The following is a 115,343-nucleotide window of genomic DNA, read 5'->3' on the forward strand; positions in this document are numbered from 1 at the left end:
CTCAGTCGAAGGTCACCGGCCCGCGAGGAGTGTCCACCGTGAACGGCACGCCGACCGGCGCACGGCAGACGGCTCACCCTGCGCAGCGGCCCGTGCTCGCCCGTTCCACCAGCCGCGTCGACAGCTCGGTACGCGTGCTCTCCGGGCGGTCCCCCTGCATCATGCGGACCAGCAGATGCAGGGCCGACGCCGCCATTTCCGCGAGCGGCTGCCGGATCGTGGTGAGGGCGGGGGTGATCCAGCGGGACTCGGGCAGATCGTCGAAGCCGACCACGCTGATGTCGTCCGGCACCCGCAGGCCCCGCTCGGCCAGTGCCCGGTACACGCCCAGCGCCATGTGGTCCGAGCAGACGAAGACAGCCGTCGGCGGCTCGCTCAGGTCGAGCAGGTCGAGCGTGCGGCGGTGCGCGACGGCCTCGTCGAAACCGGCGTGCCGGACGTATTCCGGGCGATGGCGGACGCCCGCCGAGGCCAGCGCCGAGCGGTACCCGGCGACCCGGGCGCTGCTGCACATCTTGCGCTGGTGGCCGGCGATGACGGCGATGCGTTCGTGGCCGAGGGAGAGCAGATGCTCGGTCGCGGTGACCCCGCCCTGCCAGTTCGCCGCGCCCACCGACACCACACCCGGCGGCGGTTCGAGGATCGGGTCGATCAGGACGTACGGGATGCGGTGCTGGTCCAGCCAGGTGTACTGCGACACCGACAGCTCGGCCAGGTTGAACAGCACCCCGGACGAGCCGCGTGCGATGAGCTTGTCCAGCCAGCCGCGCTCCGGGCGCCCGCCGCGGGTGCGGGTGAGCCCGGCCGAGACGACCACTTCAAGGCCCGCGTCGTGCGCCGCCGCCTCCACTCCCTGCAGCACCGCCCCCGACCAGGAACTCTCCAGCGAGTGCACCACCAGGTCGACCAGCCCAGGCACCTTCGCCGCGTCGAACCGGGGCCTGCGGACGTAGCCGAGCCGGTCCAGGGCCTCGGTGACGCGGCGGCGCGTCTCCGGTGCCACGTCCTCCCGGCCGTTGACCACCTTGGAGGCGGTCGGTACGGAGACTCCCGCCTCGCGGGCCACGACCGCCAGTGTCGGCCCGGCGGCCACACTCGCACTCCCCGTGCGGACCATCGGGAACCACCTCTCCGGCCCGCCCGAGGGCCATGAAAAGTTTCGAGCAGCGACGGAAACAGTAAGCGCTTCCTAGATCGCTTCCTACAGTAGGTTCACCGGATCACCTCGGGAAGAGGCCGGGCTTCGCAGGTCTGCACGGTTTCGGGCTTTCGAAACCTCGAACGTGGGCCTGGGGGCACGGCGGACGAGGGCACCAGGCCGCGCTGTGCGGCGAGGGCTACCAGCACACGAGGCAAAAGCCGCTGAAGTCGGCCGTGAACGCCGCGTCCACCAGGTCCACGGCGTGGATGCCGGCCATCGACCCGGTGAAACGCAGCTTGGACCCGTGGTCGTCGGAGAGCCTGCCGAAGTCCAACGGCTCCCCGACCGGCGTACGCACTCCGTCCCGCACGTACCAGAACCGCGCCTCGGCGCCGTCGACGGTCACGCCCAGCGTCACCGGAGCCCGGGCGTCGACGTCCACGACGGCCACCGTGCGCGTGTCCGCCTCGTCCCGTTCCACGAGCCGAAGCACCGTACGGCCGCCGCGCCGCCACTGCTGCCCGTGCTGCCCTTCACTCCCGGGCTCCGCCCAGGTCAGGTCCAGGCTCAGATACGACTCCCCGTTGTACCGGAGCACCAGTCCCGCGGCCTGGGTGAAGGTGGCGGGACGTGCCTCGACGGTGACCTCGGCCTCCGCCCGGTGCTCCGTGATCCGCTGGGCCAGCAGACTGTGCGCCCACCGCGACTCGGGCCCGTGCCGGCCACGCAGCCGGATGCGGCCCGGACGGCTCGTGACGTCGGCCCAGGACGGATCCGGGTGCGCGCGCAGGGTGCTCCACGGCCAGCCCAGCGGGTCGTCGGCTGCGGCGGGTCGGGGCGGCAGCGGCTCGGGGCGAGTGGACACGTCGACCTCGACCGCCGGATGAGTGCTCCCGTGCCGCAACCTCGGCCGGCCCTCCTCGTCCCACACCACCGCCTGGATCGCCGTCTCCCGGCCCAGCGTGCAGCGCGGGCCCTCCGGTGTCCGCACCGGACGGGCCGTCAGGTGGCTCAGCACCCAGTCTCCGCCCGCAGTCTGCACCAGCTCTCCGTGCCCGGCCTTCTGCAACGGCTGCGACGGGTCGTCCCGCGACGTCAGCAGGGGCCGGTCGTCGAGCTGGTAGGGGCCGGTGAGTTCACGACTGCGCGCCACCCGTACCCCGTGCTCGAAGCCGGTGCCGCCCTCGGCCAGCACCAGGTGGTACCAGCCCTCCCGCCACAGCAGCTTCGGTCCCTCGATGAGCCGTTCGTGCTGCAGCAGCAAGTGGGTACCACCGAACGGGCTCAGGGTCTCCCGGTCCAGCTCGGTCAGGACGATCCCGGCGAACCGGCGTCCACCCGGTCGGTGGTCGTTCTGGAGGTTGAGCAGCCACAGCCGCCCCTCGTGGTGGAAGAGCGCGGGATCGAAGCCGTGGCTCGCCACCCGGCGCGGCGGCGTCCACGTCCCGCCCACCTCATCTGCCGTGCTGATGTACGTGTCCGTGTCGAAATACGGTGTCCCGACCGACCGTACGACCGAGTACGCCACCCAGAACCGCGTACCGTCCCAGCTCAGCGAGGGCGCCCAGACACCACCTGAGTCCGGCACCCCGGCCAGCGAGTCCCCGGGGGCGGCGCCGCGGACATGGCCCGCGTACTGCCAGTGGGCCAGATCCCGTGACCGGTGGATGGGGATGGTCGGGAACCACTCGAAGGAACTGGTCGCCACGTAGTACCAGTCGCCGACCCGGACCAGTGAGGGGTCGGGGGCGAAGCCACGGACAACAGGGTTGTGCAGCAAGGTCACTTGAGGGCCCCCAGCGTGACACCGGTGCGCCAGTAGCGCCGCATCGCCACCATCGTGATCGCCATCGGCACGATGGACAGCAGCGCGCCGGTCAGCACCAGGCTGGTGAGGTCGATGCCGGATTCGAGACGTTTGCCGGACCAGTTGTACAGACCCAGGTTGAGGGTCCAGTTCTCCTCGCCGCGCAGCACCGTCAGGGGCAGGAAGAAGGCGTTCCAGGTGTTCACGAAGGCGAGCAGGAACACCGTGGCACCGCCCGTCGTCATCATCCGCAGCACGATGCTGAAGAAGATGCGCAGTTCACCGGCGCCGTCGATCCGGGCCGCCTCCAGGAGCTCGTACGGGATCGTGGCCTCGGTGTAGACCTTGGCGAGGTAGACGCTGAACGGGTTGATCAGACAGGGGATCAGCATCGCCCAGGGGGTGTCGACGATGCCGACCTTCGAGAACAGCAGATACAGCGGCAGCGTGAGCAGGGCGATCGGGACCAGGAACGAGCCGACCACGCACGCGAACACCAGGTTGCGGCCCGGGAACTCGAAGCGCGCGAGGCCGTAGCCCGTGGCGAGGGCGAGCAGCGTGCCGCCGAGGGAGCCGACACCGGCGTACAGGAACGAGTTGGCGGTCCAGCGCAGGAAGATGCCGTGCTCGTAGGTGAACACCTGGTGCAGGTTGTGCCACAGATGCCAGCCGGAGAACCACAGGCCGTTGCTCTGGTACAGGCCGACGCGGTCCTTGGTGGCGGCCATGATCAGCCACCACACGGGGAACAGGCTGTACACGCCGGCCAGCGTCAGGCCGACGAGCAGGAAGCGCTGGCCGCCGCGCGAACGGGCCGCGGGATCGGGGCGGTTGACACGGCGCACCGTGGCGTGCGCCTGCCTGGTGCCGTTGTCCTTGGTCAGCATCAGTCCGCCTCCTTTGAAGTCAGCCGGTAGAAGAGGAAGGAGGCGACGCCGAGGATGAGGGCGAGGAGGACCGAAAGTGTCGCGGCGTAGTGGTAATTGCCTGCGTTGAACGCCTGGTTGTAGATGATCATGATCGGGGCGAAGTCGTCGCTGACCGTCTGCGGGGTGACGTTCCTGAACAGCGCGGGCTCGTTGAAGATCTGCAGCATCTGGATGATGGAGAGCATCCCGGTGAGCACCAACGCCCCCCGCACATAAGGAACCTTGATGCTGAGCGCGATCCGCCGCTCGGAGGCACCGTCCAGCCGCGCGGCCTCGAACAGCTCGCGCGGAACGCCCTGCAGCGCCGAGTAGATGATCACCATGTTGTAGCCCACGCCGTGCCAGGTGAGCAGGTTGCCGATGGACGGCCACACCATCGACGGCGCGAAGAAGTTCCAGTCGAAGCCGAGGTCCTTGCTCAGCGAGGTCAGCGGACCGACGTCCGGGCTGTACAGGTTGATCCACACGATCGCGGCGACCACGCCGGGGATCATGTACGGCACCAGCAGGAGGAGCCGGAACCGGCCGGCGGCCTTCGAGGTCAACGTGTCCAGGAACAGCGCCAGTACGAGGCTGACGAACAGCATCACGGGGATCTGCACGCAGGCGAACAGCACCACCCGCAGCACGGAACCCATGAACGCCGAGTCGGTCAGGCCCTGTTGGTAGTTGTCCAGCCCGGCGAAGGTCTCCGTCGAGCCGCCGAGCCCCAGCCCGGACTGCTGCTCCCGGTACAGCGACTGGTAGACCGCGTAGCCGATGGGAAGCAGATAGAGGAAGACGAAGCCGAGCTGGAAGGGCACCGTGAAGGCGGCACCCTTCCAGCGCAGTGAGCGAGTCATCAGTGGTTGCCCTCAGCCTCTAGCTCTTGACGCTGATGCCGCGGGACTTCAGGTCCTTGACCGTCCACGCCTGCATGTGCGCCAGCAGATCGGTGACCTTCTCCTGCTTGTCGACCACCTTGGCCCAGCGCGCCTGCATCTCGGTGAACATCGCGGTCCAGTCCGGCCCGAAGGTCCAGTCCGTGGTGATGGTGTTCAGGCTGTCGGTGACCACCTTCTGGGCGGGCCCGTAGTTCTTGCCGAGCAGCTTTTCGGAGGTCGCCGCACCGACGTACGCGCTGCTGTCGGCCAGCGCCGGCATCACGCCGTTGCCGGTGGTCGGGCTCGCCATCGTCTTGACCGCACCGGTGTCGGTGGACATCCACAGGGCCGCCTCGGCGGCCTGCCGCTGGTTCTCGCACTGCTTGGTCACCAGCGTCACACTGCCGGTCAGGTTGGTACCGGCCGGCGTCTTGGCCGCCTCGCCCCGGAACGTCGGCCACGGCGAAAGAGCCCACTGGCCGAAGGACTTGGTGAAGTTCTGCACCATGCTGGCCATCTGCCAGGTGGAGATCTGCCGGGTCGCCGTGCCACCGTCCTCGTAGTTGCGCTGCACGGCCGCGTAGTCGGCGAAGGACAGCTTGGAGTTCAGGTCGTTGTCGATGATCTCCTGGATCACCTTCGCGGCCTTCAGCGTGCCGGCGTCCTGGAAGTCCACCTTCCAGGAGTTGCCGTCGATCGCGTACCAGTGCGCCCCGGCCTGCATGGCGAGCACCTCCAGGGTGCTCGGGTCCTCGCCGGCGTAGTTGGTGATCTTGATGCCGTGCTTCTTCAGAACCTTGCCCGCGGCGATGACGTCGTCCCAGGTGGTGGGGGCTTTGATGCCGTACTTGTCGAAGATGTCGGTGCGGTAGATCGTGAAGTTGGGCGCGGAGCTGGTCGGGACGCCGTAGAGCTTGCCCTGTACCTGCGCGCTCGCCCAGGCGCCCGCGTTGAACTTGTCCCTGCTCGATCCCACGTACTGCGTGATGTCGGCGAGCGCGCCCTGCGAGACCCAGCTCGTCACGTACTCGGCGGTGTTCTGCACCAGGCAGGGCGCGTTGCCCGCCTTGACCGCGTTGGTCAGCTGCTTCTGCATGGTCAGCTGGTCGGTGACCTTGGTGTACTTGAGCTTGACGTCCTTGTGCGAGGCGTTGAACGCCTTGACGACGGCATCCTGGCCGTTGGCCCAGCCCCAGAAGGGGAGGGTGACCGGGCCCGACGACTTGGCGCCGTCCCCGGAGTCCGATCCGCCGCAGGCGGAGAGCAGACCACTGAGTGCGAGTCCCGCGACAGCGGCGTGGGCGAACCTTCTCCGGGGGATGGTGAAGTTCATCTGACCGTGTTCCTTCGGAAGTCGGGCGTCTGGGAACGAGTGGACGGCGGCTCGGTGCAGGCCGGGAACGGCGGCCGGGGACGGCGGCCGGGATTCCAGTCACTCGCGGTTGAGGGGGCGTCAGCCAAGCGGAAACTGTAGAAAGCGGTTGCCGTGAAGGTAGGCCGACAGGTCTCGCCCTAGCAAGAGGTGTGCGGCAATTTATTGCGGCAGGTGGGGAAAACCGCTGATAAGAGACGGTAACCGGTTACGAAACGATTGCACTCGCCGCTGATGTGCTGCGGTGCACGAAGCGCCTGGGCGGTGCGTGAGCGCCTTGCCTGGAAGGTACGTGCGTGCGTGCCTGGCGGGTGCGTCGGTTGTCTGGAAGGTGCGCCGGTGTCCGGACGGTGTGTCAGCGTCTGGACGGCGGCTGCACGGAGTTGCGGACGACGACATGGGTGCCCAGTACGAGGTGGTCGCCGTCGCTGCCCTTACGGCGGCCCGAACCGCCCTCGCGCCGGTCGGCCACCGCACGCAGGGCCACCCGGCCCATCTCCTCGTACGGCACGTGCACGGTGGTCAGCTGGGGTGTGAGCTGGGAGGCGAGCGGGATGTCGTCGTAGCCGACGATCGACACGTCCTCCGGCACCCGCAGTCCGGCCACGCGCAGGGCCTGCATGGCGCCGGCGGCGACCACGTCCGTGCCCGCGAGCACCGCCGTGAAGTCCGGGGTCTCGTGCAGGGCCGCCTCGACGGCGCTGTACCCGTGCTCGTCGTCGTAGGGACCGTGGCGCACCATGCCCGGGTCGAAGGGCACGCCGTACGCCTCGAAGGCCCGCTCGGCGCCTCTCAACCGGCCCTGAGCGGTGGTGAGTTCGGCGTGGCCCGGCAGCACCAGGACCCTGCGGTGGCCGGCCGACAGCAGATGGCTGGCCATCGCGTAGGCGCCGCCCTCGTTGTCGTAGTCGACCGTCGTGGCCGGGACGTCGCCCTCCAGGGGCGGCCTGCCCACCAGGACGAGATGGGAGCCGGCCGCGTCGAGGGAACGGGCGAAGCGGGCCATCCGCAACTGGTACTCGTCGTAGTCGTAGGCACCACCGAGCAGCACCACGGCGGCCACGCCCTGCTGGCGCATGAGGTTCACCAGCGCGAGCTCCCGCTCGGGGTCGTCACCGGTGGTGCCGACCAGCGAGAGCCAGCCGCGCAGCGTGGCCGCGCCTTCGACTCCCTTGGCCACGTGGGCGAACGCGGAGCCGGTGATGTTGTTGATGAGGATGGCGACCGTCGGTGTACCACTGCCCGCGAGGGAGCGGGCATGGGCGTTGGTGACGTAGTCCAGGTCCCCGACGACCTTCATCACCCGGCGGCGCAGCTCCTCCGACACCGGGTAGTTGCCGGACAGCACGCGCGACACGCTCGCGACGGAGACCCCTGCACGCTCCGCCACGTCGCGGATGGTGGCCCGTCCGGCGTCCCCGGACGCCTTGCGCTGACTCACCGCGGCTCCTTCACCCTCACGAATTCCCCACCGGCCGAATGGGGAGTGCGGTCGCTTGGCCTACGGCCGGAGACGGTGCCTCTCGCCCGACGGCCCCGGAACCGGACCCCTTGCCGGTCGGCCAGAGGCCGCGCCCCTCGCCGGGTGCGGAAACCGTATCCCATTGTTTCTCCGGGGGGACGGGGTGCGTCGGTGGCGGCGGTGTGGCTGGGCGGGCGAGAGGTGGTGCGGCTGAGCGCGGCAGGGGTGGTGCGCCTGATCCGGGGAGGGCCGGTGTGGCTGAGCGCGGCAGGGTGCGGCCGGCTGGGCCGGGGAAGGGGGCAGGCCCGAGCGCGGGACGGGTGGTGCCCGTCGTCGGTGAGGGGCAGGCGGCTCCCGTCGGCGTCCAGGGACGTGCGGCGGCCGTCGACGGCGGGCCCGGCGTCGGTGTCCGCATCACGGCCGGGTAGCCGGTGCCGTCCCTCATGCGACACGCGCAAGGTCCGAGTGCCGTACCTCGTGGGCCGGAGGCAGGCCCGCGACCAGGCGTTCCAGTTCCTCCACGACGATACGGCCGAGGCGTTCCAGCTCGTTGCCGAGTGAGCCCGCGATGTGCGGGGTGAGGATGACGTTCGGCAGGCGGTAGAGCGGGGAGGCGGCGGGCAGCGGCTCGGGTTCGGTGACGTCGAGAATCGCGTGCAGCCGGCCGGCCACCAGCTCGTCGGTGAGCGCGCCAGGGTCGACCAGGGCGCCGCGCGAGGTGTTGATCAGAACGCCGCCGTCCCGGATCAGCGCGAGTCGGCCGGCGTCGAGCATGCGGTAGGTCTCGGGAATGTCGGGCGCGTGCAGCGAGACGATGTCGCTGTGCCGCAACAGGTCGTCCAGCGGCAGGAGTTCGGCTCCGAGGGCGGCCGCCTCGGCGGAGCTGACATAGGGGTCGTGGAGCAGGACCGTGAAGTCGAACGGCCGGAGCAGTTCGAGCAGCCGGCGGCCGACGCGTGATGCGCCGATGACGCCGATACGGCGGCCGACGTTGCCTGTGTGCGCGGTCTCGGCGTGGCTCGGGTAGGTGTGGCTGACGCGGAAGCGCTCGCGGTGGGTGAAGGTGTCCTTTCCGGCGAGCAGGATCATGGCGAGGGTGTACTCCGCGACCGGCAGGGCGTTGCCCGTCACCGCGCTGCAGACGGTGATCCCGCGCTCCCACAGGGCCTCGCCGACCAGTGAACGGACCGAGCCCGCGGCGTGCAGGACGGTGCGCAGGCGGGGCGCGGCCGCCAGGGCGCCGGTGTCGAGGGCGGGGCAGCCCCACCCGGTGATCAGTACCTCGGCCAGGGCGAGCGTCTCCGCGGCCGCCGGATCGGCGAAGTCCCGTACGACGAACGAGGGGTCGAGGTCGCACGCCTGCCTCAGCCGGGCCATGAGCGGCGGAGGGAAGAGCAGCGGAAGGTGTACCGGATCCATCGCGAACACGGCCCTCGGCGGCTGGGGGTGGGGCATGGCTCTCCTGACTCGCTGGACGACAGGGCGGATGACTGGTGGACGGCTGGGGGTGACTCGTGGATGTCGGGGTGGACAGCTGGTGGGTGACACGAGTGTGGCGCAGGTGTGGCACAGGGACGGGTGCCCGCGCCCGGGAAACATTTTCAGAAAGCGCCTTCTACCGTAGATCTGTCGAGAAGCGGCGGTCAATCCGGTGGAGTGAGAGGCGTGAGGTCGGTCCGCGATGAGGATTGCGGACCTTGATCCCGCTCTGAGCCGAAATCGTTTACTGCGGTTTCCGGGCCAGGGTCGCGCCCTGAGCCCGACCTTGGCAACCGGTTGGCCTTCTGACCGGCACCGTGGCCACTGGTGCCCCTGCGCCCGGTGCAAGCACAGTTTTCGAAAACTCGTCATGTCTCTTGACGTGCCGCGCTCTCCGGCGGAAGCTCCCTGCACTGCGTAGCAACCGGTTTCCGAAACATTCGCACACCGCATCCGTCCCGCCGTGTGCCCGGTTCCCGTCATCCATCTCGACGAAGAGAGTGGGTCGTTCATGTACTCCCAGGCCGCTGCTCCCGGCGGGTGTGCGATGCAGGTGTCGAGCGGGGTGAGCGGCTCCGGGGAGACCGTCACGGTCATGGCCAAGTCCGACGACTTCCCACCAAGCGGGTCAGCCCCTGCCAGGCCGGCACCGGCTTCTGGATACCGAGCGGCTCCCACCACAGGGACGCCGCCTGGCGGGTCTTCGAGTGGTTCTTCGGCGAGGCACCGGCGAGGGCGTGAGCCTCCGGTGGCTGGAGCATCCCGGCCCTCATGTCCCTGCGTTCGCTCATGCCGTCCCAAGTGCCGTATCAGAAGCGGGTGTTGGAGGCGCAAGGCCGAGCTGAAGCGCTACTCGGTGATCGCCCCTGCCGCAGGCCTGGCCGGTCCTCTCCGCGAGCTTCGTGATCGTGTTCACCCGGACCTGGGTGACCACGTCGCCCCGCAGCTCCTGCTCTCCACCGACCGCACCACCCTCGCGGTCGCCGTCATGTCCACCTGCGTCACCTCCGCCGGCACCCCGGGCACCCGCTTCCGGGCCGCGGCCTCGGTGATGTACGTCGTCCCGGTCCCGCCGATCTTCCTGATCGCCCGGCGCGGCTTCGTCGCCGGCATGTCCACCACCGGCCTCAAGTAGCGCCTGCCGCCTCCCTGTTGCAAGGAGTCACGCATGAATACGCTCCTGTCACGGCGTACCGCTCTCCAGGCGGCCGGCGCCACCGTGCTCGCCACCGGTCCGGCGGGCGGTCTGACGGCCACCGCGGCTCACGCGGACCCGGCCAGATCCGCGCCGAAGCTGGTCACCTACCCCCGCCCACCCGCCATGCCGACCAACACCAGCTTCAAGGTACGGGCCCGCACCGCTCCCGACGGCGACTGGCAGACCCTCGACATCTACCGGCCGCAGCTGGCGGAGATCAACGCCAACACCGGCTCCGCCAGGATCTACAACTCCTCGATGGTGTACTTCGACTTCCAGGGATCCGTCGAAGTCGAGGTGACGTACCTCAAGGGCGGTACCACCAAGGCCCGGGTGAGGCCGGACTCCCTGGGCATCAAGCCCGAACTCGGCGGCGACACCCTGGTGTTCGCGCTGGACGAGCCGAAGGACGTGGTCGTCCAGGTCAACGACGAGATCTTCGACTGTCTGCACGTCATCACCAACCACATCGACCACGCCCCGTGCACCGCCGACGACCCGGACGTCATCTACTTCGGCCCCGGCGTGCACACCGTCACCGGCAACGTCCTCACCGTCCCCAGCGGCAAGACCGTCCATCTCGCGGGCGGCGCGGTCCTCCAGGCGCAGGTGTTCTTCAAGAACGTGGAGAAGGCCACGCTCAAGGGGCACGGCGTGATCAACGGGGGCCCCGGCGCCATCCTCTGCGAGGGCAGCAAGAACATCCGCGTCGAGAACGTCATCATCATGAACCCCAACGGCTACGCCGGCACGTTCGGCATGAGCGAGAACGTGCACGTCAAAAAGGCGCGCGCGTTCAGCTCGAAGGGCAACGGAGACGGTTTCGACGTCTTCTCCTCGACCGAAATCACCTTCGACGGCTGCTTCATGCGCAACTCCGACGACTGCTTCGCCATCTACTGCCACCGCTGGGACTACTACGGCGACACCAGGAACATCACCATCCAGAACTGCACCCTCTGGGCGGATGTCGCCCACCCGATCAACGTCGGCACACATGGCAACACCGACGCACCCGAAACGCTTGAGAACCTGCTCATCAAGAACATCGACGTCCTCGACCACCGCGAGCCCCAGATGAACTACCAGGGCTGCATCGCCCTCAACCCCGGCGACGCCAACCTCATCAAGAACGTCCGTATCGAGGACGTCCGTGTCGAGGACTTCCGCTGGGGCCAGGTCATCTACATGAAGGTGATGTTCAACCCGAAGTACAACACCTCCGTCGGGCGTGGCATCCAGGACGTCTACGTCAAGAACCTCAGCTACACGGGCACCCACGCCGAGCCGGCGCTGTTCCTCGGCTACGACGCCGACCACGCCATCGACAAGGTCACCTTCGAGAACCTGGTGATCAACGGCGTGGTCGTCGCCGACTCGATGAAGAAGCCGGCCTGGTACTACACCACCGACGCGGTCCAGTGGTTCTACAACGAGCACGTCACGAACCTGAGGTTCCTCACGACCGCCGAGGCAGAGGCGGCCGCAGCGTCATGACGATCCCCGCACCGAGCCGCAGGGGCTTCCTCGGCGGCACGGCCGCCCTGTTGCTGGCGTCGGGTGCGAGCGGACTGCTCGTGCCCGGCGCCGCGCAGGCCGCCGTACGGAACCACACCGGTACCCGGGCCTTCGCCCACCCCGGGCTCCTGCACACCGCGGCCGACCTCGCCCGTATGAAGGCAGCGGTCGCCGCCGAGCAGTCTCCTGTCCACGACGGGTACCTGGCACTCGCGGCCCACGCCCGCTCCTCGGCCTCGTACGCCGTGCAGAACACCGGCCAGATCACCAGCTGGGGCCGCGGCCCGAGCAACTTCCAGAACCAGGCCGTCGCGGACTCGGCCGCCGCCTACCAGAACGCCCTCATGTGGTCGGTCACGGGCGAGAGGGCCCACGCGGACAAGGCCCGCGACATCCTCAACGCCTGGTCGACGTCGCTGACGGCGATCACCGGCGCGGACGGCCCTCTCGGCGCGGGGCTGCAGGTCTTCAAGTTCGTCAACGCGGGCGAACTGCTGCGCCACAGCGACTACGACGGCTGGACGGACTCGGACATCGCCCGCTGCGAGCGGTCCTTCCTCGACGTCTGGTATCCCGCCGTGTCCGGCTACATGCTCTACGCCAACGGCAACTGGGACCTGACGGCCATTCAGGCCATCCTGGCCATCGGGGTGTTCTGCGAGGAGGCCGTGCTCTTCGAGGACGCCCTGCGCTTCGCCGCGGCCGGCGCAGGCAACGGCAGCATCCCGCACCGCATCGTCACCGCCGCCGGCCAGGGCCAGGAGGCAGGCCGCGACCAGGGCCACGAACAGCTCGCCATCGGCCTGACCGGCGACATCGCACAGGTCGCCTGGAGCCAGGGCGTCGACCTGTGGGGCCACGACGAGAACCGCATCCTCGCCAACTTCGAGTACACCGCCCGCTACAACCTCGGCGGCGACGTCCCCTTCACCCCCGACCTCGACCGCACCGGCAAGTACATCAAGACCGTCGTCTCCGCCATCGCTCGCGGTGCCCTGCCACCGGTCTACGAGATGGCCTACGCCCACTACGCCGGCGTCCGCGGCCTGGACGCCCCGAACACGAAGGCCGCCGTCTTCCGCGGCACCGGCGGTGCCCGCGTCGTCGAGGGCAGCAACGACGACCTGCCCGGCTGGGGCACCTGCACCTACGCCGGCGCGACAGCCCCGGCGCCGACCGCGCCGGCCGCTCCGGCGGGGGTCACCGCCGTCGGCACCGACAAGGCCGTCACCGTGAGCTGGCTCCCGTCCGCCTGGGCGAGCAGCTATACCGTCCGCCGGGCCACCCAGCCCGAGGGGCCGTACGAGGAGATCGCCGCGGGGGTCGACAAGCCGGCCCACAGCGACGGCGGCGCGCACCGGGGGCGGACCTACTACTACACGGTCGCCGCCGCCAACTCCCAAGGAATGAGCGGGGATTCGAGCGCCGCCTCGGCCACGGCCGGCCTCCCCGGCCGCTGGTCCACCCGCGACCTCGGCGACGTGAGGATCCCCGGTTCAGCCGCCTTCGACGGCGACCGTTTCGTCCTGGAGGCGAGCGGCACCTCCGACACGTGCCGACTGGTGCATCTGCCGCTGCCCGGCGACGGCACCGTCACCGCGCGGATCGTGTGGCCGCTCAGCTCCCAGTACTCCAAGATCGGCGTCACCCTCCGCGCCTCCCTTGACGCCCACGCCGCGCACGCCGCCATGCTGGTCCAGGGGCTGCCGCTGCACACCTGGAGCGGTGTGTGGAGCGTGCGGCCCTCGGACGGGGCGGACGTCCTGGGCACCGGCAGCACACCCGTACCGCCCGCCCAGCAGGACGCCATCACCACCAACGCCGCCTTCCCGATCTCCAGCCTCGGCACCCTCCCGGAGTCCGCGACCCCGCTCCAGGCCCCGTACGTCGAGGGCGCGGGCGACGGCTACCGGCTGCGGGCGCCGTACTGGGTGCGGGTGACGCGCAGGGGCCGCCGCTGTATCGGCGCCATCTCCCCGGACGGCATCCGCTGGACCGAAGTCGGCTCCACGGACGTCGCGTTGGGCCGCACCGCCTATGCCGGTCTCGTCCTCACCTCCTGCCTCGGTGTCGACGAGGAGTACGCCGAGACCGGTACCGGCGCCTTCGACAACGTCACCGTGACGTCGGCCTCGCGGGACATCTGGTCGACGCCGCGCCCCGCCGGCACGGCCACCGGCCTCACCGCGACCTCCGGCGCCGACGCCGTCGAGCTGGCCTGGACCGACCCGGACCCCTCGGCCCGCTTCAAGGTGCTGCGCGCCACGGACGCCGACGGCCCCTACCACACCCTCGCGACCTGCGTCGGCGCCGTGGGCTTCGGCACCCGCATCCGGTACGCGGACGCCACCGGCACCCCGGGCACCACCTACCACTACGTCGTCGCGGCGACCAACTCCGGCGGCCGCGGCCCCCTCTCGGAGTCCGCCAACGCACGGATGCCCACTCCCTCGGCACCCCAACTCACCTCGGCCGCAGCGGCGTTCGCGAACAAGGGCGTTCCGTTCCGGCACCTCCTGCGTGCCTCGCACGAGCCCGTGAGGTTCGCCGCCGACGGGCTCCCCGACGGCCTGCGCGTCGACAGGCGCACCGGCCTGATCTCCGGAACGCCCCACACGACCGGTGAGTTCACCGTCAGGACCGGCGCGAGCAACGCGTCCGGCGACGCGACCGGCACCCTCACCCTCACCGTCGGCACACCCCCGCCCACCCCCTGGACCCATGGCGACCTCGGCGACGTGATCCTCGACGACCGCGCCCAAGGGACGCTCGGCGTGGTCGCGATCCGCACCCCCGGCAGCACCTCGTACGGCGACGGGACCTTCACCGTCCGCGGGGCGGGCGTCGACCTGACGGTCAACAGCCAGGGAATGACCGGGCAGTTCGTACGCCGGACCGTCACCGGTGACGCCGAGGTCACCGCCCGCCTCGTCTCCCGGGACGGAGCCACGGCGGACCGGGTGGGCCTGCTGATGGCCAAGTCGCTGTCACCGTTCGACCAGGCCGCCGGTGCGATCGTGACCGGCGGGACCAGCGCGCAGCTGATGCTGCGCAAGACCGTCGCCGGTGCCTCCGCGTTCTCCGGCACCGCGACCGTTCAACTGCCCCTGCTGCTGCGGCTGAAGCGCACCGGGACCGCCTTCGCCGCGGCCGTCTCCACCGATGACGGCGCCACCTGGACGGCCCTCGCCTCGGGCGAGATACCCGGCTTCGGTGACGCCCCCTACCACGTGGGCCTGGTGGTCTGCTCCCGCAGCCCCCTGGCCCTCGGCACCGCCCACTTCGAAGAGGTGAGCATCACCGCCGACTGATCCCCCCACGGAATGGAACAACCCATGATGAGCCGCACTTCCCCCCACCACATCCCTGCGCAACACCCGTCCGAATCAGCTGAGTTGAGCCGCCGCGGTCTGCTGAGGACCGCCGGCGGACTCACCGCCGCTCTCGCTCTCGGGGGCTCCACCGCCGCGCTCGCGGGCACCACCGCCGCCGCGGCCCCGGCGGCCTTCACCCACCCCGGCATGCTCCACAACGCCGGCGACATAAACCGCGCCAAGGGCAGGGTCGCGGAGGGAACCGACCCCTGGCTCTCCGGCTGGAAGAAGCTGACCGCCAACTCCCACTCGCAGTCCACCTGGACGCCCAACCCGCAGGCCACCATCATCCGCGGCGGCACGGGCCAGAACTACGGCATCCTCTACAACGACATCGCCGCCGCCTACCAGAACGCCCTGCGCTGGGCCGTGGGCGGTACGGCCGCCAACGGCGACACCGCCGTCAGGATCCTCAACGCCTGGTCGTCCAAACTGACCACCGTCACCGGAAACGCCGACCGGTTCCTCGCCGCCGGCATCTACGGCTGGACGTTCTGCCAGGCCGCCGAACTCATGCGCGGCCACGCCGGGTTCAACCTCGCCGCCTTCCAGAAGATGATGGTCAACGTCTTCTACCCGCTCAACAACGACTTCCTGACCCACCACAACGGCGCCTGCATCACCAACTACTGGGCCAACTGGGACCTGTGCAACATGGCCTCGATCATGGCCATCGGGATCCTCACCGACAACGCGGCCAAGTACGACCAGGCCGTCACCTACTTCAAGTCCGGCGCAGGCAACGGCTCCATCGCGCACGCGGTGCCGCACCTCTACACCGACTCCGACGGCTACGGCCTCGGCCAGTGGCAGGAGTCCGGCCGCGACCAGGGGCACACCGTCATGGGCATGGGCCAGATGGGCGCGCTCTGCGAGATGGCCTGGAACCAGGGCGACGACCTGTACTCGTACGACAGCCGCCGCTTCATGAAGGCCGCCCAGTACGTCGCCAAGTACAACCTGGGCCAGGACGTGCCCTACACCACCTACAAGTGGGGCACCGGGCAGAACTGCGCCCAGATGTCCCAGACGGTGATCAGCGCCGGCTCCCGCGGCGCGCTGCGCCCGGTCTGGGCCATGCTCCACTACCACTACAACCGGCGCCTGTACCTCGACGACAAGTACATCTCGGCCATGTACGGCCGCGTCGCCCCCGAAGGCGGAGGGGGTGACTTCGGCTCCACCAGCGGCGGCTACGACCAGCTCGGCTTCGGCACCCTGATGTACGCGAAGTAAGCGCGCACGTAACCGGGTACGCAACGTAGTCGCGTACCCCAAGTAGCCGCCGAATCGCGCTCTGCACCGGAATACCCGGGCGACCTGTGGTGCTCTGTTGTTCACGGTGCAGTAGCGCGGTGAGGAGGCTGGTGGTCGTATGACGGCAGCAGTCCGGACAGACCCCGTGGTGAGCACGCCGTACGGGGCCGTACGCGGCCGGTACGAGCACGGGATCGCGGTGTTCCGGGGCATCCCGTACGCCGCGCCCCCTTTCGGCCCGCGCCGTTTCCGGCCCCCGGCGCCTCCCGAGCCCTGGGACGGCGTGCGCGACGCGGGCGCGTTCGGGCCGACGCCGCCGAAGCCCCCGTACTCGGAGGCCTTCGAGAAGTACCTCTCCGACCCGGTCGTCCCCGGTGACGACTGCCTGAATCTGAACGTGTGGACTCCCGAGCCGGGCCCCGGGGCCCGGCTCCCCGTTCTGGTGTGGCTGCATGGCGGCGCCCTGACCAGGGGATCCTCCGCTGTGCCGGTGTACGACGGGCGGACCTTCGCCCGGGACGGCGTCGTCCTGGTCTCGGTGAACTACCGGCTGGGAGTGGAGGGCTACGGACTGTTCCCGGACACCCCCGCCAACCCCGGCCTGCGCGACCAGCTCGCCGCCCTGCGGTGGGTGCACGAGTCGGTCGCGGCCTTCGGCGGCGACCCGGACCGGATCACCCTGGCCGGCCAGTCCGCAGGGGCGATCAGCACCGGCGCCCTGCTGGCCGCCCCGCAGGCGCAGGGGCTGGTGCGGCGGGCGGTCCTGCAGAGCGGTCCGCCCGAGGCGCTCGAACGGGACAGGGTGCGGCGGATGGTGCGCCGCATGGCGACGCGGCTGAAGATCCCCGCCACCGCCGCGGCCTTCGCCGAGGTCGACCGCGAGCTGCTGCTGCACACGCAGTCCGAGGTCGGCAAGCTCAGCAGCCCGGTGCTCGGCGGCCCCTCCTTCGGCATCGTCGTCGACGGCGACCTCGTGCCGCGCGACCCGCTGGAGGCACTCGTCGACGGTGACATGGCGCGGGGCGTCGACCTGATGCTCGGCTGGACCAGCGAGGAGTACCGCCTCTGGCTCGTACCCGGCGGCCTCCTGGAACGCGTCGACCGGCTGGGCGCGGTCGCTCTCGCCGGCGCCATGGCCCGGTGCCACTGCGGCACCGAGGTACCCCGCGGCTACCGCACCCTGCACCCGCAGGCCCACACCGCCGAGATCGTCGGCCAGATGGTCACCGATCACCTGCTGCGCCTCCCGCTGCACCGGCTGGCGGACGCCCGCCCCGACTCCTCCCACGTGTACGAGTTCGCCTGGCCCTCCGGCCTCCCCGGCCTCGGCGCCTGCCACGCCCTGGAGCTGGGTTTCGTCTTCGACTCGGGAGATGTTCCCGAGTCCCGCAAGCTGGCGGGCGACGGTGCCCCGCAAGAACTGGCCGACACGATGCACCGGGCATGGGTGCGGTTCGCATCAGACGGCGACCCCGGCTGGGAGTGCTGGGACGAGACGCACCCGGTGCGGATCTTCGATGCGGGCGAGCCGCGCACCGCCCGCGGCCCGCGCGATGCCGAGCTGGCCCTGTGGGCGGCCGACGCCCTCAGGACTCCGGAACCCGCACCCGCCCCGGCCGCCGCAGACGGTTCACCCGCGAGAACCGCGGAGCTGCGGTCGGTCGTACGACGGCTTCGCCTGCCCGGCTCCGTCCGCCGGCAGTGACCCGTCCCGTCACGCCGGCTCCTTCAGCGCGGCCGGCGAGTCCCGCACCACCACATGCGTGCCCAGCAGCAGGTGCTCGTCGGGCTTCTCCGAGGGTACGGCCGAGGGCCGTACGGACGGCGAGGCTGCCCGGCTCCTGGTGGGGGACGTGCACCGGGGTCAGGGCCGGGTGCAGGTCGCGGGCGAACGGGATGTCGTCGTGGCCGGCCAGGGAGACGTGGCCGGGACGCCAGGCCCTCCTTGTACCCGGGGCTGCGGCTGCCCCGACGGTGACTGAGCTGATGCCGAACGGGCTTGCCTGCGTGCGGAGGTGGGCTCCCCTGGCAGGAGGAGCCCACCTCGGGGATGTGTGAGGGGTTATTCCGTGCGCAGGCACTCCGGGCGCATCATCCGCAGCGGCGGCGGCAGGCTGAGCAGCGTGACCACGCCGACCACCGCCGCGCCCACACCGGTCATGGTCAGGACGCTCGCCCAGTCCATGGCCACCGGTGCACGGGTCATCTTCAGCAGCACCGAGCCGAGCATGATACCCACCGTCGTGGCCAGTACGAGGCCGAGCCGACCGGGAGGGCCGTCTGCCACAGCACCGACAGGCTCAGTGTGCGGCGCCGGGTGCCGAAGGCGACCAGTGCGGAGAGCAGTTTCCTGCGCTCGCGCAGCGGCTCCAGCTGGGAGACCAGCAGACTCGCGCCGATCAGTGCCAGCACGAAGGCGGAGCCGACGAACAGGCCGGATGCCGTTCAGCCGATGCCGTTCAGCACCCCGGCGATGCCCGCGACGGCCGGCGGTCCCACCCGGCAGCACCCCCCGATGAGCCGGGCCCCCGACTCCCGCCACCCCGAGACCTGCTCCGCGGTGAAGGACGAACTCCCCGTCCAGGCGCGCGCCCCGGCATCCCAGGTCTCGCCACTGTTGGGATAGACGACCACCGGCTTTCCCGTGACGCGCGCGGCCGTCTCGACAGCGCCGTCCACATCTTCGGGGGCGCAGCAGTTGACGCCGACCGCGATCACCTCGTCCGCGTCGGCGGCGAGGGCGAAGGCCTCCTCCAGGGGCTGGCCGGCACGCGTTTGGCCACTCTCGACCGAGTACGAGAGCCACGCGGGCACCCCGAGCCCGCGCACCGCCCGCAGCAGCGCCCGCGCCTCGTCGGCGTCGGGGACCGTCTCCAGCGCCAGCACATCGGGCCCGGCCGCGGCCAGCACCTCCAGCCGGGGCCGGTGGAAGCGCTCCAGCTCGTCGACCGTCAGGCCGTACCGGCCCCGGTACTCGGAACCGTCCGCGAGCATCGCCCCGTACGGGCCGACGGAGGCCGCCACCCACAGGGGCCGTGCGACCCCCTTCGCGTGGGCCTGCCGCGCCGCTTCGCGCGCCAACTCCACGCTCAGGCCGAGAAGTTCGGCCGCCCTCTCCCGTCCGATTCCCCGCTTGGCGAATCCTTCGAACGTGGCCTGGTAACTGGAGGTGATCGCCACATCCGCGCCGGCCTCGAAATAGGCGAGGTGCGCCTCGGTGATCGCCTCGGGCCGCTCGGCGAGCAGACGCGCCGACCACAGCTCGTCGCTCAGGTCGTGCCCGGCGGACTCGAGTTGGTTGGACATGCCGCCGTCGAGGACGACGGCCCGGGCGGCGAGGGCTTCGGTAAGGGTGGTGTCGCTGGTCATGCGATCGACGGTAGTCGAGCCGACGCCGGACGCCACATCGGATCATGTCCAGTCCATGAACAGATTGCCCACCATGTGGAATGCCGGGTTACGATCACGGCCTCCCCGTCTCCGCCTCCTCGTCCCCCGGGAACCGTCATGACCGCCCCCAGCCCCGCCGAAGCCACCGGACCCACGGAGCCCACCGAGCCCTCCCGGTCCCCGGCGGCCGGGGCCGATCCGGCCGCCGCCCCGCGCCGCCGCACCTTCGGCCTGGCCGCCGCCACCGCGCTCGTCATGGGCAACATCATCGGCGGCGGCATCTTCGCGCTGCCGGCCGCCGTTGCCCCGTACGGCACGGTCAGCCTGCTCGCCCTCGTCGTGCTGTCGGTCGCCGCCGTGCTGCTCGCCCTGCTCTTCGGCAAGCTCGCCCGGCGCAGCCCGGTCACCGGCGGTCTGTACGTCTACCCGCGCGACGCGTTCGGCCCCTTCGCCGGCTTCCTGTCGGCTTGGTCGTACTGGACGATGTGCTGGGTCAGCATCGCCGCGCTCGCCGTCGCGGTCGTCGGCTATGTCGACGTCCTCATCCCGCTGCACGGCAACCACGCCCTCGAAGGTTTCGTCGCCGTGGCCGCGCTGTGGCTGCCGGCCGCCGCGAACTTCGCCGGGACGCGCTGGGTCGGTACGGTCCAGGTCGTCTCCACGGTCCTGAAGTTCGTACCGCTGCTGCTCGTCGCCACGGTCGGGCTCTTCTTCGTCGACGCGGACAACTTCGGGCCGTTCAACGCCTCCGGCCAGAGCACGCCCGGCGCGGTCGCCGCCGCTGCCGCACTCCTCCTCTACAGCTTCCTCGGCGTCGAGTCGGCCGCGGTCAGCGCGGGCGAGGTCGAGGATCCGGAACGCAACGTGGGCCGCGCGAGCGTCCTCGGGACCGTCGCGTCCGCCCTCGTCTACATCCTCGGCATCGTCGCCGTCTTCGGCCTCGTCCCGCACGACAAGCTGGTGAACTCCGGTGCGCCCTTCGCCGACGCCGTGAACGCGATCACGGGCGGCTCCTGGGGCGGCACCGCGATCGCCCTGGTCGCCGTGGCCTCGATCACCGGCTGCCTCAACGGCTGGATCCTGATGGCCGCGCAGATGCCGTACGCAGCCGCCCGCGACGGCCTGTTCCCGAAGCCGTTCGCCAAGGCGGGCAAGGGCGGGGTGCCCGGATTCGGGGTCTGGGCCGTCGCGGTCCTCGGCACGCTCCTGATCGCCCTGAACTACACGGCGGGCCCCGACACCACCTTCCGCGTCCTCGTGCTGATCACGACGTTCACCGGCTGCGTCCCCTACCTCCTGTCGGCCGCCGCCCAGCTGTACTGGCTCGCCCGGGGCACCCGCGAGCGCGTCCGCCCCGCGGGCCTGGCCCGCGACCTGACCGTCGCCGCTCTCTCCTTCGCCTTCTCCTTCTGGCTGATCGCGGGCGCCGGTTACGCGGCCGTCTACCAGGGCGTGCTGTTCCTCTTCGCGGGCATTCCGGTGTACGTGTGGCTGCAGGGACGGCGCCGCGAGACGGCGGAGGAGGCGTCCGGGCTCGCCGCCTGAGGACGGGGCGCGCGGGCCTAACCGTTCGCCGCGTGCCGCCCGCCACTGCGTCGACCGCCGCGCCCGCGCTTGGCCACCGGGCCCACGAGCCCGATGAGCAAGCCCACCGCCAGCACGTACGGCCACCAACCCAGGCCGCTGCCGGCGGTGTTGGCGGTACGCGGGCCGGCCGCCGCCGCGCCTGACGTGGCCGAGTCCGGGCGGGCGTCCGGGGAGGGGCTCGCGGTCGTCGCGGTGAGGATCACGTCGTTGCCGTCGCCGCCCTTGTAGCTGATGCGGTAGGCCGTGTCGGCGAGCTTCAGCCGCGCGCCCTCCTTCAGCCCCTCGAACGTGCCGGTGGTCTTCGACCCGCCGCCGTGCTCCAGGACGGCGATCCGGCGCGCGGGCTTGCTCCCCGCGGCCGAGAGGTCGAGGCCTCCCGCCAGCCGGACCGCACCGCCCACCTTCAACGGCCGTTCGCCCAGGACCAGTTCGCCCTCGGCGCTCTGCGTGTAGGCGCCGGAGATGGTGACCCCGCCCGCGACCACGCCGTCGTTGGTCACCGCCCCCTTCACCGTGCCCTTGCCGGTCAGCGCGGTCACCACCCGCAGCCCCGCCGTCCCCGGGTCCAGCCGCGCCGACGCAGAGGCGAGCCGAATCGCCCTGCTGCGCGCGAGCGTTGCCCCGTCCCGGAGAGCCAGCGTGCCCTTCTTGACGGTCGTCGTCCCGGTGTAGGTCACCGCGCTCCCGGTCAGCGTCGCCGTGGCGGAGCCCGCCTGGACCAGCGCGCCCGAACCACTGATCCGGGACAGCGACACGGCGGTGGAGGCGTTCTGCAGGACGAGCGTCCCGTCGTTCACCACCCGGCGGCCCGCCGTACCGGTCATCAGGGAACCGTCGCCCCTGCCCGACGTGCCCAGGCCCAGCCGCAGCACCGCGCCCTTCTCCACGGTCGTGGAGCCGTCGTAGTACTGCTTCGCCGCGAACGTCACGTCGTTCCCGTGCGTCCCCGCGATGACGACGTCCCCGGCGCCCGGCGCGGCGAGGGTGTCGTGGTACCTGCCGCCGCCGATCGGGGCGCCGAGCGTGACGGGGCCGTCGTAGGCGAAGGTCAGTTTCGAGCGGCGACCGCTCGCCTCGTGCAGGTTGATGTAGACGGTGTCCTTCGTGCCCGGCATGAAGATCGTGTGCGTGGTCCCGTCGCCCCACTGCACGTCCGCGCCCTCGATATTGGTGCCCCGCTTGTTCAACTGGTGGGCGATCGTATGCCAGTTGACGTTCGGGTCGCTGAGGGACGGGTGGGTGTCGCCGCCCTGGTCGCTGTAGCTGTACTGGCCGGTGAGGACGACCTTGCTGCCGGGCCGGGTGTGGACGTTGACGTCGCTGCCGTACTCGCGCTGGTAGAAGTTCTGCCGCAGTGTGATCGTCTGGTACAGCGGGGTGTCGATGATCCAGGAGCCCTGGTTGACGATCGCGCGGGCGGCAGGCAGCGCCACCGGGTACTCGGGACGGCCGACCGCCATCCCCGTGCCGTTGTCGATGACCCCGGAGAAGGGGTGGGTGCCGGCCAGGTCGAGGGTGCCCCACATGTTGCGGGGCTGGGTGACCAGGCCCGAGCCGCTGATGGTGCCGATGTTGAAGGTGCGGGTCAGCGAGAGGCGGAGCGTGCCGTCGACCCGGACGTTGTCCTGGTTCAGCTGATACCCGGGCGTGTTGTACGGGAAGTGGCCGATCAGGCCGGTGCCGCCGCCCGTGCCGTACTGAAGGGTCGTCCCGCGCGCGACCGTGATCGCCGGCGGGTCGGGGTTGGTGACCGTGGTGTACGGATGATTGCCGCCCAGCGTCTTCACGACCTGCCGCTGCCGTGCCTTCGGGAGCGTGAAGTCGCTGTCCTTGCTGAGGACCAGCGTTCCGCCGCCGCGCACGGTGAGCGTGCCCTCGCCGTGGAACACCCCGTCGTACGTCGTCGTCCCGGGCGGCACGGTGACCAGCGTGTCGCCGGTGAGCGTCACGTCCCGGTCCGCGAGCACGTCGGCGGTGACGTCACGGGCACCGGCCGCCGCCGCGGGGGGCGCGCCGGCCAGGAGGGCGGCGACCGCCGCGAGGGCTCCGGCGGCGGCCACTGACTTGTGGATATGGGTGTGCACGTCGGAGGAGACGGAACCGGAGGGGCGCCGATAACAGAAAACCGGCGCTCGGACGGGAATCGGCGAAAGCGCTCTCTGTGAGTCGCGTTCAAGTCGCGTCAGACCCGTTGACCTACTCGCTTCACACGCTTACCTTTTCGGCGTTCGTAATGACAGATGGTGTTCGCTATCTCGAACGTCCCCCGAGAGGCAGCCGTATGAGCCGCAACGACGACCTGCCCCAGGTTCCCCTGCCTCCAGGTCCCCCCACCCGTCGCCTGATGCTGAAGGGAGCCGCCCTGGCCGCGGGCGCCCTGGTGGCCACGCCCGCCGTGGCCACGGCCGCGCCGAACCGGAAGGCGGCCCCGTTCGTGAACCCGCTCGTGCGGCAGCGCGCCGACCCCTACATCCACCGTCACTCCGACGGCCACTACTACTTCACGGCCACGGCCCCCGAGTACGACCGCATCATCCTGCGCCGTGCCGGCACCCTGAACGGCCTCGCGACCGCCGCCGAGTCCGTCATCTGGACCAAGCACGCCACCGGTGTCATGGGCGCGCACATCTGGGCGCCGGAGATCCACCGCATCGGCGGCAAGTGGTACATCTACTTCGCCTCCGCGCCCGCCGAGAGCGTGTGGGACATCCGCATCTGGGTCCTGGAGAACGCCAACCAGGATCCCTTCAAGGGGACTTGGGTGGAAAGGGGTCAGGTCAGGACGGCCTGGGAGACCTTCTCCCTCGACGCCACCACCTTCTCCCACCGGGGCACCCGCTATCTCGTCTGGGCGCAGCACGAGCCGGGCCAGGACAACAACACGGGCCTCTTCCTGTCGAAGATGCTGAACCCGTGGACCCTGACGGGCCCTCAGGTCAGGCTCTCCACCCCGGAGTTGGACTGGGAGTGCGTCGGCTACAAGGTCAACGAGGGCCCGGCGGTCCTCGCCCGCAACGGCCGCCTCTTCCTCTCCTACTCCGCCAGCGCCACCGACTACCACTACTGCATGGGCCTGCTGACCGTCGACGCGAACGCCGACCTGATGAACCCGGCGAACTGGTCCAAGTCGCCGACCCCCGTTTTCACCAGCAACGACACCACCAAGCAGTACGGCCCCGGCCACAACTGCTTCACGGTCGCCGAGGACGGCCGCAGTGACGTCCTCGTCTACCACGCCCGCCAGTACAAGGAGATCACCGGCGACCCCCTGAACGACCCCAACCGCCACACCCGTGTCCAGAAGCTGGGCTGGAACCGGGACGGCACCCCCGACTTCGGCGTCCCCGTGGCGGACACGGTCGCCGACCCGGTGAAGGAGAGTGCCTGACGTGAGACGTGCGTACGCGGTGCTTCTCGCCCTCTGTCTGGCGCTGGCCGGAGCCCTGGTGACCGCGGGCCCGGCGCAGGCCGCCGCCCAGACGATCCCCAACGGCGCCCAGTTCACCGACACTTCGGGCAGCCTCGTGCACGCCCACGGCGGCGGGGTCATCAAGGTCGGCTCGTACTACTACTGGTTCGGTGAGGACCGCAACTCCGACAACACCTTCAGGTACGTGGACGCCTACCGCTCCACCGACCTGAAGAACTGGGAGTTCAGAAACCACGTCCTGGCCCAGTCGTCCGCCTCCGAGCTGGGCACCGCCTACATCGAGCGGCCCAAGGTCATGTACAACGCGTCCACCGGCAAGTTCGTGATGTGGATGCACAAGGAGAACGGAACCGACTACAGCCAGGCCCGCGCCGCCGTCGCCGTCTCCTCCACCGTCGACGGCACCTACACGTACCAGGGCAGCTTCCGCCCGCTCGGCGACTACATGTCCCGGGACATCACGACCTTCGTCGACACCGACGGCACCGGCTACATGGTGTCGGCCGCCAACGAGAACAACGACCTGCACATCTACCGGCTCACCGCCGACTACACCGGTATCGACAGCCGGCTCGCCAACCCCTGGCCGGGCGGCCACCGCGAGGCACCCGCGCTCTTCAAGCGCGCAGGCGTCTACTTCATGCTGACGTCGGGCGCCACCGGCTGGAGCGCCAACCAGCAGCAGTACGCCACCGCGACCTCACTGTCCGGACCCTGGACGTCCTGGACCAACGTCGGCGACTCCACGGCGTACGGTTCCCAGACCGCGTACGTCCTCCCGGTCACCGGGACGTCCGGCACCTCGTACCTGTACATGGGCGACCGCTGGGGCAACTCCTTCGGCGGAACCGTCAACGACTCGCGGTACGTGTGGCTGCCGCTGGCCTTCCCCAGCCCGACCTCGATGTCCCTGTCCTGGTACCCGGAGGTCACCGTCAACACGGCCGCCGGGACCGTCTCCGGCACGAGCGCCACGTACAACACGCTGATCGCGCGGCACAGCGGCAGGTGCGCCGACGTGACCAGCCAGTCGCTGTGGCAGGGCGCCCAGATCAAGCAGTACGACTGCAACGGCGGCACCAACCAGAAGTACTGGTTCAGGTCCGTGGGCGGCGGCTACTACCAGCTGATGCTCAGGAACAGCTCCCTGTGTGTGCAGGAGAACGCGAGCACGGTCACCCAGGAGAACTGCGGCAGCTCCGCCGCCACCCAGCAGTGGTCGCTGACCACGTCCGGCTCCTACGTCAATGTCAGGTCCCGCGCGAGCGGGAAGTGCCTGGACGTGTCCGGCGCGTCCACCGCCAACTCCGCCGCGATCATCACCTATACCTGCAACGGAGCGACCAACCAGCAGTGGACGCGCGGAACATGACGCTACGTCAGGACCCGGCTCAGGTCAGTAGGTCGATCGCGTCGATCGACGTGCCCGCGCTGAGGAAGGACGCCGATCCCGAGCCGCTCGCCACGTAGATCTTCAGCGTGTTGTAGGCGCTGGTGTCCGTCAGCCAGGCGGACGCCGGCACGCTGTAGGTGAACGTGTGGTTGTTGCCCCGGTACGAGCCCACGGTCAGCGAGCGGGTGCTGGGCTGGGAGGGCGGAGAGGGGACGGCGGACGTCCAGTTGCCGTTGACGACGACCTGTGGGCGGCCGTTGGCGTAGGCCGTCGTCACACCGATGCGCAGGGTGTGAGCGGCGGCGGCCTGGGCGGCCGTCAGCTTGAAGTAGACGATGATGCCGCTGTTGACGTCCTTCCACAGATAGCAGGGGAAGGCCGAGGTCTCGGAGCCGCTGCCGATCACGACGTTGCCGGTCCAGGGCGCGGCCCGGCTGTCGGACGGATGCGCGTACGTCATCAGGTCCGCGTTCTTGAACCCGCTCGGCGAGCCGTTCCAGTCGCCGATCCGCCAGATCGCGCTCGCGTTGCCGGGGTCGTTGGAGGACGGGATCGCGAGGGTGTTGACGGTGGTCGTGGCGCCCGCGGTGACCGTCACCGAGCTTGTGTGGACGGCGAGTTCACCCTTGAAGACGGTGAGCGTGTACGTCCCCGGCAGGACGCCCGCGACGGAGAAGTAACCGTCCGAGGAGCGGGCCGAACCCCAGTACTGCGCGGCCGGGTTGGCGAGCCCGACGGTGTACGGGAACGCCGTGTCGCGCCCGGTGATCCCGACGCCCGCGACCTTGCCGCGACCGCTCGCCGCGACATATCCGGAGATACCGAGCGAGTCCGCCCAGGAGGTCGCGAGGTTCGCGTGGTACAGGGACGAGGAGGGCGCGCCGCCGTCCGTGAAGGCGATGACGTAGGGGCCCTGGAGGCCGAAGCGCTGGGCTTCCGTCTGGTTCTCGCCGTAGTACAGGATCTCGTACAGGCCGCCGCCGTCGGCGCTCTGGTGGCGCAGCAGCGAGCGGTAGAAGGGGCCGCCGGAGGCCTTCTCGTGGTTGGAGCGGACCATGTAGAGCCCGACGCTCCCCGTGCTCCAGCCGATGTAGTCGTAGTCGCAGACCCGCAGTTTCGAGTAGTGCTTCGAGCGGGTCTGTCCGTCGGACTTCTCGAACACGTCCGAGGCTTCGACGGTGGTCGGCGCGTAGGTGTACGAGTCGGGCTGGTCGTTGAGGAACAGGCCCGCCCTGACGCGCACGATGTAGCGGGTCGCGCTGACCGAGGCGTCCGCCTTGTTGGTCCACAGGTAGACGTTGTTCTCGCCGCTGCGGGCCGCGTAGTAGTGCCGAAGTGTGCCGTGGGTGACGGAGATCAGGATCGTGGAACCGGACTGCTTGACGGTCACCGTGGAGGTGCCGAGGCCGGATTCGATGTGCGAGTTCTTGCCGCCGTAGCCCTGGTACTCCTTGCCCCTGTAGACCAGCGAGGTCAGGTCGCCGTTGGTCTTGCTGACCTTGAAGACCAGGCTCGCGCCGGTGTCGACGACATAGTTCGAGCCGTCGTCGCTCCAGCCGAAGCCCGCGGCGGCAGCGGCGCCGGCGAGCGGCCCGGCGAGGGCCGCCGCGGCCGTCCCTGCGGCGGCAGCGGAACCGAGGACGAAGGTGCGGCGGCCGACCGGTCTGTTCGCGGGTTCGGACATGGGGGTGCCTCCTTCGGAAACCGTGCGGGGGAGGTGCGAGTGGTTGAGAGAGTGACAGTTGAATCGATTTCGCGAAAGGGCTTTCGCATGCTCCAGAGCGGCAATCTTGTGAAATCGGTTCGAGGTCTAGAAAGCGCTTCCATGACCAGGTACGGTCCCTGCCGCCAGGCCTTGTCGTCAGGTGGCTTCCTCGGAGGGATTCGCGAATGAGACGTTTCAAGCTCGCCGTGCCGGCTGTGCTGGCACTGGGCGCCGCCCTGACCGCGGTGCCGGCCCAGGCGCACGAGGGACAACGGCCCCCCGGCCTGGAGAACTGCACCGCCACCGCCTGTCACTTCGACGTCTCGCCCGGCACGTACGACGTGCGGGTGCTGCTCGGCGGCGAGGCGGCATCGAGCACTGCCCTCAGCGGCGAGACCCGGCGCTCCCTACTGCCCGAAACACCCGCAGCGGCCGGCGCGAGGGTCGCCCGCGGCTTCACCGTGAACGTCCGTACGCCGGAGGGTGAGCCGACGGGGGCGGACGGAACTCCCGGCCTGGACCTCGTGGTCGGTGGCTCGGCCCCGGCGCTCGCGGACATCCGCGTCACGCCCGCCCGGCACGCCCGCCAGATCTTCCTGGTCGGCGACTCCACGGTCTGCGACCAGCCAGGCGACCCGTACTCCGGCTGGGGCCAGCAGCTGCCGCAATTTCTCCGCAGGGGTGTTTCCGTCGCCAACTATGGGGACTCGGGGGAGAGTACGGTGACCTATCTGCAGAACCCGCAGCTCTGGGGCACGGTCCAGCCGTTGATCCGCCCCGGCGATCTGGTCCTGGTCCAGCTCGCGCACAATGACAAGACCACCGACGGGGCGACGTACCGCGCCAATGTGGAGGCACTGGTGGCGGGTATACGGGAGAAGGGCGGACGGCCGGTGCTGGTGACTCCCATCGTGCGGCGCTGGTTCAACTCCGACGGAACCCTGAACAACGACACCGCACTGCTGGTCAACAGTCTCGGTGTGGACCATCCTGCTGTCATCCGCTCGGTCGCGGCGGCGCGGCACGTGCCGTTGATCGACCTGACGGCGAAGACGAAGGCACTGGTGGAGTCCCTGGGCGTCGAGGGCTCCAAGGCGATCTATCTCTACAACGAGAAGAAGGACAACACCCACACCTCCGTCCACGGTGCCACGGTGTACGCGGGACTTGTCCGCGACGCACTTGTCGCCCAGCATCTGGTGCCGAAGGGCCTGGTGCGGGTGGGATGAACCCCTGGGGCGTTCCGACCGGAACCGGGGCGCCCCAGGTCCCACCCTCCGTCTCGTACGCCGTGAGCCCCTGTTGGGCTGAACCCGTACGTCCTGAAGCCGTACGCCGTGAAAGAGAGCCGATGCACCTGCCCACCGACGACCGCGCCCTCAGTCCGCGCACCGGTTACACCCGCGCCCACTGGGAGGCCGCCGCCGACGCCCTGCTCGCCGCGGTGGAGCCGTATGCGGCCGAGGGCGGCGCGCTGTACCACCTCCCCGGCGACCGCCCGAGCCGGTCCGGCCGGCTCTCCGACGGTCTGGAGGGCTACGCCCGTACGCTGCTCGCCGCGGCCTTCCGCCGGGACGAGACGGCGCTGCAGCGGTACGCCGAGGGGCTCGCGGCCGGGGTCGCGGGCGTCTGGCCCCGGATCGAGGACCGCAGCCAGCCCCTGGTCGAGGCGGCGTCGATCGCCCTCGCGCTGCGGCTGACGCGCCCGCTGCTGTGGGACCGGCTGGACGACGGTGTACGACAGCGGGCGGCCGCCTGGCTGGGCGACGCGCTGACCGCCGAAGCCTGGCCCTGCAACTGGGAGTTGTTCCCCGTCACCGTGGGCGGCTTCCTCCAGGAGATCGGCCACGAGCCCGAAGCGTCCCGCAAGGCGGTCGACCGAGGCCTGGAGCGCATCGAGGAGTGGTACGTCGGGGAGGGCTGGTACACCGACGGCGACGGCCGCAAGTTCGACTACTACAACGGCTGGGCCATGCACCTCTATCCGGTGCTGCACGCGTGGCTGGCGGACGACTCCCGGCTGCTGGACCTCTACGGCGGCCGGCTCTCCCGCCACCTGGAGGACTACGCCCGCCTGTTCGGCGGCGACGGCGCCCCCATGCACCAGGGCCGCAGCCTCACCTACCGGTTCGCGACGACCGTCCCGCTGTGGCTGGGTGCGCTGACGGGACACACGCCGCTGCCGCCGGGGGAGACACGCAGGCTGGCCTCCGGCGCGCTGAAGTACTTCCTGGACCATGGCGCGGTGGACTCCCGCGGCCTGCTGACGCTCGGCTGGCACGGCCCCGACTCCGCGGTGCTGCAAGGCTATTCGGGTCCCGCCTCCCCGTACTGGGCGAGCAAGGGCTTCCTCGGCCTGCTCCTGCCGCCGGACCACCCGGTGTGGACGGCCGCCGAGGAGCCGGGCCCTGCGGAGCGCGCCGACGCACTCACGGCGATCTCCGCCCCCAACTGGCTGCTCCAGTCCACGAGTTCGGACGGTGTCGTCCGCCTCCACAACCACGGCAGCGAGGACGTCCGCTACGACCCGTACTACACGCGCCTCGCCTACTCGACGGTGACGGAGCCCTCCTCGTCGTACGACAACAGCGTGATCGTCGGCGACGATCCGAGCCGCACGGACATCGAGCCGCTGGGCGTCGGCGAGGGCTGGGTGGCGTCCCGGCACACGGCGGGCGGGGGAGCGCGGGTGACCAGTGTCGTGCTCGCACGCGGGGCCGTGGAGGTGCGGGCCCATCTGGTGGCGGGCGCGGAGCCCGGGACGCCGGTACGGGTGACGGGATGGGCGACGGGGGTCCCACCGGCCGAGCGGATCCGAGCACGAGGGAGAGACGGCGTACGGGCCGAACTCCTGCCCGCCGTAGGCCTTTCCGACGCGCTCACCGGTGTCACCGGCGAGGGGGGCACCTTCTTCGTCGCGCTGGCCCGGCTGACCGGGGAGCCGGAGCCGATGCCGCTGGCCGAGACGGTGAGCGTACGGGCCGACGGGGAACGGGAGTTGACCGTGCGCTGGAGCGACGGGCCCGAGGTGCGGGTCCGTTGGGACGACTCCGGAGTGGAAGTCGCCCCGCCGGACCGGCGCTGACCCGACGTCCCTCACGGAGCGCCCCCAGGTCACTGGGGGCGCGCCTCCAGCGAGGGCACAGGGGGCAGACGAAGGCTCGGACGTCCCTCGCCTTTTCAGTCGTTCGAGTGCCTTGATATCTGTAAATTTGACCCATTGCCCAGGACACGGTGTCCTGCGTGCATGACTAGGAACACGAGTGCCAGCGGTGCCACCTCCGACCGCGGCAGTAGCTACGAACTCCGCTTTGGTGAGGCGTGCTTGCGCCTGGAAAACGTTTCCGAACGCGTCCAGCTGGTGATCACTGCAACGCTCTGCGTCGCCGTCCTAGGGGCTCTGTCCATCGGGGTCCTGACGATGCTGGGAAAGACCGGCCCGTGACCGTCGCGGGGCGTCGGCCAGACACGGCCACGCCCGTCCCTGCCCCGCTGGCCCCGGCGACCAGATATCTGGCGGCCTCTGGGCCGATCGAGCCGGGCAGTACCCCGAACAGGAACTGGAACACCGCGTACCCGGCTGCCGCACATCCGAGGCTGCCCAGCCGACGGCGAACCGTGCGGTCTCGCTCGCCCCGCCGGCCGGCACCGGCGGCTCGCCGTCGGATCTCAAGGGACCGCGTCCCAGCTGCTGTTGAGACAAGACGGCGCCCCCTCCCCCGAGGCGGCACGTGACTTCCGCGAAGATTCCAGTCTAAGTAGTCAACGGGGCATGTGAGCCGTCGTCCGGAACCAGTGTCTTCGCAAGCAGCTCGGCGAATGCCACGGGATGCTCGGCCACGCCGACATGCCCGCCGGGGAACTCGACGAAGCGGGCGCCGGTCCGCTCGGCGAGGAGCCGCGCGGTGCGGTCCAGGAGTTGGCCGCGGGATTCGGAGCCGGCGGCGAGGGTGAGACGGGCGGAGGATCCCGCCAGTGCGGTGAGGTCGGGCGCGTACGAGGTGAACTGCCGCAGGACGTGGGCGAGGAAAAGCGCCATGGGGCTCGCCAACTCCCTCTCGCGTGGGAGAGGTTGGGGCTCGGCGCACTGCTCCGGCTCCCGCCCGGCCAGCCCGGCGCCCAGCCGTGCCCCGCCGGCCTGCAGTCCGGCGGTGCGATAGGTGTCGTACACCTCGCGGAACATGGCCTGCTGACGCGCCCCGTCCGGCAGTACGCCCACGCACGGCGGCTCGTGCGCGACGACGTGCAGCAGCCGCCCGGGGTGCCGGGTGAGCAGATCGAGGACGGCGATACCGCCGGAGCTGGTCCCGAGGGCGTATGCGGACTCGCCCTGGGGAAGGACCTCGTCCAGCACCAGACGCGCCCCGTCGCTCCACGCCTCCACCCGCTGGTCGCCGACGGGTTCGCCGAGCCGCCCGTGCGCGAGCCCGAGGGGGTCGTAGGTCACGACGGTGAACCGGTCGACGAGCGCCTCGGTCATCCGGTCGAGCCCCATGGGATGACCGGCACCACCGGGGACGACGAGGAGTACGGGCCCCGTGCCGCTGACGTCGTAATGCAGTTCAGTCATCGCTGTGCTTCTCCTCGCGGGGCCAGTGTTCGAGTGTCACGTGCAGGGCGTCGACGGCCTTGTCCCAGGACTTCCGCACGTCGCGCGGGGCGCCGAAGCCACCGGTCGCCTCCAGGGCGCAGTAGCCGTGGAAGGTGCTGCGCAACAGGCGTACCGCGTCGGTGAGGTCGGGTTCTTCGAGGCCGTAGGCGCGGAGCATGCCGTAGGTGATCTCGGCGGTGCGCCGAAAGACGGGGGAGTCGACGACCAGGGACTGGTCGATACGGATCTGGGTCGCGGCATACCGTCCCGGCCGCTCCAGCGCGAACTCACGGTAAGCGCCGGCGAACGCGGCGAGCGCCTCCTTGCCCGCCCGTCCCGCCACCGCGGCGGCGATCCGGTCGATCATCTCGGCACCGGCGAGGAGCGCCATGCGGGTGCGCAGATCCTGCAGGTTCTTGACGTGCGAGTACAGGCTCGCGTCCTTGACCCCGAAGCTGCGGGCCAGGGCGGAGAGAGTGACGTTCTCGAAGCCCACCTCGTCCGCGAGGTCGGCGGCGGCCGCGGTGATGAGATCTGGGGTGAGACCGGCTCTGACCATGTGGGCGACCTTCCGACGGCAGAACAACCTAGGGCCTCTAGGTACCACCCTAGCCTGTGCAGGAAGTCGTGGATGGCCGATAACGTGACCGGGTGATGACGGGCACCGAAGAGACCAGGCTGGTCGTCCTGCGCGGAAACAGCGCCTCGGGAAAGTCGTCGGTCGCGGCCGGCATCCGTGACCGGTTCGGGAGAGGACTGGCGCTGGTCGGTCAGGACAACCTGCGCCGCCTCGTCCTGCGGGAACGAGACCGGCCCGGAGCGGCGAACATCGGTCTGATCGACACCGTCGCGCGGTACGCCCTCGACGCCGGTTACCACGTCGTGGTCGAGGGCATTCTCTACGCCGACCACTACGGCGACATGCTCGCGCGCCTGCGCGCCGACCATCGTGGGGTGACGTCCGGCTACTACCTGGACGTCCCGCTGGAGGAGACCTTCGCCCGCCATGCCACCAAGCCTCTGGCGAATGAAGTCGGGGAGGCGGAGCTGCGCTCCTGGTATCGGCCGCTCGATCTGCTGCCGGGCGGCGCCGAGACCGTGATCGATGCCGACAGCGCCCTGGCCGAGACCGTCGACCGCATCATGCGGACCGCGGGGCTGGTCGGTCCGCCCGCCGTCGAGTGACGGGCAGGGACCTCCGCCCGGCCTCGACGTACAAGACCCTCGGACGGAGGTCCCCCTGTGGTGCCTCAGCTGATCGGGGCGTACAGCACCCCGAGTTTGTCGATCTCGTCGCCGCCCCGCCCGGTGAAGCCCACGATCTGCCACCCCGACGGCGCAGTGAAGGTCGTGGTGTCCGAAGTCGCCGTCCCGGACGACAGGGTCCGCCCCTTGTCCGTGGCGAACGCCGCCGAGAAGATCCGCGTCCGGCCGTCCTTCTGGCCATCCGTCAGTTTCACCGAGGTGAGGTGCTCGTCCGAGGCCAGTGTGAGGGACGTCGCCGTGCCGCCCGTGCCGCCGTGGGTCAGGGCGGTGCCGCCGTCGTGGGTCAGGGACAGCGAGTCCAGACGGGCGTCGCCGCGCAGGGTCAGGGTGCGCGGGGCGACGGTGGCCGGCAGGTCGTCCGCGTCGTTGAATGCCGTGCCGTGCGGGCCGCCGAAGAAGTCGCTCGCCCTCAGGGAGGAGCTCAGGGTGTACGAGAAGCCGACCGTGTGCGGGAAGTGGTCGGAGAGGTTGCCGCCCTTGGAGTCCAGGAACTCGGCCCACTCGTCGTTGTAGCGGGTCGCGTCCAGGGAGAGCAGCCTGCTGCTGCGGTAGAGGACCTTGTCGACGACCTCGCAGTCGTTCGACGGGGCCGACGTGGGGCAGAGCAGCGGGTCGGCGCCCTGCGTCGGTGCCGTGCCGCCCTTGACCAGCTTCACCCAGGCGTCCGTCAGTCCGTTGTCGTCGACCAGCGTGCGGATGTTGTCGGCGCTGCGGGTGTAGCGGGTGTTCGTGTCACTCATGACGAGCACCGCGTTGCCCGCCGAGTTCGCCCGGATGAAGTCCGAGAGCTGCTGGATGTTGGCGCGGCGGGCCGCGAGCGCGTCGTCGGAGTCGTCCGCGTTGGGGTGCGCGTTGTAGAGGTCGAGGAAGACGCCCTCGGCCAGCCGCACCCGGGCGAGCGTGAAGCCCTTCGGGGTCAGGCAGTTGGTGCCCGTGCACTTGTTCCACTTCACCCGCTCGAAGTCGTCGAGCGGGTAGTTCGAAAGGGTGTTGAGGCCGTCGCCCACGGCCGCGCCGCCGCTCGTCGCCGTGCGGTAGGGGTGGTTGTCGCCCGCGTACAGCGCCGCGTGGTAGTTGAAGTCCTCCTGGACGTTCACGATGTCGTAGGGCGCCAACCGCGGTGAGATCAGCGGAGTGTTGGTCGCCGGGTGGCTGGAGCTGAGGCCCTCGGGGAGGCCGGCGACGTTGTACGTGAGCACGTTGAAGGAGCCGGTGGTCGCGGCCGCCGCCGCGGAGGCGGGCGTCGCGCCGGTGGCGGCCAGGCCCGAGAGAGCCAGGGTGGCGGCCGCGAGGGTGCCGATCAGTCGTCTCATGGTGGGGGTGTCTCCGGTAGGCGAGTGGAGGAGGTCGAGCGACAAGAAGCTGAATGGTGCTCAGGTTCGATGACGACCAGTGTGACCGGAAAGGGCTTTCGGGGAAACAGTGAAGGGCGAGATCGGCGACGGAGGAGTGGATGTCGATGCGGATGCGGATGCGGGTGCGTCGGTATCCCGGTCGCCAGTCGTCGCCGGGGGACATAGGGTTGCCGGGATTCCAGGGGGGGCCGGTGTCGTCGTACGAAGCACAGAAGGACGCCGGCCGCCCGCACGGCACCGCCACCCCCACGGGCAGTCAAGTCCTGTGGAGACAAAGGGACTTCGGCATCTTCTGGGCTGCCCAGACCCTCTCCGTCCTCGGTGACTCCTTCGCCCTGATCGCGCTGCCCCTGCTGGTCCTCCAGGCCACGGGCTCGGTGGCGCGCATGGGTCTGCTGACCGCGGTGGGCGGCGCCGCGGCGGTGGCGGCGGGGGTCTTCGCCGGTGTGCTGGTCGACCGGCTCGACCGACGCAGGCTGCTGATCACCTGCGACCTCGTACGGATGGTGTTGTACGGGCTGATCCCGCTGGTGTGGCTCTTCGGCCCGCGGATCTGGCTGCTGTACGTCGTGCTCCCGCTGTGCGAGGCCATCGGCATGCTCTTCGCCGTCGGCTATGTGACCGCCGTGCGAAGTCTGGTCGGCGCCGAGCAACTGACGGAGGCCAACGGGCGCCTCAACGCGACCGCTGCCGCGGCGGGCGTACTCGGTCCGATGTGTGCGGGGTTGACGGCGGCATGGGCGGGCCCGGCCGCCGCCGTCGGCGTCGACGCGGGGAGCTTCGGCGTCTCGGCGGCCTGCCTCCTCCTCGTACGCTTCCGCGCCCGTCCCGCGGACGAGCGCTCATCGCAGCGGACGGGCCTGTGGCGGGACCTGCGCACCGGGATCTCCTTCCTCTACGGCCACCCGGTCCTCCGCTCCCTCACCGCACTTCTCTTCGTCTACAGCTTTCTCACCCTGGGCCTGACCGACCTGGTCATCTACCACCTCAAGCACGACCTCGGCCACGGCGACGGCACGGTCGGCACGGTCATGGCGTGCGGCGCGCTCGGCACCATCGCCGGCTCGCTGCTGGTCGCGCGGATCCGCCGCCGGCTGGGCTTCGGGTGGACCTGGACGGGCGGGGTCGCGCTGTGCGGGGTGGCGTTCGCCGGGCTGGGATGGGCACGGGACGTGCCGATGGTCGCAGTCCTGAGCGCGGCCTTCCTGGCCTGTGGCGGCATCGCGGGCACCTGTTCCATGTCCCTGCGCCAGGAAGTGACTCCGGAACCCCTGCTGGGCCGCGTGACCTCGGCCTTCTGGACCCTCCACTACTCCGCGGCCCCCATCGGCGCCGCCGTCCTCACCTGGGCGGCGGAACACCGGGGCACGGCGCCGGTGGGGCTGGCGGCGGGTGGCTGCTGCGTACTGATCGCGGTGGCGGCGCTGTTCACGCCGATACGGAGGTCGGGGCACCTCGACTGACCGACCGACCAACTGACCGCCTGACCGACCGACAGGCCAACTGACCCGCCCGGCCCGTCACCGGCATGCGCGGGGGCCCGCAACGTGCCGTTCGGAGCCGCCCGCCCACACAGCCCGCTGCCGACGGCAGGTCAGCCCGTTCTGGGCACCATCACCCACCTGGCCAGCACCGCGGCACCGAGTCCCGCCACGACCAGAGCCGCCAGCGCCCCCGCAGGGCCACCCAACCGCCCTGCGTGCCACCGCGGACGAGGAACACCGGGCCTACCGCGAGACGCGCGCGTAGGTCGGCGGATGCGGGCGCTGCGACCGTCATCCGTTCACCCCCGTGTAGTGGCCCAGACTCCAGCGCCACAGCAGCCGCGCCCCCAGATAGGCGACCACCCCGAGCAGCGGCGAGGCGGCAGCCAGCCAGTACGGGACACCCGTGTCGTGGCCGTGTCCGGTGAGTACCGCGGCCGGGAAGTAGGCGACGAACGCGAGCGGCAGGCCGAAGGTCAGCAGACCGCCAACCGCCTTGGGCAGCACGTTCAGCGGGTAGCTGCCGAAGGTGCCGAGCAGCTCCTCCAGCCAGCGGCCCCAGTAGTCGGCGGCCGGGAAGCGCAGGGAGGCGCAGGCCACCGCCGTGAACAGGGCGGCCTCCAGCAGCATGCCTCCGAGCAGACAGGCGAGCAGGTACGTGATCCGCCCCGCGGTCCAGTCGAGTCGGCTGCGGGACAGAGCGCCCGCCATCAGGCCGACGGCGACGGTCAGGTCGCCGATCGCGTTCGTGGGGAAGAACTGCAGCTGCACCTGGCGGTACACCGGCATGGGCCGTACCAGATAGATGTCCAGCCGCCCCTCCTGGATGGAGCGGCCAAGTCCGTGCATCCGCCCCAGGAACAGCACGAACAGCCCGTGCGCCAGCATCCGCGTCGCCGGGATCAGCAGCACCTCCGAGCTGTCCCAGCCGCCCATCCCGGTGAACCGGGCCAGCAGCACGGTGGCGAACACGATCACCGACACCTGCCAGATGGCGCCGATCGCGATGTTCAGCAGGAACTCGACCCGGTACTCCATCTGGGCACGGATGTTGAGACGCGTGATGCGCCAGGCGATCCGGACGGCATTCACAGGCATCAGCCTCCCTGGGAGATGACACGGCGTGCGGCCCGCCGCCACAGGAACCGGGTGAGCAGGAAGAGCAGTAGGACCCAGCCGGCCTGGATCGCCAACTGCGCCGTGGCGTCCGCGAGTTGGATCCGGCCCACGTACAGCGACAGCGGCACGCCGAGCGTCGCCTGGAAGGGCAGGAAGGTGCTCATCGTCCGGAACCAGTCGGGGAAGAACCACAGCGGGGCGTACACCCCGGACAGCAGGTTCTGCGCGAAGATCAGAATGAGCATCGCGGAGTTGTTCTGGACGGTCCAGAAGCACAGCTGGTCCAGCAGCAGCATCACGAAGTACAGGACCAGCTGGCCCAGCAGCAGGCTGAGCACGAACACCCCGGCCACCGCGGCCGATCCGGGTGGCTGCACCACCCCGGCCGCCAGGCACACCAGGTAGCCGGCGAGCGCCCACGCGGCGCCGTAGAGCTGCTCGCCCAGGGCGCGCAGGGCGTGGTAGCGGGCCGGTGGCAGCGGGCGCAGATACCAGTACACGATGGTGCCGAAGTGCATGTGCTGCAAAACGGTGTCCCGGCCGGCGTACTGGTCCAACTCCCGCAGGCGGGAGGCCAGTACGGCGAGCACGGCGTACGAGATCGCCTGCTCGCGGCTCAGTCCGGCGGTGGGGCCGGAATGCGCGTACAGGCCGCTCCACAGGGACGCGACCAGGACCACCTGGACGGTCAGCCGGACCAGGACGGCAGCCATCCGGGGCGGGGCGTGCAACTCGCCGAGAGGGGTGACCCGGGCGGCACGCCAGGCGTGCAGAACGGCCATCTCAGATCTCCTCGGCCGAGGGTCCGGCGTGGACGTAGGCGGCCCGCATCACGTCCTCCAGGTCCGCCTCGTCGATGGCGATGCCCGTCACCTCGTAGCGCTCTATGACCGCCTTGAGCGCCTGGTGGACCGTGGGGGCCTCCGGGCCGTCCGGCCCGAAGACCACCTGCGGTCCGTCCTGCCGCAGCAGCGCGATGCCCGGCGGAGGTACGACGTCGGCGTGCCCGTCGGCGAGGGTCGCCCGCACCTGCCAGGTCGAACCGAACTCGCGGCGGATCTCGTCGAGGGAGCCGTCGAGGACGAGCCGCCCGTGGTTGACCAGGACGACGCGCTCGGCGAGCCGCTCGACCTCGGTCATGTCGTGCGTGGTCAGCAGGACCGTACGGCCGCGCTCCTCCACCTGGTGGCGCAGGAACTCGCGGACCTGCTCCTTGACCACCACGTCCATGCCGATGGTCGGCTCGTCCAGGAAGACGACCGGCGGGTCGTGCAGCAGCGCGGCGGCCAGGTCGCAGCGCACGCGCTGGCCGAGGGAGAGATGACGGACCCGGGTGTCCCAGAAGGCGGACAGCTCCAGGATCTGGTCGAACTCCGCCAGCCGGGCGGCGTGTTCGGCCTTCGGCACCTCGTAGATGTCCCGCAGGATCGCGAAGGACTCGCGCACCGGCAGGTCCCACCACAGCTGGGTGCGCTGCCCGAACACCGCGCCGATGTTGCGGGCGTTGCGCTCCCGGTCCCGGTACGGCACCTCTCCCGCGACCCTGGCCTCGCCGGACGTGGGGGTGAGAATGCCGGTGAGCATCTTGATGGTGGTCGACTTGCCGGCTCCGTTCGGGCCCAGCAGGGCGAGGAGTTCGCCCGCCGCCACGTCGAAGGTGATGTCGCAGACGGCGTGCTTGACCGCTCGTTCCGGGTTGATCAGGGATCTGAGGGTGCCTGTGAGACCTGGGCGGCGGACCGTGGTGTGGAAGGTGCGGGACAGGCCGCGGACCTCGATGCTGCCGCTCAATCGACATTCCTCCGGGTGAGTCGGATCAACCAGACAGTCGCCGCGAGCGAGGCGGCGGAGAGCGCGGTGAGCAGCCAGGGGACCGCGTGGATGCCCGAGGCCTCGATGCCCGCACCCAGCAGTGGGGGCGCCGCCACTCCGCCGGCCATCGACGCGGCGATGACCCAGGCACCGGCGCGCTTCGCCTGGGGAAGTGCCCTGTTCAACCAGGGCAGTCCGGTCGGAAAGACCGGCGCGATGAACAAGCCAACACCCGCGTAGGCCACCGGCGCCACTTCTTTTACACGTGCCAGCAGCAGGCAGACGGTCATGCCGGCCGCGCAGATCGTCAGGATGCGCTCGGGGGAGTACCTGAGGGTGATCGGTACGACGAGGAAACGGCCCGCCGTCATCATCAGCCAGTACACGGACGTCGCCGAGGCGGCCACGGCCGCGCTGTAGCCGACGGTCTCCAGATGGGTGGGCTCCCAGCCGCCGACACCCGCCTCGACGCCGACGTTGAGGATGTACAGGGTGAGGAAGCCGACGAGGACGCGGGGGAGGCCCAGCGGGCGTTCGACGGCGGCCGGAGTCTCGTCAACCACCCTCGTCCGTACGCCACTTGAGCCGAAGATGATCAGCAGGGCGGCCGGCACCGCACACGCCCCGAAGGCGTACGCGTACTCGTCCGGACCCAGCCATGCCACGACCGCCGGTCCGAGTACCGCGCCGATGCCGAAGTGGGCGTTCAGCACATTCAGCATGGCGGTGGAGCGGTCGCCGAAGCCGACGGCGAACAACTGGTTGAGGCCGTAGTCGATGCCGCCGAAACCGAGGCCGCCGAGGAACGCGGCGCAGAGCGCGAGAGGCCAGTCCGGGGCGAGAGCGAAGCCCGCCGCGCCGACTGCCATCAGCCCGTAACTCGCCGCCAGCAAAGCCCTGTTGCTGATCCGGGAGTGGATCGCGTTGAAGGCGAGGACGCCTACGACGCCACCCGTGAAGTGCAGGCTCAGGCCGAGACCGGCGCCCGACGGGGACAGGCCGAACTCCTCGCGCAGGCCCGGAACCGCGGGACCGTAGAGCGCCTGGAGCATGCCGATGAGGACGAAGCCGGCGCAGGACGCGACCGCGGCCGGCCGGCTGAAGAGCCGGCCGGCCGCGACGGACCGCGTTTCCGTGTCCGTGTCCGTCAATTGGTCTGCGAGAAGACGAAGGAGAACTCGGCCGGCTCGGCCTTCAGCTGGTACTGCGGCAGCACGCCCGGGCCGCAGGAGCCCGTGCCGATGCCGTGCAGGCCGTGGTCGAGGTTGACCCACACGGCGTCACCCGGCGTGAGGTCGGTCAGGTGGTCGGCCGCGTCCAGTTGCTCGGTCGTCCAGCGGCGGGCGCTGAAGAAGAACTCCGGGTCGCCCTCGACCAGCAGCCCGCCGATCTCCGCCCAGCGGACGTCGGCACGCGCGCCGTTCTCCTGCGGACGCACGTACGGCGTCTGCAGCCCGTCCACCGTGGACTCCCAACGGCCGGCCCTGGAGGCCGCCTTGGTGTCCGGGTACCCCTCACCGGGACCGCCGCCGAACCACTTCACGGCGTCGGCCCGGGAGAGCCCGAAGCGGACGCCGAGCCGCGGCAGCGGCACGGTCCACTCGCCCTCCGGCCTCACGGAAACGGTCAGCTTCAGCCGGCTGCCGTCGGAGGTCCAGCGGTACACGGTGCTGAGGCCGAACTCCCAGGCGGCAGGCGCCACCCGCGTCCGTACGGTCAACGCGTCGTCGCCGACCTCGACGGAGTCCAGCCGGTGCCGCATGCGGTGCAGGCCGTACTTGCGCCACAGCGTCGAGACGGGGACGTCCGTCTGCCAGTCCGCACCCTCGTCGTTGTCCGTGGTCGCCCGCCACACGTCCAGGCGCAGACCGCTCACCTCGACACCGCCGACGGTCTTCAGCGCGCCGGTGCGGGCGTCGAACGAAGCGGGGCCGAGCGTGATCACGCCGTTGCCCGCCACCGGCCCGTCCGTCGCGGCGACGGAGGCCAACGGCCGTGCGAGGACCGGGACCTGGCCCCAGGCCACCTCATGGCCCTTCGGCCCCCAGGCGGTGTCCGCGGCCAGCAGCGCTCGTACCGTCCACCGTGTCTCGGCGGAGACCGGCGTCTGAGAGGGCGGCTCCGGCAGCTTCACGTCGGCCGACTCGCCGGGTGCGAGAGCCGGCACCGACAGCGTGCCTGCCTCGACCGTCTCGCCGTCCAGCTGGTACGACCACTCGAAGGCAAGGGCCGACAGGTCGGCGAAGTCGTGCTTGTTGGTCACGCGTACGGTGCCGTCCGAACCTCCCCCAAACTCCGTTTGGGGGGACCCCCAGCCCTCGATACGGACCGGCTCGATGACCTTCTTGTACTCGACCAGGCCGGGGGAGGGCCGCCGGTCGGGGAAGAGAAGTCCGTCGCAGACGAAGTTGCTGTCGTGCAGTTCCTCGCCGAAGTCGCCGCCGTAGGCGAAGCCCAGCTCGGGGTGGGTGACGCCGTGGTCGATCCACTCCCAGACGAAGGCGCCCTGGAGACGGTCGTACGTCTCGAACAGCCGCTGGTAGTCGCTCAGTCCACCGGGGCCGTTGCCCATGGCGTGCGCGTACTCGCAGAGGATGAAGGGGAGTTCGCGTCGCCTGTGGGTGCCGCCGTCCAGCTCCTGGCCGATTGCCTCGACCTCGGCGTGACTGGCGTACATCCGCGAGTACATGTCGGTGTCACGGCAGTCGATGTCGCCCTCGTAGTGCACGAGTCGCGAGGAGTCCCGGCCGTGGATCCACTCGGCCATCGCCGTGAGCCCACGCCCGGTGCCGGCCTCGTTGCCCAGCGACCAGATCACCACCGACGGGTGGTTCTTGTCCCGCTCCACCATGCGCGCGGCGCGGTCGAGCAGGGCCGGGGTCCAGCGGTCGTCGTCGACGGGGTTGTCGCGCCAGGCCTGCTCGGTGAAGCCGTGGGTCTCCAGGTCGCACTCGTCGATGACCCACAGGCCGTACTCGTCGCACAGGTCGAGGAAGGCCGGGTGCGGCGGGTAGTGCGAGGTGCGCACGGCGTTGAGGTTGTGCCGCTTCATCAGCAGCACGTCCTCGCGCATGGTTTCCAGGTCGAGGGCGCGGCCCTTCTCGGGGTGCCACTCATGGCGGTTGACGCCCTTGAAGAGGAGCGGCCGGCCGTTGACCTTGATGAGGCCGTCCTCAAGGACGACGGTGCGGAAACCGATGCGCAGCGGCACGCGCTCGCCCTCGGTGACCAGCTCGCCGTCGTACAGCTTCGGCGTCTCGGCGGTCCACGCCTCGACCGGCACCGTCACCGGCTCGCCGGTCGCGACATCGATGTCCAGGGCGGGCACGGTCACCCGCCCGTCGACGTCGGAGTCGACGCGCAGTGTGCCCTCGCCCGTGACGTGGTCGTAGGCGGCGTGCACGAAGAAGTCGAGGACGCTGCCGGCCGGGCGGTGCAGCAGCGTCACATCACGGAAGATGCCGGGCAGCCACCACTGGTCCTGATCCTCCAGGTAGGAGCCGGCCGACCACTGGTGCACACGGACGGCCAGCACGTTCCCGCTCGGCTTGAGCAGATGGCCGACCGCGAACTCGTGCGGCAGCCGGGAGCCCTTGAACTCACCGAGGTCCGTGCCGTTCAGCCAGAGGCGGGCGCAGGACTCGACGCCGTCGAAGCGGATCACCGCACCGCCGTCGGACAGGTCCGGCCAGTCGTCGGGCAGATCGAAGACGCGGATGTGGTCGCCGGTCGGGTTCTCCGTCGGGACGTGCGGCGGATCCACCGGGAACGGGTAGAGGTGGTTGGTGTAGGCGGGCAGGCCGAACGCGCCGTCGCCCTGCAGGACCCAGTGACCGGGAACCGCGACCTCGGCCCAGTCCCCCGCGTCGAATCCTGGCTCGGCGAACGAGTCGTCCTCGGCGTCGGCGGTCGGTGAGACGCGCAGGCGCCAACTGCCGTTCAGCGAGAGTGACGTGGCGTCCGAGGACACGTACCAGGCGCGGGGCGGGAGGGCACCGCTGCCCGGTGAGACGTCCTCGACGTAGTCGGTGGCCGTGGTCGTGCGGAAAGACATCGGTCTCCAGGTCCTGAGAGAGAGGTGTCAGCCCTTGATACCGGTCTGCGCGATCCCCTGGACCAGCCAGCGCTGGAGGAAGAGGAACACGAAGACCAGGGGCAGGATGGAAATGGCGGTGGCCATGAAGATCAGATGGTAATTGACCGTCTGGTTGGTCATGTACGAGGAGAGAGCCACCTGGACGGTCCAGGCGCTGGGGTCCTGCCCGATGACCAGCGGCCACAGGAACGCGTTCCAGCCGCTGATGAAGGTGATGGTGGCCATCGCCGCGAAGAAGTTCAGCGAGTTGGGTACGACGATCCGCCAGTACGCCGTCCAGTAGCCGAGCCCGTCCACGCGCGCCGCCTCCTCCAGCTCCTTGGGAAACCCGAGGAAGTACTGCCGGAAGAGGAAGCAGGTGAAACCACTGAAGAGGCCCGGAATGATGAGGCCGCGGTAGGTGTCCACCCAGCCGAGGGACGAGACCAGCACGAAGCTGGGCACGAAGGTGACGGCCGAGGGGACCATCAGGGTGGCCAGGACCGCGTAGAACACCTTGTTGGCGTGCTTGTAAGGGATGCGGGCGAGTCCGTATCCGGCCAGCGAGCAGACCAGCAGGATACCGGCGGTCATCAGGACGGCGACGACCAGTGAGTTCCACATGGATCGGGCGAAGTCGACGGTCGGGTCGTCGAACAGCTCGGAGATGTTGCCCCACTGCAGTTGCGTGGGGAAGAACTGCCAGTTCTCGCCCGTGATCTCCTGGTCCGTGGAGAGGGCGTTGCGGACGATCAGGTAGAACGGGACCAGAAAGAGCAGCGCGGCGACGCCGACGGCGGCGTAGAGACCGGTGTTACGGAGGACGCCTTGGCGCTTGGCCCGGCCCGGCTTGCCGACCTCGGGTGCGGTGGTGGTCACTTGGACTCCTCCCCCCTTCCGAAGCCCATGAACTTGCCCTGCAACAGGGTGACGGCGCAGATCAGCACCGTGAGGATGACTGCGCCCGCGCTGCCGGAACCGTAGTCCTGGTTGGCACCGAGAGCCGTCTTGTAGAGGACCATGAGGGGCGTCTGGCCCCAGGTCGCCCTGGTCGTGATGATGTTGTAGAACTCGTCGAAGGCCTGGTAGGCAGCGACGAGCAGGAGCAGGATCACCGCGGTCGAGGTGGCCCGCAGTTGGGGCAGCGTGATGTACCGGAAGGTCTGCCAGCCCGGCTTGGCCCCGTCGATCGCAGCGGCCTCGTACAGCTCCGCCGGGATGTTCTGCAGCGCCGCCAGGAAGAGGATCATGTAGAAGCCGGCCTGCAGCCACAGGCGTACGGTCAGGATGACCAGCCAGTACCAGGGCGGGTTCGGGTTGGAGACCCAGGCGACGTTGTCGGCGCCGAACCAGCCGATGATCGTGTTGGCCAGGCCGAAGCGGACGCCGTTGAACATAGACATCTTCCAGATCAACGCGGCGGCCACATAGCTGCACGCGGTGGGCAGGAAGAACACCGACCGGAAGAACGCCCGCATGAACCGCAGCCGGTGCACCAGCAGGGCCAGGCTCAGCGAGAGCGCCCAAGTGGTGGGCACGATGAACGCGGCGAAGACGGTGAAGGTCCCCAGCGAGCCGGTGAAGTCGCTGTTCGTCAGCATCTGCCGGTAGTTGTCGAAGCCTATGAAGTGGCTGGGCGTGACGGTGAAGCGGGCGTCGAAGAAGCTGAGCCAGATGCTCCAGCCGATGGGAACGAAGACGAAGATCACCAGACCGATGAGGAACGGACCGGTGAAGAGCCAGAAGTTGAGGGTGTTGCTCGCCGTCAGGCCCCGCCTCGGCCGGGCGTTGGAGGCCTTGGCCGGGGCGGGGTGGGCGACCCCGCGCGTGGTGGTGGTCGACATGTCGTGGTCTTCCCGTCGGCTTATCCGAAGAGCTTCTTCAGCTCACGGTTGACCTTCTTGTCGGCCGCGTCGAGCGCTGCCTCCGGGTCCCCGCCCTTGCGGACGCTGTCGGAGATGATCCCGTCCCAGGCGCTGTACATGGCCTGAGTCCAGCCGATGTTGTCGAAGTACCCGTAGGTGTTGAAGAGCTTCACGCCCTCCGCGGCCAGACCCGACTTGAGCTTGTCGGCCTGCGCGGCGATCGTCTTGCGCGGCGGGATGTGGAACCCGTAGGACGTGGCGAAGTCCTCCTGGTACTTCTTCTGGTCGATCCACAGCCACTTCACGTACTCCTTGGCCGCGTCCACGTCCCCGCCCTTGGCGTTGACGAACATCGACCAACCGCCGTTGTAGACCGAGGGCCGGCCCTTGCCGCCGACCTTCGGGAAGGGGAAGACGCCGAGGTCGTCGCCGAGCGCCTTCTGCATCACGGGCATCGCCCACATGCCGCAGAACTGCATGGCACACAGTCCCTGGTTGAGCGCGGAGGGGTCCCAGTAGTCGGCCGGAGCGTCCAGCAGCAGGTGGCCGCTGGTGAACAGCTTGCGGAGCTGGCGCAGGCCCCCGACCACCTCGTCGGTGTGGTAACCGATCTCGTTCTTCGCGGTGAGGGGCTCAGCGCCGGCAGACCAGACCAGCGGCAGCTCGATGGCGTGCAGGTCGTTGCCGAGGAAGAGGCCCTTGACCTTGGGGGTGGTGAGCTTGGCGGCCGCCTCGATCAGCTCCTCCAGCGTGGTCGGCACGGCGACGTTCGCCTTCTCCAGCATCGACTTGCGGTAGAAGAAGAACTGCGGGTCGTCGATCATCCGGACGCCGTATATCTTCCCGTCGACCGTGTGCGAAGCGATGTCGGCGGCGTTGAAGTCGTCCTTGACCGGGCTGATGATGTCGGTCAGGTCGGCCACCTGTCCGCTCTTGACCAGCTGGATCTGCGGGTGGAACTCGAAGACGTCCGGCGCCTGCTTGGTGAGCAGGGCGGCGAAGAGCTTGGTCTCGTAGTCGGCTCCGGTGATCCACTGCGTGGAGACATTGGCCTTGGAGTACGCCTTCGCGTACCGCTTGACGGCCTGCTCGACGCCCGCCTCCCCGTACGCGTGGAAGTACTGGTTCAGGTTCTTGCCCGAACCACTCCCGCCCCCACGCCCGTTGTTGCCGCCACACGCGGCAAGGCTGCCGGCCGCGGCCATGCCTGCGGCGGCCCGGAAGATTGATCGGCGGGACCAATTGTTGTTGCTCATTGCCGACATGCTGACGTCCTTGTCTCGAAGTGCGGCTGCGGCTGCGGCTCATGCGGCTCTGCGGCCAGGTGGCTCAAAATGCGGTGCGGTGCGGTGCGGGGACGTTAACCTTCGGCTAAGCCTTCGGCAAGGGGTTGGACGAAGTCTGGTCGAAGCGTTGTCTGCGGTTCGGGATGCCGAACAGGGGATGTGCAAAGGGGTTCGGGGGGCCGCCGGGTCACGGGTGGCCGGCGGCCCTCGGAGAGCGGGTCTCCCCGGCGTTTCCTACGGTGTCACTGCCTGCTCCAGACCTCGTTGGTCCCGCCGTTGCAGCTGTAGAGAACCACCTTGCTGCCGTCGGCGGTCGCCTGTCCGCTGACGTCCAGGCACTTGCCGGACGCCTCGCTGAGGATCTGGCCGTTGGCGTTGAGCAGCCAGCGATGGCCGGCCTCGCCGGTGTACTTCGCGGTAGTCGTCAGGCCCGAACTCCCGGCCGTCAGGTAGCCGTTCGCACCCTTGAGCGCGCCCTTGGTGTCGTACGACCACGACTGATCGGCCCCGCCCGTGCAGGTGCCGATCGCGGCCCCCGAGGCGTTGGCGGTGAGGCACTTCCCGGACTGCTTGCCCTGGAGTGCGCCCGTGACCGCCGAACTCCCGTGGCCCTTCTGGTCGAAGACGTACGTCGTGATGGAGCGGGCCGCGAGGGTCGTCGTGGCCGTTCCCGCGCGTACCGACGGCCTGGCCACCTTGGCCCAGTCCTCGGTGGCCGACGTCCGCACGGCCTGCGAGGCCCGTACCGGCGACCTGCTGTTGAAGTGCAGACTCAGCGGTGTGCCGGTGGTGGTGTTGTGGTTGTTGACCACCACCACCCACGTGCCGTCGCGGTCGTAGGACGACACCTCGACCCCGTCCGGCGCCCCGGTCACGTTGTGCGCCACCGAGCCCGGCTTCACGAACTTGCTGTACTGGCCGAGCGCGTAGTACCGCTTGGTGAAGTACAGCTTCTGGTTGCCGTTCGTCGCGTAGTCGGGGTCGTAGTAGATCAGGCCGTCGTTCCAGCCCACGTCGTTCTTCTCGGTGGGGGAGGTGCCGTAGCCGCTGGCCAGGGCCACCCACCACTGGAACGCCGAGTCGTGCGAGCTCGCGAAGTCCTTGTAGATGATCCGCGACGTTAGCAGGGCGTTGTCGATGGTCGGGTCGTACTCCTGGTTCCAGCCCGTCGAGCCCTTGCCGAAGCAGCAGATCTCGCTGGCCCAGGACTTCTTGCCGACCGTCTGTGCGGTCTCGTAGACGTTGCCCAGCTGCCCGTCGCTGGGGTTGTTGTACGTGTGGTGGGCGAGCGCGGACACGTACTGGGCCGTGCCCGGCTGCGAGATCCACTGCGGGACCTCGGACACGAACTGCGTCGTCTGGCTGGACTCGTCGGCGATGACCGACGTCTTCTGGTGCCGGGAACGCTGCTCGGCACCGAGCGTCCGCACGATGTCGTCGCGTTGGTCGGGCGTGACCTTCATGCCCTCCTGGCCGCAGTCGCCGAAGTCGTTGTCCGGCTCGTTGAACGGGCTGATGTAGTCGAACCTCGCGCCCTGCCGGGCGAAGTGGTCGGTCACGTCCGCCACGTAGGTGGCGTAGTCCGACTCGTTCGCCGCCTTCAACTGGCCGCCGCAGCTCTGGCCGTTGGTCGTCCACTGAGCGGGCGCGCTGTTGACGAAGCCGATGAGGTCCTCGACACCGTACTGGGCGGCGTACTTGAGGAACGTCCGGCCGCCCTTGTCCTTGCTCCAGTCGTAGGTGCCGTCGGAGTTCAGGAAGTCCTGGGCGGCGCGGGCGGGGGTGGTGACCGCGGTGCCGCCGCCGCCGATGTTGTAGCGGTACGAGCTGAGGTCGAGGCCCTGCTTCGAGAAAAGCAGCTTCGCCACGCGGGCCTGGACCTCGGGCTTGAAGTGCTGCAGGTCGTTGACCCACCAGGCGCCCGACGCACCGATGTCGTCGATGGTCTGGGCGGCGTGCGGGGAGACCTCGGCCGCCGTGGGCGTGGCGGCCGTGGCGGGCGGGGCGGATATCAGGGGTCCGGTGACGGCCAGTGCGGCTGCGGCTGTCAGCAGGACCGATCTTCTGCGGTGGGGGTGAGTCACGAGCATCCCTTCCGTCGTCATGAAGGTCGTGCGGTACGGCTCCTGGCGGGGGTGGTGCGTTGGCCGGCCCTCTGCCCCACGGACTGCAGTGCCCCTTCGAGCGCGAACGTGGCCGCGCCCAGGCACACCGGGTCGGTGGGGATGGGGGAGAGGACGATCTCGGTGGCGGCCATCGGCCGCGGCAGCGCGTGCCGGGCGACGGCCTCGCGCACCTCCGTGACCAGGGGCTCGCCGAGGGCGGACGCTACCCAACTGCTGAGCACGACCACCTCGGGGTTGAACAGGTTGACCAGGTCGGCGATGCCCGCGCCGAGGTATCTGACGGTGTCGCGGACCACCTTCAGCGCCACCGGGTCGTTGTCGCGCAGCCCCTGGGCCAGCGCGGCGATGGTGGCCGTCTGGTCCTCCGGGTACAGCAGCGGGCTGTCGGGGCTGAGCTCCCGCAGGTTCAGCATGATCCCGGACGCGCCGACGTAGGCCTCCACACAGCCGTGCTTGCCGCAGCGGCACGGTCTTCCGTCCAGGACGATCGTGGTGTGGCCCCACTCGCCGGCGCTGTTGCTCACGCCCCGGTGAAGCCCGCCGCCCAGCAGCAGCCCGGCGCCCACACCGGTTCCGAGGTTCACCACCACGGCGTCCCCGCGCCCGCGCGCGGCCCCGAACCACAGCTCGGCCACCGCGGAGGCGCGCAGCGGGTTGTCCAGGTACAGGGGGTAGGCGATGTACTCGGTGAGCAGGTCGAGCAGCGGCACGTCGTGCCAGTCCCAGTTCGGCGCGTACTCCGAGACGCCGCTCGCGCGGTCCACCTGCCCGGGCACGCTCACGCCGACGCCGAGGACCCGGGCTCCCTCGATCCCGGCCTGCGCGACCACCGAGCCGACGGCGGCGGCGACATGGCTGACCACCTGCTCGGGGAGGCTCTCGCCGGGGCGCATGTCCTCGTCGGCGCGGGCGAGCACGTTCAGCGCGAGGTCGAACAGCTCGACATGGACGTACGTCTCCGCGATGTCCACGCCGATCAGCGCGCCCCCTGACGCGTTGACGGCCACCAGGCCCCTGGGGCGCCCGCCCGCCGAGTCCTCGAACCCGACTTCCGTGATCATCCGCAGATCGAGGAGCTCGCCGACCAGCGTGGCGACCGTGGCGAGGCTCAGCCCGGTGGCTGCCGCCAGCTCCTGCCGGGAGGTGGGGGACTGGGCGATGATCTGGCGCAGCACCTCGTAGCGGTTCGCGGTGCGGATGTCACGTGATGTGCCGCGCCTCATCGAGTTCCCCTCACTGCCGAACGTGCGGACCGGGGCACGTCGGCTCCGGCGCGGCGCAAATCTATGGTCTCCGGTGCCTTTCGACAAGGGGTTAGGAAAGGGGTTTTAGAAAGTCCGGTCCCGGTACACCGTGCCGCGCGGCCTGCACGAAGGCGTCGGCGGAGATCAATCGGCGATCAGCCCTCCAGTACCCCCCGCACGAACGCGTTGGTGAACTTTCCCGCCGGGTCCAGCGCCCGCACCAGCGCCCGGAAGTCGCCCAGTCGCGGATAACGGCCCCGCAGCACCGGCGCCGGCGTGGTGAACACCTTCCCCCAGTGGGGCCGCGCCTCGAAGGCGTCGAGTGCCTCCTCCACCCGCCGCACCACCGGCAGCACCGCCTCCGTGTCCTCGACCCAGGTGAAGTGCAGCGCCACGGTGTCCCGCCCGTACGCCGGGCTCAGCCACTGTGAGTCGGCTGCCACGGTCCGTACCTCGCAGATCTGCAGCACGGGCGCGACCGTCGTACGGATCGCGTCGAGCGCCCGCAGCGCATCGAGGGCGTGCGGCGCGGGCAGCAGATACTCGGACTGCAGCTCGGCACCGCTGCTCGGGACGAACTCGGCCCGGAAGTGCGGCAGCCGCTCGTGCCAGGGCCCCGGCGCCCCGAACTGCTCGGTGCAGTTGACCGCCGGCATACCCGGCACCGGATGCAGCTTCTCCGTGGCGGGCGCGGCCCATGGGAAGTCGGGCAGTGGCTGGTCGGAGCGCCGTTTGAGCCACACCTGCCGGAAGCCGGGCGCCCGCCAGTCGGTGAACAGGCTGACGCTGTACGCAGACGCCAAGATCGTCCCAAGCGTTCCGAAGTCCAGCCCGGTGAGCGGGAGTTCGGTGAACAGATGCTGCTCGACCTGGTAGGCGGGCTCCAGGTCGAGGGTGAGGGCGGTGACGACACCCAGGGCGCCCAGCGAGGTGACGGCTCCTTCGAAGCGCTCGTCGTCGCGCCCGATCGCCACCGTCGCCCCGTCCGCCGTGACCAGCTCCACCTCCCGCACCGCCGACGCGAGCGAGCCGTTGGTGACCCCCGAGCCATGGGTGCCGGTCGCGACCGACCCCGCGACGGAAATGTGCGGCAGGGACGCCATATTGGGCAGCGCGAGCCCGTGGGCGTCCACCGCGCGGGCCAGTTCCGCATACCGGACCCCGCCCGAGACCCGTACCGTACGGGCCGTCGTGTCCACGTCGATCACCGGTGCCAGTCCGGCGACCGAGAGCAGGACGCCCTCGCTGCCCGGCTCGGCGATCTCGTTGAAGGAATGCCCGCTGCCCAGTACGCGCACCTTCGCGCTCGCGCCCACCAGGGCCCTGAGCGCGTCGAGCGAATGCGGGCGCTGGAGTTCCTTGGCCGCGTAGGTGATGTTGCCGGCCCAGTTGGTGACCGTCTCCGTCATTCCTGCCGTCCCTCTACTTGAAGTGCGTGTACGTCGACCCTCTCATTTGCCGCCGCCACGGTAGAGAGCGTTTTCCTCACGGTTTCCGCGAACCCCTGCGCAATTCTCCAGCGCTGAACGCGGTTATCGGGTTGCGGATTTCGTTGTCTAGGCACCCGAGTAAGGCCGATCAGATAACTATCTGGCGATTGAGCTGCGATATCAGTAGTCTGCGGGTTCATGGTCCCTGAACCTCTGCCCGCTGCCCTTCCCCGGACCGAGCTGACCCGCCACCGCCGCCTGCGTGAGCAGGGCAGCCTGGAGCGGGCCGATCTGGACGCGATCCTCGATGCAGGGTTCGTGTGCCATCTGGGAGTGGTGGTCGAGGCGCGGCCTCTGGTCGTGCCGACGGTCTACGGTCGCGACCGGCGGCAGCTCTATCTGCACGGCTCCGTGGCCAGCCGCAGCCTCGCCGGCGGCGCCCCGGTGTGTGTCACCGTCACGCACGTCGACGGCCTGGTCCTGGCCCGCTCGGTCTTCGAGCACGGCGTGAACTACCGCAGCGCGATGATCCACGGCGAGGCCCGCAAGGTCACCGATCCCGACGAGAAGCTGGCAGGCCTGCGCCGCCTCACCGAGCAGGCGGCACCGGGCCAGTGGCAGTACGCCCGCCGCCCGGACCGTAAGGAACTCGCCGCCACCACCCTCCTCGCCCTCTCCCTCGAAGAGGCCTCGGTCAAGATCCGCACCGGCCCACCCGACGACGGCGACAGCGACGACGCGGCGCTCGGCGTCTGGGCCGGCAGCCTGCCCCTGACCTCGGTCTGGGGCGCCCCCGTACCCGACCCGCTGCTCCCGCCCGGCATTCCCGTACCGGGACACATCGCGCGCCGCGAGGGGACCCGGCACGGCTGACAGCCGGGCGAAGGCATACCGTGAGGAGTCGAACGCCTGAGCCGGGAGGAGAGATCGGGATGGGCAGCCGTACCGCACTGGTCGAGGATCTGATGGAGCGCTTCCCGCACGTACCGCGCGAAGCCGTCTTCAAGGAGGACCTGCTTCGCGGCGGGGTGGCCTTCGACCCGTCCGCGCTCAGCGACAACGAGTCCGGCGAGGTGAAGCCGAAGTCGTACTTCATCTTCTCCTTCGACCACGGCACCCTGCCGGAACTCGGTGAGGCCGCACTCAGGCGGCCCCCGGAGGAGATCATCCTCACCGGCGGCCCCTACGACCTGCGCCGGACCGTCGTCTCCGTGCGCGTGAACCCGACCTCGCCCTACCGCGTCGCCGCCGACGACGAGGGCGTGCTCGGGCTGTATCTCGACGGGAAGCGCATCGCCGACGTGGGCGTGCCGCCGATGCCCGAGTACTACCGGCACACCCTCTCCAACGGGAAGTCCGTCATGGAGGTCGCCCCGACCATCCAGTGGGGCTACCTCATCTACCTCACCGTCTTCCGCGTCTGCCAGTACTTCGGCGCCAAGGAGGAGTGCCAGTACTGCGACATCAACCACAACTGGCGCCAGCACAAGGCCGCCGGCCGCCCCTACACGGGTGTCAAGGACGTCGAGGAGGTGCTGGAGGCCCTCGAGATCATCGACCGGTACGACACCCAGAAGGCCTCCACCGCCTACACCCTCACCGGCGGAGCGATCACCAAGACGGTCGCCGGACGCGACGAGGCCGACTTCTACGGGCACTACGCCAAGGCCATCGAGGAGCGCTTCCCGGGCCGGTGGATCGGGAAGGTCGTCGCCCAGGCCCTGCCGCGTGACGACGTGCAGCGCTTCAAGGACTACGGCGTGCAGATCTACCACCCCAACTACGAGGTGTGGGACCGGCGGCTGTTCGAGCTGTACTGCCCGGGCAAGGAGCGCTACGTCGGCCGCGACGAATGGCACAAGCGGATCCTCGACTCGGCGGAGATCTTCGGCGCGCGCAACGTCATCCCCAACTTCGTGGCGGGTGTGGAGATGGCCGAGCCCTTCGGCTTCACGACGGTCGACGAGGCCATCGCGTCGACCACCGAAGGCCTGCGCTTCTTCATGTCGCACGGCATCACGCCCCGCTTCACCACCTGGTGCCCCGAGCCGACCACCCCGCTCGGCAAGGCCAACCCCCAGGGCGCCCCGTTGGAGTACCACATCCGCCTGCTCCAGGCCTATCGCCAGACGATGGACGACTTCGGCCTCGCCTCCCCGCCCGGATACGGTCCTCCCGGACCCGGCCGCGCCGTGTTCTCCGTCAGCTCCTTCATGGACAGTCTTCCGGCACAGGAGCCCTCTGCCGAGGAGCCGACGAAGGTGTGACCCCCGCCGTACCGCCGGCGGGACCGAGGCGCCCACAAATGCGGGCCGCGATCGATACGTTTTGACGTTCCTTCCGTATAACTCCCATAGCAACGAGGAGTGGATGCCGGAGTACAGGGCCGAGGCCCTCGACGCGCAGGGGCGGGTCGTGGGGGTCGTGCACTGCGACCGGTAGGACGGCGCCCACCGGCGGTCGCCGTCCGGCGACCGCCGGTCACCGGATTTGAATAGGGCGCTTGTCAGTTGTGTGAAAGACGTGAAAGGGTCGGTCCCTGCCCGAGGCTCCCCGCAACTTCGTTGCCAATAACGTGAGTTGACCTCGTTTGTGGATGCAGGAGACCCATGCCCGACCTGCCGACCCCGAAGAACGCCGCCGAGGCCGCGCTGTTCTCCGAGTGCTGGGACGCGGTGCTTTCCTACGCCGATCTGTGCACCGCCGGCGCCGCCGCGGCCACACAGCTGGCCACGGAGGCGTTCACGCTCGGTGTACGTGAGGTCCGCGCCGCCGAGACCGCGGGCGACCGGAACAACGGCCGCCGCTCGCCCCGACTCCCCGTCATCCCGCTGCTGTTGACCGCCGTACGCACCACGGCGGCCGCGTGGGAGGCCTGCGGACAGGGTCACGACCTCGACCCCGATCTGCGCCTGTGGCTCAACTCGGACAAGGCCGCGCGCTATACCGGACTTCCGCTGCGTCGCCCGATCGCCCTGCGCGGCCTGCGCGATTTGCAGGAACCGGACGCGGAACTGCTGTGGCTGGCCGAGGTGGAGGCGCTGCCGCGGCCCGTGGTGGCCCGACGCCTCGGCCTCGACCCGACTCTCCTGGGCGAGGAACTCGCCCAGGTACGGGGCCTGTTCAGGGACCGTTGCCACCGCAACCACCTCGACACCCCGATGGACACGCAGTGCCGCAGTTATGCGCGCCTCCTCGACGCGATCACCAGGTCGCCCGCCGCCGACATCCCGCAGGACCTCTCGCGGCACCTCGCCACCTGCGTGGACTGCGCGGAGGCCGCCGCCTGTCTGCGTCCGCAGGGCGGCGGACTGCCGGCCGCCCTGGCCGGAGGGGTGATCGGCTGGGGCGGTCTCGCCTACCTGGAACGCCGTCGCCGCGCGGCCGAGGTACGCCTCGGCGCCGGACGCCCCGAGCTTGCCGACGGGAACAGCGAGCCCAAGGCCGCCGCCACGAACCGTGCGCGCACCGTGCGCAACGGCCTCCTGGTCGCGGCCGTGCTCGTGTCGCTGCTCGCGCTGGCCGTGTCGATGATGCCGTTCGGCAGCACCGGCGACGTCGCGACAGGCGACATCCCGACCGACAGCTCACCCGTGGCGGCACCCCGCCCGTCCCTGCCCTCCGTCACCTCGTCGCCGATCGCCTCCCCCACGCCGTCCACCACCGCGACGAAGTCCGGCGACCGCAAGAACCCCGATCCGGAACCCCAGGGCACCTCCTCGGCCACGGCCACCGGCCGCCCGGTGCCCGACAAGAGCGAGCCCGCCACCTGCAAGGTCGCCTACGACCTGGTCAACCAGTGGCCCGACGGCTTCCAGGCCACCGTCTCCGTCACCACCACCGACGCCCTCGACTCCTGGCGGGTCGCCTGGTCCTTCCCGGACGGCCAGCAGACCAGCCAGATGTGGGACGCGAGCTTCGCCCAGAACGGCTCCCGCGTCACGGCCGCCGCCGCCGACTACAACAGGTCCGTTCCCGCCGGCGGCACCCTCTCCTTCGGCTTCCTCGCCTCCTGGAGCGGCAAGAACGCGCCGCCGTACGACTTCACGCTGAACGGGCACGCCTGCACGAAAACCAGTTGACGCACTGCTGCCGCAGCGGGCTACTGTGGCATCGGTTCGCACGGCGGCATAAGGCCGCCGTGTCCCAGGAGAGCCTGAACGAGGAGGTGTTGACCGATGACTGTCATTGCGATGAGCGCTACCCGCATCCAGTTCATCTTCATCAAGTCCACCTCCGTGGCCGCCGGCTGATCTCACCACCACCATGCCGGGGCCGCCCCTTGAAGGGTCTCCCTTGACTTCCAGCTCTGCTCTCTCCGATTTCTCCGCGCTCGCTCCCTACGGCTGGGACGACGCATGGGCGGACGAGTTCGCCCCGTACGACACCGAAGGACTGCTGCCCGGGCGCGTGATCCGGGTCGACCGCGGCCAGTGCGACGTGGTCACCGCCGACGGGACGGTGCGGGCCGACACCGCGTTCGTCACCCCGCACGACCCGCTGCGGGTCGTGTGCACCGGCGACTGGGTCGCCCTCGAAACCGGCGGGAACCCCCGCTATGTACGCACGTATCTGCCGCGCCGTACCGCCTTCGTGCGTTCCACCTCCTCCAAGCGGTCCGAGGGGCAGATCCTCGCCGCCAACGTCGACCACGCGATCGTCGCCGTGTCCCTCGCCGCCGAACTCGACCTCGGCCGCATCGAACGATTCCTGGCGCTGGCCTGGGAGTCGGGCGCGCAGCCGCTGGTCGTGCTGACCAAGGCCGACCTGGTGCCGGACGCGGCGACGCGCTCGCATCTCGTCCAGGACGTCGAGCTGTCGGCACCGGGCGTGAGGGTGCTGACGGTCAGTGCCCAGGACGGCGACGGGCTCGACGCCCTCGTGTCCCTCGTCTCCGGCGGCACCGCCGTGCTGCTCGGACAGTCCGGCGCGGGCAAGTCCACCCTCGCGAACGCGCTCCTCGGCGCCGAGGTGATGGACGTCCGGGCCACGCGGGACATCGACGGCAAGGGACGCCATACGACGACCACGCGCAACCTGCTCGCCCTGCCCGGCGGGGGTGTCCTCATCGACACGCCGGGGCTGAGGGGCGTGGGTCTGTGGGACGCCGAGATCGGCGTCGGACAGGTCTTCTCCGAGATCGAGGAACTGTCCGGGCAGTGCCGCTTCCACGACTGCGCGCACGAAGCGGAGCCGGGGTGCGCGGTGCAGGCGGCCGTCGAGGGCGGTGAGCTGCCGCACCGGCGACTGGAGAGCTACCGCAAGCTCATGCGGGAGAACCAGTGGATCGTGGCCAAGACCGATGCGCGGGTCCGGGCGGAGGTTCGGCGGGATTGGAAGCGGAGGGGGGCCGAGGGGCGGGCGGCGATGGATCTGAAGCGGGGGCGTCGGCACTGAGCGGGGTGTCGGGGGGCGTCGTCCTCCGGGGGCTGCGCCCCCAGACCCCCCTTCGGCCTGAACGGCCTCGTCCTCAAACGCCGGACGGGCTGAGATGCGCTGGGCTGGTGCTGTGTCTTCGGGTGCCGGGCGGGCTGAGATGCGCGAGCCCGGGCTGGGAAGCTTCGCGTCCGAATTCCGCCAGTCGGGTGCGGGGGCGCGGTGGAGACTGGGAGATGTGAGGGACGAAGACAGCAGGTATGAAGCCGTGCGGAGCCGGGATGCCCGCTTCGACGGGGAGTTCTTCTTCGCCGTCGAGACCACGGGCATCTACTGCCGGCCCAGTTGCCCGGCGGTGACGCCGAAGCGGCGCAACGTGCGGTTCTTCGCGACGGCCGCCGCCGCGCAGGGCTCGGGATTCCGGGCCTGTCGGCGGTGCCGGCCGGACGCCGTGCCGGGGTCGGCCGACTGGAACGTGCGTGCCGACGTCGTGGGGCGCGCCATGCGGCTCATCGGGGACGGCGTCGTCGACCGGGAAGGCGTGGCGGGACTCGCCGCGCGGCTCGGGTACAGCGCCCGGCAGGTGCAGCGGCAGCTCACCACCGAACTCGGCGCCGGACCGGTCGCGCTCGCCCGGGCCCAGCGTGCGCACACCGCGCGCGTGCTGGTGCAGACGACGGAGCTGCCGATCACGGAGATCGCGTTCGCGTCCGGGTTCGCCAGTGTGCGGCAGTTCAACGACACCATCCGGGACGTGTACGCGTCGACACCGAGCGAACTGCGGGCCACCGCGCCCAGGAGCGGACGGGCGGGCCGGCGTGCGGCCACCCCGACCGCGGGGATCCCCCTGCGGCTCGCCCACCGGGGCCCGTACCAGGCCGACGCCGTCTTCGACCTGCTGGCGGACGAGGCCGTGTCCGGTGTGGAGGAAGTGAGCGGGGAACGCGGGCGGCGGACGTACCGCCGTACCCTCCGCCTCCCGCACGGCACCGGCATCGTCGCCGTCGACGAGCGCACCCGCACGGCGAAGTCCGTGTCCGGTGCCCATCCGGGCGGCTGGCTGGATGCCCGGCTGCACCTCACCGACCCCCGCGACCTGACCACCGGCGTGGGGCGGCTGCGGCGGCTCTTCGATCTCGACGCCGATCCGTACGCCGTGGACGAGCGGCTCGGCGGCGACGAACGGCTCGCGCCGCTGGTCGCCGCCCGGCCGGGGCTGCGGTCCCCGGGAGCCGCCGATCCCGACGAACTGACGGTGCGGGCACTGACGGGCCCGGCGGAGGCGGAGCGGCTCGTGCGGCGGTACGGCAAGGCACTCGACGCCCCGTGCGGCAGCCTCACCCACCTCTTCCCCGAGCCCGCAGTCCTCGCGGAGGCCGAACCGCACGGCACCCTGGGCGCACTCACCGCCGCCCTCGCCGACGGCGCCGTACGCCTCGACCCGGGCGCAGACCGCGACGACGCAGCGGCCGCGCTGCTCGCCCTGCCCGGCCTGGACACCGGCACGGTCGCCGTCATCCGCACCCGGGCCCTCGGCGACCCCGACGTCGCCCCGCCCGGCCCGGACGTTCCCGACAGCTGGCGCCCCTGGCGCTCGTACGCCCTGCAACACCTGCGTATGGCAGGAGAGTTGGACTGAGTCATGAGAATCCTCTGGACCCACGTCGACAGCCCCGTCGGGCCTCTGCTCCTCACCGCCGACCCCACCGGAGCCCTGACCTCCCTCTCCGTGCCCGGGCAGAAGAACGGCCGTACGGTGCAGGTGGACTGGCGGCACGACCCCGGCCCGTTCCGGACGGCCGAGGAGCAGCTCTGCGCCTACTTCGCTGGTGAACTCAAGGATTTCCGGCTGGAGTTCAGTACGGCGGGAAGTGAGTTCCGGGAGAAGGTGTGGGACGCCCTGGACTCGGTTCCCTACGGGGCGATTACGACGTACGGCGAGATCGCCGCCCGTATCGGCGCTTCCCGTGCCGCCGTGCGGGCCGTCGGCGGTGCGATCGGAGCCAACCCGTTGCTCATTGTCCGGCCGTGCCATCGTGTGATCGGAGCGAACGGTGCCCTGACGGGGTACGCGGGCGGCCTGGAGCGCAAGGTGCGGCTGCTGACGCTGGAGGGGTCCCTCCAGTCCTCCAGTTGGTCCCCCTGTTAGTTCTCCGTTAGTCCTCCAGGCCCCAGCTGTGGATCCGCCGCGGATGGATGCGGATCAGCTCCTCGCTGAAGTGTGCGCCCAACTCGTGCGGACCGGTGAGGAGTTCGGCCTCGCCGCGGATGTCGACACCGCGCACCTTCCACGGGTGAAGGCTCGCGATGTCGTCGACGACCAGGGCGACCCGGGGGTTCTGCCGGAGGTTGCGCCACTTCTTGGTGGTGCCGAGGGCATGACCGCCGACCAGGATCGTGCCGTCCTCCTGGGGAAAGAAACCGACCGGGTTGGCCTGCGGCTGCCCGTGCGGGTCGACGGTGGCCAGCCGCCCCAGCCGCTGCGACTTCAGATACGCGCGCTCGGCCTCGCTGAATTCGGTCATGACAGCCACCCAAACACGCCCGTCCGCCCGGCGCATCGGTTCCTCGCCCTGGGGCGTTTCTCTCCACCCGCTCACTGACCTGCCTGCTCTGGACCATCTGAAGCCCGGCTTCCGATCCGACGCCACCCGTGCCGGAGACGTCCCGGCCGGCCCCGGCCTCGCCAGCCTGGTGTGCACCAAGAACAGCCAGGACACCACGCTCGACGGGCTGGAGCGCCGGCCCTGCTTCGTGCCGTGGCTCACGGCCTGCGCAGGTGTTCCCTCCACTGCTCTCCCGCGAAGACCGCGCAGGTGAAGTACATGCGCCGGTCCCCTTCGGAGCCGATGACCCGGGCGGCCTCCAAGGCACGGCAGAAGTGCTTGCTCGCGCTGGGTACGCCTGCTTGCTGACACAGCGCGATGCCCACTCCATATTCCAGCTGGTGCCGCAGGCCGGCTTTGGCGCGCTCTACCGTCCGAATGCCGACAGCGTCGGTGTCCAGGATGTGCAGGCGTTCCCGCAGGACTGGTTCCGCTTCGTACGGATCGAAGCCAGCCAGATGGAAAGACGCCATGTGGTGACCTATTGATGCCGCCCCAAATGCGCCCAGCAGCGTGCCCTCGCCCGGCTCTCAGCCCCAGAGCACCGCGCCCAGCCACGCCCCCGCGATCAGCAGACAGGTGAACAGCTCCGCCAGCACGCTGGAGCCGCCCGAGCGCATCGCCGTGCGCAGTGCGGTCACGGCCTCGCCGTGCCGGCCAAGGCGCAGGCGTTCGCTGAGGTAGATGCCGCCCATGAAGCCGGGGATCGCGCCGAGCACGGGTATCAGGAAGAAGCCCAGGACCGCACCCGCCCCCGCGTACACCCCCATGCGGGGGGTCGCGCCGCTCTCGCGCAGCCGTCTCGGCGGCAGCGCCCAGCGCACCACCTGGGAGACGAACAGCGCGACCGTCGCACCCACCAGCACCCACCAGGACACCGCGTGCGGATCCTTCAGTGCCCACCACATGACCGCGGCCCACACGAGCCACGATCCCGGCACCCCGGGCACCAGCACTCCGCACAGGCCGAACAGGAGGACCAGCGCGACCAGCAGGAGGTCCCACACTCCCATCTGACCAGAGTGCCGGACGGGAGGAGAAGTCGCAGGTCAGCCAGCGCTCATCCGGTGCGGTTCCGGTCCCGGGCCACCCAGCCCCGCTCGTACGCATGCCAGCCCAGCTGCAGCCGTGTCGTCACCCCGGTCAGCTCCATCAGCCGCTTCACCCGGCGCTGCACGGTCCGCAGACCCAGGTCGAGCTGTTTGGCGACGCTCGCGTCCGTCAGCCCGGCGAGGAGGAGGGAGAGGACCTCCAGGTCCGTTCCGTCCGGGCCGTCCGGGCCCTGTTCGGTCACGCCGGACACGCCGATCCTGAGCGGCAGCGCGTCACGCCACACCGACTCGAACAGGCCGGACAGCAGCTCCAGCAGGCCGCTCGCGTGGACGACCAGCGCGGCGGGCTCCGCGGTGTGCGTGGTGAGCGGCACCAGAGCGAGCGTCCGGTCGGCGACCACCAGCTTGGTCGGCACCTTGTCGACCACCCGCACCTGCTCGTCGCGGCCGAGCGCGGCGGACAGCTCGGTGATGCAGTCCGGCAGGTCGAGCACCGAGCGCGCGACCACAACGCGGTAGCGGACCCCGCGCCCGGCCGCCTGCTCCTCCGCCTGGTTTTCCGTTCCGTCCACGACGGCCGGGTTGCCGGTGACCAGGGCGCATACCTCGTCGCTCGCCCCGAGCTGCAGCTGGAGAAAGCGCTGGGCGACCGCGGCCGCGCCGATCACCACCTCGACCAGGTCGTGCACGGCGGGCTCGGCCGCCACCGCCCGGTACTCCTCAGCGAGCAGCGCGGCCGCCAGCTCCGCCTTCTCCAGTTCGTGCCGCTGCTGGGTGAGCAGCGCGCCCAGCGCCACCCCGGGCGGCGCGGCCACCCAGCGTCCCGGCCGGGCAGAGGACTGGGCGGCCAGCCCGTGCCGCTCCAGCCGCCGCAGCGCACGTTCGGTGTCGTGCTCGCCGAGCGCCAGCCGCCGCGCGAGATCCGGAACGTCGGCGGCGCCCACGGACACCAGCGCCCGATACGCCGACTCGTGTGTCTCGTCCAGCCCCAGCGCTGACAGCATCAGCCGCCGCCCTTCCTCGAAGAACCCCGCGATGCGTGCGCCACCGTGGCGGAAAACAGCCATGACGCAAACCCGCCTCGGAACATCATCGCCGTAGCGCCCGGCTCTCTGCCAAGGTGTCGCCATGTCCCCACGACCGTGTTGATCAGCGACTGTGTGCGGCGCCGGGTGCGACGGCGACGCACAGCTGATCTCCAGGGACATGGGTCACACTCGGCCCCGGTCCGACCGGCTCCTTGGCGTGATCCGGTCACCCAGAACGTGATCCGGGTCCGAAACGCGCCGTCGATGCACCGTCGGCGCGAAGGGGATTCGGACCCGGGTCACTCCGGCGTCGCCGGGCGGCTCTCCCGTGGGGGGTGGAGCCGTCCGGCGACCTTGCTGCGCACCGCCGTTCGAGGACTCACCCGACGCGCCGTCCTGGGCGGCGTTGCCGTGGCGGATTTTCCTGATGCCCCGTTTTCATACGGCCCTTGCGGTGGACAATTGGGGGCATGAGCCAGCAGGGGGGAAGTCCCACCGGTCACGAGGACGACTGGTGGGGACAGCTGTACGACGACTCGACCGAGGACACGGGCCCCGCGCCCGCGCCCGACACCCTCGACGACCGGTTCGCGTCGGTGTCGGGAGCGGTGGGCGGCGGGGCCGGTTCCGGGGCGGAGGCCGTGGACGAGGGGGTGGCCGCCGCGGGATCGGGAGTCCCCGCGCAGCGCCCCGGCGGCGCCGAACCGGCAGAGGGCTCGTTCGGTTCCGGGCTCACCGGGCAGCGTGCGAACCGGCTCCAAGCCCCAGCCCCAGCCCCAGCCCCAGCCTCAGTCCTTGGCCAAGCTTCCGCCCCCGAGCGGCTCCAACCCCCGGCCCCCGGCGCGGTCCCCGCCCCCGACCGGCTCCAGCCCCCGGTCCCTAGCTCGCCCCCGGCCCCCGACCTGCTTGACGCCCCCCCACCCGCTCCCCAGGACGTGCCCGCTCCCCAGGACCGTCGCACCGCCACCCACGTCGACCTCCCCACCCTCCCCCCGGAGTCGGTCGACTACGTCGGTTCGGGGCCGCCGACGTACGACGCCGAGCCCACCGCGCTCCCGCCCGCCGATCCGGACGACCTCGATGACCTCGTGGCGGACACCGTGCTCGACGGCGCCCGCTACGGTGCCTGCACCCTGCGTGCCGTCTCCGTGCGAGGGGACTCCGCCCGGTACCGGGGCGAACCGCGTCGTGACTCCCTCCTCACCGCCCGCTTCGGCACCGGTGAACAGGCGTTGATCCTGGTCGCGATGGCCACCGGCGCCCGGGCCACCCCCGGCGCGCACCGTGCCGCGGCCGAGGCCTGTCACTGGATCGGCCGGGCCGTCGGCCGCAGTCATGCCCGGCTCGCCGAGGACATAAGGGCGGCCAGGCGCGGCGACCTCAAGTCAGGCCTGCACCGCCTCACCGACCGCAGCCTCGGCAAGCTCCGCGCCAGCGCCGCCGAGCAGGGCATCGACCCGGAGGAGTACTCCGCCACGCTGCGCTGTCTGCTCCTGCCCGCCGACCCGGAGTGCCGTACCCGCGTCTTCTTCGGCGTCGGCACCGGCGGGCTGTTCCGGCTCCGCGACGGCGACTGGCAGGACATCGAGCCGCGCGTCACCGACGCCGCCGGCGACCCCGTCGTCGGCTTCGGCTCGCTGCCCGCCGAGACGCCCGAGGGCGACCGTCTCACCATGGACCTGGGCATCACGACACCTCCCAGCCCGTACGACCCCGCCCCCGAGCCGCCCCGCGAACCCTTCCGGTTCCGGGCCTCCGTGGCTCGCACGGGCGACACGCTCCTGATGTGCAGCGGCGGCCTCGCCGAGCCGTTGCGCGGCGAACCCGACCTGTGCCGGTATCTGACGACCCGGTGGTCCGGACCCACCCCGCCGGGCCTGGCCGCGTTCCTCGCGGACACCCAGGTCCGGGTCAAGGGGTACGCGGACGACCGTACGGCTGCCGCCGTTTGGGAGGCGTGAGGGCGCCCGCTGCGAACGCATGGACCCAGAGGGATCCACGGAGACCTGCGGCGCCCATGGGGTGAGCGTCGAGAAGTCCAAGGACCTCGCCGGTGCCCTGAAGGACGCCGTCAAGCACAGGGCCCGGCCCCCGTCGAGATCGTCACCGACCCCGACGCCCTTTCCATCCCGCCGAAGATCAGCGACGAGAGATGGTGACCGGCTTCGCCCTGTCCGTCTCCAAGATCGCGCTGGACGGTGGGGTGGGCCGGGTGCTGCCGATGGCCCGTACCAGCATCGGTAACGTGTCTCGGCCCTACGAGCCGTCCGGTTCCTCGGCCGGCACCCACTGGCGCACGCCGTGGCCGTTCGTGCCGTACCAGAAGCGCGGCAGGCCCTTGATGCTGCTGGTGCGGAACGGACGACCGTGGTCGTCGATGCGGACCGTGCCGGTGCGGCCCTGGGAGGACCAGTCGAGTTCCAGGTACCACGCGCAGTCGTACGTCTCGGTCGTCGCGGTGGCCAGCAGCACCTCCGGGTCCTGGGCGGAGACGCGGTAGGGGAACTTCACGGCGGGGGCGGGGTTCCCTCTGTCGTCGGCGCCGGAGACCGCGCGGGCGATGGGGCGGTTGATGTCGAGGTTCACGTCGAAGTAGCGCGGGCCGAGGCCGCCGCCGCAGCCCTGCGCCATGTCGTACGTGGTGCCCTTGAGCGGGGTGCCGCGGCTGACGACGCGGACCCGAAGGGCTTCCAGGACCACGGCCGTGGACGACTTTCCCTGCACTGAGATCTGCACCATCGTCTGCCGCCCGTGCACCGCCCCCTGCGTCGCCGCCCACGCCGCGGCGTCCTGCGGCACCGGCGGCGGGGGCACCTGGTCCGGTTCCTTGCCGATGACGTAGTCGTGTGCGCAGCCCCCGTCCCAGATCTGAGAGTCGGTGGTCCATGTGAGGGGCAGGCCGGCGGCCGGCTTCCCGGCGCCGGTGGGGTCGTTGCTCGGGGCGGACGAGCCGGCGGCCTTGTTCTTCGTGCCGGGTGCGGGCGAGCCGCCGGCCGTGCCGGCGGAGGAGCTCGCGGACGGCTTCGTCTTCGACGAGCTGCGGGGTGATGGGGGAGCGGTCGTCCCCGGGCCGGACGAGGAGCGCGGGGTGGCCGTGTCCGAGGAGTGGTCCGTCGACAGCGCGGACAGACCGCCGAGGGTGGCGAGCAGCGCACAGGTGACGGCGGTGGACGCCACGACCCGTCGGCGGCGGTACCAGGGGCGGGCGGCGCGGGAGGACCGGGGCCCTTCCACGACCTCCGGCACGACGGCCTCCTCGACGGGAGCGGGCGCCCCCTCCACCGGCTCCTCGCCAGGCGCGGCCGCCGTACGCACCCGCTGCCGTGCCGCCACCGCGAGCAGCCACAGCCGGTGCAGTTCGAGCCGTTCCTCCGGCGTCGCCTCGCAGAAGGCAGCGAGCCGCTCCACGGGCGCGAAGTCCTGCGGTACGGCGTCACCCGCGCAGTAGCGGTGCAGGGTCGAGGTGTTCATGTTGACGCGCCGGGCCAGGGAGCCGTAGCTCCGGTCCGTGCGGTCCTTCAGCCGGCGCAGCAGCGCCGCGAACTGTTCGACGTCGTCCCGAGTCGACACCGTTCTCCCGTCCTCACGTAATTCCCGCATCCCAGGCACTCCATATACCTGCACGTCAGATGGGCTGGGATGGTTCCACCGTCGCCGAACGGGCGTTGGGCGTTGCGCCGGGCTCCTGTGACGGCCGATGCTCTTGGTGTCGCACCGACCAGGGCCGGACCGACCATCCGCCGTCGCTGCGACAACCGACACCCATGCACTCATCCACGGGGGACATCCATGCCCAAGCGCACCAGAGCAGGCGCGCTCGTCGCACTCGCCGCCACGGGTCTGGCCGTAGGACTCGCCGGACCGGCGGCCGCGGCACCGAAGGCGCCCGGCTTCCTCGCGGCGGCCGACCTGCCGCCGCACCCCTCCTCGTCCTGGACGGCGGACAAGGTCACCGTGGGCGTACCGGAGGCCACGGACCAGGACACCTGCCTGCGAGCGCTGCCCGGACACGAGTGGGCCTGGCACCGCGACTTCCGGACCGACCTCGACACGGGCGCCCGCCAGATCACCGTCGTGCTGCCCGACACCCGTGCCGCCGCCCGGCTGATCTCGGCGCTGGACAAGGACGTCAGGTCCTGCCCGGAGCGGATCGAGGGAGCCGACCCGGAGACCGACGCCACGGTGAAGGACTACGGAAAGCTCTCCGTCGAGGAGGGCGCCCACGTCTACGGCCTGCACACCGGGACCTCCTGGGGCGCGAGCGACATCCGCCTGCTGTCGGCCGGCCGGGACGGGCGCACGGTCACCGTCGTCGACTGGGGCCAGATGGGCGGTTTCGCCGACGCCCCGGTGAAGGCCTTCAAGAAGACGACCACCACGGCCGTGAACAAGCTCCGCTGACCGCACCACCACAGCACGACCGGGGCCGCCCTCCCGCACGGGGGTCGGGCGGGCGGCCCCTTCACCGACCGAACCCGGCACTACACGAAAACGGGGAAACACCATGAACAGCAAGACCCGCACCGTCCTGACCGCCGGCGTCCTCGCCGTCGCCCTCGGCCTCGGCGCCACCGCCCAGGCCTCCGCCGGCGCACCGCGCAGCGTCAGTGGCACGCCGTCCGACAACGTCACCCGCATCGCCGACTTCTACGGCGCCTACATCGACGCGGTGACCGACGAGGACAGCGGCAACCTCGGTGAGGCGCTGCGCAGTCACTACCTCTCCGCCGGCTTCCAGAAGGAGCTGAAGGCCTGGGAGGAGAGGGAGCACGCGGACGGCGTCCTGCGCGCGCAGAACGTCCCGCTCGCCTGGAAGGTCACCGACAACGGCAGCACGAAGAAGTACACGGAGGCCGTGGTCACCCTCACCTGGAGCAAGAACAGCAGCACCAAGGTCGTCGTCGACATCACCCGCGACACCCGCGAGATCTTCCACATCGGGGAGAAGGGCATCGGCGGGAAGTAGGGCAGGCGAGCGGCCGCTACGCCGGCCGCAGCCGCACCGTGAGGATCTGGAACGGCCGCAGCTCGAAGCCCAAGTCGCTTTTGTGCTACGGCCGTTCCAGCAGGTCCGTCACCTCGACGCGGCCCACCGGGAAGCCGGGAACCAGCGTGGCCCGCGCCCGCCCGCCCCGGGGCTCGTAGAGCCGCACACCATCACGTCCCCGCTGCGGTCCTCCGCCGGCTTGACGGGCTCGACGGTCACGGCGGGGTGGCCTACGCGGACCAGAAGCCGGACGACCGGCGCTCCGGCCAACCGCAGCGTCAGGTTCAGCGCGAGCCCCTCGGCGACCGCGCCCCCGACATCCGAGCCCGGCAGCAGCGCGCAGGTGAAGCGGCGCGTGCCCAGGTCCGTCTCCGGGTCCGGCTGTGCGGGGCGCGCGGCAGCGTCCTGCCGGACTGCTTCCAGCTGAGTTTCTGGGTGAGGAACCAGCGGATTCCGGCCAGTTTCGCGAGCTGCGGGAAGTCGGCGGTGTTGCCGAAGAAGTCCAGCAGCCAGATCTCCTCCGTCTCCACGCCAAGTCCTTCGGCGAGGAACCGCTTTCCGCGCACGATCTGCCGGGCAGGCCCCTCACCGCCGGGCATGTTGGGGTCGGACTCCAGGACTCCACCCACATCGAGCCGAACGCGTGCCCAACTGCCGCCCCACCCCGCCTTCTTGATCCGCTGCCAGGTGTGCGGCTGGTGCCCCTTCACCCGGGCCTACCGCTGGGCCTGTGAACAGGACAACACCAGCCCGGGGCAGCCGGCGGCGAGCGCCGTGACGTCGGCGAGATGCGCGAGGCCTTGCGGACCGTCTCGCGCAGCGGCCACAGCCAGGCCGAGTCGATGTGAGCGTGCCAGGTCGCGGGGATCCGGTGGGCGCTCGCCGAGCCCTGGTGCGCCTGGTCCGCCGGCACCGGTTGGCCGGGCACACGCCACACGGGCACAACCCGTGGGCACACGCTCCGCGTACTGGGATGGGCGGGCCGTGCGAAATGTCCATGGCGCGCTCCGGGCGCGCCTCCGCCGGCGTCCGGTCGTCGTGCACGGCGGCTCCCTCGGTGTGCGGACGGCTCTGGCACGTCTCTGCGAAGGGTCCCTCTACCCGGCCAGAACGCCCGCATCCGTGGCCGAACACCTGGTCGTTGACGATGAGACATGACTGGCGCGTGTCCCGTGGGGCATGGATCCCGTGAACGTGTTCGACAAGGAGGGGACCGACATCGGCACGCGGGCGGGGGACATGAAGAGGCAGGCGCGAGGGGGCGGTCCCATGGCGATAGGGACCTTCTCGGCGAAAGCGGCGCAGGACAGGGCCGACGGCGGCAAGGACCACGTGCAGCCGTCCCAGCTACGGAAGAGACTCGGACGGGCGGACCTCAAGTCGGTGCCCGAGGCACGCAGGGCACTGCGCGAGCTGCTCAGGCAGTGGGGCAGGCCAGGCCGGTCGGAGATAGCGGAGCTGCTCACCAGCGAACTCGTCACCAACGCAATCATCCACACCGACCACGACGCGGTGCTGACGGCCACCGTCGGACCCCGCGGACTCCGGGTGGAGGTAAGGGACTTCGTGGCCCGCAGGCCCAGGCTGAGGGCGTCGAACAACAACGACGGCACGCACGGCAGGGGCCTGCTCCTGGTGCAGTCCCTCGCGGACGCGTGGGGGGTTCGGGCGCACGGAGTGGGAAAGGTCGTCTGGTTCGAACTCGACGCCGAAGCGGCGTGAGCGGACAACGGGAAGGGGGCGTGGTCCGAAGACCACGCCCCCTTCCCATGACGGCCGTATCTAGCCGAACTGCTGCTCGAGGTCCTTGAGCTTGCGCTCAAGGGAGTCGAGGCGCGGCAGGGCCATGGTGTCGTCCTCCGCGGTGAGGTCCACGGTGACCGGGTCAGAACCGCCCTTGCGGACGGGCTGCAGGGACGGGCGAGAGCGTACGGGCAGCGGTTCCGAGGTCGATATGGCAGGCTCCGCTGAGACCGGGGCGGAAGCCCGCTCCAGGGCCTGGGGCTCCACCTGGCGTCCGCCGCCTCGGCCGGTGAACCCGCGGTGGCCCCGGCTGATGGCCTTGAGCTGAGCGCGCTCCAGGCGGTCGTGCTCGCGCCGACGCAGCCGGTTCGCTTCCTTCTGCCGCTTGTCCTCGCGGACCTCGTCGACCGCCTCGTCCAGGCTGCGCACGTTCTCCAGCAGCATCAGCGACCAGGCCTTGTAGGTCTCGCGAGGAGCCCGCAGCCAGCGGACGATACGGATCTGCGGCAGCGGACGCGGCACCAGACCCTGCTCGCGCAGCGCGGCCCGGCGGGTCTGCTTCAGCGCGCGGTCGAACAGGACGGCCGCGGACAGGGACATGCCGGAGAAGAACTGCGGCGCGCCGTCGTGGCCGAGGCCCCTGGGCGCGTGCACCCAGTTGAACCAGGCCGCGGCACCCGCGAACGTCCACACCAGTATCCGCGAACCGAGGGCCGCGTCACCGTGGCTGGCCTCGCGCACCGCGAGCACGGAGCAGAACATGGCCGCACCGTCCAGGCCGAAGGGCACCAGGTATTCCCAGCCGTTGGTGAGGCCGAGGTTCTGCTCGCCGAAGCCGACCAGGCCGTGGAAGGAGAGGGCGGCGGCTACCGCCGCACAGCAGAACAGCAGAACATAGGAGGCGGTGCCGTATACGGCCTCCTTGCGCCTACGGCGCTCCTCGCTGCGCTCCCACGTGTCGTCCTTCGCGTGCTCCCCGCTGGACCGCTTGCTGCGCGCGAGCACCGCAACCGCCGCCAGCATGCCCAGGAGCAGTACGGCGCCCGGAAGCAACCAGTTCAGCGATATGTCGGTCAGTCTCATCTGGGGTCCCTTGCATTGGGATAGGGCGTAACGCCCGCCATAGTGGCCCAATCCCACCGGCCCTCAGGGGGTTTCGGGGCAAGAGGCCGCCAAGGAAGTGCAAGGGAATGCCCAGGGCGACGTTCTGCTCGAACTGCCGCGTGAGGGGCGGGAGTTGAGTTCGAATAAGACTACCCGTGCGGGTGGTTCCACGGAAAGTTCCTGCGGCAAGTGAGGAAGTTGTGAAACGCCTGTAACCGAGCGGGTGATCTCTTCGCGAGGATCTTACGGGACGGTCGAGGGCCGGTGTGCCTGAGGGTCCCTCAACTCGCGGCGGCGGCCCGCAGCTTGGTGACCGGGTCCGCGTCGCAGGTGTGCGGGCAGGGGGCACAGGTGCCCTCGGGGCGCACCGTGGAGAACCCGCAGCAGCTCCCCGGTCCCGGGCCGGCTGCGACTCCCGTCCGGGCCGATCGGCCCCCGGAAGGCCGTGGACCCCGGCGTATGGCTTGGTGGCGCCCGGCAGTGACGCCTCCAGTTCGCGCATCGCCCGCCGCTCCTCGCCCAGCAGATGGGTGACGTGCCGGACCGTAGTTCCTCCACGACCTCGCCTGTCTCCCCCGCTCTCGGCTCCGCTCGGGAGGGAGGGGTCCCCAACGCCCCACAGGGCCCGCCCGCGCCGCAGCCCGCGCCCGCTGACGCCGTCCGAACCCGGCGAGGACGGGGTCGAGGCGCCCGGCCACCGCGGTGCCCGCGCCTTCGCCCGCAGCGCCTCCTCGTCGGCGACGACGCCCGCGCCTGGCGGCTCGGCGGCCGGATCGCCGGGTAGGCAGGCGAAGTCGGCCGGCCGTACGGCCATGCGGCCCAGGGAGGGGCCGGAAACGGAGCGGTCGTAGGAGACGTGCGTCACGGCGAAGCGGGCCAGCGGCGGAGCAGGACCAGGGCAAGGTGATCGGCAGGCAGGCAGGCAGGCAGGCAGGCAGGCGGGCAAGCGAGCCGGGCGTTCCGGTGCAGGCCGGAGCACGCCACGACATTCGACTGCGCGCTGTGCACGGCGGTCCGTAGTCGCCCTGTGCCTGTGCGTCGTCCCAGGTGAGGAACGTCTCCAGGTCGGCCCGCCCCCGCCCCCTCCGCCGACGACGCGGCGCCGCCCCGTCCGTCGCCGGTTGGCTGCCTGCTCGTGAGCGTCCGTCTCCGTGAGGGCGGGTCCTGGGAAGGCCTCGGTCAAACGGGCATGGGCGTCGGTGAGTGCTGAGCGAGCGCGGGCTTGCGGGGTGCATGACGGCTTTAAAGGTAAACCTAACCTTATTTGCGGTCAGTGAGATTTGAACTGTCGGGAACTGCGCCTAAGGTGCTTGACGGACGAGTAACAACCAGCCGTAATGACCCCAAGTGCCGACACGTCCTCGGGAGGACCCGTGAAGCAGAGCGCCCAGGGCTCCGCCGGCACGGGGATTCCGGAGGTTCTCACAGGGACGCCGCGGGTGCCGCCGCAGCCCAGGGTCCAGGACGTGGAGCGCGAGCGGGCCGTCGCCTCAGGAGCCACCCGCGGCGAGCACACCCACAGCGAGCAGCCGATCCCGCAGCCCCGCCCGGTCCAGCGTGCCTCGGTGCGCGGGCAGATACTCGACGCGCTGCGCACCGCCCTGGTCACGAGCGAGCTGACGCCCGGCGAGGTGTACTCGGCGCCGGCGCTGGGAGAGCGGTTCGGGGTCTCCGCGACGCCGGTCCGGGAGGCGATGCAGCAGCTCGCCCTTGAGGGCGCCGTCGAGGTCGTGCCCAATCGCGGGTTCCGGGTGATCGAGCGGGGGACCCGGGAGCTGGCCGAGCTGGCCGAGATCCGCGCGCTGATCGAGATCCCCGTGATGCTGCGGCTGGCCCGCACGGTCCCCGCCGAACGCTGGGCCGGGCTGCGCCCCTTGGCCGAGGCGACCGTCCGTGCCGCCACCTCCGGCTGCCCCGCGGCGTACGCCGAGTCCGACCGGGCCTTCCACCGCGCGGTCTTCGACCTGTCCGGCAACCAACAGCTCGTCAAGATCGCCGACGACCTGCACCGTCGCGCCCAGTGGCCGCTCGTCGGCGCCCCGGCCTCCCAGGGGCACGCCGACCTGGTGGCGGACGCGGCGGAACACACGGCACTGCTGGACGCGCTGATCGCGCGGGACCTGGACGTGGTGCGGTCGTTGGTGGGGGAGCACTTCGCGGGAGCGTCCTGAGGGACGCGGGGCGGCCCGGGGCGGGGTGTGGTCCGTGCGCGTGCGGCCCGTGCGGGAGTTCCCGCAGACAGGAACCCCCGCACGGCCCGTTCGAGGGGTGAGGCGGCGGGCGCCCCACCCGGTGTCAGTGGTCCCCGTCGCCCGATCCGGTGGCGGTCTTCGAGTAACCGTTCTGCCAGGCCGCCTTCGCGCCGGAGTCACCGATGCGGTAGACGTCCACGACGGCACCCGCAGCCACCGCGACGGATAGCACCGCGGCCGTTATCCGCACGACGGACGCGGACCGGGCGCCGGCCTGCTGCTCGGGCGTGCGGCGGGTCGTCCACCACACGGCCGCCGCCAGCACGAACAGGCCCAGGGCCCAGGGGAGCAGTCCGTCCCCGAGTTCTGCGTGCCGCCGGATCAGGGCGTTGCCGCTCACGTGCCGCTCCAGCCACTCGCCCGCCTGCGTGGTCAGCGGCACGCTCGCCAGCGTGACCAGCGCGAGCAGCGGCAGGACCAGGCCCATCCGGCGCGCGGCCGGTGGCCACAGGGCACCCACCACCAACGCCAGGGCAGTCAGTGGGACGAGTACCACGACGAAATGGACCAGGAGGACATGTACGGGAAGGCCGTTGACGACGCTCATCGGATACTTCTCCAAGGAGTAGGGCGCGCCACACTGGCACAAGAACCTCTCAGCTTCCTCTCAGTGGCCCCACCGCCCCCAGGGGCACCTCCCAGAGGCGCCCTCAGGCCGTCGCCGCATCTGCAGCCGGCGGTGCCAACTGCCGTGCCAGCCAGGTCGGTACACCCCCCAGCAGCCGGAACAGCCGCCGGGCCTCCTCCCGCAGCCGCGACGCCTCCGGCTCCGCCTCCGCGTCGGCCAGCGAAGCGAGCGCCGGTGCCGTCCCCACCAGGTAGCCCAACTCCTCCCGGATCCGCAGCGATTCGGCGAATCCGTGCCGCGCCTCCGCCAGCTCCCCCTCCCGCAGGGCGAGTCCGGCGAGATGCCGCCAGGTGAACGACAACAGCAGCGGATCGGAGTGCGCCGTGGCCCCGGCGTGCGCCCTCCGGTACGCCGCCCGGGCGGCCTGCGGCGAACGCGCGAGGTTCTCCGCGATCAGCCCCCGCCGGAAGTCCAGCACCGGCCGCCCCGCCGCCCCCGGCGCGATCAGCGCCGCCGCCCGCCCCAGCGCGGCCCGCGCCTCGTCGGCCCGGTCGCGCACCGAGTGCAGTGTCGCCGCGTACGCAAGCTGCCCCCGTTCACAAGCGGCCGCCCCCCGCTCGTCATCGGTGTGCGCGAGGGCCTCCGCCGTACGCAGCGCGTCCTCGGCCTCCTCCCACCCCTGCTCGGTGTACAGACACCGCTCCACCAGCAGCGCTGCCCGCTGCAGTGCGTAATCGGCGGAGACCGGTTCCAGCAGCGCCGCCGCGTCGGCCCAGCAGGCGCGCGAGCGCAGCCGCCATACCGCGGTCTGGAGGGGATCGTCACCTGCGGTCGTTCCGGTACCAGACATGGCGGTATGCGCCACGTTGCCCTCCCCAAGGTCCTGTCCTTCGGATCAGCCCGGCGTCGCAAGGCACCGTGCCCTGCCGCCGACCCGGTCCGGAGAACAGGCCCAGCACGCCATCGAGCTGTTGAGTGGTGGCGGCATCTCAGCACGAATCGCGGCGCCCGGCCAAGGGGGTAGGTGAAGGATTTCACAAAGTCGTGGGACGGCGACGGCACTTGGTGCCACTTCTGTTCCGTCCCCGGATGACCTCAGCTCATGCGCAATGCCAGGAAGAAATCCAGCTTGTCCTCCAGGCGCGAGAGGTCACGGCTCGTCAACTGCTCGATCCGCCCGACCCGATAGCGCAACGTGTTGACGTGCAGGTGCAGCCGGGTCGCGCAGCGCGTCCAGGAACCGTCGCAGTCGAGGAACGCCTCCAGCGTCGGAATGAGCTCGGCGCGGTGCCGGCGGTCGTAGTCGCGCAGCGGATCCAGCAGCCGCGCCGTGAACGCCCGCCGCACGTCGTCCGGTACGAACGGCAGCAGCAGCACGTGCGAGGCCAGCTCCTGGTGCCCCGCCGCACACACCCGCCCAGGCCGGGCCGCCGCCACCCGCCGCGCGTGCCGGGCCTCCTCCAGCGCCCCGCGCAGCCCCTCCGCCGAGTGCACGGCCGCGCTGACGCCGAGCGTGAGCTGCCCGTCGTCGTCCAGCCCGGCCGACAGCGGGTCCCGTACGGACTCCAGCAGCGCGTCGGCGAGGATCCCGGACTCCGAGCCGTCGTGCTCGGCGGAGACGGCCGGCAGCGGTACGAGCGCGATGGCCTCGTCACCCGTGTGGGCCACGGCGATACGGTCGGAGGGCTCGGGACCCGTGGCGAGCGGGTCGACGAGGATCTCCTCCAGCAGCGACTGGGCGACCGGACCGCCCTCGATCCCGGCGCCCTCCCACGCGACGCGGGCGACGACCACCTGCCAGTGCGGGGCGGCCCCCAGACCTGGCAGCAGCACCGGCGCGGCCACCCGCAGCCGGGCGGCGATCTCGGCGGGCGCCGCGCCCGTCTGCACCAGTTCCAGGACCTCCTGCGCCAGTCGCCTGCGCACCGTGCGCGCCGCGTCCCGGCGGTCCCGCTCGACAGAGATCAGCTGGGTGACGCCCTGGAGCAGGTCGAGCCGCTCCGCGGGCCAGTCCCCGGCGTCCGCATCCACGGCGAGCAGCCAGTCGGACAGCACCGTCTCGCGCACATCCCGGGAGGCCTGCGCGGCGCGGCCGCTGCTGCGGATCGGGAAGAGGCTGTACGTGCTCGGGCCGAGCGTCACCCGGTGCGGTCCGCGGCGGCCCGTGCGGACGGCGGCGAGGTGCTCGGCGGCCAGCTCGGCGCAGGCCTCGGCGGGCAGCCCGGGCCCGGCGACCTTCGTGCCCGCGATCATCCGCCCGGTGGGGGAGAGCACCCAGGCCCGCAGGTCCAGATCGGAGCCGAGCAGGTCGAGGACCACGTCCGGGCCACCGCCCGCCGGGCCCGAGGTCATCATCCGGCGGTGCCGGTCGACGACCGCCGCGAGGTCGCCCGCGCGCTCGCCGCTGACCTGCCGGACGACATGCTCGGTGATCGTCGCGAACGCCACCGACTCGTGCACCGCGAACAGCGGCAGCCGGTGCCGGACGCAGGCCGTCACCAGGTCGTCCGGGATGTCCCCCAGCTCCGCCTCACCGGCGGCCAGTGCGGCCACCCCGGCCTGCGCCAGAAGCCGTACGAACGGCTCCGAGTCGTCGGCGTCCCGGCGCCAGGCGAGGCCCGTGAGGACCAGTTCCCCGCCCGACAGATAGCGGCTGGGATCGCGGAGGTCGGTGGTCATCACCCCGCGCACGGTGCGGTCCAGCTCGTCCTCGCCGCCGAGCAGCCGCAGGCCCAGCGCGTCGGTGTCCAGCAGTGCGCGCAGCCGCATCTCGTCGCCGCCGATCTTTGTCTCGAAATCTACGATGAATCGTGAGGGTGGACGCCGGGAGGTGCCCGGCGCAGGGTGCGGGAGCCGCATTCTTCGACTGCCGGGCTGTTTCCTGCGTTTCTACAGGAAGACAGGGAGATTGCTGATGACCTCCGTTCATACGAATCTACAAGATGCCCGCCCTGGCCAGCCAACTCCTTCATGGTTTCCGTGACTGACCCCGGTGGAGCACGGCGCTGTGTACTGGCTCCAATCCGCGTAAACAGCACATGAACGAGCCGGGCCCGCCGCACACGATCTGGCTCGATCCGTACGACCCACGAGACGAAGAAGAGAGCCGGTCATGGACTTCCTTCGCCCCGCCAGCTGGGAGGAGGCGCTCGCCGCCAAGGCTGAGCACCCCACCGCTGTGCCCATTGCGGGCGGCACCGATGTGATGGTCGAGATCAACTTCGACCACCGCCGGCCCGAGTACCTGCTCGATCTCAACCGCATCGGCGACCTCTACGAGTGGGAGGTCGGCGAGGACAGCGTGTGGCTGGGTGCCTCCGTCCCGTACTCGAAGATCATGGAGAACCTGCGCGCCGAGCTGCCGGGTCTCGCTCTCGCCTCGCACACGGTCGCCTCCCCGCAGATCCGCAACCGCGGCGGCGTCGGCGGCAACCTCGGCACCGCCTCCCCGGCCGGCGACGCCCACCCCGCGCTCCTCGCGGCGGGCGCCGAGGTCGAGGCCGAGTCGGTGCGCGGCAGCCGCCGTATCCCCATCGACGAGTTCTACACCGGCGTGAAGCGCAACGCGCTCGCCGCCGACGAGCTCATCAGGGGTGTGCACATCAAGAAGGCCGACGGCCCGCAGCAGTACTCGAAGGTCGGCACCCGCAACGCCATGGTCATCGCCGTGTGCGCCTTCGGTCTCGCCCTGCACCCCGAGACCCGCACGGTCCGCACCGGCATCGGCTCGGCGGCACCCACCCCGGTCCGGGCGAAGGCGGCGGAGGAGTTCCTGGCCGCGGCGCTCGAAGAGGGCGGCTTCTGGGACAACCGAAAGATCATCACCCCGTCGGTCGCCAAGCAGTTCGCCCAGTTGTGCTCCGGCGCCTGCAACCCGATCGACGACGTCCGGGGTACCGCGAGCTACCGGCGCCACGCGGTCGGCGTCATGGCACGCCGCACGCTGACCTGGACCTGGGAGTCATATCGCGGCACTGACGGCCGTACCGACCAGAAGGGGAGTGCCGCCTGATGCGCGTCAACTTCACTGTCAACGGACGTCCGCAGGAAGCCGACGACGTGTGGGAGGGCGAGTCCCTGCTGTACGTGCTGCGTGAGCGCCTCGGTCTGCCCGGTTCCAAGAACGCCTGCGAGCAGGGCGAGTGCGGTTCCTGCACGGTCCGCCTGGATGGCGTGCCGGTGTGTTCGTGCCTGGTCGCGGCCGGTCAGGTCGAGGGCCGTGAGGTCATCACCGTCGAGGGGCTCGCGGAGTTCGCCAAGCAGCGCGCGGAGCACGGCGGTTGCGCCTCCGGCACCTGCGGCACCTCCCTCCAGGAAGCCCATCTGGGGGTCCCCCCGGGCGAAGCCTGGGGGAGGGCGGCCGAGGGGCAGGACTCGCAGACCGGCGAAGGCACCGAACTGTCCCCCGTCCAGCAGGCGTTCATCGACGCCGGCGCCGTCCAGTGCGGCTTCTGCACGCCGGGTCTGCTGGTGGCCGCCGACGAGATGCTCGAGCGCAACCCGAACCCGACCGACGGGGACATCCGCGAGGCCCTGTCGGGCAACCTGTGCCGCTGCACGGGCTACGAGAAGATCATGGACGCGGTCCGCCTGGCGGCCGCCAGGCAGGGAGAGGCGGTCTGACGATGCCTACCAACGGCGCTCCCCTCGGGACTCCCACCAAGGTCACCCAGGGTTCCAAGACCAAGGGCGGCATCGGCGAGTCCACGCTCCGCCCGGACGGCACCCTCAAGGTCACCGGCGAGTTCGCGTACTCGTCGGACATGTGGCACGAGGACATGCTCTGGGGCCAGATCCTCAGATCGACCGTCGCCCACGCGGAGATCGTGTCCATCGACACCAGCGAGGCGCTGAAGACCCCGGGCGTCTACGCCGTCATGACGTACGACGACCTGCCGACCGAGGTGAAGAACTACGGCCTGGAGATCCAGGACACACCCGTCCTCGCGCACGGCAAGGTACGCCACCACGGCGAGCCGGTCGCCATCGTCGCCGCCGACCACCCGGAGACCGCGCGCCGCGCCGCCGCCAAGATCAAGGTCGACTACCGCGAACTCCCGGTCGTCACCGACGAGGCCTCGGCGACCGCGCCCGACGCGATCCTCATCCACGAGGGCCGCGACGACCACCACAGCGGGCACGTCCCGCACCCGAACATCGTCCACCGCCAGCCGATCGTGCGCGGCAACGCCGAAGAGGCCGCCAAGAAGGCCGACTTCGTGGTGAAGGGCGAGTACACCTTCGGGATGCAGGACCAGGCCTTCCTCGGCCCCGAGTCCGGTCTCGCGGTACCCGCCGAGGACGGCGGTGTCGACCTCTACATCGCCACCCAGTGGCTGCACTCCGACCTGCGCCAGATCGCCCCGGTCCTGGGCCTGCCCGAGGACAAGGTGCGGATGACGCTGTCCGGCGTCGGCGGCGCGTTCGGCGGCCGCGAGGACCTGTCGATGCAGATCCACGCCTGCCTGCTCGCCCTGCGCACCGGCAAGCCCGTGAAGATCGTCTACAACCGTTTCGAGTCCTTCTTCGGGCACGTCCACCGCCACCCCGCGAAGCTCTCCTACGAGCACGGCGCCACCAAGGACGGCAAGCTCACGCACATGAAGGCGCGGATCGTCCTGGACGGCGGGGCCTACGCGTCGGCCTCCCCGGCGGTCGTCGGCAACGCCTCCTCACTGAGCGTGGGCCCGTACGTGGTCGACGACGTCGACATCGAGGCCATCGCGCTCTACACCAACAACCCGCCCTGCGGCGCCATGCGCGGCTTCGGCGCGGTCCAGGCGTGCTTCGCCTACGAGGCCCAGATGGACAAGCTCGCCGACGAGGTGGGCATGGACCGGGTCGCGTTCCGGCAGCTCAACGCGATGGAGCAGGGCACGCTCCTGCCGACCGGCCAGCCCGTCGACTCCCCGGCCCCGGTCGCCGAACTCCTGCGCCGCGTGCAGGCGATGCCGCTGCCGCCGGAGCGCCAGTGGGAGAGCAGCGAGGGCGCGGACGTACGGCAGCTGCCCGGCGGTCTGTCCAACACCACGCACGGCGAAGGCGTCGTCCGGGGCATCGGCTACGCGGTCGGCATCAAGAACGTCGGCTTCTCCGAGGGCTTCGACGACTACTCCACCGCCAAGGTCCGGATGGAGGTCGTGGGCGGCGAGCCCGTCGCGACCGTCCACACGGCCATGGCGGAGGTCGGCCAGGGCGGCGTCACCGTCCACGCGCAGATCGCCCGCACCGAGCTGGGCGTCGCGCAGGTGACGATCCACCCGGCGGACACGCAGGTCGGCTCGGCCGGCTCCACCTCGGCCTCCCGCCAGACGTACGTCACCGGCGGCGCCGTCAAGAATTCCTGCGAGCTGGTCCGGGAGAAGGTCCTGGAGCTCGGGCGCCGCAAGTTCGGCACCTACCACCCCGCCTGGGCCACCGCCGAGCTGCTCCTGGAGGGCGGCAAGGTCGTCACCGACGGCGGCGAGGTCCTCGCCGACCTGGTGGACGTGCTCGAAGGCGAGGCGGTCGAGGTCGAGGCCGAGTGGCGCCACCGCCCCACCGAGGCCTTCGACCTGCGCACCGGCCAGGGCAACGGCCATGTGCAGTACTCCTTCGCCGCGCACCGCGCCGTCGTAGAGGTCGACACCGAGCTGGGCCTGGTGAAGGTCGTCGAGCTGGCCTGCGCCCAGGACGTCGGCAAGGCGCTCAACCCGCTGTCCGTCATCGGCCAGATCCAGGGCGGTACGACCCAGGGCCTGGGCGTCGCGGTGATGGAGGAGATCATCGTCGACCCGAAGACGGCGAAGGTCAAAAACCCGTCCTTCACGGACTACCTGATCCCCACGATCCTCGACACGCCGACCATCCCCGTCGATGTGCTCGAACTCGCCGACGACCACGCACCGTACGGGCTGCGCGGCATCGGCGAGGCACCCACCCTGTCCTCGACACCGGCCGTCCTCGCGGCGATCCGGAACGCGACCGGGCTGGAGCTCAACCGCACACCGGTACGTCCGGAACACCTCACCGGCACCGTGTGACAGACCTCCGGGCGGCGCACGGAACGTCACACACTCCGCGCCGCCCGGAGTACTTCAGATCGTTCGCCTCGGGCCGTCCCCCGGGTCGTGCGGCCACAGCACCTTCCCAAATCCCGCATATCGCCGAATGCAGGCGCGGGTGCCCCTGTGAACCTTGGGAGTAGGCCCACATGACCCAGCAGTCACTGGAGCCAAGTACCACCGCCGACGATGCGGGTGAAGGAACCCGTATCCCGGCCGGCAGGTCCTGGCTCGACCGGTACTTTCACATATCCAAGCGAGGATCCTCCGTCGCCCGCGAGGTGCGCGGCGGTGTCACCACCTTCATGGCGATGGCATACATCCTCCTGCTCAACCCCCTGATCCTGTCCGGCAAGGACGCGGCCGGGGACATGCTCAGCCAGAAGGCCCTCATCACCGCGACCGCGTTCGCGGCGGCCTTCACCACGCTGCTGATGGGTTTCGTAGGCAAGGTGCCGCTGGCGCTCGCCGCCGGCCTCTCCGTCTCCGGCGTCCTGTCCTCGCAGGTCGCCCCGCAGATGACCTGGCCGCAGGCCATGGGCATGTGCGTGATGTACGGCGTCGTCATCATGCTGCTGGTCGTCACCGGCCTCCGCGAAATGATCATGAACGCGATCCCGCTCGCGCTCAAGCACGCGATCACCATGGGCATCGGCCTGTTCATCGCCCTGATCGGCCTGGTGAAGGCGGGCTTCGTGCACCAGGGCAAGGCGACCCCGGTCACCCTCGGCCCGGCCGGTGAACTCGCGGGCTGGCCGGTGCTGCTCTTCGCGGCCACCCTCCTCGCGATCTTCATGCTCCAGGCGCGAGGCGTCCCCGGTGCGATCCTGATCGGCATCGTCGGCGGCACCGTACTCGCCGTGGTTCTCAACGCACTTGGCGTCATCGACCCCAGGCAGTGGGCGAGCGGCGCCCCCGAACTGCACGGCAGCGCGGTCTCCATGCCGGACTTCTCGATCTTCGGAAAAGTGGAGTTCGGCGGCTGGGGCGGCGTCGGCGCGATGACGGTCGGCATGATCGTGTTCACGCTCGTTCTCGCCGGTTTCTTCGACGCCATGGCCACCATCATCGGCGTCGGCACCGAGGCCAGGCTGGCCGACGAGCAGGGCCGGATGCCGGGCCTGTCCAAGGCGCTGTTCATCGACGGCGCGGGCGGTGCGATCGGCGGCGTCGCGGGCGCCTCCGGGCAGACCGTGTTCGTCGAGTCCGCGACGGGCGTCGGCGAGGGAGCCCGCACGGGCCTCTCCTCCGTCATCACCGGCCTGTTCTTCGCGGCCTGTCTGTTCTTCACCCCGCTGACGGCGATCGTCCCCGGCGAGGTCGCGGCCGCGGCCCTGGTGGTGATCGGCGCCATGATGATGATGAACGCCCGTCATGTGGACTGGGCCGACCGTGCCACCGCGATCCCGGTCTTCCTGACCGTCGTGATCATGCCGTTCACGTACTCCATCACGGCGGGCGTCGCGGCCGGAGTCGTCTCCTACGTCGCCATCAAGATCGCCCAGAGCAAGGCGCGGGAGATCGGCGCCTTCATGTGGGGCCTGACGCTGGTCTTCCTGATCTACTTCGCCCTCAACCCGATCGAGAGTTGGATGGGCGTGCACTGACCGCACGCCCAACCGCCCTCCGCACACACGCTGTTAAGGAGACCGAGATGCTGGACATCGCCGAGGAGCTGAACCGGTGGGTCGAGCAGGGACGTGACTTCGCCGTGGCCACCGTGGTGGCCATCGGCGGCAGCGCCCCTCGCCGGCCCGGCGCCGCCCTCGCGGTGGACGCCGACGGCACGGCGATCGGCTCGGTCTCCGGAGGCTGTGTGGAGGGCGCGGTGTACGACCTGTGCCGCCAGGCGCTCGAGGACGGCGAAACCGTCCTGGAGCGCTTCGGGTACAGCGACGAGGACGCCTTCGCCGTCGGCCTGACCTGCGGGGGCATCATCGACATCCTCGTCACGCCGGTACGGGCCGCCGGCCTGGCCCGTCCGGCCGTCGCGTCCGCACTGGCCGCCGCCGCTCGCGCCGAGGCGGCTGCGGTGGCGCGGATCGTGGCCGGCCCGGCCGAACTCCTGGGCCGGGCGCTCGTGGTCCGCCCCGACGGCTCCCGCGAGGGCGGCTTCGGAGCCCACCCGGAACTGGACCGCACGGTGGCGGCGGAGGCGGGCGCCTTCCTGGACGCCGGACGCACCGGCACCGTCGAGATCGGCGAACAGGGCTCACGCTGCGGTGCACCGCTCACGGTCCTGGTGGAATCGTCCGTGCCCCCGCCCCGCATGATCGTGTTCGGCGCGATCGACTTCGCGTCGGCACTGGTGCGCATCGGCAAGTTCCTCAACTACCACGTGACCGTGTGCGACGCCCGTCCCGTCTTCGCGACCAGGACGCGCTTCCCGGAGGCCGACGAGATCGTCGTCGAGTGGCCCCACACGTACCTGGAGCGGACGACCGTGGACGCCCGCACCGTCCTGTGCGTGCTCACCCACGACGCCAAGTTCGACGTGCCGCTGCTGCAGCTGGCCCTGCGCCTGCCCGTCGCCTACGTCGGCGCGATGGGCTCCCGCCGCACCCACCTGGACCGCAACGAACGCCTGCGTGAAGTCGGCGTCACCGACCTGGAGCTGGCACGCCTGCGCTCCCCGATCGGGCTGGACCTCGGCGCTCGTACACCGGAGGAGACGGCCCTGTCGATCGCCTCGGAGATCGTCGCCAACCGCCGCGGCGGCAGCGGGATCGCACTCACCGGTGCGCACACGCCGATCCACCACGACGCGACGTCAAGGCCGGCCGGCCGGATCGGGTCGGTGGCCTGACCGCACGGGCCCGGGCCCGTGCGGTCACTTCGCCGTCACGGCCGGCCGGTCCGGTCGTACGGAGAAGGCCGTGTCGCCCGCGACGGCCACGATCGCGTCCTTGACCTGCAGCACGTACGGCGTGGTCTGCTCCGCCGACTCTCCGGGATCCCTGATCGCGGCCGTGTGCCAGCGGACCGCGCCGGTGGCGGGGTTCAGGGCCAGCAGACGGCCGTACCGGTTGGCGAAGTACAACGTGTCGAACTTCTTCGACCGGACGGGCGCCGACAGGTTCTCGATCTCGGTCGCCCGCTGCCACAGCTGCTTGCCGTCCGTACCTCGTACGGCGGTGACCGTTCCGCCCGGACGGTCGAAGTACAGGACGCCGTCGAGCAGGGTGACCGTGCCGCGCGGTGTGCCCGGCAGCGGGACGCGCTTGACGGCTCCGGTGCGCGGATCCACCCGCTCCAAGGCTTTGTACGGCTGGTCCGTACCGTTGGCGGCGAACTGGCTCTCCTCCAACTTGGGGATCAGGAACAGCAGTTGGTCGTCGACGACGCCCATCGGCCGGGCACCCGTGGGCAGCGTGGCGACCTCGTGGGCCGTGCCGTCGGCCGGGTCGAGCCGCAGCAGGCCGACGCCGTCCTTGCCGGGATCGTCCGCGGGCGTGCACAGGCCGTACGGCGCGCCGTTCAGCGCGGTCACCGCGCAGGCGTCCCCGGCCGACGACTTCGCCGGTGCCGTCCACAGGCGCCGGCCCGAACTGTCGTAGGCGACGAACGCGGTCTTGTTCTCGTCCATCGCGACGACGCCCCGGCTGAACAGGACGGCCGGTTCGTCCTCGCTGACCGGGCGGGCCCAGAGCTCGGTGCCGGTCTTCGCGTCCAGGGCGACCAGGCGCCGGGTGATGTACGTCGCGGTCGAGTCCGGCTTGCGGTAGGTGTAGACGCGCCCGTCCCGGACGCCGACGGGCAGCGAGGTCTCCGGGCTGGTGCCCCGGCGCCAGTCGACGCGACCGGACGCGGCGTCGAGTCTGGTCACGGTGAAGCCGGTGCCGGCGCAGTACACGGCGGTGGAGTCGCCCGGCACGCAGCCGGACTCCTCGTAGTCGAGGGGATCGCCCTTCTTCCCGGTGGCCAGGCCCGCCCGCCAGGGTCTCCAGCCGGCCGGCAGTCCCGCGGCGGGAGTGGCGGCCCCGCTCGCCGAGGCGCCGGCCGCTGCCCGGCCGTCGGCCGCCGTGCCGCCCGACACGACGTGTGCCGCCGTGAGGCCGATCGCGGTGACGGCCACCGCCGTGCCGAGGGCCAGGAGAACCCGCCGCCGGCGACGCGCGCCCCCGGCGGCCGTTGCACCGGCCCCGAAGGTCGTGCCGTCGCGGGGTTCGGCGGTTCCCGGCACCGAGGGCGAGCGCGCGAATTCCAGCACCGTGGGGCCGCTCCCCAAGTCCGGCAGGTCGGGCGTGGCCCCGATCGGCAGCTGCTGCAACACGCCGTGCAGTTCGGCCAGTTGGGGCCGGTCGGCCGGATCCTTGGCCAGGCACCTCTCGGCGATGGTGCGCAGCGGCTCCGCGACGCCGTCCAGATGCGGCTGCTCGTGCATTACCTGATAGCCCGTCAGGTACGGGCTGCCGCCGTCGAAAGGACGGTTCCCGGTGGCCGCGTACACCAGCACCGAGCCCAGCGAGAACACATCCGAGGCGGCGGTGACGTCACGCGGCGCGGCGAACTGCTCCGGCGACATGAAGGGCGGGGTGCCGATCAGCCGGCCGGTGACCGTGAGGTCCTCGTTGTCGGCTGCGCGCGAGATGCCGAAGTCGATGACACGCGGGCCGTCCTCGGCCATCAGGACGTTGCTCGGCTTCAGGTCCCGGTGCACCACACCCGCCCGGTGGATGTCCCGCAGCGCCTCCACCAGGCCCAGCGCCAGCGTGCGCAGCGCGCGCCCGGTCAACGGGCCTTCCTTGGCAACGATGTCGGAGAGTGTGCGGCCGGGCACGTACAGCGTCGCCATCCACGGCTGTTCGGCGCCCGGATCGGCGTCCACCACGGGCGCGGTGAACGCACCGCTCACCCGCCGTGCCGCCGCGACCTCCTGCCGGAAACGGGCCCGGAACTCCTCGTCCAGCGCGTACTGGGCATGGACGACCTTGATGGCGACCTGCCGCCCCGACGCCGAGAGCGCCAGATGGACGACGCCCATTCCGCCGCTGCCGAGCCGGTCGATCAGCGTGTAGCCGCCTATGGACCCGGCTTCCCCCTGGCTCAGCGACATGCGCCGGCACCTTTCCCGTCCCGTTTCCCGATTTCCTTGCCCGGACGGACCGTTACGGACTGTTCGGCCCATCAGCCCATCAGACTAGGCCGTCACTCCGGCCCTTCCGACGCGGACCGGCCAACCGGCCAACCGGCCAACCGGCCGCGAGCTTCGGCCGGGCGTGCGGCGGCGCAGCACGAAACAGCGCAGCCCGTTCGGCAGGTCCGGGCGCGGTGTCCGCGATGTTGAGTTCCCGTCCGGGGGACGTCACGGCATCCTGAGGAGGCGGTTCGCCGCCCGCCCGAACACGGACCGCGCCGCGCCGGCGAGGAGCGGGTCGAAAACTCCCGGCAGCAGCCGCACCCCCAGCTCCTCCCGCCAGACCACCCGGCTTCGCCCGCCGGGCCCGGGCCGCACCTCGATCTCGGCCCAGCCCCGCACCACCCGCCCCCGCTTCTCCAGCCGGCACAGGCCCGCCTCGGTCTCTGTCGGCGGCCGCCACACCGTGACCTCCATACGGTCGTCGAAGGCGAGCGGCCCCAGCCCCGAGCGCGCCACGACGACCGTGCCCACGTGCGTCGGCGGGGGCGTGACCACCGTGACGCGGGTCAGCGGGACCACGTCCCCATGGCGGGGCCACTCCGTGAGGCGGCGCCACGCCTCGTGGAGGGGAAGCGGTGCCGTGCGTTCGAGGAGGAAGTTGACCACGTAACGGATCGTAAGCAATCCGGGCTGCTCAGCGGGCTCTTCGCCCGCGCGTCACGCGCTTGGCCCAGCCGTGCGCGCGTGAGAAGGCGTAGACGGGACGGCAGTGCAGATTTGCCACTGTCTTCTGCCATTCCTCCCACGGGTAGGCAACTCACTTGCCCCCGGGGGGAGTTGGTCGCCATGCCGCTCAAGGCCTACGGCGTGGTGATCGCTTGCGCGGTGGACGTCCGGCGCGAGGGCGCCGCGGGAACGCGGCACTACCGGGTCCACCTCGCGGACGACGGCGGCACGAACTACCGCGCCTCGGCCATCACGGCGGGGAGATCACTCCGAGGAACGCGGAGGTCCTCAAGGTGCCCGGCGTCTCGTACCTGTGATGGGTCCCGGCGTCCTTCTCCGGCCAGGCCTCGCATACCTTGATCGGTGTCGCCGTACGGCGACCCGCCGCATCGATCGCCGGGAAGCCGAGAAGCCGAGAAGCCGGGAAGCAGGAACCACCGTATGCCGCTCATGTGCCTCGTCCGCCACGGCCAGGCCTCCTTCGGTGCGGAGGACTACGACGCCCTGTCGGACCTCGGCCGCGAACAGGCCGGCGCCGTCGGCGCGGAGCTGGCCCGCCGCGGCCTGCGTGACCCGCTGCTCGCCTCCGGCACCCTCACCCGCCAGCGCGACACCGCCCGGCTCCTGGCGGAATCAGCCGGTTTCGAGAAGCCCTCGATCGAGGACCCGCGCTGGAACGAGTACGACCACATCGCCCTGATGTCCCGCTACCCGCACCCCCGGCCGGACGGCCGAGCTGACTCCCGCGCCGTGCAGGAGGTCCTCGACCGTGCCCTCGGGATGTGGATCGAGGACACGGGCGAGACGGGCCCTGTCGGCTGGCCGGCGTTCGCGAGCGGCGCGACCGCGGCGCTCGGCGCGTTGTCCGAAGCTCTCGGCAAGGGCCGCGACGCGGTCGTCGTCACCTCGGGCGGCGTCCTGGCCGCGCTCTGCGGCTCCCTGCTCTCCCTGCCGCCCGCCTCGGTGGTCGCCCTCAACCGCGTCGCAGTCAACGCCTCCGTCACCACCCTCGTCGTGGGAGGCTCCGGGACCAGCCTGCTCAGCTTCAACGACCACGCCCACTTCGCCGGCGACCGGCGCCGACTGCTCACCTACCGCTGAGCATCTGCCGGCCTCCCCCACCGGCTCACGTGGCCGCGAGCGCGGCCGGCCCGGGCGGCGCCCCCGCCGTCGCGGTTGGCTCAGTGGCGCGCCGCGGTGCGGTAGAGGTGGTCCATCACCGAGAGGGTGTCGGCGGCGCTGCCGACCTGGATGGGCGACGTGCGGAAACGCCCGCCCACGACCACGGTGGGTTCCTCGACCACCTGGTAGCGCTCACGGAGCGCAGGTGCCGCCTGGACGGCGGCGTCGACCTGCTCGGACCTGTAGGCGTTCCGTACCGACCTCACGTTGAGCCCCTCCGTGCCCGCCCATGCCAGGACGTTCTCCTCGGTGGTGAGGTCCTTGTGCTGGTCCCGAACGGCGCGGAAGACCGCAAGCGCCTCCCGCTCCGCGAGGCCGAGCTTGTCCAGTGTGTAGAAGAGACGGGCGTACGAGAGCTGGTCCGGCTGGTCGGTCCAGGCCGCGGGGATCCGCACCACCTTCACCGGGGGGCTCTGCCGGGCCGCCCAGTCCTCCAGCGGCTTCTCGAACTTGTAGGAGTCCGGGCAGTCGTACCAGAACACCTCTGCCACCTGCCGGGCGGCCACACCGGTGACCGGGTGCTTGAGCCGGAAGTACTGCTCCCCCTCCTTCGGTCCGGCGGAGGCGGCGCCGAGCAGGCAGGTGAGGACGGTGGACATCGCGAACAGGCGCATCATCTTCTTCATGGCGGCCACCCTGGCGTCCCACGTCCCCACATGCCCCGGTGACACACGCAATGTCCCCCGATCGGCCCGTTTGCGCCGCGGCGTGCTGTCGGCCCCTACTTCGGGTCGCGTTGGAACAGTGACCTGGACCAGAGGTAGCCGAGCACGGTCAGCCCCACGCACCAGAGCACGGCCAGCCATCCGTTGTGGCCGATCTCGGTGCCGAGCAGGAGCCCGCGCAGCGTCTCGATGGCCGGCGTGAACGGCTGGTACTCGGCGATCGGCCGGAACCAGCCCGGCATCGCGTCGACCGGCACGAAGGCACTGGACAGGAGTGGCAGCAGGATCAGCGGTACCGCGTTGTTGCTGGCGGCCTCGGCGTTCGGGCTGACCAGGCCCATGCCGACCGCGATCCAGGTGAGCGCCAGGGAGACGAGCGCCAGCAGCCCGAGCGCCAGGATCCAGTCCAGGAAGGTGGCGTTCGTGGACCGGAACCCGATCGCCACCGCGACGGCCCCGACGAGGACCACGCTCATCACGCACTGCAGCACGCTGCCGACGACGTGTCCGATGAGCACCGAACCGCGGTGGATCGCCATCGTGCGGAAGCGGGCGATGATGCCCTCGGTCATGTCGGTGGAGACGGACACCGCGCTGCCGATCGTGGTGCTGCCGATGGTCAGCATCAGGATGCCCGGGACGAGATACGCGAGGTACTCGGAGCGTCCCGCACCGCCGTGCCCGATCCCGGCGCTCATCGTGTCGCCGAAGATATAGACGAAGAGGAGCAGCAGCATGACCGGGGTGAGGAGCAGGTTCAGGGTGAGGGACGGGTAGCGCCGCGCGTGCAGGAGGTTGCGGCGCAGCATGGTGGTGGAGTCGCGCAGGGCGAGGGGGAGGGAGCTCATCGGGCGTTCTCCTTGGGCTGGTCGGGGAGGGTGGCGGCGCTGCCGGTCAGGGCGAAGAACACGTCGTCCAGGTCGGGGGTGTGGACGGTCAGCTCGTCGGCCTCGACGCCGGCGGCGTCCAACCGGTCGAGAATGGAGCGCAGTTCGCGCTGGCTGCCGTCGCTGGGGATCTGCAGCGCGAGGGATTCGTCGACGGGGGTCGCCCTGCCCGGGCGAAGCCGGGAGTCGGGGAGGGTGGTCTCGCGCAGCGCCGAGGCGGCGTGCTGGTACGCGGCCGGGTCCGTGAAGCGGAGCCGGACGTGTCCGCCGGGGATGAGGCGCTTGAGTTCCTCTGCGCTGCCCTCGGCGGCGATACGGCCGTCGTTGAGTACGGCGATGCGGTCGGCGAGTTCGTCGGCCTCGTCCAGGTACTGGGTGGTGAGGAAGACGGTGACGCCGTCGGAGACCAGTTCGCGGATGATCTGCCACATGGTGTGGCGGGCGCGCGGGTCGAGGCCGGTGGTGGGCTCGTCGAGGAAGATGACCCGCGGGCTGCCGACCAGGGTCATGGCGATGTCCAGGCGGCGCTTCATGCCGCCTGAGTACGTGGCGGCGGGCTTCCTCGCCGCGTCGACGAGGTCGAAGCGCTCCAGCAGTTCGGCGGCGGTGCGCCGCCTCTCACCGCGGGAGAGGTGGTGCAGGTCGGCCATGAGGAGCATGTTCTCCTCGCCGGTGATCAGACCGTCGACGGCGGAGAACTGGCCGGTGACACCGATCGCGGCACGCACCCCGTCCGGTGCCGTGGCGACGTCGTGGCCCGCGACCTGGGCCTGCCCGCCGTCGGCGGCGATGAGCGTGGACAGGATGTTCACGGCGGTGGTCTTGCCGGCGCCGTTCGGTCCGAGCAGAGCGAACACCGACCCGGCCGGGACGCGCAGGTCGATCCCGTCGAGCACGACCTTGTCGCCGTACGACTTGCGCAGACCGGTGGCGGAGACGGCGGCGGGTGCCGGACGACCGTCGCTCCGGTTGGACGTGGGCATGACAGATGAAGGCATGGGGCCCTCCGTGAGAAGGCTGAAGGAGACGGAAGAGGACTGAAGTGGGCTGGAGGCGGGGCGAGTTGGTGATGTGGCGCTCAGGCCTTGGCGCGGAGGACGTCGATGGTGCCCCAGTTGGACCGTGCGCGGACCTTGACGGTGTCCTCGGTCTGCTCCGGGGCCTCGGACGCGGTGAGCGTGTTGCGTACCTGCCCGCGGTTTGAGCTGACGTCGAGCCAGGCGGCGGTGCCCTCGCGGATACCGATCTCGATGGGGCCGTTGGAGGTCTCCAACCGGACCTCGCCACGGGCGACTTCGGCGACGCGAAGGGAGCCGTTGGTCGTGGTGCCGGTGACCGACGCCTCGGCGCGCGCGATGTCGATGCCACCGTTGGCGCCGCTCACCCGGAGTTCGCCCGTCACGGCGCCGACGGTCGTGGTGCCGTGCGAGTTCTTCAGGACGGCGGTGCCGTCCACGAGGCCGACGCGGATGTTGCCGGTGCTGCTGGTGATCTCGGCCGGGCCCTCGACCCGGTCCACGGTGATCGGGCCGTGCGACAGGGTCAGCTTCAGCGGGCCGGTGGTGTCGAGGCGGACGTCGCCGGTCGAGATCTTCGCCTGGACCTCGCCGAGGCGGCCCTCGCCGAGTACCTGGGTCCAGGAACCGAGCGAGCCGATCACGTCGACGCGCGAGCCCGTGGGCAGGTCGACCGTGACGTCGACGAGGCCGTTGGGACCGAGGAGGCTGCGGCGCCTGGGCAGCGTCCTGACGGTCAGGACGCCGCTCGCGTACGTGACCTCGGCCTGTTCGGCGGTCCGCACGTCCTTGTCCCGCTCCGGGTCGCGGGGCCGTACCTCGACGACGGTGTCGAGGCGGTCGCTCGCGGTGAACCGGATGGAACCGGCGGGCACCTGGGCGGTGACCGAGATCGGTTCGGGGGTGTCGAAAGAAGGCATGGCTGTCCCGTCCTCTTGGGTCTTCAGGCCGTCCCCGCTGGTGGGACGTGGTGTGGGTGAAGTGGAGTGGTGCGGGCGCGGATGCGGGCGCTGTCAGCGCACCCAGCCGGTGAAGCTCTGTGCGACGGTGTGGGTCTTCTCTGCCGTACGCGGCCGCGTGCCACCGTCGACCGCTGCCGACAGGGCCCGCACCAGCCAAGCGTTGACCGACAGGCCCTCATGGTTCGCCGCCTCCTCGGCGCGCGCCTTGAGGTGGGCCGGCAGCCGCAGATTGATGCGGGCGGTGCCGCCCTCGTCGCCGTCGGCGGGCACCTGTGCCCTGAGCGGTTCGATAGGGGCGGCAGGCTCCGTGGGGCCGCCGTAGGTGGGCGGCGGTGTCACCACGAAGTCGGGGTCGAGCCCGCGAAGCCGTACGTCGACCGAGCCGGGGGCGAGTTCGCGGGTGATCTCGTCCATCGCGGCGGAGAGCACGTTGAGCATGGTCAGCCGGGTCGCCGACTCCAGGGGCGCGGTGAGCCGCTCGGCCAGCTCGCGGGCATCGTCCCCGCCGGCTTCGGCGGCCACCGCGAGTTCGCGGCGGAGGGTGTCGACATACGGGGTGAGGTCCATGACGCCATAGTGGCACCATCGTGGCGCCAAGGCAAGTCCGAGTGGTGCGCTGTGCGCAGTGGACTTAGGGGTGGCTGCCCTGAACTGCAGGAATGGGCTGCGATCGGCCTGGGTCATTGGTGGCGCTATGCAGGTATGGCTGCTTTAGGGTCATGGAATGGCACCGGGTGGCACCGGGTGGCGCTGGATGGTGCCGAGTGGCGCCAAGCGGCGCCACTCCGGGCGGGACGCGATCAGGAGCCTTGCGGGGCGACCGGCCTACAGCCAGTCCCTCCGTTTGAAGATGACGTACAGACTGGTGCACACGATGGCCATCAGGGCGATCGCGAAGGGGTACCCGAGTGCCCAGTGCAACTCCGGCATGCGGTCGAAGTTCATCCCGTAGATCGTCCCGACCAGCGTCGGGGCGAACAGGATGGCCGCCCACGACGAGATGCGCTTGACCTCCTCGTTCTGCTCGAACCCCGCCTCCGCCAGCGCGCGCATCTCGGCGTTCTGCTGCTGGGTGACGAGGGTCGCGTTCACCGTGAGGATGTCGGCGAGGGCCTGGCGGAAGCCGTCGACGCGTTCGCTGGTGTGGGTGACGTGGTCGGCGACGTCCCGCAGGTAGCGCTGGAGTTCGTCGTCGGTGCCGTACTTGGAGAAGCCGGCGATCAGGCCGTGCAGCATGCCGACCAGCGGGCGGGTGGCGCGCTGGAACTCGACCATCTCGCGGGAGAGTTCGTAGATGCGGCGGGAGACCTCCGGCTCGCCTCGGAACACTTCGGTCTCGATCTCGTCGATGTCGTTCTGGACACCGGAGACGACCGGCGCGTAACCGTCGACGACCGCGTCGAGAATGGCGTAGAGGACCGCCTCCGGGCCCAGCTTCAGCAGCTCGGGCGTCTCCTCCATGCGGTGGCGGACCGCCGAGAGGTCGGGGGCGGCGCCGTGGCGGACCGTGATGACGAAGTCCGGCCCCACGAACACGTGCAGCTCGCCGAAGTCGACCTCCTCCGGGGCGTCCAGGTAGCGGGCCGCTCGCAGGACGACGAACAGCGTGTCGCCGTAGCGCTCCAGTTTCGGACGCTGGTGGGCCTCCATCGCGTCCTCGACCGCCAGCGGGTGCAGGTCGAACTCGGCCGCCAGGGAAAGGAGTTCGGACTCGGTGGGGCGGGCCAGGCCGATCCATGCCATGCCGGACGGCTGGTCGCGCAGTTCACGGAAGGTCTCGGCGAGGGTGTCCGGGGCGGAGACGCGGACGCCGTCCCGGTACAGCGCCGCCTGGACGACACTGGCGACGTCCGGCGGCTCCGCGGGCACCGGGCCGGCGGACGGCGGGGTTTCGGGCGCCGGCGGCTGCGGTGGGGTCAGCGCACGGCGCCAGGCGGATTTCCGCCCGTTCCTGGAGTCCGGACGGGCGCGTCGCTCGGACATGCGGCTGCCTCCCGGGGTCGAACCTGTGATCGGCGTGATCGTGTGATCACGGGCAGGATATACGGGGCAAACAATGCCTGGGCGGCCCGCGCGTCCGGGAATCGGTGAGAGTTGCGGACAGTCCTTGTCCGCATGCCCGGATAGCGTGCGGGACATGACGAAGACGACAGCGACGGCTCCCGTGCTCGGCACCCGCGCCCTCAACCGGGCGACCCTCGACCGGCAGCTCCTGCTGCGCCGCTCGCCGCTGTCCGCCGAGGCCGCCGTAGGGCATCTGCTCGGTCTCCAGGCGCAGAACGTCAAGCCGCCGTACTACGCGCTCGCCGCCCGCCTCGACGGCTTCGCGCCCGAGGAGCTGTCCGGGCTGATGGCGGACCGCGAAGTCGTCCGGATCGTCACCATGCGCTCGACCATCCACACCCACACCGCCGACGACTGCCTCACCCTGCGCCCGCTCGTCCAGGCGGCCCGCGACCGTGAACTGACCAACTTCCGCGCGGGACTTGCCGGTGTGGACCTCGACCGGCTCGCCGCGCTGGCACGGGAACTGGTCGAGGCCGAGCCGCGCACCATGAAGCAGCTGCGCGAGGCCCTCCTCGTCGAGTGGCCCGATGCCGACCCTCAGTCCCTCGGTATCGCCGCGCGTTGCAAGCTCCCGCTCGTCCAGATCACCCCGCGCGGGCTGTGGGGACAGAGCGGCCAGGTCGCCCTCACGACCGCCGAGCACTGGCTGGGCCGTCCCGCCGAACCCACGCCCGCTCCCGATGCGACCGTCCTGCGTTACCTCGCCGCCTTCGGTCCCGCCTCCGTCAAGGACATGCAGACCTGGGCCGGCCTGACGCGTCTGCGTGACGCCTTCGAGCGGCTCCGCCCGCAGTTGGTCACGTTCCGGGACGAGGGCGGCGTCGAACTCTTCGACCTGCCGGACGCGCCACGTCCCGACGCGGACACCCCGGCTCCGCCCCGCTTCCTCCCCGAGTTCGACAACCTGCTCCTCTCCCACTCCGACCGCACCCGGGTGGTACCGCCCGAGTACCGGGGCCGCAGTTGGGTGGGCAACATGGTCCACTGCACGCTCCTGGTCGACGGCTTCCTCGCGGGGGTGTGGAGGCTGGAGGAGAGCGTGCTCGTCGTCGAGCCCTTCGGCAGGCTCACCAAGGCCCAGCGGACGGACGTCGTGGAAGAGGGGCAGCGGATGCTCACCGTCATGCACCCGCAGACGTCGTACGACATCCGCTTCGGCACCGTGATCGCCTAGCCCCTTCGGGACCGTGGTCCCGTGGCGCTCGGTCCGCCCGGCCGGTCACCGCCACCGTCAGGCCCAGCCCGATCATCGCTAAGCCGCCCGCGCCGACGAGCATCGACGGCCGGCGCTCGGAGCGCGCGAACCGGGTGCGGGCGGCCGAGGCGGTCAGGCGCCACAGGGTGTCGTTCGCTCCTTTCCGCGCGCCCGCCTCCTCCTGCCGACGGGCCTCGTCCTGCCGACGGGCCTCGCCGTGCTTCCGCGACCTCGCATCCGCACCTGGACACCCTGCTGCCGGCCTGCGGCGATCACGAGAGCCGATCGTTGCGGTCGCGGTCTGCCTGTTGGCCGGGACGGTCCGGCGCGAGGGACTCGAACCACCGAAAGGGGGTCGAAGTGGCAACGTACTCAAGGGAGTTCGGTCATACCGACCGTGCAGGTGCGGATCCACGAGGTGCCGACGGACAGCGGGGAGGCGGCCGGGAAGCTCACGGCCGACAAGCAGCGCGCATGGAAAGGGGGCGCTGCGGGCTGCTCGTGGTAGCCCGCAACGCCCCCTTGTCTCTCACCTGAGGGGTACTCAGGAGGTCTTCCGGGTCACGAGGTGATCTGCGCGGTCACCAGGTTCGAGAAGGTGGACAGCCGGGTGTACACACCCGGGTACCCCGCCTCCGCGCAGCCCTCGCCCCATGAAGTGATCCCTGCCAGGACGCCCCCGATGAGCAGGGGACCGCCGCTGTCGCCCTGGCAGGTGTCTGTGCCGCCGGATGAGTATCCGGCGCAAACCATGTCGGTCTGGATGAAGTCCGAACCGTAGGAGCTCTTGCAGCTGGAGTCGGCCACGATCGGTACGGTCGCGGTCCGCAGCTGGTTGGAGGAGCTGCCGTTCTCCGAGGTGGTGCCCCATCCGAGGACGCGGGCGGTGGTGCCGGCCGCGTACACCGAGGTGTCCGCGGACGAGACGTACGACGCCTTCGCGTACGGCATCGACGTCGACAGCGTCAGGACGGCCACGTCGTCGCCGTTGGTGGCATCCGTGTAGTCCGGGTTGACCCAGATCTTGCTGACCTTGCTGACGGTGCCGTTCGTGCCGTTCAGGTAGGTGCGGCCGCCGACGACCCGGACGCTGCTGGTGCTCTCGCCGGCCATACAGTGCGCGGCCGTGACCACCTTGGTGGCCGAGACGAGGGTGCCGCCGCAGAACTGGTTCTGCGAGGGGTCCGTGATCTGCATGACGAAGGGGTAGGCCGTCGTGGTGGTGGTCGTGCCGCCCACGATGGGCTGGGGCGCGGCAGCCGCGGAAGGCGCGCCGAGCAGTGCGGTGGCGGCCGCGGCGGCGGCCGACGTCACTACTGCGGCGGTCTTTCTGGCACGGGTTAGCCCGAACATGAGTCTCCTCAGTGGGGGTTGCCGGTGGGAGGTCGCGCGGGTGTGGGGGTGTGCACGGGGGTCGCGGGACCGACCCCCGTATGCCCGGGCGAGCGGCACGCCCCTCACGCTAGGACCCGGAACCCCCGGCTCCCAATGAGGGAACCCCCTAGGGGGTTGGGTGAGGGAAAACCCTCGGTCGGGTTCAGTTAACCTGGCGCGCCGTCACTTCGCGCGCCGCTGCGCCGCCAAACGGACGATATCCACGCGCGAGCGGATCCCCAGCTTGCGGTAGACCCGGGTCAGGGTCGCCTCGACCGTCTTCACGCTGATGAACAGACGCGCGGCGATCTCCCGGTTGGTCGCGCCCTCCATGACGAGTGCGGCGACCTGACGTTCCATCGCGGCGAGCCCTTCCAGGCCCTCTGACGCGGCAGGGGGGGTGATCGGTTCCACCCGCCTCGCCACGGCGGCCGCCTCCACTTGATGCACCCAGGGCAGCGCCCGGCAGCGCCTGAACAGCCGGGCCGCCTCGTCGTACGACGCCGGCCCCGGACGGCCGGTACGCAGCGACGCGAGCGCGAACGCGGCGCGTGCCTCCTCCAGTGCGTACCCCAGCTTGGCCAGCCGGTCCTGCACCGACGTCAGCTGGGCGAGGGCGGCTTCGTGCTCCCCGCGCGCGTCCCGCATCAGTGCCTCGGCCCGGTCCAGGACCGCCAGCACGCTCTCGCGGCCCAGGCGCAGCGCCTGTTCGCGGGCCACGTCGAGGAGTTGCCGTGCCTCGTCCAGCGCACCGATCCGGACGAGTGCCTCGGCGAGGTCGCCGTGCCAGCGGCCGCGTGCCGGGTCGGTGATGCCGAGCCCGTGCTCAAGCTCCCGCACCCGGCGCAGCGAGTGGACCGCCCCCTCGGCGTCCCCGGCGACCAGCTGGGCGTGCCCGAGTGCGGTCAGCCCGCGGGAGGTGTACATCTGGTCGCCTGCCTGCTCGGCGAGTTCCACCGCCTCCCGACCCAGCGTCAGGGCCCGTTCCACGTCCCCGCCGGAGGCCTCCGCGATGGAGGCGAGCACGGCGGAGGGCATCTCGCCGATCCCGGAGTCGCGGGCCAGCCGCATGCTCTCGCGGGCCAGGTCGAGGGCGCGGCCGCAGTGCCCGGAGCGCAGTTCGGTCTCGGCGAGCAGACGCACGAAGTGCACCTCGCTCTCGACCATGCCGCGCCTGCGCACCTCGCGCAGCAGCGCGTTGACGGTGCTGCGGGCCTCGGGCAGCTGGTCGCTCATGATCAGCCAGCGGTAGCGGGTCGCGCCCGGGCCGTTGTGGTGGCACGCCACCTGCGGGTCCTGAGGCTCCTTCAGGGCACGCTTGATGGTCGCGGGGGCGTCAGGGTGGCCCATCAGGGTCTCGGTCTGCCCCTGGAACGCCAGCGCGAGGAGTTCGGTGCGGCGGTCACCGCCCCGGGCGGCCAGCTCCGCCGCGTGCGCGGCCTCCTGCCGGCCCTCCGAGAAGTCGCCGTCCACGACGAGGCTGCGCCAGGCCAGCTGGTAGTGGACCAGGGCGAGCAGCCGCGGGTCGTCGCCGGCGTCGGCCAGCGCCTGCGGGTAGACGGTGTCGACGTCGCCGAGGGCCTGCCCGGCCGCCTCGATCACCACCATCCAGGCCCGCACCCGGTCGGCGGGCGTGGTGGCCCGGGTCAGTACCTCGCGGGCGATGTCCCGGGCGAGGTCCACCTCGCCGGCGGTGATCGCGTCCTCGGCCGCCTGCAGCCGGCGCTCGTCCGGGCCCGGTTCGCCGTCGGCGGGGGTGTGCCGGGCGGCGAGCAGCCCGAGCGACGCGGCCACCGAGGGCGCCCCGCGGTCCCGGGCCAGGGCGGCGGCCTCGGCGAGGCGGGCCGCGGCCTCCGGGTCGGTGCCGGTGGTGGCGAGGGCGAGATGGCGAGCGCGTTCGATCGGGTCGGAGGCCGCCGTGGACAGCGCGGCGTGCGCGGCCCGACGCTCCTGCGCGGGCGCCTCCGCGTACAGCGCGGCCGAGATCAGCGGATGGGCGAACCGTACGGCGGGACCTTCCGGCTCGGTGGCCAGCAGTCCGAGTTCGGCCGCCTGGGCGGTCTCGGCCTCGGCGTTGTCCCGGCCGGCCGCGCGCAGCAGGGCCAGCGTGGGGCGGGCGCCCGCGCTGGCCACCAGGAGGGTGCGGCGGGCCTCGCCGGAGAGCATTCCGAGGCGGTTCAGGACCAGGGCGCGCAGCGAGGTGGGTACCGGCAGTGGCTCGCCCGGCCTCGGCGGGGTCGGGTTCTCGGCCAGAGCGCGGCCCAGTTCGAGCGCGAAGAGCGGATTGCCGCCGCTGGTGCGGTGGATCTCACGGACCGTGGAACGCGGCAGACCGGTGTATCCGCGGTGGTCGAGCAGCGTGGACACCTGGGCGCGGGAGAGCGCGCCGAGCCGTACGGCGAGAGTGTCGGGCGGCGACGCGCCCAGGTGACGGTCGTACTCCTGACCTTCCGTGCGTACCGCGCACAGCAGTTGCACCCGGGTGTCGCCGAGGCGGCGGGCGGCGAAGCCGAGGAGTTCCGCGCTCGCCGGGTCCAGCCACTGCAGGTCGTCCGCCACGACGAGGACGGGCGCCTCGGCGGCGAGGGCGCGCAGCGCCGACAGGACGGCGAGCCGCAGGGCGAGGCCGTCGCGCTGGAGCGTGGACTCGCCGCGGCCGGTGAGTGCCGACTCCAGAGCCGTGCGCTGGGCGGCGGGCAGCTTGTCGGACACCTCGTCCACGACCAGGCCCAGCAGGTCGGCGAGGGCCAGGAACGGAAGATGGGATTCTGACTCGGTCGCCGAGCAGCGCAACACCGTGTGCGCAGCTGTCCCGTATTCGGATGCCAATGCCCGCAGAGCGGTCGACTTTCCTATTCCGGCGGGGCCGTGGAGCAGCACACTGCCGCCGCGGGCGAGTTGCTCACGCGCCGCGCTGAGCAGCTCCGCCCGGCCGATGACCAGGTCGGGGCGGCATCTGGCAGGCTCCTTGAAGTCCCGTCGCACGGTCACCGCTCCCCTCCGAGTGTCGTGTCCGGGCCAAATTCTAGGCAACCTCTCTTTGAATTTCGGGCGGACCACGTCGTGAGGGATATAACAACGGTACGGCGCGGAGAAATTCAAGCCGCCGGCGAATGAATACAACGCCGACAGTGCCGGCCCCTGCCCCCGAGCGGACCCTCTCGGTGCTACGGCAGCAGCCCCGCCCGGCGAGCCGCGACCACCGCCTCCCCGCGCGTGTGGGCCCCGAGCTTCCGCATCGCCGACCGCAGATAGCCCTTGACCGTCTCGGCCCGGACCCCGAGCCGCTGAGCGGCTACCGCGTTCGTCGCTCCCGCGGCCACACACGCCAGCACATCCAGCTCACGGGGGGCCAGGCCGACACCGTCGGCCTGCGCCTTCGGGGTCAGCAGCCCGCACACGCCGAGCAGCTGCGCCCGCAGCGCCGGGTCGGCGATCCGCGGGGCCAGCGCCCGCAGCGCCGCATGCGCCTCCCGTACCTGCTCCCAGTCGGCGCCCGTCGAGGGACTCCCGCCGGACTCGGCACGCACGGCCGCCGCCAGGCTCCGCGCCTCGTCCCCGACGGCCAGCGCCTGCTCCACGTCCCGCGCCGCCTCCATCGCCGCGTCCAGCGTGCGGTCGCCGAGCGGCTGGGCGGTGCGCAGCGCGCCGTACAGCACACCCCGCACCCGGCGTCGTACGACCACCGGAACCGCCAGTATCGAACGCAGCCCCTCCAGGGCGACCGGGATGTCGTACTCGTGGCTGATCTGCCGGGACGAGGAGTAGTCCGTCACGGCGCACGGCCGGGCGCGCGCGACCGCCCGGCCGCCCAGACCGTTGCCGGACGTCACCGGGAGGCCGCTCAGCGCGGAGGTCGCGTTGCCGCTCAGCTCGCTGATGCGCACATGCTGCCGTCCCGGCTCCACCAGCCCGCCGAAGGCGACCGGCAGCCCGGTCGTGCGCCGCAGCCGTACCAGCGCGCCTCGTATCTCGACCGCCCCGGCCGCGTCTGCTGTCACCTGCTTGCCCTTTCCTGCGGCGCACACCCCCGTTCGGGGGTAGTGAGACCTGCATCACGGATTACACGATGGCAGAGAGCCGCCCGGCAATGGTCCGGTGATGAGGAGGACACAGATGACGACGGCGACGGAGGCCTTCCGGAGCGCGCGGGACTTCCTGCTGGAGCACCGCGAGGACTACGCGAGGGCGTACGAGGGCTTCAGCTGGCCCCGGCCCGAGCACTTCAACTGGGCGCTCGACTGGTTCGACGTCATCGCCGACGGCAACGACCGGACCGCCCTGCGCATCGTCGAGGAGGACGGGAGCGAGGTCCGCGTCTCCTTCGCCGAGATGTCCGAGCGTTCGGACCGGGTGGCCACCTGGCTGCGCGACCGCGGCGTCGCCGCCGAGGACCGGATCCTCGTCATGCTCGGCAACCAGGCCGAGCTGTGGGAGACGGCGCTCGCGGCGATGAAGCTGCGCGCCGTCGTCATCCCGGCGACCCCGCTGCTCGGCCCCGCCGACCTGCGCGACCGCGTCGAGCGGGGCCGGGTCAGGCATGTGATCGTGCGCGCCGAGGACACCGCCAAGTTCGACGACGTCCCCGGCGCCTTCACCCGCATCGCCGTCGGCGGACTGCCCGAGGAGGGCTGGGAGCCGTACGAGGACGCGTACGTCGCACCGGCCGAGTTCGTCCCGGACGGTCCCACCCTCGCCGACGACCCGCTGATGCTGTACTTCACCTCGGGCACCACCGCCCGCCCCAAGCTGGTCGAGCACACCCACACCTCGTACCCGATCGGCCATCTGTCGACCCTGTACTGGATCGGCCTGAAGCCAGGCGACGTGCACCTGAACATCTCCTCGCCCGGCTGGGCCAAGCACGCCTGGTCGAACCTGTTCGCGCCGTGGAACGCCGAGGCGACCGTCTTCATCCACAACTACACGCGCTTCGACGCGGGCCGCCTGATGGCGGAGATGGACCGCGCCGGCGTCACCACCTTCTGCGCCCCGCCGACCGTCTGGCGCATGCTCATCCAGGCCGACCTGACCGAGCTGCGCACCCCGCCGCGCGAGGTCGTGGCCGCCGGGGAGCCCCTGAACCCCGAGGTCATCGAGCAGGTCAGGCGCGCCTGGGGCGTCACCATCCGCGACGGGTTCGGGCAGACGGAGACGGCCGTGCAGGTCGCCAACAGCCCGGGGCAGCGGCTCAAGACCGGCTCGATGGGGCGGCCGAGCCCCGGGTACCGGGTCGAGCTGCTGGACCCGGTGACGGGCGCGCCGGGCGCCGTCGAGGGCGAGATCGCCCTCGACCTGTCCGCGCGGCCCGTCGGCCTGATGACCGGCTACCACGGCGACCCGGACCGTACGGCGGAGGCGATGGCCGGCGGCTACTACCGCACCGGTGACATCGGTTCGCGGGACGCCGACGGCTACATCACCTACGTCGGCCGCTCCGACGACGTGTTCAAGGCCTCCGACTACAAGATCAGTCCCTTCGAGCTGGAGAGCGCGCTGCTGGAGCACGAGGCGGTCGCCGAGGCCGCCGTGGTGCCCGCCCCGGACGAGCTGCGCCTGGCCGTGCCCAAGGCGTACGTCGTCCTCGCCGAGGGCTGGCAGCCGGGCCCCGACACCGCGAAGGTGCTGTTCGAGCACTCCCGAGAGCTCCTCGCCCCGTACAAGCGCATCCGCCGCCTGGAGTTCGCGCCGCTGCCCAAGACCGTCTCGGGCAAGATCCGCCGGATCGAGCTGCGCCAGGCCACGGCCGCGGGCTCGGCGGACGAGTACCGCGAGGAGGACTTCCGGTGACCTCGGAACTGTCGTACACGCACGGGACGGGCACCACCGCCCTCCTCGGCGACACGATCGGCGCCAACCTCGACCGGGCCGTCGCCGCCTGGCCGGACCGTGAGGCGCTCGTCGACGTACCGTCCGGGCGGCGCTGGACGTACACCCAATTCGCCGCGGACGTCGAGGCGTTGGCGCGGGCGCTGGTCGCGAGCGGGGTCGCGAAGGGGGACCGGGTCGGGATCTGGGCGATCAACTGCCCCGAGTGGGTCCTGGTCCAGTACGCCACCGCCCGGATCGGCGCGATCATGGTGAACATCAACCCGGCGTACCGCACCCACGAGGTCGAGTACGTCCTCAGGCAGGCGGGGATCTCCCTGCTGTTCGCCTCGGTCCGCCACAAGACGAGCGACTACCGGGCGATGGTCGAGCAGGTGCGGGGCAGGTGCCCGCAGTTGCGTCAGACGGTCCACATCGACGACCCGAGCTGGGAGGCGCTGCTCGGGCGCGCGGCCACTGACGTCCCGTACGAGGACCTCTCCTGCGACGACCCCATCAACATCCAGTACACGTCCGGCACGACGGGCTTCCCCAAGGGGGCCACCCTCTCCCACCACAACATCCTCAACAACGGTTATTTCGTGGGGGAGTTGGTCGGCTACACCGAGCAGGACCGGATCTGCATCCCCGTGCCCTTCTATCACTGCTTCGGCATGGTGATGGGCAACCTGGCGGCCACCTCGCACGGGGCCTGCATGGTCATCCCGGGCCCGTCCTTCGACCCGAAGGCCACCCTGGAGGCCGTCCAGCGGGAGCGCTGCACCTCCCTGTACGGCGTCCCGACGATGTTCATCGCGGAGCTGAACCTCGCCGGCTTCGCGAGCTACGACCTCACCTCCCTGCGCACCGGCATCATGGCGGGCTCGCCCTGCCCGGTCGAGGTGATGAAACGGGTGGTTGCGGAGATGCACATGGAGGAGGTCTCCATCTGCTACGGCATGACCGAGACGTCCCCGGTCTCGCTCCAGACCCGCAGGGACGACGACCTGGAGCACCGCACCGGCACGGTAGGGCGGGTCCTGCCGCACATCGAGGTGAAGATCGTCGACCCGGCGACCGGCGTGACCCAACCGCGCGGCAGCGCGGGCGAGTTGTGCACCCGCGGCTACAGCGTGATGCTCGGCTACTGGAACGAGCCCGAGAAGACGGCCGAGTCCGTCGACCCCGGCCGCTGGATGCACACCGGGGACCTGGCGATGATGCGTGAGGACGGGTACGTCGAGATCGTCGGCCGCATCAAGGACATGATCATCCGAGGCGGCGAGAACATCTACCCGCGCGAGATCGAGGAGTTCCTCTACGGCCACCCGAAGATCCAGGACGTCCAGGTCGTCGGCGTACCGCAGGAGAAGTACGGCGAGGAGGTCCTGGCCTGCGTCATCCCGCGGGACCCGGCCGACCCGCCGACCCTGGAGGACGTGCGCGCCTTCTGCGAGGGGCGGCTGGCCCACTACAAGGTGCCGAGCAGGCTGCAGATCCTGGAGGCATTCCCGATGACGGTGTCCGGGAAGGTGCGGAAGGTGGAGCTGAGGGAGACGTACGGGGTCTGAGGGCGGCCCCGAGCAGTGACACGGGTGCCTGAGACCTTGCCTCAGGCACCCGCGGCGTCCAGTGCGTCGGCGGGCTCGTTCACCGGCTGTGGTGTCCCCGTGAGATCGAGGACGAAGAGGGGGACGCCGAGGGTGTCGGCGCGGGCGCGGGCGTCGTCGGCGTAGCCCGCGAGGGAGAAGTAGACGCAGCCCGACGACTCCGTCATGGCTGTCAGCCACAGGCATTCCACGTCCCGCAGCGAGGCCGGGCGCGCCGTCGGGTCGACCTGGGCCAGCAGACCGCGGGCGGCGATGCCGATGCCGGACGTGGGCCGCTGGTCGGCGCGGCGGATGTCCCGGTAGCCGAGCCAGCGCAGATACACGGCGGCGGCCGTCACCGCGTCCCGGGCGGTGCGGATGGTGACCGGCTGGAAGGGGCGGCGCAGCTTCGCCGGGCGGGCGGCGGCCCTGGTGCCGGCGTCGGCCGCGCCCGCCGACTCGCCGCCCGTGTCCGGCGCGGGGGTCTGACCGGCCACCCCGATCCGCAGCACCGTCCCGCACGGGCAGCCCAGCTCGGGTCGCGGCCACTGGCCCCGGCGGCCGCAGGAGCCGCACCGCAGCGTGACCCAGTCCTCCGCCCAGGCGCGGTGGGTGACGGGCGTCGCGCTTCCGTGCCGGTCGAGCGGCGGGGCGACGGGTGCCCCGCACTCGCACGGATACGACGGCGCCACATAGAGGTGCTCGCGCCGGCAGGCCGGGCAGCGCACCGAGACGCTCTCGGACATGGCCCTCATCGTCCCCCAGCGGACCCCCGCTTGTCCGTCTCTTGACGGCCTTCACCCGCCGACCTACATTACTTCCAGATCGTAGAAATTAGTTTCCGCAATGTGGAATAGCGCAGGGCGGGAGAAGGATACGGAAGAGCTCACCGCGGGGCGCGACGGGAGTGCGAATCCGACAGCCGAAGCAGGAGAACTCGATGGCACGTATGACCGCTGCCCGCGCGGCAGTTGAGATCCTCAAGCGCGAGGGCGTCACCAACGCCTTCGGTGTGCCCGGCGCGGCGATCAACCCCTTCTACGCGGCGCTCAAGGCCTCCGGCGGCGTCCACCACACCCTCGCCCGTCATGTCGAGGGTGCCTCGCACATGGCCGAGGGGTACACGAGGACCCACCCGGGCAACATCGGTGTCTGCGTCGGCACCTCCGGACCGGCCGGCACCGACATGATCACCGGGCTGTACTCCGCCATCGGCGACTCCATCCCGATCCTGTGCATCACGGGCCAGGCCCCGACCGCCGTGATCCACAAAGAGGACTTCCAGGCCGTCGACATCGCCTCGATCGCCAAGCCGGTCACGAAGATGGCGCTCACGGTGCTGGAGGCCGCCCAGGTCCCCGGCGTCTTCCAGCAGGCCTTCCACCTCATGCGCTCCGGCCGCCCCGGCCCGGTCCTGATCGACCTGCCGATCGACGTCCAGCTCACCGAGATCGAGTTCGACCCGGAGACGTACGCGCCCCTCCCGGTCTACAAGCCGGCCGCGACCCGCGCCCAGATCGAGAAGGCGATCGGCCTCCTCAACCAGTCCGAGCGGCCGCTGATCGTCGCCGGAGGCGGTGTCATCAACGCCGACGCGGCCGAACTCCTCGTCGAGTTGGCCGAGTTGACCACAACCCCGGTCGTCCCGACCCTCATGGGCTGGGGCGTCCTGCCCGACGACCATGAGCTGAACGCCGGCATGGTCGGCCTGCAGACCTCGCACCGCTACGGCAACGCGACCTTCCTGGAGTCCGACTTCGTCCTCGGCATCGGCAACCGCTGGGCCAACCGTCACACCGGCAAGCTGGACGTCTACACGGCCGGCCGCACGTTCGTCCACGTCGACATCGAGCCCACCCAGATCGGCAGGATCTTCGCCCCCGACTACGGCATCGCGTCGGACGCCAAGGCGGCGCTGGAGCTGTTCGTCGAGGTGGCACGGGAGCTGAAGGCGGCGGGCCGGCTGCCCGACCGCTCCGCGTGGGCCGCCTCGGCACAGGAGAGGAAGGCAACTCTCCAGCGCCGTACGCACTTCGACGACATCCCGATCAAGCCGCAGCGCGTCTACGAGGAGATGAACAAGGTCTTCGGCCCCGAGACCCGGTACGTCTCCACCATCGGCCTCTCGCAGATCGCCGGCGCCCAGATGCTGCACGTCTTCAAGCCGCGCCACTGGATCAACTGCGGCCAGGCCGGCCCCCTCGGCTGGACCGTCCCGGCCGCCCTGGGCGTCGCCAAGGCCGACCCCGAGGCGCAGGTGGTCGCGCTCTCCGGCGACTACGACTTCCAGTTCATGATCGAGGAGCTGGCGGTCGGGGCGCAGCACAAGATCCCGTACGTCCACGTCCTGGTGAACAACGCCTACCTGGGCCTGATCCGCCAGGCGCAGATCGGCCTGGACATCAACTTCCAGGTCAATCTGGAGTTCGAGAACATCAACTCCCCGGAGCTGGGCGTCTACGGCGTGGACCACGTCAAGGTCGTCGAGGGTCTGGGCTGCAAGGCGATCCGGGTGACCGACCCGAACGAGCTGGGCGCGGCGCTGGAGCAGGCCAAGAAGCTCGCCGCCGAGTTCCAGGTGCCGGTCGTCGTCGAGGCGATCCTGGAGCGGGTCACCAACATCGCGATGTCGAAGACGAACGACATCGGAAACGTCGTCGAGTTCGAGGAGCTCGCGACCGAGCCGGGGCACGCCCCGACGTCGATCAGGACGCTGAAGGCCTGACCCGGCCGACAACTGAGGGGCGGTCCGGCCTGCCGGTCGGACCGCCCCTTTCGCATGCCGGCTCCCAGGAGCCGTCCCCCGTTTCCCCCGTGCGATCCCCCCGTTTCCCCCGTCATGGAGCCCGCCGCCCCCGTGTCGGCGGGCCCCATGTGACGTGAATATGCCCGCGGGTGGGCGCGGCCGAAGCCTCTTGAACCATGTTCAGAGCTGGATTTGAGGTTTGCGTAGACGTCCTACGTCTCCGGGTGTACCCACGCGTTCACGGCCCCTCGTGGTGTTCCGACAGTCCCGGCCAGTCGTCCGGCCCCCCGCCCTGCCACTCGATGAGGTCGCTGCCCTCCACGTCGGTGACGTAGAGGTCGGCCAGCCTCAGGATCTCGCCGACGTCGTCCGCATGGGTGGCGACACCCAGGGTCTCGTCACCTTCCGTCACCCGCCGGGAGCCGTCCAGGGCCGGCGAGTGCACCACGATGTGCGGATGCTCCGCTGGTGGATGTGTCATACCTTCAGCGTCCTGCGGGAGCGGCGCATGCGCACCCAGGGTGGTGTCAGACCCCCGCGGACACAAGGCGCCGTATGCCGCATTCGGGCTTCGTCGGCAGCACGATGAAGGCGATGCACCAATGGATCTTCGACAGCGGGCGGGAGTTCCTGGCCGAACGTCCGGAGGCCGGAATCGAGGAGTTCCCCGAACGTTTCCTGGCGCGGGGCGAGGACGCGCTTTTCCTGGAGTCCCCCGAGGACCGCCCCGGACGCTACGTCATTCCGCGAGGCAGAGCCGAGACCATGCTGTGGCTGGAGCGGATCCTGCGCAGCCGACAACGCCGAGCGCTCCCTCGCCGGAGAGGATCCGGTGTAGGGAGCGCTCGGGATGCTGGCCGTCCGGCGGTGCGAGGCTGGGCGCGACAGGACGTTCGCGCCGCCGGACGGAGTCTGGGTGGCTGGGACCGCGGCGGATGCGATGGGAACCGGTGGCGTCCTTCCCTCAGGTCGAGAAGGGCGCCCCGGAACCTTCACCACCGCACTGGCTCGCACGCCGCCGCGGTCCCGGTCCTGCCCGAACGTCGCCGGACCACCCCTCATCCGGGTCCAACGCCGTTACGGGCGGCTTGAGTCGAGGCTCAGTCCTCGCGCAGGGCGCGGACCGCCTCCTCCACACGCCTGCCGTACTCCGGGTCGGCGGCGTGGAAGTGGGCCAGGTTCTTCTCGATCACGTCGTCGCGGGAGACCTGCGAGAGGCTGCCCGCGATGTTCGCGATCAGGCGGGACTTCTCCTGGGCCGACATCAGGCGGTACAGCTCGCCCGCCTGGAAGAAGTCGTCGTCCTTGGTGTGCAGCGGGGCCTCGTGGGTGCCCGAATGGCCGGTCAGCGCCAGCGGGGCCGCCAGGGGGCGGCCGGTCTCCACCGGGCCGTCGTACGAGTTCGGCTCGTAGTTCTTCGCCGCGCGGCCCTGGGAGTTGGTCGCCATGAGGCCGTCGCGGCCGTAGTTGCTGGCGACCGTCGCCCTGGGCGCGTTCACGGCCAGCTGCGTGTGGTTGACGCCCAGGCGGTAGCGGTGGGCGTCCGCGTAGGCGAAGAGCCGGCCCTGGAGCATCTTGTCCGGCGAAGGGCCGATGCCCGGGACGAAGTTGTTCGGGGAGAACGCTGCCTGTTCGACCTCGGCGAAGACGTTGTCCGGATTGCGGTCGAGGACCAGCCGGCCGACGCGCTGGAGCGGGAAGTCCCGGTGCGGCCACACCTTGGTGAGGTCGAAGGGGTTGAAGCGGTAGTCGGCCGCCTCCACCGCGGGCATGACCTGCACGTACAGCGTCCAGGACGGGTTCACGCCCCGCTCGATCGCCTGCAGCAGGTCCGTCTGGTGGGAGTTCGCGTCCTTGCCCACGATCTCGGCGGCCTGCTCGGCGGACAGGCTGCGGACGCCCTGGTTCGTCTTGAAGTGGTACTTGACGAAGAAGGCCTCGCCGTCGGCGTTCGTCCACTGGTAGGTGTGCGAGCCGTAGCCGTTCATGTGGCGGTACGACGCCGGGATGCCGCGGTCGCCCATCAGCCAGGTCACCTGGTGCGTGGCCTCGGGGGTGTGCGCCCAGAAGTCCCAGACGTTGTCCGGCTCCTGGCGGCCCGTGAAGGGGTCGCGCTTCTGCGAGTGGATGAAGTCCGGGAACTTGAGCGGGTCCTTGATGAAGAAGACCGGGGTGTTGTTCCCGACGAGGTCGTAATTGCCCTCTTCCGTATAGAACTTGACCGCGAAGCCGCGCGGGTCGCGGACGGCGTCCGCGCCGCCGAGCGAGTCGGCCACGGTCGAGAAGCGCAGGAAGACCTCGGTTCGCTTGCCCACGGCGCTCAGGAAGTCGGCGTGGGTGAACCCGGCGACGTCGTCCGTCACCTCGAAGTAGCCGTAGGCGCCGGAGCCGCGGGCGTGCACCACGCGCTCCGGGATGCGCTCACGGTTGAAGCGCGCCAGCTTCTCCAGGAGATGCTGGTCCTGGAGGAGGAGCGGGCCGCCGATGCCGGCGGAGGCTGAGTTCTGGTTGTCGGCGACCGGGGCGCCGGACTCCGTGGTGAGAGTTCTCGCCGTGAGTACGCGCTTCGACATCGTGGACCTTCCGTGCGGGCGTCAGCGGAAAACTGTTTCCGCTTCGTGGAGCCTAGGTTTGGAACATGTGGAGCGTCAACAGTTTGTTGAAGTGGTTTCCGGGCGACGCCACCGCCTGGGCGCGACAGGACAGATGTCAGCGGCGGCGCCGCCCGGAAGCTTTGTGCGCCTGGATCAGACCTGGGCGCCGGAGAGGCGCTCGACGGCCCGCAGCAGCGCCGAGTGGTCCAGGCCGCCGTCGCCCTGTGTGCGGAGGCTGGCGACCAGCTGGGCGACCATGGCGCCGACCGGCAGCGCGGCCCCGACGTTGCGGGCGGCGTCGGTGACGATCCCCATGTCCTTGTGGTGCAGGTCGATGCGGAAGCCGGGCTTGAAGTCGCGGCCGAGGAAGTTGTCCTTCTTGCGCGTCAGCACGGTCGATCCCGCGAGGCCGCCGTTGAGAACGTCCAGTGCTGCCTTCAGGTCCACGCCCGACTTCTCCAGGAAGACCACAGCCTCGGCGCACGCCTGGATGTTCACGGCGACGATCAGCTGGTTGGCGGCCTTCACGGTCTGACCCGAGCCGTGCGGACCGCACAGCACGATGGTCTTGCCGAGCGCTTCGAGGATCGGCTTCGCCAGGTCGAAGTCGGCCTGCTCGCCGCCGACCATGATCGACAGTACGGCCTCGACGGCGCCGGCCTCACCGCCGGACACGGGGGCGTCCAGTACGCGGACGCCCTTGTCCTTGGCGGCCTTCGCGAGGTCGACCGAGGTCTGCGGCGTGATGGACGACATGTCGATCAGCAGCGCACCGGAGCGCGCGTTCTCCAGGATGCCGTCGGGGCCGTACGAGATCGCCTCGACCTGAGGCGACGCCGGCACCATCGTGATGATCACGTCGGCGTCCCGCACGGCCTCGGCGATGGACCCGGCCACGCTGCCGCCGGCGGCGGCCAGGCGGTCCAGCTTGTCCTGCTCCAGCGTGAAGCCGGTGACGTCGTAACCCGCCTTGATCAGGTTCTCGGACATGGGGGAGCCCATGATGCCGAGGCCTATCCAGGCGATCTTGGGGAGGGTGCTCATGATGGGGGTACCTCTCTGAACTGCTCTGCTACGTCTGTGAATTGAGGCCGGAAGGCACTTCTTGGCGCCGGGCGGCGAAATCCAGCCCGTCCGGAATTTGAGGACGAGGCCGTTCAGGCCGAAATCGGGGGTCCGGGGGAGGGTGGCAGCTCCCGGCCGACGGCCCCGTCAGCGAGCGGCGCGGTGCTCCACCGGCAGCCAGCCGAAGGCCTCCGCGCTGGGGCGGTCGCCCGGCTTGTACTCCAGGCCGACCCAGCCCTCGTAACCGGCCTTCTTCAACTGGTCGAGGAGTTCCTCCAGCGGGAGCGAGCCCGTGCCCGGCGCCCCGCGGCCCGGGTTGTCCGCGATCTGCACGTGACCCGTCTGTGCCGCGTACCGCTCGATCACCGACGGGAGGTCTTCGCCGTTCATGGACAGGTGGTACAGGTCCATGAGGAACTTCGCGTTGCCGAGCCCCGTCGCAGCGTTGACCTTCTCGACGATGCCGATGCCGGCCGGGGCGGACACGAGCGGGTACAGCGGCGACTCCGGCTTGTTGAGGGTCTCGATCAGCAGGACCGCGCCGATCCGGTCGGCGGCCCGGGCGGCCAGGGCCAGGTTCTCCAGGGCCAGCGCGTCCTGCTCGGCCGGGTCCACGCCTTCGACGCGGTTGCCGTACAGCGCGTTGAGCGCCGTGGTGCCGAGCGACTGGGCGAAGTCGGCGGCCACGTCGATGTTGGCGCGGAACCTCTGCGACTCCTCGCCGGGGATCGACAGGGCGCCGCGGTCCGGGCCGGGGAGCCGGCCGGCGTAGAAGTTCAGGCCGGTGAGCTGGACGCCCGCGTCCTCGATCGCCTTCTTCAGGGCGTCGAGCTCGGACGGCTCCGGGGTGGGGGAGCCGACCCAGGGCCACCACAGCTCGACCGCGCTGAAGCCCGCGGCGGCGGCGGCCGCGGGGCGCTCCAGGAGCGGGAGTTCCGTGAAGAGGATCGACAGGTTGACGTTGAAGCGCTGGTCGTCGAATCCCATGGGGGTCGGCGCTCCCTTCCGTGGTGACTCCGGCTGTTCGGAGATATTCCGTATCGCGGAACTTTGTTTCTGCTTAATGGAAGATTGCCCGGGGTGGGGGAGGGCTGTCAAGGGCGGCGGCACAAAAAACGCCCCCGCGCGGAATGCGCGGGGGCAGGTACAAGCGGCTGATCGGAGTGCGTCCACTGCGCTCACCTTCCCGCCTTCGGACGGGCGGCTCATCGTCATCCGTACCCGGTTCAGATCCAGGCGGGAACCGGATACCTGGGCGCTCTGCGTGACCTGGTGGACGAAGAGCAGGACCGTGCCCCTGTCCGGTGACGCCGAGGCGACGGAGGCTGCGGGCGCGGCCGCCTTCACCACCCCGTGGTACTTCCTAACCGTCGGCCCGACCACACTCGTGGGTCCTGTTCCACCGGCTCCGGCGACGGCTCTGGCGGGTCTTCGCGTCCGACCGGACGATCTGTCCTCCAGATCGTCACCAAGTGGACGGCGACGGAAAGCAAGACCCACCGCCGGCTCGCCGTCGGCGTGCTGGAGAGCGTGACGATCCGCCCTGTCATCGGTGCGGCCGTCCGCAAGTACGTCTACGACTGGGCCGGGCAGAGGAACACCAGCGAGGCTCTCGCGCAGGCCATCGCGAAGGTCTGCGGCGGAGAACTCGGCCGGATGTACCCGTGGGTGGCACTCACCCGGCTCAGGCTCCTGGCTTCCCGAGAGGATCAGCGGGGCGCTGCCGCGGTCGCCGAAGCCATCCGCGTGCTGGCCAGTACACCGGAGCGCCGTGTCCTTGTGCTGGGCGAGATCGTGGAGTGGGCGCAGAGCGAGGACCTGGTCATGCGCCGAGCCGGAGCGACGGCATTCCTCGCCCTCACCGATCTGACCGGCGAGGACTCCATCGCATTGTCCCTGGCAGCCGAACTGAGTGTGAGTTCCGACGCGACGCCGGAAGACCAGCTGTTCGTACGAGGCTGGCGCGCGGCCTGGCGCCACGAGGCCACAGCCGTTCAGGCCCAGGCGTCCCTGGCCGCCTGGCTGGACTCGGCCGATGTACCCGACGAACACGTCATCGACATCGCCCGGGCGGTGCTCCCCGGACGCCTCGGTGACAAGGGTGTGGCCGATCTGCTGGTGGGCTCCGACGTCATCACTGCGATAGGGCGTCGTCGCCGAAAGGTGCTGTTCGACCAGATGCTGCACGCGGTTGCTGGTGACATCGCCACGCCGACGTGGGCAGGTGCTCCGGCTACCGTCGAGGCGTCCGGCACCCGGCGCCGGCGACAGCGTGCGGCAGGTGATGCCGCGGAGACCCTGGACGCCGCGGAGTGCTGTGTGCAGGTCACGCCCGGGACGCGAGGTACCGCCAGTCGTTCCACGTGTCGAGTCGCTTTCGATAGGCCGCCTCGACAACCGGATAGGGGTAGGTGCCGAGGAAGAGCCGCAGGGGTGGTGCTTGGGTGTCGACGAGTTCGAGGACGGCGGCGGCGGTGGCTCGCGCGTCCTGGGGCGTGCGGGCGGATGCACCAGCCCGGCGCGCGGCTCGGACGGGTTCGTAGGCGGGGAGCGGCTCGGTGTGCACCGCGGAGGCGCCCGACCAGTCGGTGCCGTAGGGGCCGGGTTCGACCAGGGTCACGTTGATCCCAAACGGAGCGATCTCCTGGGCCAAGGCCTCGCTCATCCCCTCCAGGGCCCACTTGGAGGCGTTGTACAACCCGAGCGTGGGGAAGGCGGCGAGGCCACCGAGGCTGGAGACCTGCAGAATGTGACCGCTGCCCTGGGCCCGCAGGTACGGCAGGGCCGCCTGCGTCACCCACAGAGGGCCGAACAGGTTGGTGTCGAGCTGGGCGCGAGCCTGTTCCTCGGTGGTTTCCTCGACCATGCCGAACAGGCCGTAGCCCGCGTTGTTGACGATCACGTCGAGGCGGCCGAAGGCTTCCGCGGCCTGCCGCACCACGGCGGTCGCGGCGGTGCGGTCGGTCACGTCGAGGCGGAGCGGGAGGATGTCGTCCCCGTGGGCGTCCAGGAGGGGCCGCAGGGTCTCGGGATCGCGTGCGGTGGCGGCGACGCGGTCGCCCCGGTCGAGAGCGGCTTCGGCCCAGATACGGCCGAAGCCGCGGGACGCGCCGGTGATGAACCAGGTCTTCATGACATCGAGCCTGCGCCGTCTGCGCATCGGCAGCCAGCACCCCCGCAGGGTTACCCTCGCACCATGGCGGCCGACAACCTTCTGGGAAATTTCGTCAAGGCCCGGCGCGGACGGGTCGCTCCGGCGGACGTGGCAGTACCCGCCACCGGACGACGCCGGGTGGCGGGGCTACGCCGGGAGGAACTGGCCCGGCTCGCCGGAATCAGCGAGCCGTACCTGGTCCGGCTCGAACAAGGCGTCGACCGGCACCCCTCGCCCCAGGTGCTGCGCTCTCTTGCACGGGCGCTGGAGCTGGACGCCGACGCCTCGGCACACCTGCTCGCCCTTGCCGGCCCCGGCCCCGCGCCGCCATCGAGAACCGAAGTCTCCGCGGACGTGCACCGGCTGCTCGACGCGTGGGCGGACCGCCCTGCGTACGTCCGCGACCGGTGCTTCGACGTGCTGGCGGCGAACAAGCAGGCCCGTGCGCTCGCCCCGATGTACGAGCCCGGGAGCAACCTGGTCCGAGCGGTGTTCCTCGACCCGGCGTCCCGCCCGCTCTTCCCCGACTGGGCGGAGGTAGCCGCGCAGACCGCAGCGGCCCTGCGCGCCGAAGCCGACCCACGCGACCCCAAAACCGTCCGCCTGGTCGCCGAGCTGGAGACGGACGAGGAGTTCCGTCGTCTGTGGATGCGGCACGAGACGCGGCCCGCCCGTGACGAACTCAAGCGCTTCGCGCACCCGGTCGTCGGCAGCCTCGCCCTACGAAGGCAGGCGCTCACCGTCGGCGGCGCGGAGCAACAGGTGATCATCGTGTACCAGGCGACGGCCGGGAGTCCGTCCGAAGCGGCCCTGGCGCTTCTTCCGTGACGCGCCAGGCGTCTGCGTTGGCCAGCGAATCCCGACCGTCGTTCTGGTGGCAGAAGGCCTGTTGAATGAGTTCTCGTGACAAGTCGGGTGCCTCGTTTGTGACAACCAGACTGCCTCGGCCGCTCCCATACGCCAGCTCACCCGGCTCTACCGATGACAACTCCTGTGCTTCGGCTCAGTATCGGCGGGCCGCCGACAGCGCTCTGGCGGCGGCCCGCACCTTCGCACCTTGCGCCTGTCGGCGCTCCTGCTCTGTCTAGTGCTGTGACCGCATAGGTTCGCCGGGTCGGTGGTCGTGGCGGTTGGATGTGCGGTGACATCCGTTCCGACCGCTGGAGGCGCGGTGGCCGAGCCCGTCCGTGTGCGCAGACTGACCGACCAGGAAGGGCAGAAGCTGCAGCAGATCGTGCGCCGGGGCAGCACCAGCACGGTGCGATACGGGCGGGCGATGATGCTGCTGGCTTCGGCCGGCGGGAACCGGGTGCCCGTGATTGCCCAGCTGGTCCAGGTCGACGAGGACACGGTCCGGGACGTGATCCTCGCATTCAATGAGAAGGGCCTGGTCTGTCACTCGTCGACCCCCAGTACCCGCGGTGTCCCGGCGGGTGGATCGGGCAGGGCCATGGTCAGTCCCAGCAGCGTGGTCCGGCTGACCGGCGCTGGCAGCAGGGCCGCCAGCCGCTCGCCGGCGCGACCGGGCAGAGCCACCGAGATCGCACTCAACAGGTTCCCGAGATGGGGGGTTCGACGCCCATAGCGCACGGTCAGACCCTCGATATGGCTCGCCCGGGAGTTCCCCGGGGTCGCCTTCGACTGTCACGTACGGATCTGTGGGAGCCCGGGGGTGCGATTCCCCCGGGCCACCCGACCCGGTTCACCCGCCGCCGACAGGTCAAGGGGTCGCAGGTTCAAATCCTGTCGTCCCGACCAGCTTTTTGCGGGTCGGAGGCCGTTCTCTCGTTCACGGGAGGGCGGCCGTCTTCATTCCTTGGGGGCTGGTGGTGGCGGGCGGTTCCGCCGGTGGGGTAGGCGACCCGGAAGCCGAGGTTGCCCGTCGTGCTGTCGGCGGTGTTGGCCGTGCGGGCGGCGACGCGATAGCGGTTGCAGTACGAGTCGTGGCACAGGTATGAGCCTCCGCGCATGACGCGCAGCTCCGGGGACTTGGTGTCCCACGGGTCGGCGCACCACTCCCACACGTTTCCGGAGACGTTGTGGAGACCGTAGGCGTTCGGCGGGAAGGCGTGGACGGGCGCGGTGCCGGTGTAGCCGTCCTCGGCGGTGTTCTTGGTGGGGAAGGTGCCCTGCCAGATGTTGCAGCGGTGCCCGCCGTCGGGGGTGAGTTCGTCGCCCCATGGGTAGCGGGCCTGGTCGAGGCCGCCGCGGGCGGCGTACTCCCACTCGGTTTCGGTGGGCAGCTGTCCGCCGGCCCACTCGGCGAACGCCTTGGCGTCGGACCATCCGACGTGGGTGACGGGATGGTCCCAGCGGCCTTCGAGGTCGCTGCCGGGTCCCTCCGGGGTGCGCCAGGTGGCTCCCTGCACGCCGCACCACCACGGGGTGGCGTCGGGGCGGGGGGAGATGCGTCTCAAGTCGCCTGGCAGGAACCGGGCGAAGACGTAGCTCCAGCCGTGGCGCTCGGCCTCGGTGCGGTGCCCGGTGTCCGCGACGAAGGCGGCGAAGCGGGCGGTGGTCACGGCGTAGGCGTCGATGACCAACGCTTCCACGGCCACCTCACGGACGGGGCCCTCCTGGTCGCCGTGGTTCGCGTCCGCGTCCTCGGTGCCCATACGGAAGGTTCCGCCGGGCAGGGCGACGCGGGTGTCGTAGCCGAGCGACCGGGTGCGGGCGGCGGGCCGCGTGAGCGCGAGGGCGACCGGCCCCGCGTCGACGGCAGCGGCGCCGAAGCGGGAGGGAGAGCAGCAGGAGGGATGGGCCCGGCCTGCGCTCGGTGGGCTGCTCATCGCGTGCCGCCGACCGGCGTCGAGGCATCCGTACCGGCGGGCGTCGAGGAGCCCGCGCCGCCGGCCTTCTTCGTCTCGAACGACGACAGGGTGGTGTCGTGGTCGGTCGGCACGTCGTACATGGGTGTCATCCAGTGGAAGAAGTTGTCGCCGCGGTCCCGTAGCAGGCGGTACAGGCGGTGCATCAACTGTGTGCGTACGTACCGGAGTTCGGGGTGGTCGTAGCGGTTGAGGAGCTCGTCCGGGTCGGTCTGCAGATCGTACAGCTCATTGCGCGACTCGGGGTTGACGACCAGCTTGTGGCGCCGGGTGCGCAGCATGCGCTGCGGGTACGGGAAGTGGTGGCCGTGGTACTCGGCCAGGTGATGCTCGTCCCAGGCCGGCCGTGCGCCGCGGGCAAGGGGCAGCAGGCTGCGGCTGTCGACGGCCGGGGCGGGGTCGCTGCCGGCGAGTTCCAGGATGGTCGCCGTGTAGTCGGTGAGGGAGACGAACTCCTCGCGCACCTGGCCGGGTACGGCGCCCGGCACCCGCAGCAGCCCGGGGATGCGGTAGATGTCCTCGTACATGGCGGGGCCCTTGTCGTGCAGCCGGTGGGCGCCGGTGAACTCGCCGTGGTCGGCGGTGAAGCACACCGCGGTGCGCTCGTCGAGGCCCACCTCCCGTACGGCGTCGAGGATGCGGCCGATCTGCTCGTCGATGAGCGTGACGTACCCCCAGTAGACGGCGATGAGTTTGCGGCTGTCCTCGATCGGCATGGTGTCGAACGCCCACAGCTTGCTGTAGTTGCTCTGCACCGGTGGCTTGTCAGCGAAGGTCTCGCCGATGGAGGCGGGTAGCTCCACCAAGTCCGGGTCGTACAGGTCGAAGTACTCGTCGGGGAGGATGTACGGCAGGTGCGGGCCGAAGAAGTGGGTGGCGAGGAAGAACGGGGTGCCCTCTCCGGCCTGCTCCATCCCGGCGAAGCGGTGGAGCATCTCGATGGTGCGGGTCGCCAGGTAGTACTCGAAGGTGGCCTCGACGGGCTGGTGCAGCCGGGCCGCGAGGAGGTTGCCGGGGCTGCCGTTGGGGGTCGTGCCGCGTATCCGGCCGCTGATGGCGTACTCGGGAAGGCCGTTCTCCTTGAGGTA

Annotated in this window: 91 protein-coding genes and 5 pseudogenes (1 of these 96 running past the window's edge); 39 read left to right on the forward strand and 57 right to left on the reverse strand. The window is 70.7% G+C overall.

The genetic code is table 11. The annotated features are described in order from the left end of the window. Positions 1-73: 73 nt before the first annotated feature. From OOK07_RS34295 to OOK07_RS34330, 8 genes are all read right to left on the reverse strand, one after another. Positions 74-1,117, reverse strand: coding sequence for a LacI family DNA-binding transcriptional regulator (locus OOK07_RS34295; RefSeq protein WP_266685696.1), 1,044 nt, complete (start codon positions 1,115-1,117; stop codon positions 74-76). Between the two features lie 220 nt (positions 1,118-1,337). Beyond that, a complete protein-coding gene (locus OOK07_RS34300; protein WP_266800349.1) occupies positions 1,338-2,927 on the reverse strand; it encodes a glycoside hydrolase family 43 protein in 1,590 nt (529 codons plus the stop codon). Beyond that, complete coding sequence (locus tag OOK07_RS34305; RefSeq protein ID WP_406313395.1) at positions 2,924-3,838, reverse strand: carbohydrate ABC transporter permease; 915 nt, start codon at positions 3,836-3,838, stop codon at positions 2,924-2,926. The genes OOK07_RS34300 and OOK07_RS34305 overlap by 4 nt, the downstream gene beginning before the upstream one ends. Beyond that, positions 3,835-4,719, reverse strand: a complete 885-nt coding sequence (locus OOK07_RS34310; RefSeq protein ID WP_266800352.1) for a carbohydrate ABC transporter permease — start codon at positions 4,717-4,719, stop codon at positions 3,835-3,837. The genes OOK07_RS34305 and OOK07_RS34310 overlap by 4 nt, the downstream gene beginning before the upstream one ends. Positions 4,720-4,738: 19 nt before the next feature. Further along, a complete protein-coding gene (locus OOK07_RS34315; RefSeq protein WP_266800354.1) occupies positions 4,739-6,073 on the reverse strand; it encodes an ABC transporter substrate-binding protein in 1,335 nt (444 codons plus the stop codon). Positions 6,074-6,467: 394 nt separating this feature from the next. Further along, positions 6,468-7,553: a LacI family DNA-binding transcriptional regulator gene (locus OOK07_RS34320; RefSeq protein WP_266800356.1), complete on the reverse strand. Its 1,086-nt coding sequence runs from the start codon at positions 7,551-7,553 to the stop codon at positions 6,468-6,470. Positions 7,554-8,015: 462 nt separating this feature from the next. Beyond that, entirely contained in the window at positions 8,016-9,029 is a 1,014-nt protein-coding gene (locus tag OOK07_RS34325; RefSeq protein WP_266685702.1) for a hydroxyacid dehydrogenase, read from the reverse strand. A 617-nt stretch (positions 9,030-9,646) separates the two neighbouring features. Then, entirely contained in the window at positions 9,647-9,844 is a 198-nt protein-coding gene (locus OOK07_RS34330; RefSeq protein WP_266685703.1) for a hypothetical protein, read from the reverse strand. A gap of 65 nt (positions 9,845-9,909) precedes the next feature. Between OOK07_RS34330 and OOK07_RS34335 the strand changes: the two genes are divergently transcribed. From OOK07_RS34335 to OOK07_RS43795, 6 genes are all read left to right on the forward strand, one after another. After that, complete coding sequence (locus OOK07_RS34335) at positions 9,910-10,188, forward strand: ABC transporter permease family protein (protein ID WP_266685704.1); 279 nt, start codon at positions 9,910-9,912, stop codon at positions 10,186-10,188. 33 nt (positions 10,189-10,221) lie between these two features. Beyond that, complete coding sequence (locus OOK07_RS34340; RefSeq protein ID WP_266685705.1) at positions 10,222-11,748, forward strand: glycosyl hydrolase family 28 protein; 1,527 nt, start codon at positions 10,222-10,224, stop codon at positions 11,746-11,748. Next, positions 11,745-15,080: an alginate lyase family protein gene (locus OOK07_RS34345; RefSeq protein ID WP_266800358.1), complete on the forward strand. Its 3,336-nt coding sequence runs from the start codon at positions 11,745-11,747 to the stop codon at positions 15,078-15,080. The genes OOK07_RS34340 and OOK07_RS34345 overlap by 4 nt, the downstream gene beginning before the upstream one ends. Positions 15,081-15,107: 27 nt before the next feature. Further along, positions 15,108-16,379 (forward strand): alginate lyase family protein, encoded by a 1,272-nt coding sequence (locus tag OOK07_RS34350; RefSeq protein ID WP_266802121.1) that lies wholly within the window; start codon positions 15,108-15,110, stop codon positions 16,377-16,379. Positions 16,380-16,518: 139 nt separating this feature from the next. Continuing rightward, positions 16,519-18,105 (forward strand): carboxylesterase/lipase family protein, encoded by a 1,587-nt coding sequence (locus OOK07_RS34355; protein ID WP_266800360.1) that lies wholly within the window; start codon positions 16,519-16,521, stop codon positions 18,103-18,105. A gap of 58 nt (positions 18,106-18,163) precedes the next feature. Beyond that, entirely contained in the window at positions 18,164-18,382 is a 219-nt protein-coding gene (locus OOK07_RS43795; protein WP_323178141.1) for a hypothetical protein, read from the forward strand. Positions 18,383-18,462: 80 nt separating this feature from the next. Here OOK07_RS43795 and OOK07_RS34365 read toward each other — a convergent pair. Both OOK07_RS34365 and mmuM read right to left on the reverse strand, forming a co-directional pair. Further along, positions 18,463-18,839: pseudogene (locus OOK07_RS34365) on the reverse strand (FtsX-like permease family protein); the annotation flags it as partial. 6 nt (positions 18,840-18,845) lie between these two features. Then, entirely contained in the window at positions 18,846-19,769 is a 924-nt protein-coding gene (gene mmuM, locus OOK07_RS34370; protein ID WP_266800362.1) for a homocysteine S-methyltransferase, read from the reverse strand. 138 nt (positions 19,770-19,907) lie between these two features. Here mmuM and OOK07_RS34375 point away from each other — a divergent pair, with 138 nt between their 5' ends. Next, positions 19,908-21,335, forward strand: coding sequence for an amino acid permease (locus OOK07_RS34375; protein WP_266800364.1), 1,428 nt, complete (start codon positions 19,908-19,910; stop codon positions 21,333-21,335). A 17-nt stretch (positions 21,336-21,352) separates the two neighbouring features. Here OOK07_RS34375 and OOK07_RS34380 read toward each other — a convergent pair whose 3' ends face one another. Further along, positions 21,353-23,461: an autotransporter gene (locus tag OOK07_RS34380; RefSeq protein WP_266685712.1), complete on the reverse strand. Its 2,109-nt coding sequence runs from the start codon at positions 23,459-23,461 to the stop codon at positions 21,353-21,355. A gap of 197 nt (positions 23,462-23,658) precedes the next feature. On the opposite strand from OOK07_RS34380, the gene OOK07_RS34385 reads away from it, so the two are divergent. Next, positions 23,659-24,765, forward strand: coding sequence for a glycoside hydrolase family 43 protein (locus OOK07_RS34385; RefSeq protein ID WP_266685714.1), 1,107 nt, complete (start codon positions 23,659-23,661; stop codon positions 24,763-24,765). Position 24,766: 1 nt separating this feature from the next. Then, positions 24,767-26,179 (forward strand): RICIN domain-containing protein, encoded by a 1,413-nt coding sequence (locus OOK07_RS34390; RefSeq protein WP_266800367.1) that lies wholly within the window; start codon positions 24,767-24,769, stop codon positions 26,177-26,179. Between the two features lie 19 nt (positions 26,180-26,198). Here the strand turns inward: OOK07_RS34390 and OOK07_RS34395 are convergent, their stop codons facing one another. Continuing rightward, positions 26,199-27,884, reverse strand: a complete 1,686-nt coding sequence (locus OOK07_RS34395; RefSeq protein WP_266800368.1) for a rhamnogalacturonan lyase B N-terminal domain-containing protein — start codon at positions 27,882-27,884, stop codon at positions 26,199-26,201. Between the two features lie 206 nt (positions 27,885-28,090). On the opposite strand from OOK07_RS34395, the gene OOK07_RS34400 reads away from it, so the two are divergent. Together OOK07_RS34400 and OOK07_RS34405 are read left to right on the forward strand one after the other, a co-directional pair. Beyond that, a complete protein-coding gene (locus OOK07_RS34400; RefSeq protein ID WP_266800370.1) occupies positions 28,091-29,134 on the forward strand; it encodes a rhamnogalacturonan acetylesterase in 1,044 nt (347 codons plus the stop codon). Positions 29,135-29,256: 122 nt separating this feature from the next. After that, positions 29,257-30,990, forward strand: coding sequence for a DUF2264 domain-containing protein (locus tag OOK07_RS34405; protein WP_266800372.1), 1,734 nt, complete (start codon positions 29,257-29,259; stop codon positions 30,988-30,990). Positions 30,991-31,659: 669 nt separating this feature from the next. On the opposite strand, the gene OOK07_RS34410 is transcribed toward OOK07_RS34405, so the two are convergent. Both OOK07_RS34410 and OOK07_RS34415 read right to left on the reverse strand, forming a co-directional pair. Further along, positions 31,660-32,475, reverse strand: a complete 816-nt coding sequence (locus tag OOK07_RS34410; protein ID WP_266685720.1) for an alpha/beta fold hydrolase — start codon at positions 32,473-32,475, stop codon at positions 31,660-31,662. Beyond that, entirely contained in the window at positions 32,468-33,055 is a 588-nt protein-coding gene (locus OOK07_RS34415) for a TetR/AcrR family transcriptional regulator (RefSeq protein WP_266685721.1), read from the reverse strand. Before OOK07_RS34415 ends, OOK07_RS34410 begins: the two co-directional genes overlap by 8 nt. A gap of 95 nt (positions 33,056-33,150) precedes the next feature. Here OOK07_RS34415 and OOK07_RS34420 point away from each other — a divergent pair, with 95 nt between their 5' ends. After that, a complete protein-coding gene (locus OOK07_RS34420; protein WP_266800374.1) occupies positions 33,151-33,681 on the forward strand; it encodes an AAA family ATPase in 531 nt (176 codons plus the stop codon). A 65-nt stretch (positions 33,682-33,746) separates the two neighbouring features. Here OOK07_RS34420 and OOK07_RS34425 read toward each other — a convergent pair whose 3' ends face one another. Continuing rightward, entirely contained in the window at positions 33,747-35,075 is a 1,329-nt protein-coding gene (locus OOK07_RS34425; RefSeq protein WP_266800376.1) for a jacalin-like lectin, read from the reverse strand. Between the two features lie 233 nt (positions 35,076-35,308). Here OOK07_RS34425 and OOK07_RS34430 point away from each other — a divergent pair, with 233 nt between their 5' ends. Then, the gene (locus OOK07_RS34430; RefSeq protein WP_406312819.1) at positions 35,309-36,580 is read left to right on the forward strand and encodes an MFS transporter; all 1,272 of its coding nucleotides are present in this window, start codon (positions 35,309-35,311) and stop codon (positions 36,578-36,580) included. 312 nt (positions 36,581-36,892) lie between these two features. On the opposite strand, the gene OOK07_RS34435 is transcribed toward OOK07_RS34430, so the two are convergent. The 11 genes from OOK07_RS34435 to OOK07_RS34485 all read right to left on the reverse strand — a co-directional run bounded on the left by OOK07_RS34435 (position 36,893) and on the right by OOK07_RS34485 (position 51,537). Beyond that, positions 36,893-37,699 carry an ABC transporter permease gene (locus OOK07_RS34435; protein ID WP_266685724.1) on the reverse strand — a complete coding sequence of 269 codons (807 nt, stop codon included), beginning with the start codon at positions 37,697-37,699 and terminating at the stop codon, positions 36,893-36,895. Further along, on the reverse strand, positions 37,699-38,502 hold the full coding sequence (locus tag OOK07_RS34440) for an ABC-2 family transporter protein (RefSeq protein WP_266685725.1): 804 nt from the start codon (positions 38,500-38,502) through the stop codon (positions 37,699-37,701). The genes OOK07_RS34435 and OOK07_RS34440 overlap by 1 nt, the downstream gene beginning before the upstream one ends. Position 38,503: 1 nt before the next feature. Next, on the reverse strand, positions 38,504-39,511 hold the full coding sequence (locus OOK07_RS34445; protein WP_266685726.1) for an ABC transporter ATP-binding protein: 1,008 nt from the start codon (positions 39,509-39,511) through the stop codon (positions 38,504-38,506). Further along, on the reverse strand, positions 39,508-40,683 hold the full coding sequence (locus tag OOK07_RS34450; protein WP_266800379.1) for an MFS transporter: 1,176 nt from the start codon (positions 40,681-40,683) through the stop codon (positions 39,508-39,510). The genes OOK07_RS34445 and OOK07_RS34450 overlap by 4 nt, the downstream gene beginning before the upstream one ends. After that, a complete protein-coding gene (locus tag OOK07_RS34455; protein ID WP_266800381.1) occupies positions 40,680-43,586 on the reverse strand; it encodes a glycoside hydrolase family 2 TIM barrel-domain containing protein in 2,907 nt (968 codons plus the stop codon). Before OOK07_RS34455 ends, OOK07_RS34450 begins: the two co-directional genes overlap by 4 nt. Before the next feature lie 27 nt (positions 43,587-43,613). Then, entirely contained in the window at positions 43,614-44,486 is an 873-nt protein-coding gene (locus OOK07_RS34460; protein ID WP_266800382.1) for a carbohydrate ABC transporter permease, read from the reverse strand. After that, on the reverse strand, positions 44,483-45,451 hold the full coding sequence (locus tag OOK07_RS34465; RefSeq protein WP_266685730.1) for a carbohydrate ABC transporter permease: 969 nt from the start codon (positions 45,449-45,451) through the stop codon (positions 44,483-44,485). Before OOK07_RS34465 ends, OOK07_RS34460 begins: the two co-directional genes overlap by 4 nt. A gap of 20 nt (positions 45,452-45,471) precedes the next feature. Next, on the reverse strand, positions 45,472-46,737 hold the full coding sequence (locus tag OOK07_RS34470; RefSeq protein WP_266685731.1) for an ABC transporter substrate-binding protein: 1,266 nt from the start codon (positions 46,735-46,737) through the stop codon (positions 45,472-45,474). A gap of 263 nt (positions 46,738-47,000) precedes the next feature. Beyond that, positions 47,001-48,848, reverse strand: a complete 1,848-nt coding sequence (locus OOK07_RS34475; protein WP_266800384.1) for a glycoside hydrolase — start codon at positions 48,846-48,848, stop codon at positions 47,001-47,003. Positions 48,849-48,859: 11 nt separating this feature from the next. Further along, the gene (locus OOK07_RS34480) at positions 48,860-50,107 is read right to left on the reverse strand and encodes an ROK family transcriptional regulator (protein WP_266685733.1); all 1,248 of its coding nucleotides are present in this window, start codon (positions 50,105-50,107) and stop codon (positions 48,860-48,862) included. Between the two features lie 176 nt (positions 50,108-50,283). Next, positions 50,284-51,537 carry an FAD-binding protein gene (locus OOK07_RS34485; RefSeq protein ID WP_266800385.1) on the reverse strand — a complete coding sequence of 418 codons (1,254 nt, stop codon included), beginning with the start codon at positions 51,535-51,537 and terminating at the stop codon, positions 50,284-50,286. A gap of 219 nt (positions 51,538-51,756) precedes the next feature. Between OOK07_RS34485 and OOK07_RS34490 the strand changes: the two genes are divergently transcribed. The 6 genes from OOK07_RS34490 (at position 51,757) to OOK07_RS34515 (ending at position 59,083) form a co-directional block, all read left to right on the forward strand. After that, on the forward strand, positions 51,757-52,431 hold the full coding sequence (locus tag OOK07_RS34490; protein WP_266800386.1) for a pyridoxamine 5'-phosphate oxidase family protein: 675 nt from the start codon (positions 51,757-51,759) through the stop codon (positions 52,429-52,431). 59 nt (positions 52,432-52,490) lie between these two features. Next, positions 52,491-53,825, forward strand: a complete 1,335-nt coding sequence (locus tag OOK07_RS34495) for a radical SAM protein (RefSeq protein WP_266685738.1) — start codon at positions 52,491-52,493, stop codon at positions 53,823-53,825. 342 nt (positions 53,826-54,167) lie between these two features. Next, complete coding sequence (locus OOK07_RS34500; RefSeq protein WP_266800388.1) at positions 54,168-55,640, forward strand: cellulose binding domain-containing protein; 1,473 nt, start codon at positions 54,168-54,170, stop codon at positions 55,638-55,640. 214 nt (positions 55,641-55,854) lie between these two features. Beyond that, entirely contained in the window at positions 55,855-56,955 is a 1,101-nt protein-coding gene (rsgA, locus tag OOK07_RS34505; RefSeq protein WP_266685741.1) for a ribosome small subunit-dependent GTPase A, read from the forward strand. Positions 56,956-57,094: 139 nt separating this feature from the next. Further along, positions 57,095-58,573 carry an AlkA N-terminal domain-containing protein gene (locus OOK07_RS34510; protein ID WP_406312825.1) on the forward strand — a complete coding sequence of 493 codons (1,479 nt, stop codon included), beginning with the start codon at positions 57,095-57,097 and terminating at the stop codon, positions 58,571-58,573. A gap of 3 nt (positions 58,574-58,576) precedes the next feature. Beyond that, positions 58,577-59,083, forward strand: a complete 507-nt coding sequence (locus tag OOK07_RS34515) for a methylated-DNA--[protein]-cysteine S-methyltransferase (protein ID WP_266800391.1) — start codon at positions 58,577-58,579, stop codon at positions 59,081-59,083. 7 nt (positions 59,084-59,090) lie between these two features. On the opposite strand, the gene OOK07_RS34520 is transcribed toward OOK07_RS34515, so the two are convergent. Then, positions 59,091-59,459, reverse strand: coding sequence for a PPOX class F420-dependent oxidoreductase (locus OOK07_RS34520; RefSeq protein ID WP_266685744.1), 369 nt, complete (start codon positions 59,457-59,459; stop codon positions 59,091-59,093). Here OOK07_RS34520 and OOK07_RS34525 point away from each other — a divergent pair. Further along, a complete protein-coding gene (locus OOK07_RS34525; RefSeq protein ID WP_266800393.1) occupies positions 59,458-59,754 on the forward strand; it encodes a hypothetical protein in 297 nt (98 codons plus the stop codon). The genes OOK07_RS34520 and OOK07_RS34525 overlap by 2 nt on opposite strands. Positions 59,755-59,842: 88 nt before the next feature. Next, positions 59,843-60,028, forward strand: coding sequence for a hypothetical protein (locus OOK07_RS34530; RefSeq protein WP_266800395.1), 186 nt, complete (start codon positions 59,843-59,845; stop codon positions 60,026-60,028). A 42-nt stretch (positions 60,029-60,070) separates the two neighbouring features. Here OOK07_RS34530 and OOK07_RS34535 read toward each other — a convergent pair whose 3' ends face one another. Further along, positions 60,071-60,553, reverse strand: coding sequence for a DUF456 domain-containing protein (locus OOK07_RS34535; RefSeq protein WP_266685746.1), 483 nt, complete (start codon positions 60,551-60,553; stop codon positions 60,071-60,073). Between the two features lie 47 nt (positions 60,554-60,600). After that, positions 60,601-61,596, reverse strand: a complete 996-nt coding sequence (locus tag OOK07_RS34540) for a helix-turn-helix transcriptional regulator (RefSeq protein WP_266802125.1) — start codon at positions 61,594-61,596, stop codon at positions 60,601-60,603. A 494-nt stretch (positions 61,597-62,090) separates the two neighbouring features. Here OOK07_RS34540 and OOK07_RS34545 point away from each other — a divergent pair, with 494 nt between their 5' ends. After that, entirely contained in the window at positions 62,091-63,581 is a 1,491-nt protein-coding gene (locus OOK07_RS34545) for a protein phosphatase 2C domain-containing protein (protein ID WP_266800396.1), read from the forward strand. 49 nt (positions 63,582-63,630) lie between these two features. After that, positions 63,631-63,877, forward strand: a pseudogene (locus OOK07_RS34550) (ubiquinone-dependent pyruvate dehydrogenase); the annotation flags it as partial. Here the strand turns inward: OOK07_RS34550 and OOK07_RS34555 are convergent. Next, positions 63,877-65,220, reverse strand: coding sequence for a helix-turn-helix domain-containing protein (locus OOK07_RS34555; RefSeq protein ID WP_266800397.1), 1,344 nt, complete (start codon positions 65,218-65,220; stop codon positions 63,877-63,879). The pseudogene OOK07_RS34550 and the gene OOK07_RS34555 sit on opposite strands and share 1 nt — an antisense overlap. A gap of 189 nt (positions 65,221-65,409) precedes the next feature. Here OOK07_RS34555 and OOK07_RS34560 point away from each other — a divergent pair, with 189 nt between their 5' ends. Together OOK07_RS34560 and OOK07_RS34565 are read left to right on the forward strand one after the other, a co-directional pair. Next, positions 65,410-66,021, forward strand: coding sequence for a hypothetical protein (locus OOK07_RS34560; protein WP_266800399.1), 612 nt, complete (start codon positions 65,410-65,412; stop codon positions 66,019-66,021). Between the two features lie 103 nt (positions 66,022-66,124). After that, positions 66,125-66,586, forward strand: coding sequence for a hypothetical protein (locus OOK07_RS34565; RefSeq protein WP_266685750.1), 462 nt, complete (start codon positions 66,125-66,127; stop codon positions 66,584-66,586). An 85-nt stretch (positions 66,587-66,671) separates the two neighbouring features. Here the strand turns inward: OOK07_RS34565 and OOK07_RS34570 are convergent, their stop codons facing one another. Next, on the reverse strand, positions 66,672-66,773 hold the full coding sequence (locus OOK07_RS34570; protein ID WP_266800401.1) for a glycosyl hydrolase-related protein: 102 nt from the start codon (positions 66,771-66,773) through the stop codon (positions 66,672-66,674). A gap of 238 nt (positions 66,774-67,011) precedes the next feature. Beyond that, positions 67,012-67,505: pseudogene (locus OOK07_RS34575) on the reverse strand (glycoside hydrolase family 38 N-terminal domain-containing protein); the annotation flags it as partial. A 371-nt stretch (positions 67,506-67,876) separates the two neighbouring features. Here OOK07_RS34575 and OOK07_RS34580 point away from each other — a divergent pair. Next, positions 67,877-68,329 carry an ATP-binding protein gene (locus tag OOK07_RS34580; RefSeq protein WP_266685751.1) on the forward strand — a complete coding sequence of 151 codons (453 nt, stop codon included), beginning with the start codon at positions 67,877-67,879 and terminating at the stop codon, positions 68,327-68,329. A gap of 60 nt (positions 68,330-68,389) precedes the next feature. Here the strand turns inward: OOK07_RS34580 and OOK07_RS34585 are convergent, their stop codons facing one another. Then, entirely contained in the window at positions 68,390-69,433 is a 1,044-nt protein-coding gene (locus OOK07_RS34585) for a DUF2637 domain-containing protein (protein ID WP_266685752.1), read from the reverse strand. A 1,394-nt stretch (positions 69,434-70,827) separates the two neighbouring features. Between OOK07_RS34585 and OOK07_RS34590 the strand changes: the two genes are divergently transcribed. Next, the gene (locus OOK07_RS34590) at positions 70,828-71,625 is read left to right on the forward strand and encodes a GntR family transcriptional regulator (RefSeq protein WP_266685753.1); all 798 of its coding nucleotides are present in this window, start codon (positions 70,828-70,830) and stop codon (positions 71,623-71,625) included. A 124-nt stretch (positions 71,626-71,749) separates the two neighbouring features. Here the strand turns inward: OOK07_RS34590 and OOK07_RS34595 are convergent, their stop codons facing one another. The 3 genes from OOK07_RS34595 to OOK07_RS34605 form a co-directional block, all read right to left on the reverse strand. After that, positions 71,750-72,253, reverse strand: coding sequence for a DUF2231 domain-containing protein (locus tag OOK07_RS34595; protein ID WP_266685754.1), 504 nt, complete (start codon positions 72,251-72,253; stop codon positions 71,750-71,752). Between the two features lie 103 nt (positions 72,254-72,356). After that, a complete protein-coding gene (locus OOK07_RS34600) occupies positions 72,357-73,139 on the reverse strand; it encodes a hypothetical protein (RefSeq protein ID WP_266685755.1) in 783 nt (260 codons plus the stop codon). Between the two features lie 230 nt (positions 73,140-73,369). Next, positions 73,370-75,043, reverse strand: coding sequence for a PucR family transcriptional regulator (locus tag OOK07_RS34605; RefSeq protein WP_266685757.1), 1,674 nt, complete (start codon positions 75,041-75,043; stop codon positions 73,370-73,372). Positions 75,044-75,386: 343 nt separating this feature from the next. On the opposite strand from OOK07_RS34605, the gene OOK07_RS34610 reads away from it, so the two are divergent. The 5 genes from OOK07_RS34610 (at position 75,387) to OOK07_RS34630 (ending at position 82,123) form a co-directional block, all read left to right on the forward strand. Then, positions 75,387-76,286: an FAD binding domain-containing protein gene (locus tag OOK07_RS34610; protein ID WP_266685758.1), complete on the forward strand. Its 900-nt coding sequence runs from the start codon at positions 75,387-75,389 to the stop codon at positions 76,284-76,286. After that, positions 76,286-76,897 (forward strand): (2Fe-2S)-binding protein, encoded by a 612-nt coding sequence (locus OOK07_RS34615; RefSeq protein WP_266800404.1) that lies wholly within the window; start codon positions 76,286-76,288, stop codon positions 76,895-76,897. The genes OOK07_RS34610 and OOK07_RS34615 overlap by 1 nt, the downstream gene beginning before the upstream one ends. Positions 76,898-76,899: 2 nt before the next feature. Further along, positions 76,900-79,296 (forward strand): xanthine dehydrogenase family protein molybdopterin-binding subunit, encoded by a 2,397-nt coding sequence (locus tag OOK07_RS34620; protein ID WP_266800405.1) that lies wholly within the window; start codon positions 76,900-76,902, stop codon positions 79,294-79,296. Positions 79,297-79,466: 170 nt separating this feature from the next. After that, positions 79,467-80,924, forward strand: coding sequence for an NCS2 family permease (locus OOK07_RS34625; protein ID WP_266685760.1), 1,458 nt, complete (start codon positions 79,467-79,469; stop codon positions 80,922-80,924). Between the two features lie 47 nt (positions 80,925-80,971). Continuing rightward, positions 80,972-82,123: an XdhC family protein gene (locus OOK07_RS34630; RefSeq protein ID WP_266800406.1), complete on the forward strand. Its 1,152-nt coding sequence runs from the start codon at positions 80,972-80,974 to the stop codon at positions 82,121-82,123. A 24-nt stretch (positions 82,124-82,147) separates the two neighbouring features. Here the strand turns inward: OOK07_RS34630 and OOK07_RS34635 are convergent, their stop codons facing one another. Both OOK07_RS34635 and OOK07_RS34640 read right to left on the reverse strand, forming a co-directional pair. Continuing rightward, positions 82,148-84,373 (reverse strand): serine/threonine-protein kinase, encoded by a 2,226-nt coding sequence (locus tag OOK07_RS34635; RefSeq protein ID WP_266800407.1) that lies wholly within the window; start codon positions 84,371-84,373, stop codon positions 82,148-82,150. A 249-nt stretch (positions 84,374-84,622) separates the two neighbouring features. Next, complete coding sequence (locus tag OOK07_RS34640) at positions 84,623-85,063, reverse strand: SRPBCC family protein (RefSeq protein WP_266800409.1); 441 nt, start codon at positions 85,061-85,063, stop codon at positions 84,623-84,625. Between the two features lie 501 nt (positions 85,064-85,564). Between OOK07_RS34640 and OOK07_RS34650 the strand changes: the two genes are divergently transcribed. Then, entirely contained in the window at positions 85,565-86,224 is a 660-nt protein-coding gene (locus tag OOK07_RS34650; RefSeq protein WP_266800411.1) for a histidine phosphatase family protein, read from the forward strand. Between the two features lie 80 nt (positions 86,225-86,304). Here OOK07_RS34650 and OOK07_RS34655 read toward each other — a convergent pair whose 3' ends face one another. The 6 genes from OOK07_RS34655 to OOK07_RS34680 form a co-directional block, all read right to left on the reverse strand. Then, positions 86,305-86,931, reverse strand: a complete 627-nt coding sequence (locus tag OOK07_RS34655) for a thiol:disulfide interchange protein DsbA/DsbL (RefSeq protein ID WP_266685765.1) — start codon at positions 86,929-86,931, stop codon at positions 86,305-86,307. Positions 86,932-87,026: 95 nt separating this feature from the next. After that, on the reverse strand, positions 87,027-87,818 hold the full coding sequence (locus OOK07_RS34660) for an ABC transporter permease (protein WP_266800412.1): 792 nt from the start codon (positions 87,816-87,818) through the stop codon (positions 87,027-87,029). Next, positions 87,815-88,840 carry an efflux ABC transporter ATPase subunit, DrrA-related gene (locus OOK07_RS34665; protein WP_524540341.1) on the reverse strand — a complete coding sequence of 342 codons (1,026 nt, stop codon included), beginning with the start codon at positions 88,838-88,840 and terminating at the stop codon, positions 87,815-87,817. Before OOK07_RS34665 ends, OOK07_RS34660 begins: the two co-directional genes overlap by 4 nt. A 95-nt stretch (positions 88,841-88,935) precedes the next feature. After that, on the reverse strand, positions 88,936-89,793 hold the full coding sequence (locus OOK07_RS34670; RefSeq protein ID WP_266685768.1) for a DUF4097 family beta strand repeat-containing protein: 858 nt from the start codon (positions 89,791-89,793) through the stop codon (positions 88,936-88,938). Between the two features lie 93 nt (positions 89,794-89,886). Then, the gene (locus OOK07_RS34675; protein WP_266800413.1) at positions 89,887-90,402 is read right to left on the reverse strand and encodes a toxin-antitoxin system HicB family antitoxin; all 516 of its coding nucleotides are present in this window, start codon (positions 90,400-90,402) and stop codon (positions 89,887-89,889) included. 258 nt (positions 90,403-90,660) lie between these two features. Then, positions 90,661-91,818: a magnesium and cobalt transport protein CorA gene (locus tag OOK07_RS34680; protein ID WP_266685770.1), complete on the reverse strand. Its 1,158-nt coding sequence runs from the start codon at positions 91,816-91,818 to the stop codon at positions 90,661-90,663. A 154-nt stretch (positions 91,819-91,972) separates the two neighbouring features. Here OOK07_RS34680 and OOK07_RS34685 point away from each other — a divergent pair, with 154 nt between their 5' ends. Further along, the gene (locus OOK07_RS34685) at positions 91,973-93,076 is read left to right on the forward strand and encodes a winged helix DNA-binding domain-containing protein (RefSeq protein WP_266800414.1); all 1,104 of its coding nucleotides are present in this window, start codon (positions 91,973-91,975) and stop codon (positions 93,074-93,076) included. 31 nt (positions 93,077-93,107) lie between these two features. Here the strand turns inward: OOK07_RS34685 and OOK07_RS34690 are convergent. From OOK07_RS34690 to OOK07_RS34705, 4 genes and pseudogenes are all read right to left on the reverse strand, one after another. Continuing rightward, positions 93,108-93,248: pseudogene (locus tag OOK07_RS34690) on the reverse strand (LysE family translocator); the annotation flags it as partial. 410 nt (positions 93,249-93,658) lie between these two features. After that, positions 93,659-94,450: a S1 family peptidase gene (locus OOK07_RS34695; protein ID WP_266685772.1), complete on the reverse strand. Its 792-nt coding sequence runs from the start codon at positions 94,448-94,450 to the stop codon at positions 93,659-93,661. Between the two features lie 204 nt (positions 94,451-94,654). Next, positions 94,655-97,462, reverse strand: coding sequence for a helix-turn-helix transcriptional regulator (locus OOK07_RS34700; RefSeq protein ID WP_266800416.1), 2,808 nt, complete (start codon positions 97,460-97,462; stop codon positions 94,655-94,657). Positions 97,463-97,638: 176 nt separating this feature from the next. Continuing rightward, positions 97,639-98,472 carry a helix-turn-helix transcriptional regulator gene (locus tag OOK07_RS34705; protein WP_266800418.1) on the reverse strand — a complete coding sequence of 278 codons (834 nt, stop codon included), beginning with the start codon at positions 98,470-98,472 and terminating at the stop codon, positions 97,639-97,641. Positions 98,473-98,587: 115 nt separating this feature from the next. On the opposite strand from OOK07_RS34705, the gene OOK07_RS34710 reads away from it, so the two are divergent. Both OOK07_RS34710 and OOK07_RS34715 read left to right on the forward strand, forming a co-directional pair. Next, positions 98,588-100,261, forward strand: coding sequence for an AMP-binding protein (locus tag OOK07_RS34710; protein ID WP_266800419.1), 1,674 nt, complete (start codon positions 98,588-98,590; stop codon positions 100,259-100,261). Then, a complete protein-coding gene (locus tag OOK07_RS34715; protein ID WP_266685777.1) occupies positions 100,258-101,850 on the forward strand; it encodes an AMP-binding protein in 1,593 nt (530 codons plus the stop codon). Before OOK07_RS34710 ends, OOK07_RS34715 begins: the two co-directional genes overlap by 4 nt. Before the next feature lie 41 nt (positions 101,851-101,891). On the opposite strand, the gene OOK07_RS34720 is transcribed toward OOK07_RS34715, so the two are convergent. After that, positions 101,892-102,623 (reverse strand): hypothetical protein, encoded by a 732-nt coding sequence (locus tag OOK07_RS34720; protein WP_266685778.1) that lies wholly within the window; start codon positions 102,621-102,623, stop codon positions 101,892-101,894. A 185-nt stretch (positions 102,624-102,808) separates the two neighbouring features. Between OOK07_RS34720 and gcl the strand changes: the two genes are divergently transcribed. Next, positions 102,809-104,593, forward strand: a complete 1,785-nt coding sequence (gene gcl, locus OOK07_RS34725; protein WP_266685779.1) for a glyoxylate carboligase — start codon at positions 102,809-102,811, stop codon at positions 104,591-104,593. A 259-nt stretch (positions 104,594-104,852) separates the two neighbouring features. Here the strand turns inward: gcl and OOK07_RS34730 are convergent, their stop codons facing one another. From OOK07_RS34730 to OOK07_RS34750, 5 genes are all read right to left on the reverse strand, one after another. Continuing rightward, entirely contained in the window at positions 104,853-105,095 is a 243-nt protein-coding gene (locus OOK07_RS34730) for a hypothetical protein (protein ID WP_266685780.1), read from the reverse strand. 619 nt (positions 105,096-105,714) lie between these two features. Continuing rightward, positions 105,715-107,187, reverse strand: coding sequence for a catalase (locus tag OOK07_RS34735; RefSeq protein WP_266685781.1), 1,473 nt, complete (start codon positions 107,185-107,187; stop codon positions 105,715-105,717). Between the two features lie 174 nt (positions 107,188-107,361). Further along, entirely contained in the window at positions 107,362-108,252 is an 891-nt protein-coding gene (locus tag OOK07_RS34740) for a 2-hydroxy-3-oxopropionate reductase (protein ID WP_266800421.1), read from the reverse strand. 168 nt (positions 108,253-108,420) lie between these two features. Further along, positions 108,421-109,260: a TIM barrel protein gene (locus OOK07_RS34745; protein WP_266800423.1), complete on the reverse strand. Its 840-nt coding sequence runs from the start codon at positions 109,258-109,260 to the stop codon at positions 108,421-108,423. Positions 109,261-110,599: 1,339 nt separating this feature from the next. Continuing rightward, positions 110,600-111,406: an SDR family oxidoreductase gene (locus tag OOK07_RS34750; RefSeq protein ID WP_266800425.1), complete on the reverse strand. Its 807-nt coding sequence runs from the start codon at positions 111,404-111,406 to the stop codon at positions 110,600-110,602. 63 nt (positions 111,407-111,469) lie between these two features. On the opposite strand from OOK07_RS34750, the gene OOK07_RS34755 reads away from it, so the two are divergent. Together OOK07_RS34755 and OOK07_RS34760 are read left to right on the forward strand one after the other, a co-directional pair. Further along, positions 111,470-112,255, forward strand: a complete 786-nt coding sequence (locus OOK07_RS34755) for a helix-turn-helix domain-containing protein (protein ID WP_266800427.1) — start codon at positions 111,470-111,472, stop codon at positions 112,253-112,255. A gap of 343 nt (positions 112,256-112,598) precedes the next feature. Further along, a pseudogene (locus OOK07_RS34760) lies at positions 112,599-112,823 on the forward strand (helix-turn-helix domain-containing protein); the annotation flags it as partial. Here OOK07_RS34760 and OOK07_RS43800 read toward each other — a convergent pair. From OOK07_RS43800 to OOK07_RS34775, 3 genes are all read right to left on the reverse strand, one after another. Continuing rightward, positions 112,823-112,978, reverse strand: coding sequence for a hypothetical protein (locus OOK07_RS43800; protein ID WP_266802342.1), 156 nt, complete (start codon positions 112,976-112,978; stop codon positions 112,823-112,825). The pseudogene OOK07_RS34760 and the gene OOK07_RS43800 overlap by 1 nt on opposite strands. Positions 112,979-113,163: 185 nt before the next feature. Beyond that, a complete protein-coding gene (locus OOK07_RS34770) occupies positions 113,164-114,216 on the reverse strand; it encodes a formylglycine-generating enzyme family protein (protein ID WP_266800429.1) in 1,053 nt (350 codons plus the stop codon). Beyond that, positions 114,213-115,343: the 3' portion of a sulfatase family protein gene (locus OOK07_RS34775; protein ID WP_266802127.1), read on the reverse strand. 405 nt of this gene lie beyond the right edge of the window; 1,131 of the gene's 1,536 nt are visible here — the last part of the coding sequence; its start codon lies beyond the right edge, outside the window; it ends in the stop codon at positions 114,213-114,215. The genes OOK07_RS34770 and OOK07_RS34775 overlap by 4 nt, the downstream gene beginning before the upstream one ends.

The organism is Streptomyces sp. NBC_00078, assembly GCF_026343335.1.
Classification (GTDB): Bacteria; Actinomycetota; Actinomycetes; order Streptomycetales; family Streptomycetaceae; genus Streptomyces.

Coding starts and splice junctions, on each gene's coding strand:
- OOK07_RS34475 (WP_266800384.1), bottom strand. CDS start 48,848: ATGCTCGTGACTCACCCCCACCGCAGAAGATCGGTCCTGCTGACAGCC.
- OOK07_RS34565 (WP_266685750.1), top strand. CDS start 66,125: ATGAACAGCAAGACCCGCACCGTCCTGACCGCCGGCGTCCTCGCCGTC.
- OOK07_RS34485 (WP_266800385.1), bottom strand. CDS start 51,537: ATGACGGAGACGGTCACCAACTGGGCCGGCAACATCACCTACGCGGCC.
- OOK07_RS34375 (WP_266800364.1), top strand. CDS start 19,908: ATGACCGCCCCCAGCCCCGCCGAAGCCACCGGACCCACGGAGCCCACC.
- OOK07_RS34560 (WP_266800399.1), top strand. CDS start 65,410: ATGCCCAAGCGCACCAGAGCAGGCGCGCTCGTCGCACTCGCCGCCACG.
- OOK07_RS34545 (WP_266800396.1), top strand. CDS start 62,091: ATGAGCCAGCAGGGGGGAAGTCCCACCGGTCACGAGGACGACTGGTGG.
- OOK07_RS34585 (WP_266685752.1), bottom strand. CDS start 69,433: ATGAGACTGACCGACATATCGCTGAACTGGTTGCTTCCGGGCGCCGTA.
- OOK07_RS34770 (WP_266800429.1), bottom strand. CDS start 114,216: ATGAGCAGCCCACCGAGCGCAGGCCGGGCCCATCCCTCCTGCTGCTCT.
- OOK07_RS34385 (WP_266685714.1), top strand. CDS start 23,659: ATGAGCCGCAACGACGACCTGCCCCAGGTTCCCCTGCCTCCAGGTCCC.
- OOK07_RS34535 (WP_266685746.1), bottom strand. CDS start 60,553: ATGGGAGTGTGGGACCTCCTGCTGGTCGCGCTGGTCCTCCTGTTCGGC.
- OOK07_RS34595 (WP_266685754.1), bottom strand. CDS start 72,253: ATGAGCGTCGTCAACGGCCTTCCCGTACATGTCCTCCTGGTCCATTTC.
- gcl (WP_266685779.1), top strand. CDS start 102,809: ATGGCACGTATGACCGCTGCCCGCGCGGCAGTTGAGATCCTCAAGCGC.
- OOK07_RS34630 (WP_266800406.1), top strand. CDS start 80,972: ATGCTGGACATCGCCGAGGAGCTGAACCGGTGGGTCGAGCAGGGACGT.
- OOK07_RS34435 (WP_266685724.1), bottom strand. CDS start 37,699: ATGCCTGTGAATGCCGTCCGGATCGCCTGGCGCATCACGCGTCTCAAC.
- OOK07_RS34675 (WP_266800413.1), bottom strand. CDS start 90,402: ATGGACCTCACCCCGTATGTCGACACCCTCCGCCGCGAACTCGCGGTG.
- OOK07_RS34400 (WP_266800370.1), top strand. CDS start 28,091: ATGAGACGTTTCAAGCTCGCCGTGCCGGCTGTGCTGGCACTGGGCGCC.
- OOK07_RS34660 (WP_266800412.1), bottom strand. CDS start 87,818: ATGAGCTCCCTCCCCCTCGCCCTGCGCGACTCCACCACCATGCTGCGC.
- OOK07_RS34650 (WP_266800411.1), top strand. CDS start 85,565: ATGCCGCTCATGTGCCTCGTCCGCCACGGCCAGGCCTCCTTCGGTGCG.
- OOK07_RS34455 (WP_266800381.1), bottom strand. CDS start 43,586: ATGTCTTTCCGCACGACCACGGCCACCGACTACGTCGAGGACGTCTCA.
- OOK07_RS34635 (WP_266800407.1), bottom strand. CDS start 84,373: ATGTCGCTGAGCCAGGGGGAAGCCGGGTCCATAGGCGGCTACACGCTG.
- OOK07_RS34540 (WP_266802125.1), bottom strand. CDS start 61,596: ATGCTGTCAGCGCTGGGGCTGGACGAGACACACGAGTCGGCGTATCGG.
- OOK07_RS34295 (WP_266685696.1), bottom strand. CDS start 1,117: ATGGTCCGCACGGGGAGTGCGAGTGTGGCCGCCGGGCCGACACTGGCG.
- OOK07_RS34695 (WP_266685772.1), bottom strand. CDS start 94,450: ATGTTCGGGCTAACCCGTGCCAGAAAGACCGCCGCAGTAGTGACGTCG.
- OOK07_RS34465 (WP_266685730.1), bottom strand. CDS start 45,451: ATGTCGACCACCACCACGCGCGGGGTCGCCCACCCCGCCCCGGCCAAG.
- OOK07_RS34495 (WP_266685738.1), top strand. CDS start 52,491: ATGGGCAGCCGTACCGCACTGGTCGAGGATCTGATGGAGCGCTTCCCG.
- OOK07_RS34615 (WP_266800404.1), top strand. CDS start 76,286: ATGCGCGTCAACTTCACTGTCAACGGACGTCCGCAGGAAGCCGACGAC.
- OOK07_RS34510 (WP_406312825.1), top strand. CDS start 57,095: ATGCGCGAGCCCGGGCTGGGAAGCTTCGCGTCCGAATTCCGCCAGTCG.
- OOK07_RS34755 (WP_266800427.1), top strand. CDS start 111,470: ATGGCGGCCGACAACCTTCTGGGAAATTTCGTCAAGGCCCGGCGCGGA.
- OOK07_RS34330 (WP_266685703.1), bottom strand. CDS start 9,844: ATGAGCGAACGCAGGGACATGAGGGCCGGGATGCTCCAGCCACCGGAG.
- OOK07_RS34555 (WP_266800397.1), bottom strand. CDS start 65,220: ATGCGGGAATTACGTGAGGACGGGAGAACGGTGTCGACTCGGGACGAC.
- OOK07_RS34415 (WP_266685721.1), bottom strand. CDS start 33,055: ATGGTCAGAGCCGGTCTCACCCCAGATCTCATCACCGCGGCCGCCGCC.
- OOK07_RS34680 (WP_266685770.1), bottom strand. CDS start 91,818: ATGTCCGAGCGACGCGCCCGTCCGGACTCCAGGAACGGGCGGAAATCC.
- OOK07_RS34310 (WP_266800352.1), bottom strand. CDS start 4,719: ATGACTCGCTCACTGCGCTGGAAGGGTGCCGCCTTCACGGTGCCCTTC.
- OOK07_RS34735 (WP_266685781.1), bottom strand. CDS start 107,187: ATGTCGAAGCGCGTACTCACGGCGAGAACTCTCACCACGGAGTCCGGC.
- OOK07_RS34350 (WP_266802121.1), top strand. CDS start 15,108: ATGAGCCGCACTTCCCCCCACCACATCCCTGCGCAACACCCGTCCGAA.
- OOK07_RS34345 (WP_266800358.1), top strand. CDS start 11,745: ATGACGATCCCCGCACCGAGCCGCAGGGGCTTCCTCGGCGGCACGGCC.
- OOK07_RS34670 (WP_266685768.1), bottom strand. CDS start 89,793: ATGCCTTCTTTCGACACCCCCGAACCGATCTCGGTCACCGCCCAGGTG.
- OOK07_RS34685 (WP_266800414.1), top strand. CDS start 91,973: ATGACGAAGACGACAGCGACGGCTCCCGTGCTCGGCACCCGCGCCCTC.
- OOK07_RS34480 (WP_266685733.1), bottom strand. CDS start 50,107: ATGAGGCGCGGCACATCACGTGACATCCGCACCGCGAACCGCTACGAG.
- OOK07_RS34665 (WP_524540341.1), bottom strand. CDS start 88,840: ATGCCCACGTCCAACCGGAGCGACGGTCGTCCGGCACCCGCCGCCGTC.
- mmuM (WP_266800362.1), bottom strand. CDS start 19,769: ATGACCAGCGACACCACCCTTACCGAAGCCCTCGCCGCCCGGGCCGTC.
- OOK07_RS34355 (WP_266800360.1), top strand. CDS start 16,519: ATGACGGCAGCAGTCCGGACAGACCCCGTGGTGAGCACGCCGTACGGG.
- OOK07_RS34740 (WP_266800421.1), bottom strand. CDS start 108,252: ATGAGCACCCTCCCCAAGATCGCCTGGATAGGCCTCGGCATCATGGGC.
- OOK07_RS34425 (WP_266800376.1), bottom strand. CDS start 35,075: ATGAGACGACTGATCGGCACCCTCGCGGCCGCCACCCTGGCTCTCTCG.
- OOK07_RS34605 (WP_266685757.1), bottom strand. CDS start 75,043: ATGCGGCTGCGCGCACTGCTGGACACCGACGCGCTGGGCCTGCGGCTG.
- OOK07_RS34325 (WP_266685702.1), bottom strand. CDS start 9,029: ATGCCCCACCCCCAGCCGCCGAGGGCCGTGTTCGCGATGGATCCGGTA.
- OOK07_RS34395 (WP_266800368.1), bottom strand. CDS start 27,884: ATGTCCGAACCCGCGAACAGACCGGTCGGCCGCCGCACCTTCGTCCTC.
- OOK07_RS34500 (WP_266800388.1), top strand. CDS start 54,168: ATGCCCGACCTGCCGACCCCGAAGAACGCCGCCGAGGCCGCGCTGTTC.
- OOK07_RS34440 (WP_266685725.1), bottom strand. CDS start 38,502: ATGGCCGTTCTGCACGCCTGGCGTGCCGCCCGGGTCACCCCTCTCGGC.
- OOK07_RS34625 (WP_266685760.1), top strand. CDS start 79,467: ATGACCCAGCAGTCACTGGAGCCAAGTACCACCGCCGACGATGCGGGT.
- OOK07_RS34490 (WP_266800386.1), top strand. CDS start 51,757: ATGGTCCCTGAACCTCTGCCCGCTGCCCTTCCCCGGACCGAGCTGACC.
- OOK07_RS34405 (WP_266800372.1), top strand. CDS start 29,257: ATGCACCTGCCCACCGACGACCGCGCCCTCAGTCCGCGCACCGGTTAC.
- OOK07_RS34750 (WP_266800425.1), bottom strand. CDS start 111,406: ATGAAGACCTGGTTCATCACCGGCGCGTCCCGCGGCTTCGGCCGTATC.
- OOK07_RS34730 (WP_266685780.1), bottom strand. CDS start 105,095: ATGACACATCCACCAGCGGAGCATCCGCACATCGTGGTGCACTCGCCG.
- OOK07_RS34580 (WP_266685751.1), top strand. CDS start 67,877: ATGGCGATAGGGACCTTCTCGGCGAAAGCGGCGCAGGACAGGGCCGAC.
- OOK07_RS34340 (WP_266685705.1), top strand. CDS start 10,222: ATGAATACGCTCCTGTCACGGCGTACCGCTCTCCAGGCGGCCGGCGCC.
- OOK07_RS34515 (WP_266800391.1), top strand. CDS start 58,577: ATGAGAATCCTCTGGACCCACGTCGACAGCCCCGTCGGGCCTCTGCTC.
- OOK07_RS34520 (WP_266685744.1), bottom strand. CDS start 59,459: ATGACCGAATTCAGCGAGGCCGAGCGCGCGTATCTGAAGTCGCAGCGG.
- OOK07_RS34620 (WP_266800405.1), top strand. CDS start 76,900: ATGCCTACCAACGGCGCTCCCCTCGGGACTCCCACCAAGGTCACCCAG.
- OOK07_RS34745 (WP_266800423.1), bottom strand. CDS start 109,260: ATGGGATTCGACGACCAGCGCTTCAACGTCAACCTGTCGATCCTCTTC.
- OOK07_RS34470 (WP_266685731.1), bottom strand. CDS start 46,737: ATGTCGGCAATGAGCAACAACAATTGGTCCCGCCGATCAATCTTCCGG.
- OOK07_RS34655 (WP_266685765.1), bottom strand. CDS start 86,931: ATGAAGAAGATGATGCGCCTGTTCGCGATGTCCACCGTCCTCACCTGC.
- OOK07_RS34710 (WP_266800419.1), top strand. CDS start 98,588: ATGACGACGGCGACGGAGGCCTTCCGGAGCGCGCGGGACTTCCTGCTG.
- OOK07_RS34525 (WP_266800393.1), top strand. CDS start 59,458: ATGACAGCCACCCAAACACGCCCGTCCGCCCGGCGCATCGGTTCCTCG.
- OOK07_RS34315 (WP_266800354.1), bottom strand. CDS start 6,073: ATGAACTTCACCATCCCCCGGAGAAGGTTCGCCCACGCCGCTGTCGCG.
- OOK07_RS34410 (WP_266685720.1), bottom strand. CDS start 32,475: ATGACTGAACTGCATTACGACGTCAGCGGCACGGGGCCCGTACTCCTC.
- OOK07_RS34610 (WP_266685758.1), top strand. CDS start 75,387: ATGGACTTCCTTCGCCCCGCCAGCTGGGAGGAGGCGCTCGCCGCCAAG.
- OOK07_RS34420 (WP_266800374.1), top strand. CDS start 33,151: ATGACGGGCACCGAAGAGACCAGGCTGGTCGTCCTGCGCGGAAACAGC.
- OOK07_RS34720 (WP_266685778.1), bottom strand. CDS start 102,623: ATGAGGGCCATGTCCGAGAGCGTCTCGGTGCGCTGCCCGGCCTGCCGG.